General features: G+C 62.4%; 109 protein-coding genes and 1 riboswitch (2 of these 110 running past the window's edge). Of the genes, 47 read left to right on the plus strand and 62 right to left on the minus strand.

The features are described 5' to 3' along the window. A protein-coding gene (locus tag LZ496_RS08795) for an Mpo1-like protein (RefSeq protein WP_249904259.1) crosses the window boundary here: on the plus strand, window positions 1-84 show its end. It extends 249 nt beyond the left edge of the window; the window shows 84 of its 333 coding nt (coding positions 250-333); the start codon falls outside the window, past its left edge; it ends in the stop codon at window positions 82-84. A gap of 17 nt (window positions 85-101) precedes the next feature. Here the strand turns inward: LZ496_RS08795 and LZ496_RS08800 are convergent, their stop codons facing one another. Continuing rightward, complete coding sequence (locus tag LZ496_RS08800) at window positions 102-416, minus strand: YciI-like protein (RefSeq protein WP_249904260.1); 315 nt, start codon at window positions 414-416, stop codon at window positions 102-104. A gap of 181 nt (window positions 417-597) precedes the next feature. Here LZ496_RS08800 and LZ496_RS08805 point away from each other — a divergent pair, with 181 nt between their 5' ends. Beyond that, window positions 598-2,067, plus strand: coding sequence for a PAS domain-containing protein (locus LZ496_RS08805; RefSeq protein WP_249904261.1), 1,470 nt, complete (start codon window positions 598-600; stop codon window positions 2,065-2,067). A gap of 3 nt (window positions 2,068-2,070) precedes the next feature. Here LZ496_RS08805 and LZ496_RS08810 read toward each other — a convergent pair whose 3' ends face one another. Next, window positions 2,071-2,544, minus strand: a complete 474-nt coding sequence (locus tag LZ496_RS08810; RefSeq protein ID WP_249904262.1) for a PilZ domain-containing protein — start codon at window positions 2,542-2,544, stop codon at window positions 2,071-2,073. A gap of 168 nt (window positions 2,545-2,712) precedes the next feature. Between LZ496_RS08810 and LZ496_RS08815 the strand changes: the two genes are divergently transcribed. Together LZ496_RS08815 and LZ496_RS08820 are read left to right on the plus strand one after the other, a co-directional pair. Further along, window positions 2,713-3,699, plus strand: coding sequence for a hypothetical protein (locus tag LZ496_RS08815; protein WP_249904263.1), 987 nt, complete (start codon window positions 2,713-2,715; stop codon window positions 3,697-3,699). 158 nt (window positions 3,700-3,857) lie between these two features. Beyond that, window positions 3,858-4,553: a hypothetical protein gene (locus LZ496_RS08820; protein ID WP_249904264.1), complete on the plus strand. Its 696-nt coding sequence runs from the start codon at window positions 3,858-3,860 to the stop codon at window positions 4,551-4,553. A 440-nt stretch (window positions 4,554-4,993) separates the two neighbouring features. Here the strand turns inward: LZ496_RS08820 and LZ496_RS08825 are convergent, their stop codons facing one another. Beyond that, window positions 4,994-5,368 (minus strand): hypothetical protein, encoded by a 375-nt coding sequence (locus tag LZ496_RS08825; protein ID WP_249904265.1) that lies wholly within the window; start codon window positions 5,366-5,368, stop codon window positions 4,994-4,996. Between the two features lie 157 nt (window positions 5,369-5,525). Here LZ496_RS08825 and LZ496_RS13940 point away from each other — a divergent pair, with 157 nt between their 5' ends. The 3 genes from LZ496_RS13940 to LZ496_RS08835 are packed head-to-tail and all read left to right on the plus strand — an operon-like array spanning window position 5,526 to window position 6,440. Beyond that, complete coding sequence (locus tag LZ496_RS13940) at window positions 5,526-5,654, plus strand: hypothetical protein (protein WP_283937988.1); 129 nt, start codon at window positions 5,526-5,528, stop codon at window positions 5,652-5,654. A gap of 6 nt (window positions 5,655-5,660) precedes the next feature. Beyond that, window positions 5,661-6,119: a YaiI/YqxD family protein gene (locus LZ496_RS08830; RefSeq protein ID WP_249904266.1), complete on the plus strand. Its 459-nt coding sequence runs from the start codon at window positions 5,661-5,663 to the stop codon at window positions 6,117-6,119. 18 nt (window positions 6,120-6,137) lie between these two features. After that, window positions 6,138-6,440 (plus strand): alkylphosphonate utilization protein, encoded by a 303-nt coding sequence (locus LZ496_RS08835; protein WP_249904267.1) that lies wholly within the window; start codon window positions 6,138-6,140, stop codon window positions 6,438-6,440. 89 nt (window positions 6,441-6,529) lie between these two features. Here the strand turns inward: LZ496_RS08835 and LZ496_RS08840 are convergent, their stop codons facing one another. The 4 genes from LZ496_RS08840 to LZ496_RS08855 all read right to left on the minus strand — a co-directional run bounded on the left by LZ496_RS08840 (window position 6,530) and on the right by LZ496_RS08855 (window position 11,356). Further along, the gene (locus tag LZ496_RS08840; RefSeq protein ID WP_249904268.1) at window positions 6,530-7,039 is read right to left on the minus strand and encodes a hypothetical protein; all 510 of its coding nucleotides are present in this window, start codon (window positions 7,037-7,039) and stop codon (window positions 6,530-6,532) included. Then, entirely contained in the window at window positions 7,036-8,670 is a 1,635-nt protein-coding gene (locus LZ496_RS08845) for an anti-phage dCTP deaminase (RefSeq protein WP_249904269.1), read from the minus strand. The genes LZ496_RS08840 and LZ496_RS08845 overlap by 4 nt, the downstream gene beginning before the upstream one ends. Before the next feature lie 112 nt (window positions 8,671-8,782). Continuing rightward, on the minus strand, window positions 8,783-10,657 hold the full coding sequence (gene thiC / locus LZ496_RS08850) for a phosphomethylpyrimidine synthase ThiC (protein ID WP_249904270.1): 1,875 nt from the start codon (window positions 10,655-10,657) through the stop codon (window positions 8,783-8,785). Between the two features lie 28 nt (window positions 10,658-10,685). Beyond that, window positions 10,686-10,791, minus strand: a riboswitch (TPP riboswitch). A gap of 46 nt (window positions 10,792-10,837) precedes the next feature. Continuing rightward, a complete protein-coding gene (locus tag LZ496_RS08855) occupies window positions 10,838-11,356 on the minus strand; it encodes an EF-hand domain-containing protein (protein WP_249904271.1) in 519 nt (172 codons plus the stop codon). Window positions 11,357-11,645: 289 nt separating this feature from the next. Here LZ496_RS08855 and cysD point away from each other — a divergent pair, with 289 nt between their 5' ends. Together cysD and cysN are read left to right on the plus strand one after the other, a co-directional pair. Then, window positions 11,646-12,548, plus strand: coding sequence for a sulfate adenylyltransferase subunit CysD (cysD, locus tag LZ496_RS08860; RefSeq protein WP_249904272.1), 903 nt, complete (start codon window positions 11,646-11,648; stop codon window positions 12,546-12,548). Beyond that, a complete protein-coding gene (gene cysN / locus LZ496_RS08865; protein WP_249904273.1) occupies window positions 12,548-14,473 on the plus strand; it encodes a sulfate adenylyltransferase subunit CysN in 1,926 nt (641 codons plus the stop codon). Before cysD ends, cysN begins: the two co-directional genes overlap by 1 nt. Window positions 14,474-14,476: 3 nt before the next feature. Here cysN and LZ496_RS08870 read toward each other — a convergent pair whose 3' ends face one another. The 5 genes from LZ496_RS08870 to LZ496_RS08890 all read right to left on the minus strand — a co-directional run bounded on the left by LZ496_RS08870 (window position 14,477) and on the right by LZ496_RS08890 (window position 19,207). After that, window positions 14,477-14,968, minus strand: a complete 492-nt coding sequence (locus tag LZ496_RS08870; RefSeq protein WP_249904274.1) for an EF-hand domain-containing protein — start codon at window positions 14,966-14,968, stop codon at window positions 14,477-14,479. Between the two features lie 73 nt (window positions 14,969-15,041). Then, the gene (locus LZ496_RS08875) at window positions 15,042-15,878 is read right to left on the minus strand and encodes a MipA/OmpV family protein (RefSeq protein ID WP_249904275.1); all 837 of its coding nucleotides are present in this window, start codon (window positions 15,876-15,878) and stop codon (window positions 15,042-15,044) included. Between the two features lie 106 nt (window positions 15,879-15,984). After that, window positions 15,985-16,326, minus strand: coding sequence for a ferredoxin FdxA (gene fdxA / locus LZ496_RS08880; protein WP_249904276.1), 342 nt, complete (start codon window positions 16,324-16,326; stop codon window positions 15,985-15,987). Between the two features lie 52 nt (window positions 16,327-16,378). Continuing rightward, window positions 16,379-16,672, minus strand: coding sequence for an RNA-binding S4 domain-containing protein (locus tag LZ496_RS08885; RefSeq protein ID WP_249904277.1), 294 nt, complete (start codon window positions 16,670-16,672; stop codon window positions 16,379-16,381). Window positions 16,673-16,678: 6 nt separating this feature from the next. Next, window positions 16,679-19,207, minus strand: coding sequence for a helicase-related protein (locus tag LZ496_RS08890; protein WP_249904278.1), 2,529 nt, complete (start codon window positions 19,205-19,207; stop codon window positions 16,679-16,681). Window positions 19,208-19,300: 93 nt separating this feature from the next. Here LZ496_RS08890 and LZ496_RS08895 point away from each other — a divergent pair, with 93 nt between their 5' ends. Then, on the plus strand, window positions 19,301-20,788 hold the full coding sequence (locus LZ496_RS08895; protein WP_249904279.1) for a M23 family metallopeptidase: 1,488 nt from the start codon (window positions 19,301-19,303) through the stop codon (window positions 20,786-20,788). A 10-nt stretch (window positions 20,789-20,798) separates the two neighbouring features. Here LZ496_RS08895 and galE read toward each other — a convergent pair whose 3' ends face one another. The 7 genes from galE to LZ496_RS08930 form a co-directional block, all read right to left on the minus strand. Further along, window positions 20,799-21,806: a UDP-glucose 4-epimerase GalE gene (gene galE, locus LZ496_RS08900; protein WP_249904280.1), complete on the minus strand. Its 1,008-nt coding sequence runs from the start codon at window positions 21,804-21,806 to the stop codon at window positions 20,799-20,801. Between the two features lie 100 nt (window positions 21,807-21,906). Then, window positions 21,907-23,595, minus strand: coding sequence for an ATP-binding protein (locus tag LZ496_RS08905; protein ID WP_249904281.1), 1,689 nt, complete (start codon window positions 23,593-23,595; stop codon window positions 21,907-21,909). Between the two features lie 87 nt (window positions 23,596-23,682). After that, window positions 23,683-24,441 (minus strand): TIGR02186 family protein, encoded by a 759-nt coding sequence (locus tag LZ496_RS08910; RefSeq protein WP_249904282.1) that lies wholly within the window; start codon window positions 24,439-24,441, stop codon window positions 23,683-23,685. Next, window positions 24,438-25,346 carry a sulfite exporter TauE/SafE family protein gene (locus LZ496_RS08915; protein ID WP_249904283.1) on the minus strand — a complete coding sequence of 303 codons (909 nt, stop codon included), beginning with the start codon at window positions 25,344-25,346 and terminating at the stop codon, window positions 24,438-24,440. The genes LZ496_RS08910 and LZ496_RS08915 overlap by 4 nt, the downstream gene beginning before the upstream one ends. Before the next feature lie 72 nt (window positions 25,347-25,418). Beyond that, window positions 25,419-26,504, minus strand: coding sequence for a hypothetical protein (locus LZ496_RS08920; RefSeq protein ID WP_249904284.1), 1,086 nt, complete (start codon window positions 26,502-26,504; stop codon window positions 25,419-25,421). Next, window positions 26,501-27,877: a glycosyl transferase family protein gene (locus tag LZ496_RS08925; RefSeq protein WP_249904285.1), complete on the minus strand. Its 1,377-nt coding sequence runs from the start codon at window positions 27,875-27,877 to the stop codon at window positions 26,501-26,503. Before LZ496_RS08925 ends, LZ496_RS08920 begins: the two co-directional genes overlap by 4 nt. A gap of 179 nt (window positions 27,878-28,056) precedes the next feature. After that, the gene (locus LZ496_RS08930; protein ID WP_249904286.1) at window positions 28,057-29,046 is read right to left on the minus strand and encodes a phosphatase PAP2 family protein; all 990 of its coding nucleotides are present in this window, start codon (window positions 29,044-29,046) and stop codon (window positions 28,057-28,059) included. Window positions 29,047-29,148: 102 nt separating this feature from the next. On the opposite strand from LZ496_RS08930, the gene LZ496_RS08935 reads away from it, so the two are divergent. The 19 genes from LZ496_RS08935 (at window position 29,149) to LZ496_RS09025 (ending at window position 47,211) form a co-directional block, all read left to right on the plus strand. Then, a complete protein-coding gene (locus LZ496_RS08935; protein ID WP_249904287.1) occupies window positions 29,149-30,165 on the plus strand; it encodes a glycosyltransferase family 87 protein in 1,017 nt (338 codons plus the stop codon). Window positions 30,166-30,275: 110 nt separating this feature from the next. Continuing rightward, window positions 30,276-31,070, plus strand: coding sequence for a DUF2569 domain-containing protein (locus tag LZ496_RS08940; protein ID WP_249904288.1), 795 nt, complete (start codon window positions 30,276-30,278; stop codon window positions 31,068-31,070). Between the two features lie 453 nt (window positions 31,071-31,523). Next, complete coding sequence (locus tag LZ496_RS08945) at window positions 31,524-31,712, plus strand: Flp family type IVb pilin (RefSeq protein WP_249904289.1); 189 nt, start codon at window positions 31,524-31,526, stop codon at window positions 31,710-31,712. Window positions 31,713-31,826: 114 nt separating this feature from the next. After that, on the plus strand, window positions 31,827-32,744 hold the full coding sequence (gene cpaB / locus LZ496_RS08950) for a Flp pilus assembly protein CpaB (protein WP_249904290.1): 918 nt from the start codon (window positions 31,827-31,829) through the stop codon (window positions 32,742-32,744). A 25-nt stretch (window positions 32,745-32,769) separates the two neighbouring features. Beyond that, the gene (locus tag LZ496_RS08955; RefSeq protein ID WP_249904291.1) at window positions 32,770-34,320 is read left to right on the plus strand and encodes a type II and III secretion system protein family protein; all 1,551 of its coding nucleotides are present in this window, start codon (window positions 32,770-32,772) and stop codon (window positions 34,318-34,320) included. Then, a complete protein-coding gene (locus tag LZ496_RS08960; RefSeq protein WP_249904292.1) occupies window positions 34,310-34,582 on the plus strand; it encodes a hypothetical protein in 273 nt (90 codons plus the stop codon). Before LZ496_RS08955 ends, LZ496_RS08960 begins: the two co-directional genes overlap by 11 nt. Before the next feature lie 12 nt (window positions 34,583-34,594). Further along, window positions 34,595-36,289, plus strand: coding sequence for a pilus assembly protein TadG-related protein (locus LZ496_RS08965; protein ID WP_249904293.1), 1,695 nt, complete (start codon window positions 34,595-34,597; stop codon window positions 36,287-36,289). Beyond that, window positions 36,289-36,810: a TadE/TadG family type IV pilus assembly protein gene (locus tag LZ496_RS08970; RefSeq protein WP_283937990.1), complete on the plus strand. Its 522-nt coding sequence runs from the start codon at window positions 36,289-36,291 to the stop codon at window positions 36,808-36,810. The genes LZ496_RS08965 and LZ496_RS08970 overlap by 1 nt, the downstream gene beginning before the upstream one ends. Continuing rightward, the gene (locus LZ496_RS08975) at window positions 36,810-37,403 is read left to right on the plus strand and encodes a TadE/TadG family type IV pilus assembly protein (RefSeq protein ID WP_249904295.1); all 594 of its coding nucleotides are present in this window, start codon (window positions 36,810-36,812) and stop codon (window positions 37,401-37,403) included. Before LZ496_RS08970 ends, LZ496_RS08975 begins: the two co-directional genes overlap by 1 nt. A gap of 46 nt (window positions 37,404-37,449) precedes the next feature. Next, window positions 37,450-38,610 carry an AAA family ATPase gene (locus LZ496_RS08980; RefSeq protein WP_249904296.1) on the plus strand — a complete coding sequence of 387 codons (1,161 nt, stop codon included), beginning with the start codon at window positions 37,450-37,452 and terminating at the stop codon, window positions 38,608-38,610. A 2-nt stretch (window positions 38,611-38,612) separates the two neighbouring features. Beyond that, entirely contained in the window at window positions 38,613-40,001 is a 1,389-nt protein-coding gene (locus LZ496_RS08985; RefSeq protein WP_249904297.1) for a CpaF family protein, read from the plus strand. Next, window positions 39,998-40,999 (plus strand): type II secretion system F family protein, encoded by a 1,002-nt coding sequence (locus LZ496_RS08990; RefSeq protein WP_249904298.1) that lies wholly within the window; start codon window positions 39,998-40,000, stop codon window positions 40,997-40,999. The genes LZ496_RS08985 and LZ496_RS08990 overlap by 4 nt, the downstream gene beginning before the upstream one ends. A gap of 4 nt (window positions 41,000-41,003) precedes the next feature. Next, window positions 41,004-41,981, plus strand: coding sequence for a type II secretion system F family protein (locus tag LZ496_RS08995; RefSeq protein WP_249904299.1), 978 nt, complete (start codon window positions 41,004-41,006; stop codon window positions 41,979-41,981). Window positions 41,982-41,983: 2 nt separating this feature from the next. Further along, entirely contained in the window at window positions 41,984-42,940 is a 957-nt protein-coding gene (locus LZ496_RS09000; RefSeq protein ID WP_249904300.1) for a LytR C-terminal domain-containing protein, read from the plus strand. Next, a complete protein-coding gene (locus LZ496_RS09005; protein WP_249904301.1) occupies window positions 42,937-43,764 on the plus strand; it encodes a tetratricopeptide repeat protein in 828 nt (275 codons plus the stop codon). Before LZ496_RS09000 ends, LZ496_RS09005 begins: the two co-directional genes overlap by 4 nt. Beyond that, window positions 43,761-44,246, plus strand: coding sequence for an A24 family peptidase (locus LZ496_RS09010; RefSeq protein ID WP_249904302.1), 486 nt, complete (start codon window positions 43,761-43,763; stop codon window positions 44,244-44,246). The genes LZ496_RS09005 and LZ496_RS09010 overlap by 4 nt, the downstream gene beginning before the upstream one ends. Before the next feature lie 8 nt (window positions 44,247-44,254). Continuing rightward, entirely contained in the window at window positions 44,255-44,704 is a 450-nt protein-coding gene (locus LZ496_RS09015) for a hypothetical protein (RefSeq protein WP_249904303.1), read from the plus strand. A gap of 26 nt (window positions 44,705-44,730) precedes the next feature. Beyond that, window positions 44,731-45,936 carry a dual-specificity RNA methyltransferase RlmN gene (gene rlmN / locus LZ496_RS09020; protein WP_249904304.1) on the plus strand — a complete coding sequence of 402 codons (1,206 nt, stop codon included), beginning with the start codon at window positions 44,731-44,733 and terminating at the stop codon, window positions 45,934-45,936. A gap of 33 nt (window positions 45,937-45,969) precedes the next feature. Then, the gene (locus tag LZ496_RS09025; RefSeq protein ID WP_249904305.1) at window positions 45,970-47,211 is read left to right on the plus strand and encodes an SAM-dependent methyltransferase; all 1,242 of its coding nucleotides are present in this window, start codon (window positions 45,970-45,972) and stop codon (window positions 47,209-47,211) included. Between the two features lie 3 nt (window positions 47,212-47,214). Here LZ496_RS09025 and LZ496_RS09030 read toward each other — a convergent pair whose 3' ends face one another. Together LZ496_RS09030 and LZ496_RS09035 are read right to left on the minus strand one after the other, a co-directional pair. Further along, window positions 47,215-49,260 (minus strand): S46 family peptidase, encoded by a 2,046-nt coding sequence (locus LZ496_RS09030; protein ID WP_249904306.1) that lies wholly within the window; start codon window positions 49,258-49,260, stop codon window positions 47,215-47,217. A 100-nt stretch (window positions 49,261-49,360) separates the two neighbouring features. Further along, the gene (locus tag LZ496_RS09035; RefSeq protein WP_249904307.1) at window positions 49,361-50,032 is read right to left on the minus strand and encodes an EF-hand domain-containing protein; all 672 of its coding nucleotides are present in this window, start codon (window positions 50,030-50,032) and stop codon (window positions 49,361-49,363) included. 126 nt (window positions 50,033-50,158) lie between these two features. On the opposite strand from LZ496_RS09035, the gene LZ496_RS09040 reads away from it, so the two are divergent. Next, window positions 50,159-51,379 (plus strand): argininosuccinate synthase, encoded by a 1,221-nt coding sequence (locus LZ496_RS09040; RefSeq protein ID WP_249904308.1) that lies wholly within the window; start codon window positions 50,159-50,161, stop codon window positions 51,377-51,379. Beyond that, a complete protein-coding gene (locus tag LZ496_RS09045) occupies window positions 51,376-53,007 on the plus strand; it encodes a hypothetical protein (RefSeq protein ID WP_249904309.1) in 1,632 nt (543 codons plus the stop codon). Before LZ496_RS09040 ends, LZ496_RS09045 begins: the two co-directional genes overlap by 4 nt. On the opposite strand, the gene LZ496_RS09050 is transcribed toward LZ496_RS09045, so the two are convergent. Genes LZ496_RS09050 through LZ496_RS09060 form a run of 3 tightly spaced genes read right to left on the minus strand, consistent with a single transcriptional unit; the run spans window position 52,943 to window position 55,052 of the window. Further along, a complete protein-coding gene (locus tag LZ496_RS09050; protein ID WP_249904310.1) occupies window positions 52,943-53,674 on the minus strand; it encodes a class I SAM-dependent methyltransferase in 732 nt (243 codons plus the stop codon). The genes LZ496_RS09045 and LZ496_RS09050 overlap by 65 nt on opposite strands. Beyond that, complete coding sequence (locus LZ496_RS09055) at window positions 53,674-54,621, minus strand: glycosyltransferase family 2 protein (RefSeq protein ID WP_249904311.1); 948 nt, start codon at window positions 54,619-54,621, stop codon at window positions 53,674-53,676. The genes LZ496_RS09050 and LZ496_RS09055 overlap by 1 nt, the downstream gene beginning before the upstream one ends. Then, the gene (locus tag LZ496_RS09060; protein ID WP_249904312.1) at window positions 54,618-55,052 is read right to left on the minus strand and encodes a GtrA family protein; all 435 of its coding nucleotides are present in this window, start codon (window positions 55,050-55,052) and stop codon (window positions 54,618-54,620) included. Before LZ496_RS09060 ends, LZ496_RS09055 begins: the two co-directional genes overlap by 4 nt. Before the next feature lie 46 nt (window positions 55,053-55,098). On the opposite strand from LZ496_RS09060, the gene LZ496_RS09065 reads away from it, so the two are divergent. Then, a complete protein-coding gene (locus tag LZ496_RS09065) occupies window positions 55,099-56,910 on the plus strand; it encodes an AcrB/AcrD/AcrF family protein (protein ID WP_249904313.1) in 1,812 nt (603 codons plus the stop codon). On the opposite strand, the gene LZ496_RS09070 is transcribed toward LZ496_RS09065, so the two are convergent. The 8 genes from LZ496_RS09070 to gluQRS are packed head-to-tail and all read right to left on the minus strand — an operon-like array spanning window position 56,907 to window position 62,637. Next, entirely contained in the window at window positions 56,907-57,539 is a 633-nt protein-coding gene (locus LZ496_RS09070) for a MarC family protein (protein WP_249904314.1), read from the minus strand. The genes LZ496_RS09065 and LZ496_RS09070 overlap by 4 nt on opposite strands. Next, window positions 57,536-58,423 (minus strand): bifunctional methylenetetrahydrofolate dehydrogenase/methenyltetrahydrofolate cyclohydrolase FolD, encoded by an 888-nt coding sequence (gene folD, locus LZ496_RS09075; RefSeq protein ID WP_249904315.1) that lies wholly within the window; start codon window positions 58,421-58,423, stop codon window positions 57,536-57,538. Before folD ends, LZ496_RS09070 begins: the two co-directional genes overlap by 4 nt. Further along, window positions 58,420-58,722, minus strand: a complete 303-nt coding sequence (locus LZ496_RS09080) for a YggT family protein (RefSeq protein ID WP_249904316.1) — start codon at window positions 58,720-58,722, stop codon at window positions 58,420-58,422. Before LZ496_RS09080 ends, folD begins: the two co-directional genes overlap by 4 nt. A 54-nt stretch (window positions 58,723-58,776) precedes the next feature. Further along, a complete protein-coding gene (egtD, locus tag LZ496_RS09085; protein WP_249904317.1) occupies window positions 58,777-59,736 on the minus strand; it encodes an L-histidine N(alpha)-methyltransferase in 960 nt (319 codons plus the stop codon). Beyond that, complete coding sequence (egtB, locus tag LZ496_RS09090) at window positions 59,720-60,952, minus strand: ergothioneine biosynthesis protein EgtB (RefSeq protein WP_249904318.1); 1,233 nt, start codon at window positions 60,950-60,952, stop codon at window positions 59,720-59,722. Before egtB ends, egtD begins: the two co-directional genes overlap by 17 nt. A 48-nt stretch (window positions 60,953-61,000) precedes the next feature. After that, a complete protein-coding gene (locus LZ496_RS09095) occupies window positions 61,001-61,573 on the minus strand; it encodes a cob(I)yrinic acid a,c-diamide adenosyltransferase (protein ID WP_249904929.1) in 573 nt (190 codons plus the stop codon). 4 nt (window positions 61,574-61,577) lie between these two features. After that, window positions 61,578-61,778, minus strand: coding sequence for an HIG1 domain-containing protein (locus tag LZ496_RS09100; protein WP_249904319.1), 201 nt, complete (start codon window positions 61,776-61,778; stop codon window positions 61,578-61,580). Between the two features lie 10 nt (window positions 61,779-61,788). Beyond that, a complete protein-coding gene (gluQRS, locus tag LZ496_RS09105; protein ID WP_249904930.1) occupies window positions 61,789-62,637 on the minus strand; it encodes a tRNA glutamyl-Q(34) synthetase GluQRS in 849 nt (282 codons plus the stop codon). Between the two features lie 229 nt (window positions 62,638-62,866). Between gluQRS and LZ496_RS09110 the strand changes: the two genes are divergently transcribed. Next, entirely contained in the window at window positions 62,867-63,433 is a 567-nt protein-coding gene (locus tag LZ496_RS09110; protein ID WP_249904320.1) for an HNH endonuclease, read from the plus strand. 45 nt (window positions 63,434-63,478) lie between these two features. Beyond that, complete coding sequence (locus LZ496_RS09115) at window positions 63,479-64,033, plus strand: response regulator transcription factor (RefSeq protein WP_249904321.1); 555 nt, start codon at window positions 63,479-63,481, stop codon at window positions 64,031-64,033. On the opposite strand, the gene LZ496_RS09120 is transcribed toward LZ496_RS09115, so the two are convergent. From LZ496_RS09120 to argH, 3 genes are read right to left on the minus strand one after another with little or no spacing between them, the layout of a single operon-like run. Then, window positions 64,020-64,892 carry a UTP--glucose-1-phosphate uridylyltransferase gene (locus LZ496_RS09120; protein WP_249904322.1) on the minus strand — a complete coding sequence of 291 codons (873 nt, stop codon included), beginning with the start codon at window positions 64,890-64,892 and terminating at the stop codon, window positions 64,020-64,022. The two genes, LZ496_RS09115 and LZ496_RS09120, sit on opposite strands and share 14 nt — an antisense overlap. Continuing rightward, window positions 64,889-65,191 (minus strand): hypothetical protein, encoded by a 303-nt coding sequence (locus tag LZ496_RS09125; RefSeq protein ID WP_249904323.1) that lies wholly within the window; start codon window positions 65,189-65,191, stop codon window positions 64,889-64,891. The genes LZ496_RS09120 and LZ496_RS09125 overlap by 4 nt, the downstream gene beginning before the upstream one ends. Next, complete coding sequence (gene argH / locus LZ496_RS09130) at window positions 65,188-66,570, minus strand: argininosuccinate lyase (RefSeq protein WP_249904931.1); 1,383 nt, start codon at window positions 66,568-66,570, stop codon at window positions 65,188-65,190. Before argH ends, LZ496_RS09125 begins: the two co-directional genes overlap by 4 nt. 16 nt (window positions 66,571-66,586) lie before the next feature. On the opposite strand from argH, the gene LZ496_RS09135 reads away from it, so the two are divergent. Continuing rightward, window positions 66,587-67,156 (plus strand): TlpA family protein disulfide reductase, encoded by a 570-nt coding sequence (locus LZ496_RS09135; RefSeq protein ID WP_249904324.1) that lies wholly within the window; start codon window positions 66,587-66,589, stop codon window positions 67,154-67,156. Here the strand turns inward: LZ496_RS09135 and LZ496_RS09140 are convergent. The 3 genes from LZ496_RS09140 to LZ496_RS09150 all read right to left on the minus strand — a co-directional run bounded on the left by LZ496_RS09140 (window position 67,116) and on the right by LZ496_RS09150 (window position 69,726). Next, the gene (locus LZ496_RS09140) at window positions 67,116-68,123 is read right to left on the minus strand and encodes a DMT family transporter (protein WP_249904325.1); all 1,008 of its coding nucleotides are present in this window, start codon (window positions 68,121-68,123) and stop codon (window positions 67,116-67,118) included. The two genes, LZ496_RS09135 and LZ496_RS09140, sit on opposite strands and share 41 nt — an antisense overlap. A gap of 92 nt (window positions 68,124-68,215) precedes the next feature. Continuing rightward, entirely contained in the window at window positions 68,216-69,037 is an 822-nt protein-coding gene (gene dapD, locus LZ496_RS09145; RefSeq protein WP_249904326.1) for a 2,3,4,5-tetrahydropyridine-2,6-dicarboxylate N-succinyltransferase, read from the minus strand. Continuing rightward, window positions 69,034-69,726: a pyrimidine 5'-nucleotidase gene (locus tag LZ496_RS09150; RefSeq protein WP_249904327.1), complete on the minus strand. Its 693-nt coding sequence runs from the start codon at window positions 69,724-69,726 to the stop codon at window positions 69,034-69,036. Before LZ496_RS09150 ends, dapD begins: the two co-directional genes overlap by 4 nt. Window positions 69,727-69,838: 112 nt before the next feature. Here LZ496_RS09150 and LZ496_RS09155 point away from each other — a divergent pair, with 112 nt between their 5' ends. Beyond that, a complete protein-coding gene (locus LZ496_RS09155; protein WP_249904328.1) occupies window positions 69,839-72,127 on the plus strand; it encodes a S8 family peptidase in 2,289 nt (762 codons plus the stop codon). A gap of 18 nt (window positions 72,128-72,145) precedes the next feature. Here LZ496_RS09155 and LZ496_RS09160 read toward each other — a convergent pair whose 3' ends face one another. From LZ496_RS09160 to LZ496_RS09200, 9 genes are all read right to left on the minus strand, one after another. Next, window positions 72,146-72,505 (minus strand): HesB/IscA family protein, encoded by a 360-nt coding sequence (locus tag LZ496_RS09160; protein ID WP_249904329.1) that lies wholly within the window; start codon window positions 72,503-72,505, stop codon window positions 72,146-72,148. Beyond that, complete coding sequence (locus tag LZ496_RS09165) at window positions 72,506-72,976, minus strand: SUF system Fe-S cluster assembly protein (protein ID WP_249904932.1); 471 nt, start codon at window positions 72,974-72,976, stop codon at window positions 72,506-72,508. A gap of 2 nt (window positions 72,977-72,978) precedes the next feature. Then, a complete protein-coding gene (locus tag LZ496_RS09170; protein WP_249904330.1) occupies window positions 72,979-74,193 on the minus strand; it encodes an aminotransferase class V-fold PLP-dependent enzyme in 1,215 nt (404 codons plus the stop codon). Beyond that, on the minus strand, window positions 74,190-74,930 hold the full coding sequence (locus LZ496_RS09175; RefSeq protein ID WP_249904331.1) for a SufD family Fe-S cluster assembly protein: 741 nt from the start codon (window positions 74,928-74,930) through the stop codon (window positions 74,190-74,192). The genes LZ496_RS09170 and LZ496_RS09175 overlap by 4 nt, the downstream gene beginning before the upstream one ends. Next, on the minus strand, window positions 74,927-75,415 hold the full coding sequence (locus LZ496_RS09180; protein WP_249904332.1) for a hypothetical protein: 489 nt from the start codon (window positions 75,413-75,415) through the stop codon (window positions 74,927-74,929). The genes LZ496_RS09175 and LZ496_RS09180 overlap by 4 nt, the downstream gene beginning before the upstream one ends. Continuing rightward, window positions 75,412-76,155, minus strand: coding sequence for a Fe-S cluster assembly ATPase SufC (sufC, locus tag LZ496_RS09185; RefSeq protein ID WP_249904333.1), 744 nt, complete (start codon window positions 76,153-76,155; stop codon window positions 75,412-75,414). The genes LZ496_RS09180 and sufC overlap by 4 nt, the downstream gene beginning before the upstream one ends. Continuing rightward, window positions 76,156-77,628: a Fe-S cluster assembly protein SufB gene (gene sufB / locus LZ496_RS09190; protein WP_249904334.1), complete on the minus strand. Its 1,473-nt coding sequence runs from the start codon at window positions 77,626-77,628 to the stop codon at window positions 76,156-76,158. After that, entirely contained in the window at window positions 77,625-78,026 is a 402-nt protein-coding gene (locus LZ496_RS09195) for an RrF2 family transcriptional regulator (RefSeq protein ID WP_249904335.1), read from the minus strand. The genes sufB and LZ496_RS09195 overlap by 4 nt, the downstream gene beginning before the upstream one ends. 123 nt (window positions 78,027-78,149) lie before the next feature. Beyond that, entirely contained in the window at window positions 78,150-80,012 is a 1,863-nt protein-coding gene (locus LZ496_RS09200; protein ID WP_249904336.1) for a DUF885 domain-containing protein, read from the minus strand. 125 nt (window positions 80,013-80,137) lie between these two features. On the opposite strand from LZ496_RS09200, the gene LZ496_RS09205 reads away from it, so the two are divergent. Further along, window positions 80,138-81,172, plus strand: a complete 1,035-nt coding sequence (locus tag LZ496_RS09205) for a quinone-dependent dihydroorotate dehydrogenase (RefSeq protein ID WP_249904337.1) — start codon at window positions 80,138-80,140, stop codon at window positions 81,170-81,172. Here LZ496_RS09205 and LZ496_RS09210 read toward each other — a convergent pair. Then, window positions 81,169-82,872, minus strand: a complete 1,704-nt coding sequence (locus tag LZ496_RS09210) for a gamma-glutamyltransferase family protein (protein WP_249904338.1) — start codon at window positions 82,870-82,872, stop codon at window positions 81,169-81,171. The genes LZ496_RS09205 and LZ496_RS09210 overlap by 4 nt on opposite strands. 165 nt (window positions 82,873-83,037) lie before the next feature. On the opposite strand from LZ496_RS09210, the gene LZ496_RS09215 reads away from it, so the two are divergent. Then, the gene (locus LZ496_RS09215) at window positions 83,038-84,777 is read left to right on the plus strand and encodes an AMP-dependent synthetase/ligase (protein WP_249904933.1); all 1,740 of its coding nucleotides are present in this window, start codon (window positions 83,038-83,040) and stop codon (window positions 84,775-84,777) included. A gap of 11 nt (window positions 84,778-84,788) precedes the next feature. On the opposite strand, the gene LZ496_RS09220 is transcribed toward LZ496_RS09215, so the two are convergent. From LZ496_RS09220 to LZ496_RS09250, 7 genes are all read right to left on the minus strand, one after another. After that, entirely contained in the window at window positions 84,789-85,208 is a 420-nt protein-coding gene (locus LZ496_RS09220; protein ID WP_249904339.1) for a hypothetical protein, read from the minus strand. Between the two features lie 13 nt (window positions 85,209-85,221). After that, window positions 85,222-85,638, minus strand: a complete 417-nt coding sequence (locus LZ496_RS09225; RefSeq protein WP_249904340.1) for a hypothetical protein — start codon at window positions 85,636-85,638, stop codon at window positions 85,222-85,224. A 26-nt stretch (window positions 85,639-85,664) separates the two neighbouring features. Beyond that, window positions 85,665-86,072, minus strand: coding sequence for a hypothetical protein (locus tag LZ496_RS09230; protein ID WP_249904341.1), 408 nt, complete (start codon window positions 86,070-86,072; stop codon window positions 85,665-85,667). A gap of 55 nt (window positions 86,073-86,127) precedes the next feature. Continuing rightward, window positions 86,128-86,862 carry a hydroxyacylglutathione hydrolase gene (gloB, locus tag LZ496_RS09235; RefSeq protein ID WP_249904342.1) on the minus strand — a complete coding sequence of 245 codons (735 nt, stop codon included), beginning with the start codon at window positions 86,860-86,862 and terminating at the stop codon, window positions 86,128-86,130. Next, window positions 86,862-87,275 carry a VOC family protein gene (locus LZ496_RS09240; protein WP_249904343.1) on the minus strand — a complete coding sequence of 138 codons (414 nt, stop codon included), beginning with the start codon at window positions 87,273-87,275 and terminating at the stop codon, window positions 86,862-86,864. Before LZ496_RS09240 ends, gloB begins: the two co-directional genes overlap by 1 nt. A 62-nt stretch (window positions 87,276-87,337) precedes the next feature. Then, window positions 87,338-88,060, minus strand: coding sequence for a tetratricopeptide repeat protein (locus tag LZ496_RS09245; protein ID WP_249904344.1), 723 nt, complete (start codon window positions 88,058-88,060; stop codon window positions 87,338-87,340). Next, window positions 88,057-88,827, minus strand: a complete 771-nt coding sequence (locus LZ496_RS09250) for an alpha/beta hydrolase (protein WP_249904345.1) — start codon at window positions 88,825-88,827, stop codon at window positions 88,057-88,059. Before LZ496_RS09250 ends, LZ496_RS09245 begins: the two co-directional genes overlap by 4 nt. Window positions 88,828-88,901: 74 nt before the next feature. On the opposite strand from LZ496_RS09250, the gene thrS reads away from it, so the two are divergent. The 3 genes from thrS (at window position 88,902) to LZ496_RS09265 (ending at window position 94,950) form a co-directional block, all read left to right on the plus strand. Next, entirely contained in the window at window positions 88,902-90,914 is a 2,013-nt protein-coding gene (gene thrS / locus LZ496_RS09255; RefSeq protein ID WP_249904346.1) for a threonine--tRNA ligase, read from the plus strand. A 168-nt stretch (window positions 90,915-91,082) separates the two neighbouring features. Next, window positions 91,083-91,601: a translation initiation factor IF-3 gene (gene infC / locus LZ496_RS09260; protein ID WP_249904347.1), complete on the plus strand. Its 519-nt coding sequence runs from the start codon at window positions 91,083-91,085 to the stop codon at window positions 91,599-91,601. Between the two features lie 205 nt (window positions 91,602-91,806). Continuing rightward, window positions 91,807-94,950, plus strand: a complete 3,144-nt coding sequence (locus LZ496_RS09265; RefSeq protein ID WP_283937991.1) for a TonB-dependent receptor — start codon at window positions 91,807-91,809, stop codon at window positions 94,948-94,950. 53 nt (window positions 94,951-95,003) lie between these two features. On the opposite strand, the gene LZ496_RS09270 is transcribed toward LZ496_RS09265, so the two are convergent. Beyond that, window positions 95,004-97,733 carry a [protein-PII] uridylyltransferase gene (locus tag LZ496_RS09270; protein WP_249904348.1) on the minus strand — a complete coding sequence of 910 codons (2,730 nt, stop codon included), beginning with the start codon at window positions 97,731-97,733 and terminating at the stop codon, window positions 95,004-95,006. Window position 97,734: 1 nt separating this feature from the next. Further along, the gene (gene mutS / locus LZ496_RS09275) at window positions 97,735-100,341 is read right to left on the minus strand and encodes a DNA mismatch repair protein MutS (protein ID WP_249904349.1); all 2,607 of its coding nucleotides are present in this window, start codon (window positions 100,339-100,341) and stop codon (window positions 97,735-97,737) included. Window positions 100,342-100,395: 54 nt separating this feature from the next. Between mutS and LZ496_RS09280 the strand changes: the two genes are divergently transcribed. From LZ496_RS09280 to LZ496_RS09290, 3 genes are all read left to right on the plus strand, one after another. Further along, window positions 100,396-101,277, plus strand: a complete 882-nt coding sequence (locus LZ496_RS09280; RefSeq protein ID WP_249904350.1) for a hypothetical protein — start codon at window positions 100,396-100,398, stop codon at window positions 101,275-101,277. Between the two features lie 61 nt (window positions 101,278-101,338). After that, window positions 101,339-103,627 (plus strand): NADP-dependent malic enzyme, encoded by a 2,289-nt coding sequence (locus LZ496_RS09285; protein WP_249904351.1) that lies wholly within the window; start codon window positions 101,339-101,341, stop codon window positions 103,625-103,627. A gap of 53 nt (window positions 103,628-103,680) precedes the next feature. Then, complete coding sequence (locus LZ496_RS09290) at window positions 103,681-104,313, plus strand: protocatechuate 3,4-dioxygenase (RefSeq protein WP_249904352.1); 633 nt, start codon at window positions 103,681-103,683, stop codon at window positions 104,311-104,313. On the opposite strand, the gene LZ496_RS09295 is transcribed toward LZ496_RS09290, so the two are convergent. Continuing rightward, a complete protein-coding gene (locus LZ496_RS09295; RefSeq protein WP_249904353.1) occupies window positions 104,314-106,404 on the minus strand; it encodes a RelA/SpoT family protein in 2,091 nt (696 codons plus the stop codon). A gap of 114 nt (window positions 106,405-106,518) precedes the next feature. Next, window positions 106,519-106,839, minus strand: coding sequence for a CC_3452 family protein (locus LZ496_RS09300; RefSeq protein ID WP_249904354.1), 321 nt, complete (start codon window positions 106,837-106,839; stop codon window positions 106,519-106,521). Window positions 106,840-106,989: 150 nt separating this feature from the next. On the opposite strand from LZ496_RS09300, the gene LZ496_RS09305 reads away from it, so the two are divergent. Next, complete coding sequence (locus LZ496_RS09305; protein WP_249904934.1) at window positions 106,990-107,460, plus strand: winged helix-turn-helix transcriptional regulator; 471 nt, start codon at window positions 106,990-106,992, stop codon at window positions 107,458-107,460. A gap of 58 nt (window positions 107,461-107,518) precedes the next feature. Here the strand turns inward: LZ496_RS09305 and rpoZ are convergent, their stop codons facing one another. Beyond that, window positions 107,519-107,860: a DNA-directed RNA polymerase subunit omega gene (gene rpoZ, locus LZ496_RS09310; RefSeq protein WP_249904355.1), complete on the minus strand. Its 342-nt coding sequence runs from the start codon at window positions 107,858-107,860 to the stop codon at window positions 107,519-107,521. 126 nt (window positions 107,861-107,986) lie between these two features. Here rpoZ and LZ496_RS09315 point away from each other — a divergent pair, with 126 nt between their 5' ends. Then, the gene (locus LZ496_RS09315) at window positions 107,987-109,144 is read left to right on the plus strand and encodes a phospholipase D-like domain-containing protein (RefSeq protein WP_249904356.1); all 1,158 of its coding nucleotides are present in this window, start codon (window positions 107,987-107,989) and stop codon (window positions 109,142-109,144) included. Here the strand turns inward: LZ496_RS09315 and LZ496_RS09320 are convergent. Next, complete coding sequence (locus LZ496_RS09320) at window positions 109,141-109,659, minus strand: class I SAM-dependent methyltransferase (protein ID WP_249904935.1); 519 nt, start codon at window positions 109,657-109,659, stop codon at window positions 109,141-109,143. The two genes, LZ496_RS09315 and LZ496_RS09320, sit on opposite strands and share 4 nt — an antisense overlap. Before the next feature lie 229 nt (window positions 109,660-109,888). On the opposite strand from LZ496_RS09320, the gene LZ496_RS09325 reads away from it, so the two are divergent. Then, a complete protein-coding gene (locus LZ496_RS09325) occupies window positions 109,889-111,196 on the plus strand; it encodes an MFS transporter (protein ID WP_249904357.1) in 1,308 nt (435 codons plus the stop codon). On the opposite strand, the gene LZ496_RS09330 is transcribed toward LZ496_RS09325, so the two are convergent. Beyond that, a protein-coding gene (locus LZ496_RS09330) for a CDC48 family AAA ATPase (protein WP_249904358.1) crosses the window boundary here: on the minus strand, window positions 111,164-113,247 show its 3' portion. Its footprint extends 250 nt past the window's final position; the window shows 2,084 of its 2,334 coding nt (coding positions 251-2,334); the start codon falls outside the window, past its right edge; the stop codon is at window positions 111,164-111,166. The two genes, LZ496_RS09325 and LZ496_RS09330, sit on opposite strands and share 33 nt — an antisense overlap.

The raw sequence follows: 113,247 nt of genomic DNA on the forward strand, positions 1-113,247 counted from the left end.
CTGGCGGCGGACTTCAGAATGTGGTGGCTTTGGTTGACTGGCCAGCTGGCGGGCGAGTTGTCCAAGGCCGGCATCGAACAGTGAGGCCAGGGAGCCGCGACCTAAGAGTTTGAAGGGCGCACGGGCGTTAGCGCAAGGTCGCCGACCACCGTCGTCCACTCTCGAACATGCCAACGAGCGACCATTCCGCTGGTCACATAGGGGTCAGCGCGCGCAAAGCCTTCTGCGACTGACTTGTCGTCGCCCACAAACATCAAAACCGCACCGTCAACGGGGTCGGCCAGGGGTCCGGCGATAACCATTTCGCCCCGTTCTTGGGCTGCCCATGCCAATGCCAGATGTTCTGCACGGAATTGGGGCCGACGTTCCACATAGTAGGGACCAGCTTCGTAGAAGAGCAGGAAATGCTTTGCCATGTGCCATCCCTTGGTCAGCGGCCGGTAAGTCCGGCCTTTCTCGACTATTCCCGGCGTTTCAGAATGGGTCAAATGCAAGCGCAAACCCCCGACGAAGTTAACCTTTTCTAAGACTCCGCGGGGCAGAACCCTTGTCCAACGACAGGTTGGAGGCCGAAAAATGGGAGCGCCGGGTTCGGGCATGCAAGCAGCCGCAAATTCAACGGCAGATTCGCTGCTTGACGCATTCCGGACGATCAAGGCGCCTGAGCGCCAAAAGCATGTCGCCGTGCTGGACTATTGGCTGTCCATTCGGGGCGACAAGGAATTCCCGCCGCTCCACGACCTGGACCCGCTCGAAATCTCCGATGCCGGCCCATGCTCCCTCCTCCTCGAGCTGATCGGCGGCGGCCAGGATGCCGAAATCCGCCACCTTGGCGATGCGCTCCAGGCAGAAGTGACTGTCAGCCGCATTATTGACGCGCCCAGCCCCTCGCTCTTGTCGAGCATCGCCCGCAAGCTTCCGATCGTCTCGATTTCGCGCGAGTTCCTCGCGTTCGAAGACAGTTTCAGCACGTCAGCCGGAACCACCCGCTGCTGGGTCACGCTGCTTCCATTGAGCAGCTGCGGATCCTGGGTCGACTATGTTTACGCCTTTGTCAGCCTGGACTCGGGGGGCGCGAAATCGGTTGCCGCTTCCGAGCCTGCGGAAGTCGCGGAAGTTGCGGCGGAAACCGCATTGGACGAGCCGGAACTTGCCGAAGACAAAGTAGAGCCCGTGGCAGACGCCGTGGAGGCAGATGCGGTCGCAGAGACCGAAGCTAGCGAAACCGCCGAACTTGAAGCCGAACCGCTCGATCTGTCCGATGAGGTAGAGGAAGCAACCGTCGACGCCTCAAGCGACGAAGTTGTGGAAGCGCCCGCTCCAAAAAGCGCCCCCGGTTTTTCGAAGCTGCTCGACGGGATCGCCAACCTCACCGGATTCTATGGCCAGGGAGTCAACGTCGATGCGGTTCCGACCATGGAGCTCAGCGACTCAGCGTCGGTCGAAAGCGACCTGCCGGCCGAAGTTGAGGCGGATGAGGCGATCGAAGAGCCGACAGCCGACGAAATTCCGATCGAAGCGATTGAGCCTGAAGCCGGCACGTCAGAGGAATCGCTGTTGTCCGAGCCCGATGGCCCGGCGCCGGAAATCGAACCGGCGGTCGACGAACCGGCAACCAATGAGTTGCCCGCCGAAGAACCGCAGGAAGTGACGAACGAGCAGGTTGAACCGCGCACTGCGCCAGTAATGGAGGGACCGTTGCAAGACCAACTCGCCCAAGTCCGCGCCAAGGCCGAAGAGGCCCGCCAAGCCCAGCTTCGAGTCACTCAGGCGCTGCATGAAAGCCTGAGCGCCGCCTATGACTTCGCGCTCGATGCCGAAGGAAGTCCCGAGGAATATCTGCGCCTGGTCGAGGCTCAGGGGGTCAGGATCCAGCTTCGCGCGCCCATGGCACCGGTCGCCCGAATGGCCTTCGACGATGTTTGCGACGCGGCGACGATCCGCCAGTTCGAGGCCGTTCTTGCATGGGCGCTCAAGGTCGAACTGCCGCGCGGTGCGCTGCTGGAGCGGATCGAATCGGCGGGCGGGATACCCGAACTGCTCAACGAATTTTCGAAGGCAGCTTAAAGGCTAGGGGCGCTTCGGCGCCTTCAGCTTCAAGCCTTCGACCACCGCATTTTCCGCGCATTGGCGCGAAATGTCCGCGAGGATGGCAATGTCCTCTTCGCCGGCGCGGCGGGCCAGGAAATGCGTACGGCTGGCGATTCCGCGAAGTTCGCGGATCGCGGACTCCGGCAACTGCTGCTGGCCTTGCAACAGCCGTTCGAACACGGCTTCCGAAAGCGGGGTTTCGAACTCCAGGCCGATGAATTCTTCGCAATGCCACGCGACGCGGCACCGCTGGCTCTGCAACCCGTCGAGCGCCAGCCAGACCCAATTGTCCTTGGATACGACGGTCGAACATTCAATTCGGCAGCCGTGAGTGGACATGTCGATGATCCGGGCCGGTGCCTTGCGGCTGCCGTCGCGCATGGTCGCGCTGAGATGCAGCGCCGCGCGATCCGCGCGCCTGCGTTCTACCGGGACTTGGTTCGGTTGAGCCATGACGAGTTACTCCCGGACCGATTTTGCGCCTCCAGTTATGAACAAATAGTTCCGGAAAGGGCGAGGCGAGCGCCCGAAATTTTCCAATAAAAGTTCCATCCATCGCGGCTCCGTAACGGGCCATGGTAAATTCTGAGACCAAGCGACGGGCCAATGGGTTGGCTACCCATGACCTACTCAGTGAAACATGCTCGTTCCGGCCTCACTGCGATTGCCGCGGTGCTCGCCTTGTCCTCAACCTCATTGGCCGCCCAGGAGGTAGCCGATCCCTTGGCCCCAGCGGCGGAAACTACTTCCACTCCGACGCCTGAAGCGGCTCCGCAACCGGAGGCCACGACGTCGGAGCCCGTCGCCGACACCTCGGCACCCGAGCCCACTGCGGCGGAAACGGCAATGCCCTCTACGACGTCCCGTCAAACCGCGACGCGCAGCCGCGCGACCACCACAGCTCGTCGCGTAGCCAGCGAACCGGCCGCGGCTGCTGCCCCGATTGCGGCCCCGGCAACCGAAGCGCCGGCGGAAGGCATGCCGGTCCCACCGCCTCCGGTCGGTGCGACAGTCGACCCTGGAGCCATGCCGGTTGATGAGACCGCAACGGCTGAAACCAGCGCGATGCCGTCGGATGAGACGCTTTCGATTGTCGGCGCGGCGGGCCTTGGCCTTTTCGCCCTTGGCGGGATCGGCATGGCCATCGGTCGTCGCCGCAAGCGCAAGGAAGAAGAGGCCCACATGGCCGCCAACCGGGCCTACCTCGAAAGCCATCCGGTTGCCGACAAGCCGACGTCGCATAGCCCGGCCTTCGCTCGCACCGCGCCGGCGATGGCCGTTGCCGGACCGGGGCCGGTCCGCACGGACGTCCCGCGCACCAAGCTTCCGGAAGGTTTCGACCTGTCGCGCTTCGGCCCACACACTCGCGCTGCCTATCTTGGGCCGACCGAGGATAATCCGTCGCTGTCGATGAAGCACCGGCTGCGCCGCGCCGCGGCGATGGACCAGCAAGCCCGGATCCACGGTGAGGCTCCGCAGGAGACGGTCAAGGCGGCCGCCGCCCGACCCGACCGTGCCACCATGCCGATGTGGAATGTCGGGAACGACGGCTTCATGCTTCGCCGCGCACCAGGCAAGCAGGCACAGAAGCCGGCCTTCCAGCATTGAGGTAGATACCCGGCCATAGAGCGGCCCGGACGTCCATTGCGGATGCCCGGGCCGTTTTCGTTATGCGGCGTTCGTCGAACAGGCGGGGTTTCGTCGAACCTCAATTGCAACCCCTTGCCGCAAGGATAAAACGCGCCGGTCATAGCGGGAGGCGCAACATGATCGGCTGGATGGCAATGGCGGCGGCAATCTTGGCGCAGGCCGGACGGGCCGAGCAACAGCCGCTTCCGGAAACGGTTGTCGCGGTCTCGCCGGTTCCCATGGCCGCCGTGTCCGGGAATGTGATCACCCATCCGGTCGAGAAGATCCGAATCCGCGTGCCGGAAAAGGCGATCTATGCCGGGGCCGAGCGGTTCAACCTTTATGGCGTCGCCGATGCGGAGATCCATGTGTTCGTCGAGGCGGATGCGGCGAAGAAGATGCAGCGACTCTATTGGGTGCAGTTCGAAAGCTACCTGCCGAGCAACGACCATCGTTACAATTATGCGGAAGGGAACACGCGCTTCGACCTGTGGGGCGGAACGCCGACCTGGCTGGTCTGGGGGCCGCGCCTGTCCAGCGCGCCGTACCGCGCGGGCGGCGACCGGGAGAGCGTGATGCGGATCCTGTCGCGCGCCGGCTACACGATCCCTCCGGAAGTGTTGAACGTCCGAATGGTGCAGATGCTGGACGATCCAGCGGGCACCGGACGCGGCCGGCGCGAACTGATGATCATTTACAGCGAGGACCTGGCCCCAAGCGGGAAGACGGTTGCCGAGCTGGCGGTCGACGGCAAGGTCAATGAGGCGTTTAAGCCGCTGGAAAGACCGCTGATAGATCGCGCGACGACTTCGGTCAGCGTGGAGCGGTTTTAGTTCGCCTTCTTTTACGGCTGAAAGGTCACGATGCTGATCGGTCCGCGGGCCTGTGCCGACTGCTTCTTCCCTCCGTACCGCAGGCGGCAGTGAAGGCCCGGATGTGACGTTCATCAACTTCCTGTCCCCTGAAGGCGCGAAGGCGGATTGGCGCGAGCGCGCGTTCCCATGCGATGGCGAAGAGGCCATCGGGCTCTCGCAAGCGAAACCGATATGCGCCCTCGCGGCTCATGCCGACCGCTCGGGCGGATCGGGTCACGCTGCCCGTGCGGGCGAGCATTTCAAGGAAATCAAGCTGGCGCCCAGGCGTCCAGCCGTCATGCCGGCGGGTGGGGCGAGGGACTGTGAGTCGGCGCATCGCCGAGCCTAAAGCATAGGGCGCAGGCTGTAGGACAGGCTTATTTGCGCCCGCCGGTACAGATCCCTCTCACGCTTCTACATCAACGCCCCAGACGCCGGGCCAGCGCGCCGATCAGCAGCCCGGGCACCACCGCCATCGCCGACATGACGAACCCATAGACGAGTTCGAACGGCCAGAGATTATGGTCGGTGGGATCCTTCGCCACCTCGACCGCTACCCGGATCGCGATCGCCGCCGGAAAAGCGGAAATCATCGTCCAGAACACCCGCTTGAGGCTCGGCTGCCCCGAAGCGGCGAGGCCCGCCGTGATGACACCGAGCCCAGCCAGGCCGATGATCAACCCTGGATAGACGAACCCCTGATGATTGTAGGGAAGCTGCCAGAAGGGGATGCCCATCAGCAGCAGGCCGGCAACGAAGCCGAAAGCCAGCCATAGGGTGCCGCGCCCTGCCATCGCCTGTCCCTCCCTGGGCGCGAGTTTAGCACGAAGCGCCCGTAGGCATGAATGCTGGTGCTTTGGGCGTGCGCCGTTCGTGCCCCGTTTCGGCAATGCTTCAGAGCGGCTATGCAATGTCCATGCGGCGCATTCGCGCCCGAAGAGGAGACCGGCAATGGCCAAGGGCCAAATGAGGAAGAGCAAGGAAGCGCGCAAGCCGAAGAAGGAGAAGCCCAAGACGATCGCGGCCAATGCCTCGACGAAGGGCGGGCAGCGGGGCTTGGAAAACCTCAAGAACGACTAGCGTCCAATGACCGGTTCAGTCCGAATCTTGGTGGATGCGGACGCTTGTCCGGTGAAGGAAGAGGTCTACCGCGTCGCATTCCGCCGCGAAGTGCCCGTGCGCGTGGTCAGCAACAGCTATCTGCGCGTACCGGCGCATCCGCTGATCGAGCGGGTGGTGGTGTCGGACAAGTTCGACGCGGCGGACGACTGGATCGTGGAGCAGGCGGATGCCCGAACGGTGGTGATCACCTCCGACATATTGCTCGCCGACCGCTGCCTGAAGGCGGGTGCCACCGTGATCGGCAACAATGGCAAGCCGTTCACCGCCAGCATGATCGGATCCGCGATCGCCACGCGGGCGATCATGGCGGACCTGCGCGCAGGCGGGGACGTGGTCGGCGGCCCGGCGCCCTTCGCCAAGGCGGACCGGTCGCGGTTCCTGCAGGCGTTGGATGAGGCGCTGGTGCGGTTGGAAAGGGCTTAGTTCGGAAGGGAAGTCGAAGTGGCCGACGATGAATATGTCTATGACGAGGCCAGCGGCGAATGGCTGCCGGCGAGCGAGCTGGCGGCGCGGCAGGCCGCGGAAGGCGCGGTCGAGGTAAGGGACAGCGTCGGCAACCTGCTTCAGGACGGCGACCAGGTGACCCTGATCAAGGACCTCGATGTAAAAGGCGCGGGCCAGACCCTGAAACGCGGCACCCTCATCAAGTCGATCCGCCTGACCGGCGACCCGCAAGAGATCGACTGCAAATATGAAGGCATCAAGGGCCTGGTGCTAAGGGCGGAGTTTGTGCGGAAGCGGTAGCGGCGACGAGCAGAAGCAAGCGATTGCGAAGAGATCATGAGCTTGTGTTGCCAACTGAAACACAGAGCCATTTCAGGGCCATTTAGGCGTCAGGTAATATGAATAACCCAGTTTGTCGCGCGATCACGGGAAAGTGCCAAGTTTAGTACGGAGGCGAGTTTTCGAGACTCAGTGGGTTTTGAAACCAGCAACATAACATTGTTATCGTGCTGTTCTACCACCTCGTATCTCACGCGTGCTGGAAGCATGTCAGCATCCACCGACAAAGGCGCTGTATCGATAGAATGCCATGCTATCGGGTCGCGTGTATATAACGATTTCGTTTTCGATAGATGATTGAAGAAGTGGTCGCGACTGCTGCCGGGATTGTCGAATCTGACAACGTGCCGAAGGTCCAAAAGGTACTTTGGTTGAGTTACGTCGAGCAATTGCCTCAGATGAACTCCGTCGATCTCATCCATTGCGACGATAACAATTTGCTTCAGTGCATTATGTTGCAGATCGAAGCTGAATTGCCCCGCATCTGACAAGCGAGGTCGTACAGCACGCTTGCCCTTTGAGCGCTTCTTTTGCGTTAACTCTAACCCATGGTCGGTCATAAATTTTTTGTGAGTGCCGCTTCAATCTCAGGGTAAGCTGAGACGAGAGGGGACCACTCGTCACCCCATTCTGGTTCGCCGATTTTCATATCACCGGTAACCTTATCCTTCAGGTCCCGGACCTTTTCAAATGCTTTGAGATAGAGCCGTGGAGCCACTCCGACGAACGGTTTGAAAAGCACTCGTCCTCGGTCTTCTTCTGGATCGATCGCGCGCTCTTCAGAGATAGATAACGTGCTTGGCGGCACCCAATCTGCTTCTGAGACGGCTATGGCGTCGATGTGCAAACTTAACGCAAGACTCTTAGGATAGGGCTCAATGAACTGAACTTCATATACACCTGCGCTAACTATGTGGCGTGCGCAGTAGTGGCAGGGAAATGTCGTCACAAATAACCGAGTTCCGACCGTCGACGTACCCTCTCGTCCAGCTGAAAGGAGCGCGTCCATTTCTGCATGGACGGCTCTGCTGAACTCGATCAGGCCACCTAAGCGCGTCTTCCTGATCTTGGCTCGCAAGCTCTCTTTTTCACCTGCCGGAGTGACGTTGAGCTCAGGTATCTGCTCAATCAGTTCGTCAATAATGGCATTCTGCTCACGATTATTGCTGCAAAATGCTGGATTGCGAAATGCACATCGATGTTCGTGCGTGCGCTTGTTTCCCGAAAATTGCTCTCCGTAAACTCCGCCTCCTGCTCTCGGAACTTCATTGGTTCCCGTGGAGACAACCGTTCCGTAGTGATCGACAAGCGCTGCACCAACTTGCCTCGATAGGCAGGCGCTTCTGACGCGCGCTGAGTGAGCGTGATGCATCGCAGTCTCTTCGATGGTCGGCCTAACGAGCCGGTCATGAGTTACGATGCTAACTAGTCGGGCAAGGGGCTCCTCTAGATAGCCATTTTCGCCCGTCGGATCATTGAACGTGTTGTCGACGAAAAAATCAGCCTCGTAAAAGGCATTCGTCACATGTTGTCCGTAGGCTTTTTTCTCATCGTCCGCATCACGTGCGATGAAATCTTTTACCCTACTGACAAGCGCGGGATCCTGCTTTTCAGGGTTTGTCAGGAATTTCCCAATGATACGTTCTTCACGAACGCTCTCTTCACACACAACTCCGACAAGAGCGAACGAAGGTCCATAAGCTCGGCGAAACAGTTGAGTTTCCGCAGGATGCCTTATCGAGTCGATCAGCCATGCACGCTTAGTCTCGTCTGGCTGAACGGCCTGGCCTTGTACGAAGTCGGCACCAGTTAGACCTGCGCGGCGGCGCGCAATTGCAGCGAGGCATAGTCGTCCTACCCCGGCAGGGTCAGATTTTCTGATTTCATCGCCGAGATTCTGCAGCATAGGCACACTGTCGATGGGCCGCATGTCAGGAGGCGGAACGTCGCGACCGTGGGCCTCTGCCCAGCTCTTAATAAGCGCACTCATCTTTATAACCTGGCAGTCGTAACCGCGTGCTTCACAAGCCTTTTTAAGCGAGTCTATTGCACGGCTACCGCCCGCACCCACGGGTCCCACAACTCCAAACCAAATTTCATTGGATCGGATACCTTTGATGATGGTCTTGGCATCATCTTGTTGGTTTGCATTCGCTGCTCCAACGTGAGCAGCGGTCGACGCCTGCGCCATATCTTCATTACCCCCAATTACGCGGACGGGCATCTTTACCGAGCAGACAATACTTTGCCGTCAATTAGATCGTTGTGAATTACGGCGAACAGGTCAAGCCGAATATCGGAACTTACTCGGCCGCAGGCAAGTAAATCTCCCCGCCCTCGTCGTGGAAGCGCTTGGACATTTCTTCCATGCCCGCCTCGGCTTCCGCTACGGTCAGCTTCTCGTCCGCTGACTGCGCATTCTGCTTGGCCGCGAATTCCCTGACCTCTTGGGTAATCTTCATCGAGCAGAACTTTGGCCCGCACATCGAACAGAAGTGCGCCGTCTTCGCGCCCTCCGCCGGCAAGGTCTGGTCGTGATATTCCTCGGCTGTGTCGGGATCGAGCGACAGGTTGAACTGGTCGCGCCAGCGGAATTCGAAGCGGGCTTTGCTTAGCGCGTCGTCGCGGACTTTGGCGGCCGGGTGGCCCTTGGCGAGGTCCGCTGCGTGGGCGGCGAGCTTGTAGGTTACTACTCCTACCTTCACGTCGTCGCGGTCGGGGAGGCCGAGATGCTCCTTTGGCGTGACGTAGCAAAGCATCGCCGTGCCGTACCAGCCGATCATCGCCGCGCCGATGCCGCTGGTGATATGGTCGTATCCCGGCGCGATGTCGGTGGTGAGGGGCCCCAATGTATAGAAGGGGGCCTCGCCGCAGCTTTCCAGCTGCTTGTCCATATTCTCCTTGATCTTGTGCATGGGCACATGGCCGGGGCCCTCGATCATCACCTGCACGTCCTGCGCCCAGGCGCGCTTGGTCAGCTCGCCAAGCGTGTAGAGCTCGGCGAACTGCGCCTCGTCATTGGCGTCGGCGATGCTTCCGGGGCGGAGGCCGTCGCCCAGCGAATAGGCAATGTCATAGGCCTTCATGATCTCGCTGATCTCGTCGAACTTCTCGTAGAGGAAGCTTTCGCGGTGATGGGCCAGGCACCATTTTGCCATGATCGATCCGCCGCGGCTGACGATGCCGGTGACGCGCTTGGCGGTCAGCGGGACATAGGGCAGGCGGACTCCGGCGTGGATGGTGAAATAGTCGACGCCCTGCTCGGCCTGTTCGATAAGCGTGTCGCGGAATATCTCCCACGTCAGATCCTCGGCGATGCCGCCGACCTTCTCCAGCGCCTGGTAGATGGGGACGGTGCCGATCGGCACGGGCGAGTTGCGGATGATCCATTCGCGCGTGTCGTGGATGTTGCGGCCGGTCGACAGATCCATGACCGTGTCGGCGCCCCAGCGGATCGACCAGACCATCTTGTCGACTTCGGACGCGACGTCGGACGCGACCGCGCTGTTGCCAATATTGGCGTTGATCTTGACCAGGAAGTTGCGGCCGATCGCCATCGGCTCGCTCTCGGGGTGGTTGATGTTGTTGGGGATGATGGCGCGGCCGCGGGCAACCTCGTCGCGGACGAATTCCGGCGTGACGTAGTCGGGGATTGCGGCGCCGAAGCTTTCGCCGTCTCGTGCAAGGGCCTCGAGCGCCATTTCGCGGCCGAGGTTCTCGCGGGTCGCGACATATTCCATCTCGGGCGTGATGATGCCGCGGCGTGCGTAGTGCATCTGGCTGACATTGGCGCCCGGCCTGGCGCGAAGAACCCGGCGGCGGACGTTCGGGAAGGGCTGCACTCCGCCGCTGCGGTCTGGGCCCGACATGCCATTGTCCTCGGGACGGACCTCGCGTTGGGCGACTTCCTCGACATCGCCCCGCGCACGAATCCAGTCGCGGCGGAGCTCGGGCAGGCCGGCCATGATGTCGATGCGTTGCGCCGGGTCGGTATAGGGACCGCTGGTGTCGTAGAGGGTGACCGGCGGTTCGCCCGACGACGGCTCCAGCTCGACCTGCCGCATGGCGACGCGGACACCGGAGCCACTTTCCTTTGGGCCCTCGACATAGATCTTGCGGCTGCCGCGGATCGGGCCGGTGGTGACGGTAAGTTCGGTACGGGCAGGTGCGTCGGCCATCTTCAACTCCATCATGGGAGAGATGGCGGGATGGCCCGTCATCCTCTCCCTACGCCCGTGTGAACGGGATCAGGTTCTACGGGTCGCGGTCGTGAACCGCCTCTCAGCCGCTATCGGCTCCCCGGGGATGACTAGCCATTAGGCCAGGGCGCGCCTGATTGCCAGCGGCGCGACCGTCGATCAGCGCTGCTGCCTGGCCAGCGCGGTCTTTTCTGCTTCGCTGATCGTACCGTCCCTGTTGGTGTCGACTCGATCGAAGTTAGCGAGCGGTCCCGCGCGAAACTCGTCTGCAGTCACCTTGCCGTCCTTGTTCTTGTCGAGCTGGCCGAGAAGTTCAGAGGGAGGTGCAGCCTTCGGCGTCGGCGCGGCGGCCTTGAACTCGGCGAGGCTCAGTTGGCCGTCCTTATTGCCGTCGAGTTTGGTGAATTCCGCCTCGAGCTTCTGGTTGATGACGCCCTGAGCTTCAGCGACCTGGCGCTTCTGCGCGGCTTCGATCTCGGCGGTGTTCAGCGACTTGTCGCTATTGGCGTCCAGACGCTTGAAGCTGGCGTCGATCTGGCTCGACAACGCTGCCTTGGTGACCGGCTGCGCCGCGGCGGCAGGTGCTGCACCGGTCTGGGCTGCAGCACCGGATGGGGCGAAAATTGCCAGGGATGCCGTGAGCGCGAGAGCATTTAGGGGAAGGGAGCGATTGAACACTTGATTCTCCAGAAACAGGGTAAGCTGTTGCTGGATAGTGCAGGCGATAAGCTGCGTCTATCCGTTTGATTTCTGAAGATTTGTTTCCCCTCGTGAGTGTCGGAATATCGTAGCGCCAAACGCCCGGTGAGGACCGTTAGCGTCGACGGACTTCTCAGCTCGACCGACAAATCGACCTTAAAGCGCTGGAAAAAATATGGCGATGGCCTCAAACCGCTGGCAGATGCGATTGCCGGCAAGAGCTGATCGCGAAACTGTCGTGGGGAGACACCCGAATTCGGGTGATTGAATGCATAACCTGACTCATCTCGACCGCCTCGAGGCCGAGAGCATTCACATCATGCGGGAGACGGTCGCGGAAGCTTCACGGCCGGTGATGCTTTATTCGATCGGCAAGGACAGCGCGGTGATGCTGCACCTTGCCCGCAAGGCATTCTACCCGGCCTCGCTTCCGTTCCCCCTGCTGCATGTCGATACGAGCTGGAAGTTCCGCGACATGTATGCGCTTCGCGACAAGGTCGGCGGCGAGGACGGGATCGAGCTACTCATCTACAAGAATCCTGAAGCCGAGGCGCGGGGTATCAACCCGTTCGACCATGGGCCGCTCCACACTGACATGTGGAAGACGGAAGGGCTGAAGCAGGCACTCGACATGTACGGCTTCGATGCGGCTTTCGGGGGCGCTCGCCGGGACGAGGAGAAAAGCCGGGCGAAGGAACGCATCTTTTCCTTCCGGACCGCATCTCACCGCTGGGACCCCAAGGGGCAGCGGCCCGAGCTTTGGTCGCTCTACAACGTCCGGAAAAATGCCGGGGAATCGATGCGGGTCTTTCCGCTGTCGAACTGGACCGAGCTGGACGTCTGGCAATATATCATGCGCGAGGGGATCGAGATCGTTCCCCTCTATCTCGCCGCGCCGCGATCCGTGGTGGAACGCGACGGCCTCATCATCATGGTCGACGACGACCGGTTCCGGCTGCGCGATGGCGAGCAGGTTGAAACGCGCTCGGTCCGGTTTCGGACGCTTGGCTGCTATCCGCTGTCGGGCGCGGTCGAAAGCGATGCGGATACGATCGAAAAGGTCGTCCAGGAAATGCTGCTCGCGACCACCAGCGAGCGGCAGGGCCGCATCATCGACCGCGATGCGGGCGACGGATCGATGGAGAAGAAGAAGCAGGAGGGCTACTTCTGATGGCCCTGCCTCACGCAGACGAGCGCGAACTCATCGCCAGCGATATCAGCGCTTACCTGGAACGCCAGAAATCCAAGGAGCTTCTCCGCTTCATCACCTGCGGCAGCGTCGACGACGGAAAATCGACCCTGATCGGACGGCTGCTGTTCGAAACCCGGCAGATCTTCGACGACCAGATGGCGGCGCTGGAGGCAGACAGCAAAAAGGTCGGAACACAAGGCGGAAACATTGATTTCGCGTTGCTGGTCGATGGACTCAGCGCCGAGCGCGAGCAGGGGATCACCATCGACGTTGCTTACCGGTTCTTCGCCACGGCGAAGCGCAAGTTCATCGTCGCTGATACGCCGGGGCACGAGCAATATACGCGCAATATGTTCACCGGCGCCTCGACGGCGGACCTTGCCGTTCTACTTGTGGACGCCCGCAAAGGGGTCCTGGAGCAGACCCGGCGGCATTCGATCCTGACTCACCTGGTCGGTATCCGCCGCCTCGTCCTTGCCGTTACGAAAATGGACCTGGTCGATTTCGACAGGGACGCGTTCGAAGCCATCGTTGCCGATTATCGGAGCTTCGCCGAGCAGATCGGGATCCTCAACTGGGTCGCCATTCCGGTTTCCGGGCTGTCTGGCGACAATGTTGCCGGTCGAGGCGATGCGATGGGTTGGTACGATGGGCCATCGCTGCTTGAGCACCTTGAAACCGTGCCGATCGACAGCGCGGCGGATGAAGCGAAGCCGTTCCGGATGCCGGTGCAATGGGTCAATCGGCCCGATCAGCATTTCCGCGGCTTTGCCGGTCAGATCGCAGGCGGCCACGTCAAACCGGGCGACGAGGTCCGGATTCTGCCGTCCGGGCGCATCGGCAGGATCGACAAGGTCGTGACGATGGATGGCGACCTGGATGTCGCGGTTGCCGGCCAGTCAGTTACCCTGACCCTCACCCAGGAAATCGATTGTTCGCGGGGCGATGTCATTGCCGCTGCCAAGGATCCGCCGCATGCGGCCGACCAGTTCGAAGCGACGATCATCTGGATGGCAGACGAGCCGATGGTCCCGGGTCGCGGATATTGGCTGAAACTGGCGACGCAGAATGCCACGGCAACGGTCGCACAGCCCAAGCACCAGTTGAACGTCAACACGATGGAAGAGCTTGCGGCGAAGACGCTCGATCTCAATGCCATCGGCGTTGCGGAGATCACTACCGATCGGCCGCTCGTGTTCGAACCCTATGCCGATGTCGCCGGAGGGCCGCCCAATCGGCAGCTCGGCGGCTTCATCCTGATCGACAAGCTGACCAATTCGACGGTTGCGGCCGGAATGCTGCACTTCGCCCTTCGGCGAGCGGAAAATGTGCATTGGCAGGCCCTAGACGTCGGCCGCGACATGCATGCCCGGCTCAAGGGACAGAAGCCTGCCGTGCTTTGGTTCACGGGGCTTAGCGGTGCCGGCAAGTCCACGATCGCCAACCTCGTCGAAAAGAAGCTCGCGGCCTTGGGCCGTCACACCTTCCTTCTCGACGGCGACAATGTCCGCCACGGACTCAATAAGGATCTCGGCTTCACCGAAGCCGACCGCATCGAGAATATCCGAAGGGTCGGCGAGGTCGCCAAGCTGATGACGGATGCAGGCCTCATCGTCCTTACTGCCTTCATCTCCCCGTTCCGGGCGGAACGCGAAATGGTGCGCGGCATGATGGCGGAAGGCGAGTTCGTCGAAATCTATGTCGACACGCCCCTAGCCGAAGCAGAGCGCCGGGACGTCAAAGGCCTTTATGCAAAGGCGAGGGCCGGGGACCTGCCCAATTTCACTGGCATCGACAGCCCGTACGAACCGCCCGAGCAGCCCGAACTGTGGATCGACACCACCGCGATGAGCGCCGAGGAAGCGGCGGACAAGATCGTCGAGGAGTTGCTGAAGCTTCGCTAGGAATCAGCGCGGCTTGATCCCGCCGGCCTTCAACTCGTCGGCGGTCACGATTCCATTCTTGTCGCTGTCGACCCGGTCGAAATTGGCCAGGGTCGCAGTGCGATGTTCCGCCATGCTGACCTGGCTGTCCCGATTGCCGTCCATCCGCGCAATCATCGGCTGCGCATTAGCCACGGGCGCGGGCGTTGCGACTTTGGCAAACTCCGGCTGGCTCAACTGACCATTCTTGTCCTTGTCCAGTTGAGTGAACAGCGCCTTGTTGCGGGCTCTGGCCTGGGATGCCAGCTGCTGCGTCTGGAACTGCTCGATTTCAGCCTTTGTCAGCTGGCCATTTTTGTCCGCGTCCATCTTGCGGAACTCACTATCCATCCCGGCAATGAACTGGGCCCTTGGCAGGGGCGCGTCACTGGTGGCGGCGACCTTGGCCTGGCCCAGCACGGGCGATGCGATCAGCAGCGCGGCAACAGACGCTGCGGCGAGTAGCCTTGTCGACAATCCGTCCTCCCGGAAAGCTGCAGCAGGCTAGCCGCTTTCGGTTGGAATTCAAGACGTTGGCCATTGCCCCCGATCAGAAGGTGTAGGCGACTCCAAGAGCGCCAAACCATTGGCTGGAACTGCCTGCCTCATCGACGATCGGCGAATCCGCAAAGTCGCCGGACAATTTGGTGTAGAGCCCGGTCCCGAAAATGGACCAACCGTGGGTCAGGTCGCCGCTGATCGACTGGTTGGCGAACAGGCCGATGCGCCAATGCTTGAAGCCGCCGTCGGCGTCGAACTGGGGCAGAGTGCTCGCCAGCGAGTCACTTGCGTCGATCGAATAGTAATAATCGGCATATCCGTCGCCGGCCCACTCTGCGCTCGCCGAAATGCCGACATAGGTCGTCATGGACAGCGGTGTCCCGAAATCGATGGTCGGGGTAATGAGCGTTGAGCCATGCGCGTCGCTGACATCCGTCGTCACGTCGATGTGAAAGCTCAAGGCATCATAGGGATTGGTCAGGCCATGATAGGTGACGCCAGCGAAGCCGCCGACTTCGAACGCCGTGTCGCGTTCTTCCATGGCGTCCACCCGGTCATCTTCGACCTTGCCGGTGCGATTGAGCCGCGCTCCGACAATCGGGCCAAAATCGAATTCTACCGGGCTGTCACCGCGACGAATGAAGTCGACATACAGAAAGGTCCCGCGGCTGTAGAAGTTGAAGCCGTTATACCGGCCGCGAATTCCGACCACCGGAATGAACTCATAATCGTCAGACCCCTCATAATCGGGGATCATGCCGGCGCCGGCGCCGATGCTGAACGTATCGCTCTGGTCGTTGGGATCGGGCAGCTGCCCGGTTCGGGTCTGGCCCAGCGCCGGCGTGGCGGCAAGCAAAGCTGCGATGGCGATAGCGGTTCTGTACATGTCGGCCCCCAGTTTTACGCAGCCCAAAGGCCGCCCTGCAGGCATATCTTTAACCGCAATCAAGAAATTTCAAAACGGTGGCGAAAATATTTCGCCTACCTGTGGCTCAGTCGCCTTTCCCGGGCTCCGGCGAGAAATATTTGTCGTACTTGCCTTCCTCACCCTTATGCTCGTCGGCATCGTCGGGGGTCTGGTTATTCTTCCGAGTGACGTTGGGCCATTGGGTCGAAAAGGTGGAGTTCAGCTCCAGCCATTTCTCAAGCCCGCTTTCCGTATCGGGGAGGATTGCTTCGGCCGGGCATTCCGGCTCGCAAACGCCGCAGTCGATGCATTCATTGGGGTTGATGGCGAGCATATTTTCGCCCTCATAGAAGCAATCCACCGGACAGACCTCGACGCAATCCATATATTTGCAGCGGATGCAGGCGTCGGTGACGACATAAGTCATGGCAAAAATGCTCCCTCTCTTGGGGCGTGGCTAGGTCGGTCGGGACGCGCCGTCAATCGGCTCCGCCTTGCTGCGAGACGTTCTCAGTTGAAGCGGCCTCGTCCAGATCTTCATAACATCGCCGAGCCTCGCTCGCAGGACCCCGCCTTGCCGGCAAGGCAAGAACGCGCAGGACTCGCACATTTCCGCGCATCGGAAATGCAATTACCGAACCGACCAGCACCTCCTCGGCAGGCTTGGCGACCCGCTTTCCGTCGAGGCGCACATTGCCGCCTTCGATCAACCCCTGAGCCAATGTCCGACTTTTCAGCAGTCGGATGAAGAACAGGAAACGGTCGAGCCGCATGAGGCCCTAACGCTTGAGGCCAGCCAGCGCCGCGAAGGCGTTGCCAGGCCGCGGCCCCTGGGGCTCGCGGCGGCGCGGGCGGCGATGGCCGCGCCAGGCCCAGCTTTCGCCTGCAGGGACGAATCCAACCTCGGCCATCAGGTGGCGGACGGTTGGCTCGTCGAGGCCCAGGCTGGTTGCGAGCGGACGGTCGACGGGATCTTCGCCACCATGCTGGCGAACATGGTGGGCATGGGTTGCCAACCGATCGGCCAGGTCGATCCTGAGCCAGTCGGTCCCGAGCCGGCGAAAGGCGAGTGCCGCTCCTCGCGCATCGGCGCTGCCATCGAGCATCGCCGCCGATGGCTCGGGCAACCGCGGCATGGGCTGACCGGCGCGGACTGATAGCAGCGCCGCGCGCCACTGCTGCGCGGCGGGCTTCAGCAGCGACTGGACATAAACGTCGAGCGCGCCGAGACGTACGCGGAGGCGGTGAAGGGCATGCCGATCGGCCTTGTCGAGCGCCGACAGCTGGGCCGCGATCGAGCGGCGGGGCAATTGCCCGCCGGCATCGACCAGCATTGCCGCCAGCGCCCGGACGCCGGGTGTCGACTTGGGATCAGCGGCGGCGTTGGACAGCATTCTTAAGGCGGGGACGTGGCGCGAGATCTGGGCTTCCACCCATTTTTCCAAACGGCTGCGAAGTCTGGTTCGTCGCTCCGCCGACAGCCGGTCGAGGGCGCGGGCGGTACGGACTGCGGGCTCCAGCAAAGAGCGGCCCGGCGCCAGCCGCGCGAGTACATGCCCGTCCCAGCCGATCGCCAGTCCTCCGGCCTCCTCAACCAGCCGAAACTCGGTGTCAGGCGCGGCGCACAGCGCTGCGGCGCGCCGGTCCAGCTCGTCGCCAAGCCGCCGTTCCGCCGCCGCCAGCAGCAGGCGCTTGTCGGCCAACCGGGCCAAGGGGTCGACCCGAAACTCAAATCCGGAGAGGTGGCCGATCGGCTCCGGCCCGACGCTGACTTCGCCATCCGCGGCGACCGTGACCGGAAGCGCGTCGGACCCGCGCGCACCAATGTCGCGGACCAGCACGGCAGTTCGCCGGTCGACGAAACGCTGCGTCAATCGCTCGTGAAGCGCATCAGAAAGCCGCGCCTCGACCGCTCTTGTCCGTTCGGCCCATTTGGGCGGATCGGCGAGCCAATCCGAACGCTGGGAGATGTAGGCCCAGCTGCGAATGCCTGCGAGGCGATCGGCCAAGGCTTCAATATCGCCCGCGACATTGTCGAGCCGCGTAACTTCCGCGGCAAACCACTCGTGCGGGATGTGGCCGCCCTCGCCAATATAGCTGAAGAGGCGCCGGATCATCCGTGCATGATGCATCGGCCCGACCTTCCGGAAGTCCGGAAGTCCGCATACCGCCCACAGCTTTCGCGCCCTTGAGGCCTTGGTGGCGGCAATCGCAGGATCTTCGGCGAGGAGTTTCAGCACCGCCAGGTCGATCGCCAGCGGCGCAGGTTTCAATAGCGGATCATCGCTCTTCGCTTCGAGGCTCGCGATAAGGTCCGTGACGCTGGTGAAGTCGAGGTCGGCGCTCCGCCAATAGAGATGATCGAGAGGGCGGAAGCGATGGTCTTCGATCGCATTCGCTTCTTCCTCGCTCATCTCAGGCGCATTTTCGCCGCCCAGGCCCAACGTACCGAAGCTTCCGTCGCGTTGGTGACGGCCGGCGCGACCCGCGATCTGCGCCATTTCGGAGATGGTCAGCCGGCGGTCGCGGCGCCCGTCGAACTTTTCGAGGCCCGCGAAAGCAACATGGGTCACGTCCATGTTGAGGCCCATTCCGATGGCGTCGGTGGCGACAAGATAATCCACCTCGCCGCGCTGGAACATGGCGACCTGGGCATTGCGGGTGGCGGGCGACAGGGCGCCCATCACCACTGCGGCGCCGCCCTTGAAGCGGCGCAGCATCTCGGCCAGCGCGTAGACTTGCTCGGCCGAGAAGGCGACGACTGCGGAACGAGGCGGCAGGCGGCTGAGCTTGGCCGAACCGGCGTAGCGCAGGGTCGAAAAGCGCGGGCGGCTGACGATCTCCGCTTCGGGCAGCAATTGCCGAACGAGCGGGCGCAATGTGTCCGAACCGAGGATCAGCGTCTCTTCACGGCCGCGTGCGCGCAGCATCCGATCGGTGAAGACGTGGCCGCGCTCGGGGTCGTTGCCCAGCTGCGCTTCGTCAATTGCCGCGAAAGCGAAATCAGCGGGTAGCGGCCCCTCATTGGGCCGGTCGTCGCGGCCCGTCCGAACCGGCATGGATTCAGCGGTGCACAGCACGTAGCGAGCGCCGGGCGGAACAATCCGCTCCTCGCCGGTAATCAGTGCGACCTGCTTTTCGCCTTTCAGCTTGACGACCTTGTCATAGACCTCGCGCGCCAGAAGACGCAGCGGGAATCCGATGACGCCGGACGAATGGGCGCACATCCGTTCGATCGCCAAGTGGGTCTTGCCGGTATTGGTGGGCCCAAGAATGGCCCGCACAAGGCCGTCACGCGTGGCGGACATGATCCTGATCTTGGCATAGCCGTGGCTAAGCGCAAGCGGCTTTGCGGCCAGTTGAGGCTTGCCATGTTTATTGGAACTTAACTTCTTTTAACCATGACTGGTCCCTCGATCGAAAACGGGGACAAAACGTTGCTGCACATGCGCGAAGAATGGCGGACCGAGGCGGCCTTTGCCGTCTCTCCTCCGGTCGCGCCCAGCTTCGGCCGGCGCAAGAGGCGGCTCCGGGACATCGACCTCGTCGTCGATCTCGCCGAGGAGCCTCTATCACTGCGCTGGTGGCGCGGCGTTGCGACACTGTCGGCCCTGTTTGCGATGATTGCCATTGTCGCTCCTACGCCCTTTGAACCGCTTCCGGCGGTACCGATCGATCGGATCGGGTCGGCCGAAGCGGAGCAATATCGCGACATTGCCATCGCGCCCCTCTCATCGGGGTCTGAAACCGGCGTCCGGATGGCCGCCAGCGCGCTGGTGCAGCCGCTTAGCGAGGCGCCGGACCGGCCGTTCGTGGAACTGTTCGCCCGGCTTGGTGCAGGCGACACACTGGGCCGGATGCTCAGCCGCAGCGGGGTCTCCTATGCCGAGGCCGACGCCGCCCAGCGCCTGGTCGCGGCCGCCGCACCAGGCGGCGTGACGCCCGGGACGAGCTTCTCGATCAAGCTTGGCCGGTCCAGCCCCAGTGGGCTTCGGCCGATCGAGCGGATCATGTTCCGCGCCGGCCTCGATACAACGGTGACGCTGACCCGCAGCGCGGAAGGGCTGAAGGTCGGCATCTCCAAAGTCGCGGTCGACAACCGGCCGCTCCGGATCCGCGGCCGCGTCGGCGACGGTCTATACTGGGCGCTTCGGGCGTCCGGCGTGTCACCGCAGGCCGCAGGCGAATATCTTCGCGCTATCGGCGGGCAGATCGATGTCGGTGATGCCATCGGGCCCAACGATCGCTTCGATCTGATCGTCGCCAATCGCCGAACGGCTAATGGAGAGAGCCAGGAAGGGCCGCTTCTTTACGCCGCGATCGAGCGGATGGGGGGGCACAATGTCCGTCTGATGAAATGGACGCTCAATGGCCGGACCGACTGGGTCGACGCCAATGGCGCGGGCCGGCAAGTCGCTGCCACTGTCTGGCCGGTAGCCGGGCGCATAACATCCGGCTTTGGCCTGCGCGTCCACCCGATCCTGCGCTTCGCCCGCATGCATCGAGGGATCGATTTCGGTGCCGGCTATGGTGCGCCGATCGTCGCGGCAGCCGACGGCCAGGTGACTGCGTCGGGCTGGTCGGGCGGCTATGGACGACAGGTACGGATCGCCCATGGCGGCGGCATCGCGACGACCTATAGCCATATGAGCCGGTTGGTCGCCGAACCGGGCAGCTTCGTCCGGCAAGGCCAGTTGATCGGCTATGTCGGCTCGTCCGGCCTGTCGACCGGCCCGCACCTTCACTACGAAGTTCTTCGCAACGGTACCGCGGTCAACCCGCTCAGCGTTCGCTTGGGCAGCCGGGCACTTCTGGAAGGGCCCGAGCTGGAGCGGTTCAAGGCCCATCTGGCAAAGCTGATGGCGGTCAGGTCGCCGAGCGGAGCCTAACGAAGGCGAGTCAGCCTCGGCGTCTGTTCCGTGTGGCGTAGCGCCAGCTATCTACGCACATCTCCTCGATACGCCGTTTTGCAGTCCAGTTGAGCTTGGCCCGGGCCTCGTCCGCCGAAGCATAGAGGGTCGCGACGTCTCCCGGTCGCCGCGCGGCGACAGCATGGTTTACCTTCGCGCCAGTAGCGTGCTCGAAGGTACGAAGCAGTTCGAGGACGCTGGTCCCGTGCCCGGTTCCGAGATTGTAAGCTTGGGCCCCTACAATGCTGCCAAGCGCATCGAGCGCCGCGACATGGCCATCCGCCAGGTCGACGACGTGGATATAATCCCTGACGGCTGTGCCGTCCGGCGTCGGGTAGTCGTTCCCGAACACTTGAAGGCAATCACGCTCGCCAAGCGCGGTGCGGAGGACAAGTGGCATCAGATTGTTAGGGATGCCCGTTGGATCCTCCCCGATCAGCCCTGAATCATGGGCTCCAATGGGATTGAAGTAGCGAAGGAACGAGACCTGCCACCGTGTATCGGCAGCTGCGAGGTCCGACATCATCTGCTCGCAAATCAATTTGGTCTGGCCGTACGGGTTCACTGCCTGCTTGGGATGCTTCTCGTCGATCGGAAGATACTGCGGCTCTCCGTAAACGGTTGCGCTGCTACTGAACACGATCTTGCGAACCCCGGTTGCTTCCATCGCGCCCAACAGCGCAAGCGTTCCCGCAACGTTGTTGGTGTAATAGGAAAGCGGGTCCGCAATCGATTCACTGACTGCTTTGAGGCCGGCCAAATGCACCACGGCCTCGAGCTCGTCCGATCCAAGCAGGTCGCGAAGCCTGGCCGCATCCCGGATATCACCGCGAACGATCTTGATCGCCTTTCCCGCCAGCTCATTGAGCTGGTCTGCCACCGACGGCGAACTGTTGCAGAAATTGTCGAATATGATCGGCGTATGCCCGGCCTGCAGCAGCGAGACGGCAACATGCGAACCGATGTACCCGGCGCCTCCAGTGAGAAGAATGTTCATTTGGCCATTCTTTGCGCACCCGTTTTTCAATCCTCCGGATGCACGTCGGCCGGCCCATGGTCAACGCCACGAGCCGGCCGGTACTATTGTTCAGCCAAACCTATTTTCCGTGGCCGCGCCAGCGCTTGATGGTGCGCTGGATAATTCCTTCCTCGTCACCGGTTTCGCGCCAGCTGTTGGCGAAACTCGGATCCGACGATGCCGGACGCTTTTCCGGTTCCAGATCGTCGAAGCGGACGCGGATCGGGATTGCGACACCTTCGCCGCAGACGATGCACTCGCGGTTGCGAAGCGCCGGGATCGCATCGAGGAAACCGCGAGCGCCCTCCGGCATCGCGGCCCGCACGCAGGCCTGGTCGCGATCGTTGTTTAGACGCATGGAGATGATGGTGCCGCACTGCGACAGCACACCTTCAGCGAGATCGGACGGGCGCTGGGTGATGAGGCCGAGCGAGACGCCATATTTGCGGCCTTCCTTGGCGATACGCTCGAGGATCTTGCGAACCGCTTGCCCGCCGGAGTTTTCGTCCTTGGGCACGTAGCGGTGAGCCTCCTCGCAAACCAGCAGCAGTGGACGCTGCGCCTCGGTTCGGCTCCAGATCGCATAGTCGAACACCATGCGCGCAAGCACGGACACGACGACAGAGGTGACTTCGGACGGAACGCCCGAGACGTCGACGATGGAGATCGGCCGGCCATGGCTCGGCAGGCGGAACAGCTTGGCGACGAAGCTCGCCATTGAATCCGACACCAGCATGCCCGAGAACATGAAGGCGTAGCGCGGATCGGCACGAAGCTCGTCCAGCTTGTTCTTCAGTCGCTGATAGGGGGTTGTGTCGCCGGCGCGGTCGAGCTTGCCCATTTCTGCGACAAGGATCTGGTTCAGGTCGGTCAGCAGGTAGGGAATTGGCGAGTCCACGGTCACCTTGCCGAACTGCGCACTCTGCGTCGACTTGGTACGAGCGGCGAGCAGGCACTTGGCAAGGATGTCGGCGTCGCGCTGGCGCTCGGCACCGTCCGTCGTCAGCAGGACCTCGCAATGCTCTTCGAAATTGAGGAGCCAGTAGGGCAGCTGGAGGTTGTCGACGTTGAACAGTTCGCCGCAGCTCTTGAACGCCGCCGAATATTCCCCGTGGGGGTCGATCATCACGATGTGACCCTCTGGCGACAGCTGGGAAATGCGGTGGAGGATCAGCGCGACCGAAGTCGACTTACCGGTACCGGTCGATCCAAGAATCGCGAAATGCTTCGACAGCATCGGATCGACGTACAGCGTGCCGCGAATGTCGTCGGTCGGATAGACGGTGCCGATCTCGACGTGCGGGCTGTCATCGGCGGCGAAAATCGCCCGCATATCTTCGGTGGTAACCGGAAGGATTGCGGCGCCCGGGATCGGATACCGCGTCACACCGCGACGAAAACTGGCCAAGCTCCCATCGCTGCGCTGGCTGCCTTCACCTAGAAAGTCGACGTTTGCGATAACCGTGCCATGTTCGTCGCCGGCGCGCAGGGTACGCACGTTGGCGACCAGCCAGCTCGACCCGACTTTCACTTTCACCTGACTACCGACCTGACCCGACATTGACATCGACTGGTCGGAGTGGCTCTGCAGCTCGTTGAGCTTGTCAGCGTCCATGACGACGCGCGATCCGGAACCGGCGATTTCCAGGACCTGGCCGATCGGCGGCACCCCGGCCCTCGCTGCTGAGGCGGCTCCCTGCGCGGCATCCTGGTCCGCGTAGCTGCTCAACTCATCGAGGAACTGCTTCAGGCTCGGTTGATCGTTCATGGACGTACGCCACCCTTTTGAATCATTAAGGTTGCGTCCGGATTATCCGAGATCGGTTAAAATTGGCTTTAGGACGCCAATTTTCGGCTAGTTGCGCCGACGGAAGATCGCCGCCGCACTCCAGCCGAGCACGAGCGACAGGAGCACCGCCGCCAGGCCGTAGAGGAAGCCATGCCTCCTTGCGGTTCGCTCGACCCATCGCTCGAAGCCGGACTTGCCGATCTCGATTTCGCGCGTCGCGGCGGCGATAACCTTGCCATTGTCGACCAGGAAGGTCTCTGCGGTGTAGGTTCCGACGGGTACCTGGCTGGGGATCGAGATCCGGGCCCGATAGAGAACCCCGTCTGCAATCTCCACGCCATGCGGGTGCTCTGCATAAAGGCCCTGCCGCTTGCGTAGGTCCAGTAGTCCAGCTTCGAACCGCCGTTCCTTTTCGGGCAACGCTCCGCCGCCCGGTGAGAGCTGTAGATCCTGAAGCCCAAGCTCATAGATTGCGGCCGTTCGCTCATCGACCAGGCGGCGGACCGGTGCGGACGATGCGACCGCATAGAAGCCTGGTGCTGATCGGAAACGGTTGGAATCGGCGTTCATCCAGATGCCGGCGATCTTCTGCTTCTCGCGGACCAGGATCGGTTCGACCGGCCCCTTCAGCACGACGATGACGTCGGCCGGCTTCCGCGGCACTCGTCCGCCAGGGTAGAGGATCGCTCCGAACAGGAGCAGCTGTGCTCCAGTGAAGCTGTACCTTATCTCGATCGACCGGGCGCTGATATCCGGCACCAGCTTAGGCTCGCTCTGGGCCAGGAGAAGCGGGGCAAGGCCGAAAAGGATCAGCGCCTTCTTCACAGATACTCGATCGTGAAAATCTCGTCGGGCTGCCAGGTCAGGCCAAGCAGCATCCGCAAGGCGACCATCAGGATGATGACGGCCAGCGCCATTCGAAGAAGGTCGGGCTTCAGCCTGGTGGCGAGAACCGCGCCATATTGGGCGCCGATTACGCCGCCAACCAGCAACAGTGCCGCTAGCACAATGTCCACCGCCTGGGTGGTCATCGCATGAACCATGGTCGTCACGGCGCTAACCGCCAGGATCATGATGAGGCTGGTTCCGACCACAACGCGCGGTGCCATTCCAAGCAGGTAGATCATCGCCGGCACCAGGATGAAGCCCCCGCCGATGCCGAGCAACACGGTCATCGCGCCTGCCGCAAATCCAAGCGCCAGAGGCGCAAGCGGGGAAAGATAGAGGCCCGATGCATAGAAGCGCCAGCGCAGCGGAAGGCTCGCGATCCACCGGTTGTGGCGCGGACGCTCCTTGGGCTCGGCGACCGTTACCCAGCCGAGCGCGATCAGCGCATCCTTCAGCATCAGGCCGCCGATCCCGCCCAGCAGCAGGACATAGAGAAAGCCGATGACCAGGTCGATCTGGCCGCTGTTCTGCAGGATTCGAAACAGGCCGGCGCCGGCGAAGCTTCCCACCACGCCGCCGGCGATCATGACCAGCCCCATTTTCAGGTCGACGCCGCCGCGCCGCATATGGGCATAGACCCCCGACACGGAGGAGCCGGTGATCTGGGTGGTGGCGGATGCCACCGCCACGGTCGGCGGGATACCGTAGAAGATCAGCAAGGGCGTGGTGAGGAAGCCGCCACCGACACCGAACATTCCGGACAACAGCCCGACCAGCCCGCCCAGCGCCACGATCAGGAGCGCGTTGACCGCTAGGCCGGCGATGGGAAGATAGATGTCCATGTGGTTGCGGTGCCGACGCTAGCCGCATTTCGGCGGCAAAACCAAGGCAGGCCCGCGCATTTTCGCGGAAGGTCAGAAGTCTCCGGCCAGAGTGACCACCGCGCCCGATCCCGGCGCGGCGTTGCCGGCCACATTCAATCGATAGTCGAGATGCGCGCGCATTCGCTGGCCGACGCGCATTGAGAGGCGCGGACCGACATCCAACCGATTGATTCCGGGCTGCGCTCCGCCCCATGCCCCGATCCCCGCCGAAAGGTTTCGCCACAAGGGACGACTGACCGCTACCTGGCCGTCTACGAACCAGTCCGGATTGTTGAAATCCACCACGCCCGCTTGAACGTAACCGTCGAGTGTCGACTGCCACGGCATCGGGCGGCCATAGACACCGCCCTCCGCCAACGCGGCGAAGGCATTTCGCCCATATTGCTTGACCGCGTGCCTGCGCTCCAACGTGACCGCCACCGGCCAAGCCGCGAACGGCTGGTACCGAACCCCCAAGGCAGCCTCCGCACCGCGCTTGCTATTGACCGGCGCGCTTGATCGGAGGGTCGCGGCGATCCGGGGCGTGAAGTTCCACATCAGCCGGGCACCAGCTTCGCTCCCGCCCAGCATTCCCCGACCGGCTAGGCTGTCCGGACCGCCATGGCTGCGCATCATCGCCCAGCCCGTTACCGACAATTGCTTGAGACCGCGCGTTCGGGTGGGCGGTTCGAAGGAAGGCGTGGCCTGCACGGTCGGACGGAACGCAAGATCGGGGGCCACCCCGGGGCCAGCCATCACTTCGTGCTGAACCATATTATCGCGCGGTTGGCCCGGATATGGATTCACATAGAAGATCTGTGGCGGCTCGCTCCGCGCGGCCCCTGCGTTCACGGGCACATAAACCGGGTAAGGCACTAAGCCGGCGTTCGTCGCGTAAGCAGGATAGGGAGCGGGAGCGGCAGGGGTCGTGCCCGGCCAATATGCGCCGCCGCCCATCGCAACCGGCTGGATCGCCGGAAGCACAGTGGGCTCGATCGGCGGAAGCAAGGACGCTCGCCGCGCGGACGACGTATCGAACTCCAGTGCCTTGGCGCCGGGGACGATCCCCAGACTGATGGCGCGCACGCCTGCCCAAGCGAATATCGCCAGCCCGAGGAAACGGATCGACTTGCTCACGATGATACGACTTTTGCGGGATAGATGTGATGCGTCTTTTCCCATCGCCGCGGGCCGCCGGCCGAATGGATCATCAGCGCACGATGCGTCGCAAGGATGGCGATAACGTTCGCGACTACGGCCCGCGGCACCGATCGCAAACCTTCGCGCCATCCATGAACTAGGGCGGTGCAGCTGGCCCGCATCACGAGGCGCCAGGCAAGGATCATGGCATTGATCATCATCAATGTGCCCAGCACCGGAGAAGATGGGACCGCGACAGGTGCGCCAAGTGCCGCCGCGAATGCGATCTGCGCCCACAGGGCGGCTGCCACATAGCTCGCCAGCAACAGCATCGCGGCCAACGGTCCCTTGCGATCGCGCATCCGCATCCAGCGCTCGCCGAGCCCGCCGTTCCAGCCCAGCCGGTCCCACCCGCTGAACGCGATGCCGCCGATCCATCGCGCTTTCTGCCGGACTGCGGCATCGACCGTCGCCGGGAAATGTCCGCGGCTGGCGACGACGGCGCGACTGCCCGGCGATTCAAGCATGCGGACGAACATGGTCTTGAGCCCAATCCCGCCAAGCCGGAGGCCCAGCTCATAATCCTCGGTCATGCTTGCGCCATCGAAGGGCCGGCCATCGTGGCGTAGAGCCAGTCGCTCCAGCGCCACTCGGCCGATCGCGCAGCCGACCCCCGCCAGCGGGATCGCGGCCCCGACCGCCTCTCTAACGACCAACTCCTTGACGTGGCTTTCCGCGAACTCGTCGGCATAATGTCCGGCCACCCAGCGCGAACTACGGTCGATGAGAGGCACAACCGGAAGCTGGACGAGTGCAGCATATTCGATCAGCCGGTCGAACAGCTTTAGCTCCAGCGGATGAACCACATCTTCCGCATCGTGGAGCACGACCGCCTTCGCGGACCGGCCGATCGCCTCCTCACGGACCTGAAGCGCCGCGAACAGATGGTTCAGGCAGTCTGCTTTCGTGGTCGGTCCGTCCGCATTCACCTCGACGGCGACGACCCGCGGGTCAGCAACGCTCTGGATGGCCGCTCGCGTGCCCGGATCATTGCGATAATGGCCGACGAAGATCGTATAATCATCATGTTCGAATCGCTGGAGGCTCGCGCGCAGCATCGGCGCGATCACGGACGCCTCGTCCCAAGCCGGAACCAGCACCGCCAGCCAGCCCGGTCGAAGCGGTGTCGGCAGGCGATCAGCGAACATTCGCGGAAAGCGCGAGTAGATGACGGCCGAGCGCCAGGCCTTTCGAGCGAAGTAAATCAGATCAACGATTAAATCGTCGATAGATAATATTAAGAATCCGACAGCCGCAAAAAGTGACAGTTCTGCGCAAATTTCGATAAGCAGAAAAGAAAAAAGCGACATAACGCTAAGAGCGTTCCGTCAGGACGCCAGAATTTCCGCGCAACAATTTGCGAGTCTCCCCAGATCGCAAAGTAACCGAGCGCGCGGTTCATGTCATAATGGATCTATTTGGGCAAGAGGAGCGTGTACTCGCTTAAAAATTGCGGAGGTATCGCTCCGGGCGTTGTGTAGCATTACTACTACATTGATGCAGGGAGCGGCGACGAACGCTTCGGGCTCGCGAGGCTCGGGGAGATTCTTAGAATGTATGGCGCGAGTATCCACGCACCCAGAGCGATAAGCGAGGCGGCAATTCCATCCCAGGCATAATGCCAGCCCAGATGAACTGATCCGACAAGGATGGCCACGAAATAGATCCATCCGATCCACTGGAGGCGAGGGAAGTAGGCGCGAGCGACGAACGCGACCCACAAGGCCACGGCAACATGCATCGACGGCATTGCAGATATGCCCCCGCCTGGCTTTCCTCCGCCGGACATGTAATCCGTCCACAGATAGTCGCGTGCCGATGCAACCCAAGGCTCAATTGGCATGGCCGCAAATTGGTCGCCAAGCCCGAGATGTGAATAGAAAACCGGTCCCGCCGATGGCATCGCATATTGAAAAAGACAGCCTGTGCTGGCGGTCAGGAAATAAGCTAGCATAGCGCGAGATCTCACGCGCGAGCCGGCTGCCAGGATGACAGCAATCAAGGTCCCGAATTTTACGAATGCCCAAGTCACGTAACAGCTGTCGAGAAAGGTCGTTAACGAACCGAGTAATTCGTGGCTGACAATCCACGGGTCACGGCCGAACAGCATCCGGTCGGCCTCGGCAAGAGGCAAGTCGGCCCAAAAACCCTTCGTGAGAGGGAGCATGGTCTTCAGCCAGGTCAATGCCCCGATTTGCATACCAACCAGCACGCATCCGAGCACGATTCCGAGCATACGCGGCCAAGACTGGCGCGCGTCCACAAAGAGGCGCCTCGTAGGATGCGCTTCTCCATCCCAGGCATATCGGCCGATACGGATGAGTAGCACGGCGACAAGTATTAAGGACGATATCGTCAGTGTCGTTATGACATAAGATTTCGTTGGAATTTCGTACCGGAAGCCAACCGTAAAGCCGATCGCGAGCGCAATGACATACTCGATCGCGACAATTGCAATTGCCGGAACAACCCAATCCAAAGCGCGCCCCATCGGCGCAGCTTATCATCAATAGCTTAATTGTCAGCCATGGTTCGTATTGCTAGCCACGGAGACTCAGTGGGAGGGCGACGCAGTGACGGGATGCAGCAAAATCGCTCTGTAGCCATTCAAATATGGATCATTGGCGCATTAGCGCCGGCCGCTCTCTTTTTTGTGGGAGATTTCGGCAAACATGACTTTGCGCTGCTGTGGGCAGCTGCGAAACTGCTTCTGTCGGGAAATGCGGAGAGCATCTACAGCCCCGGCCTAGCACAGGTATTGGCGGATGGATGGGACTGGGGTGCCGCCGCCGTTTTTCCCTATCCGCCCCATGCCCTGTTCTTCTTTTTGCCCTTTGCTTTGGTCCCTTATATCCCTGCCTACCTGGTCTGGAATGCGGCGACTGCGGCATTCTTTGTCTGGACCGCGCGACCCTTCTTGCCTGAGCGGTTCCCGCCCGTTTTGACCATTCTCACGCCTGCCGCCCTGACGTGCTTCGATTTCGGACAGACCGGCTTTCTCATGGGAGGGCTGTGGTTCATGGCCTTTCGCGGCAAATGGTGGGCGGTGGCCTTCCTTACCTTCAAGCCACATCTCGGCTTCCTAAGCATATTGTCCCTGCGTGGCCGCAAATCATTGATGCTTGTGGTGGCATTGTCTCTCGCACTTGTGGTGGCCAGCGGAATATTCTTGGGTTGGCGATTATGGCCCGCATTCATTGAGCAGGCGATCGGTCACGGCGAGCGCGTCGGATCGACTAAGCGATGGTTGTTCGCCGGCGTTGCACCCGCAATGGCCTATGGCTTTGTGGGGTGGGTGCCTTTTGCCCTTGCCGGCGCGCTAATGCTCGCCCGGAAAGTGAATATCTTCACCGCCGCGACGGCGTCCTTTCTTATTTCGCCTTTCGGGTTTCACTACGACATGACTGTCGCAAGTCTTGGCTTTGGAGTGCTCATTTTCAACAGTTGGAATCGCATGCCGATGCACCACCGCATTCCCATTGCGCTTGGATTCTTATCCCCCGCAATTGCGCTAGTTGGCGCCTGGTGGATTCCGCCATTGCTGTTGTGGTCGCTTTGGACCCAGATCAAATATGATTTTGAACCTCCATCCCGTTGATCTCGTCGCAGATCGACCACAGCCTACGCGAAATCGAATCCGGACTATGGAACGACATAGGCGTTAAAACCTTTACTCTGCGGTAACGATGTTTCGCTTACTAAGCGCCCATGACAATGAATCCGATCGAACAGGCCGTCCAACCTATCCAGCAGAAACTGCGCGCCAAGTCGGCGTCGCTTCTGATGTCGATCGAAGGTGGGCTTCCCCGCATCATGACCCTGTGGTTGGCGCTGGCGATGGCCGGCTGCACTATCCGCATCATCGCCAGCCCGCTGAAGACCGCTCCCGACCTCTCGACAATCATGCCATATGTGCTGCTGGTCGGTGCGCCGTTGCTGTCGATGGCGCTGGCTCTCTATTGGTTCCGCGCGGGCGACCAACTACCGCAGCCGGTCTACCGGCTGGCGATTGCCGGTCGCTGGAGAAACGTAAACGCAGCCGAAGCACGCAGCCACCCGCTATATGGCAGCAGCGGCATCATGGTGTCCTTGCTGGTTGGCATGCTCTTGAACGTCCCCGTGCGATCATTGGAGTATCTAGCTGCGATGCCGGCGCTCGCAGGCCCTGTACCAGAGTGGCTCTCGACGTTGCGGCTGATGATGACCTTGGACGTGGTCCTGCTCAGCAGTCTATACACCATCGCCTTTGTCGCCGCGCTGCGCCGGGTCCCACTGTTTCCGCGTCTGCTCGTTGCAATTTGGGCGATCGATATCGCCATGCAGCTTGGGATTGCCCAGGCGGTCGCGGGCACTGGCGGTCTGCCAACGAACGTAGCCAATGCGCTGCACACGCTTCTCGACGGGAACGTCAAGAAAGTGATGATCAGCGTATGCCTCTGGCTACCCTATCTTCTCCTGTCCAAGCGGGTGAACATCACCTTCCGTAATCGCGTCGAAGCTTAGGATTGGAGCTTTAGGTTAAGCGCCTGCGACTCGGTGCGACTCGGCGTCGATCTGTGGAAAACTTCACGGGATGCCTGTCGGTGCGCGACCCTTAACTTTCGATAATAGGGCAAATGGGGCGCAGACTCTGTCCCCAATTGGAACGGAGCGCGGCGCAAAAGAGCCTGCACCTTCATTTGCTCGCATTCACACAATTGTTGGTTTTCTGCCAAAAATCCGGCGAATCTTGTTATCAAATAAATTAACGGGAATTAAATTCGCATGCTTGACAAAAAGTTAAGGAAGGCAGAGCGTTGCCCTAGTCGAGCGGCCGGGGGGCCGTTGTAAATGACTGCGGGGGCAAGCGAATTTTCGCATGGCTTCCTATAGTCTGAATTGAGTGCCGCCCCCTTAGGCGTGAGACGTCCCGACCGGTCGCAGTGGACCGGGGGGCTATTTGTAAGGGGACGGACAATGAAGAACTTCATCAACATGCTTCGCAACAAGCGCGGTGCTTCGGCCGCCGAATATGCGCTGATCCTCGCCATTATCGGCGCGGTCATCGCGATTGCCGCTCTGGGCCTTGCTGACTCGATCGGCAGCGCCATGAACGATACCGCAAGCTGTATTGCTGATCCGGTTTCGTCGAACACGAAGTGCTAAATGCCTTGGAGCGGCCCCGTTTTCTGCGGGGCCGCTCCTAGTTTTTATTTGGGCGTTAGGACAGCGCCCGAAATAGTGTAGAGTAACCACCTGCTCTTGCGGGGGAGCCAAGAGATGAAGCGCCAGACGATCATCGCATTGGGTGTTGCGATCATTTTGGGGTTGGTCGCAGTCTTTGTTGCAAACGCCTATATTAGCGGACGGGAGCGGCAAATGGAGGCCGCGACGCCGACCATGACCCGGATCGCGGTCGCTTCGCTTCCATTGGCCTATGGCACGGAAGTGACGCCGGACAAGGTCAAGTTCGTGCCCTATCCAGCCGCAAGCCTGCCTCCGGGCACCTACAAGACAATTGCTGAGCTCTTGCCGCAGGGTAAGCGCCGCGTGGCGCTCCGGCCGATCCAGCCCAACCAGCCGCTTCTGGCCACGGATCTTTCCGGCGAAGGCCAGAATGCCTCGATAGCAGCTCTGCTACCGGACGGCATGCGGGCCGCGACGGTTCGCATCAATGACGTTTCCGGGGTTGCCGGATTCGTGAAGCCAAACGACACGGTCGATGTGCTGATTACGCGCCAGCCACTTACGCCCGACGGTTCAGGCCAGCAGGTTACCGATGTGCTTCTGCAAAATGTGCGTGTCATCGCCATGGGTTCGGACGCTGTCGGTGCGGACGGGCAGCCAAGTCCGACCAATTCGACCACGCTGGAGGTCACTCCGGTAGACGCACAGAAGTTGGTCCTGGGCCAGCAATTAGGCCAGTTGAGCCTCGCGCTAAGGAAGCCGGGCGTCGAGCAGAACATACCGGTCGTCGAGACGGTCAGCTTGAATGACCTGCGCTATGAACTTTATGGCGCGAAGCCGGCAGCCGCGCCATCACCGGAACGTAAAGCCCAGGTCGCCCGGCTGACCCAGCCGCGCCGTGCTCCGCCGGTTCGCCGCGCAGTCGCGCCGGCGCCGCCGTCGACCAATACCATCAGCGTTACCAGGGGTGTGGAAACCAAGGATTATGAGGTGGGGGGCTATGCTCAATAGGGGGATCAGGGGGGCCGCGCTTGGCGTGGCCATAGCCATCGCGGCGGCAGCTTTCGGCGCCGCTGTGCCGGCCAATGCCCAGGTCGCTGTCAGCGAGGCTGACGAGATCCGGGCGGGCGAACTTGCGGTTCCGCTCAACAAGAGCCAGGTACTGCGCACCGACCGGGCGTTCGCCAAAGCGCTTATCGGCAATCCGGAAATTGCCGACGTCCTGCCGCTCAGCGATCGCTCCCTCTACGTGCTTGGCAAGAAGATGGGCACGACCAGCCTCACGCTCTACGACCGCAACAATATGCTGATCGCGGTCGTCGACGTCGCAGTCGGGCCGGACGTCATCGGCCTCAAGCGCCAGTTGTCCGAGCTCATCCCAGGCGACGGCGTTGGAGCGCGCATCTCCAATGATTCCATCATTCTCGAAGGCATGGTGAGCTCCGCGCCCGCCGCGGACCGCGCGGTGCAGCTGGCCGAAACCTATGCCCCGGGCAAGGTCGTCAATCTCATGTCGATCGGTTCGGCCCAGCAGGTGATGCTGGAAGTCCGCTTCTCGGAGATCAAGCGCGGCGCGCTAAAGGATCTCGGCTTTTCGATGTTCGTCCAGGGCGGCGGTACCCACGGCTTCAACAGCGCGTTCGGTAACGGTGCTACGCTCAGCGGGGACGGCGGCGAGACGACGACGACCGTAACCGATCCGGTGACCGGCGCGATCACAAGCACTACGTCGCCCAATCCGCCGGTGCTCGGCCTTAGCGCAATCACCAGCGCGTTCGGCATCCTGACGCGCAACTTCAACATCTTCGGTCTCGATGTTCAGGCGGCATTGAACGCGCTCGAAACCAGGGGCGCGATCACCACCTTGGCCGAACCGACCCTGGTGGCCCTGTCGGGCGAAACCGCCAGCTTCCTGGCCGGCGGCGAGTTCCCGGTTCCCGTCGCGCAGAGCGGCGGCAGCTCGACCGGCATTTCCAACAACACCGCCATCACTGTCGAGTTCAAGCCCTTTGGTGTCAGCCTGGCATTCACCCCGACGGTGCTTGCCGACGGCGTCATCAACATTGAGGTGGCGCCCGAAGTCAGTGCTATCGACGTCAGTTCATCGATTGTCGTCGGCGGCCTTCGTATTCCGGGGCTGTCGACCCGCCGCGCCCGCACGACGGTCGAACTTCGCGATGGCGAAAGCTTTGCCATGGCCGGCCTCATCCGCCGCGACTTCAAGGACACGGTGAATCAGTTCCCCGTCCTGGGATCGATCCCGATCATCGGCAGTCTGTTCCGTTCGACCAACTTCCAGAACGAAGAAACCGAGCTCGTCATCATTGTCACGCCGCGGCTGGTGAAGCCCGTCCGTGCAGCGGCAATGAAAGTGCCGACCGATCGCGCCACGCCGCCGAACGAGGCCGACTTCTTCCTGCTCGGCAGGACGGACGGCGCGGTCGGCGTCAACCCGCTGGCACCGACGCAGCCGTCGCCGGTCGGCCGGCCGATCGGCGCACCGGCGCCGGTTGATGGAGCTCCTCCGGGAGGCATGGCGACACTCGATCCGAGCCGTTTGGAAAAGGATTATGGCCATGCGCTTTAATGCCAAGCAGATACTGTTCGCAGCACTGCCGGTAATGGCCTTGGCGGGATGCGCACCTGTCGATCCCGGTCTGGGCGAAGCCGTTCGCTACGACATGGCGATCCAGACGGTGAATCCAGACCCCGTCTATCCGGAAGATGGTGCGCAACCGGGCGACAGTGGCGAGAAGGGTGCAAAGGCAGTCAAGGCCTATCGGACCGGCGAAACCAAGGATTTGAAGATACAGAGCAGCACTAGCGCCAGCGGCGGTGGGCCTCAGTAAGGATGATGCGGTATGAGGCGGCCCTCATTCTGGGTTGGGAACAATAGCGGGGCGGTCGCGCCGACCGTCGCACTGTCGCTCTTTGCGCTGATTGGCGCTGGCGGGATCGCCTTCGACTATGCCCGCCTGGCCACCTTGGACACCGAATTGCAGAACGCTGCCGATCAGGCAGCATTGGCTGCCGTGACGCAGCTGGATCAGCAGTCCGGAGCGATCGCCCGGGCAACTGCTGCGGCTCAGTCGTTGCTGGCCAATCAAACGCTGATGGCGAATGATAACAACGCCAGCGGCCTCGTCGCTGCAGTCTCTGCCGTGGTGTTTTACGCGACCAAGGCGGATGCGGAGGCGGCCAATGGGCTCAATTGCCCGACAACCAACGCCATCGATCCTACCGCATCGAACGCTAACGCGACGGCCAAGTTCGTCTGCGTTCGAATGGCCGATCGCGTTGCCCGCTATGCGCTTACTCCAGTCACCGCCGCATTTTCATCTGGCAATATTTCGGCGATGGCGGTTGCCGGTCTCGGCACGGCGATCTGCAAGGTTCCGCCGGTCATGATCTGCAATCCTGACGAGCCAACCGGCAACTCAGATAAGAATCTGGATTTCGACATCGCTTCCCGGATTGGAGCGGGGCTGCGGCTGATTTCGGTAGGCAATGGCAATACGGCCTGGGCGCCGGGCAATTTCGGCTATCTCGATACCGGCTCGCCGACGTCAAACCCGAATGTCGAGCTTCGCCAGGCGCTCGGGTGGGTCACTCCTCCCGGTGACTGCTCTGGCCTCGCGGGCGTCAAGACTCGTACCGGCGCGGGCACGCCGGTAACTCAAGCGCTCAATACCCGCTTCGACATCTATGAAAAGGCCAATACCGGGAACGGCAATGCCGCCTCCTGTCCTAGCGGGGCAACCTGCCCAGCCTCAATCAACACAGTCAAGGACGTAATCCAGAAGGGCACGCCAAACCAAGCTAACAAATGCGGCGTCGCCAACAATGAGTGGGAGCTTCCACCTTCGGGTCAATACTATGGCAGCGGCAACGTCCCGGCGCCGTCGAATACGACGGACCTGACACAGACCGAGGCAGACACCATCAAGGCGATGGGCTACCCCCGCGACAAGTGCCACGCCATTTCGCAAAATGGCAGCTGCACTGCCGACAAGGTCGGAAATGGCGCCTGGGATCGCGGCGCTTATTTCCGCGTCAACTACGGCTGGACGGCCGCCCAATGGCCTGGTTACCTCGCCACGGGGACAAACTCCATTCCGATTACCAACACGACGCCCTCTCGCTACCAGGTCTACCGGTGGGAAGTCGCTAATCGGGGGACGACGATCGGGGGCAAGGTAATCCTGGGTCCACGCGTATACGGTTCAGGCCCCAATGGAGAAACCGCATTCGGCACGCCGGTTTGCTCGCAGCTTCAAGGCTATGGAAGTGGAATGGTTCCTGGCGGCAACAATGTCGACCGGCGGCGGATCTCGACCGCCGTCATCAATTGCAATGCCTGGAACGTCCATGGCGGAGGCGGCACGGTCTATGGTGTCGTAAAATGGATCGAGCTTTTCCTGGTTGAGCCTTCGCTTCAGCGAGACCGCACGGATGTGAATGACGTCTATGCGGAGTTCATTGGCCAGACCCAGATGGGAGCAGGCTCCTCTGCCGGCCAAGTGGTAAGGCACGACGTGCCCTATCTGGTGAAATGATGACTCGCCGTTCGCTTCTACGGGACCGGTTGGGTTCGGCAGGGGCCGAAATGGCGCTGGTCGCCCCCTTGCTGTGCGCAATCATGCTTGGCTCGGTCGAACTCGGCAGCTTCTTCTACAATGAGCACATACTGACCAAGGCCGTACGCGATGGCGCGCGCTATGCTGCCCGCCGGAGCTTCAGCTTCTATGAAAGCGGCGGAAACTGCGCCAATCCAACCGACGCGACCTTGATTGCGAACGTAAGGGCGTTGGTGCGGACGAGCCTCTTGTCGGCCGGCACAGATCGATTTCCCGATATCCAGGACAGCGACATTACGGTGACCGCCGCTTGCAGTGCCACGGTTTCGGGCCAGTCCATGAGCGGCATTTACCAGGGGCGCACCGGCGGAACTGCGGGCGCTCCCGTTGTGACGGTGACAGCCAGCATTGACTACAACCCGGTAATCGGCGCCTTCGGGTTCACCGGCGCCGGTCTCAAGCTCAACGCCAGGCAACAAGCGGCGGTGATGGGCATATGATGCGCCGCCTGCTCCTCGATCGAACTGCGTCGAGCGCCGCCGAGTTCGCGCTCGTCTTGCCGCTGCTGATCCTCTTCCTGCTCGGCATCATCGATGGCGGCCGGTATTTGTGGGAGGTCAACAAGGCCGAGAAGGCCACGCAGGCGGGCGCCCGCGTCGCGATCGTTACGGACGTGATCTCGACTGGCCTGGGCACCCAAGGTTATGTTGGCGTTGGCGGATTGACGCAGGGCGACCTTATTCCTGCCAGTGCGCTGAGTGACCTCGTTTGCACGCGTACGGCCTGCACTTGCACCGGAAACTGCCCGACGAACTTCGCCACAACGGACTCGGCTAGTTTCGACCGTATTGTCGCCCGCATGCAGTTGATGATGCCAAATATGAGCGCGAACAATGTCACAATAACCTATCGCGGGTCCGGCCTCGGCTTTGCCGGCGATCCCAATGGCATGGAGATCGCCCCGCTGGTTACGGTCCAGCTGTCCAATATCCGGTTCAAGCCGCTGGTCCTGTTCAATTTCGCGACAATCACTCTTCCACCATTCCGCACCACGCTGACGTCCGAGGACAGCAGCGGCACGGTGTCAAATTGAGGTTATGATGAGCGTGCATTCCCCTGATAATTCCAACGCGCAATGGATGGCCGATACTGGCCCTGCCCCTGTGCGGCTGTTGCTTGCCGGAGTTGATGGGGAAGCGAGCGAGCTCGTCGGTGCTCGCGCCTCCGGCTTCCCGCTTGATCTTGTGATCGTCGAAACGGCCCAGCCAGTGGAAAATTCGATCCTGGATGGGGCTGCCGCGGCAGTGGTCCAGGTGACGGAAGGCGACGAGTTGTCGATTGCCCGATTCAAGAATCTGGCGGCGGGACCGGTCCCGCTGATCGCTGCCGCTTTTGAGCCGTCGCTCGCATTTGTGCGCTCGCTCGTGCGTGCCGGAGCACATGACGTTGTTCCACTGCCGCTCGACCTGGCGGAGCTTGAAACCGCGCTGGATCCCATTCGCCGGATGGTAACAAGTCGCGGGCCGCGGCCGCGCGCCGGGCACCAGAAGATTGTCGCGGTGATCAAGAGCGAGGGCGGCGTCGGGGCAACGTCCCTGCTTGGCCAACTCGCGACGCGCTTTGCTGCTGCAGAATCAAAGGCCGGCCGCGAAGCCTGTTTGATCGACCTTGATGTCCAGTTTGGCGATGTCGCGATTCAACTCGGACTCCAGCCGAAGCTGACGTTCGGGGACTTGCTGCAAGCCGGGAAGCGGCTTGACGGCGAGATCCTGAAGTCGGTCGCGATCACCCATTCGAGCGGTTTGCATGTTATTCCCGCTCCGCGTGAAATCATGCCGCTGGAATCGCTCAACAGCGATCAGGTGATTTCAATTCTGGATCTTGCGACCGCTGAGTTTGGAACGGTCTTTATCGACCTTCCGGCTAACTGGACGAACTGGTCGCTGTCATTGCTCGCACGAGCGGACCTCGTGCTGATGGTCACCGAATTGCGCGTTCCAAGTCTTCACCGTGCACGCCGGCAACTGGATCTGCTCGCGAGCCAGGACCTGCATAATCTCGATGTGCGGATCATCTTGAACCGGGCGGAAACCGGCTTCTTCAAGACTCTCGGTCCTGCGGATGCCGAACGAGTGTTGATGAAACCGGTCTCGTTCATGGTCTCGAATGACCATGCGACGATGAGCCAGGCGATCGACCGCGGCGTGCCGTTAGCGGAAATCAAGAAGAAATGCCCGCTGATCAAGGATTTTGAAGCGATGGATCGCGGCGTCGCTGCCGCACTTGGGTTGGAGCGTTAGTCATGTGGCAGATTCGTAAGCCCAAGGATCAGGTCTCGCCGGAAGAAGTAGCGGAGCGGACGGAAGAAGAGCGTCGGATGGTTACCACGGGTGATGCCGGCGCCTTCTCCCACAACGAACTGCACACCGACCTCAAGGTCGAGCTTCATCAGCGGTTGCTGGGACTTATCAATCTGTCGGCCCTCGACAATATGTCGCGCGAACAGATTGAGGACGAGGTTGGGGACATCGTCCTCGAAGAGCTGGATAAGCAACGTCATGCGCTGAACCAGGCGGAGCGCAGGAAACTTGTCGACGATGTGCTCGATGAATTGCTTGGGCTGGGGCCAATTGAGCCGCTGCTCAAGGACACCACCATCACCGACATCCTGGTCAATGGGCATAATAGCGTGTTCGTCGAGCGCTATGGCGTGCTGGAAACGTCTCCGGTCCGCTTCAAGGACGAAAAGCACCTCGTCCGCATCATCCAGAAGATTGTTTCGGCGGTCGGCCGGCGCGTCGATGAATCGGCGCCGATGGTCGACGCTCGGCTGGCGGACGGCAGCCGCGTCAATGCGGTGGTTCCGCCGCTCGCACTCGACGGCGCACTGCTTTCCATCCGCAAATTCGCGAAGGTCCCGATCAGCCTCGCCCGGCTGATCGAGATCGGCTCGGTTCCGGCCCCGGTCGCAGAAGTCCTTAAGGCGGTCGTGGCAGCGCGGCTAAACGTGTTGATTTCGGGGGGCACCGGTTCCGGTAAGACGACCATGCTGAACGCGATGTCGGCATTCATCGACAATCGCGAGCGCATCGTGACGATCGAGGATTCAGCCGAACTCCAATTGCAACAAGAGCATGTGGCTCGCCTTGAAACGCGCCCGGCCAATATCGAAGGCAAGGGTGAGATACTTCAGCGCGACCTGGTCAAGAACTCGCTGCGTATGCGCCCGGACCGCATCATCGTCGGCGAAGTCCGCGCTGGCGAGGCATTCGACATGCTTCAGGCCATGAACACGGGTCACGACGGCTCGATGACAACGGTGCACGCGAATACTCCGCGTGACGCTCTGTCACGTGTCGAACAAATGATCGGCATGAGCGGTGTCGACATTCCGGCCCGTTCGGCCCGAGCCCAAATCGCATCGGCAATCCATGTTGTCGTTCAGGTTGCGCGCCTAAGCGACGGCAGACGCAAATTGATCAGCCTTTCGGAGCTTTCGGGCATGGAAGGCGAGGTCATTACCATGCAGGAGATTTTCCGCTTCCGTCAGACGGGCATATCGGCCGACGGCATTGTACAGGGCAGATTTGAAGCGACAGGTATTCGACCCAGGTTCCTGGATCAGGTCACCTCCCACGGCGTCACGCTTTCACCTGACCTGTTCCGTCCGGACAGGAATTTCGAAGCATGAGCGACATCTGGATCAAGGCGATCATTCTGGTCCTCGTTTTTGCCGCGGTCGTTTTCGCGGTGGAACGGGTGTTGGCGGTCTATATCGGACGCAACATTGAATCGAAGGCCATCAACAAGCGGCTGGACCTGATCGGACGCGGTCATTCCCGCGGCGACGCCATGCAAATGTTGCGGCGCCAGGTCAGCGCGCTTCCGGACAAGCTTCCACCACTCCTGGTCCGTCCGGCAATCGCATTCGAGAAAATGCTGGTGGCTGCCGGCCTGGCTATGCCCACGGGCAGGCTGATGCTGCTCTTGCTGGCAGCGCCGATTGTGATCTTCTTGATGATCATCCTTCTGATGCTGGCTCTCGGTGGAGCGCTTGGTTTCGGCCGGATCCTCATGATCGCCACATTCGCCTTCGTGCTTGGCGCTGCAATCCCGCTGCTGGTGCTGCAGATCAGGGCGAACCGGATGCGTAAGAAGATGCAGGACCAGTTTCCCGTGGCGCTGGACGTGTTCGTTCGCGGCCTACGGGCCGGTCACCCGATCGCTGCCGCATTGGACTTGCTGACCGTGGAAATGGCCGACCCGATCGGCAGCCAATTCGGGATCGTCGTCGACGAAGTGACCTATGGGGCGGATCTTCGAGATGCGCTGACGGCCATGGCGGAGCGCTGGGACCTGGATGATATGCGGATGTTCGTGGTCGCCCTATCCGTTCAAAGCGAGACCGGTGGCAACCTGGCCGAGATCCTCGAAAATCTGAGCAAGGTTATCCGCGAGCGCCAATCGATGATGCTGAAGGTGCGTGCGCTTTCGAGCGAAGGAAGAATGACTGCTGCGATACTGACCGGCCTTCCGGTCATGGCCTTTTCCCTCTTGTTCTTGGCCAACCCGCGTTTCTACCTGGACGTGGCGGACGACCCTGCCTTCCTTCCGGGATATGTTTCGCTGCTTGCGCTTTACGCGATCGGCTTTTTCACCATCCGGCGCCTGATAGATTTGAAGGTGTAGAGCGATGATGGAACTTCTTGCCAACGACATCGTCCGCATGGCCCTATTGGCGCTATTGTTCCTTGCCGTTGTCGCTGTGGTTTATGGCCTGGTGTCGCTGCTGGAAGAGCGGCACGAAATGCATCAGCGCCTGGTCACTAGCAGGACGCCGACGCAACCGGACTTCACCCAGCCGGGGGCTGGGCTTCGGGTACATGACGCGCGCGGTGCATGGGTGTCGCTCGTCACGGCCATTGAGAACGCTGGCATTCCACTGGTCGATACCAAGGATGCGACGATCCGCAGTCGGCTTGTCGCTGCTGGCTATACCCAGGAATATGCGCCGCGTATCTATACCTTGGTCCGGCTCGCGATGGTGATTGGCCTGCCGCTCGGGGCATTCGCTTTGCTCTGGGCCGGCGGAAACTCGCCATCACTCATGAAGCTGTATCTGATCGGGCTGATCGCTGCGGCACTCGGCCTCTATATCCCGAACCTTTGGATCAGGATAAAGGCCGACCGGCGCCAGCGCGAGATCATCAACGGCTTTCCGGATGCACTCGACCTTATGTTGGTTTGCGTCGAAGCAGGTCTTGGCCTTGAGGCCGCATTCAGCCGCGTCGGCATGGAAATGACGCGATCCCACCCGTTGCTCGCGGAACAGCTCGGGGCCGTCGTGCTCGAACTTCGAGCCGGTCGCAGCCAAGAGGACGCTCTTCGACGCATGGCCGATCGCGCGGGCGCAGATGAAATCCGCGCCTTCTCGACGCTCCTTATTCAAAGCCACAAGCTAGGGTCCTCGGTTGCGCAAACTTTGCGGATTTACGCCGCCGAAATGCGTGAGCGCCGTCGGATGCGGGCGGAGGAAAAGGCGCACAGATTGCCAGTTTTGCTATCCATTCCGCTGGTGACATGCATGCTGCCCGTAATGATCGGCGTTCTGATGCTTCCAGCAGTCATTCGAACAATTCGCGTTCTGGTTCCGGCCTTAGGGGGAGACTGAACATGAAAGGCGCATCGCAATTCACCTGCATTGTTGCCGCGATCAGCGTGGCGGCCTGCACCACGGGCGATCTTGCTGTTCGACCGATCAAGTCGAATTTGGCTGAAGGTCGCCAACCTTCCAACGTCCGGGTTGCCGAAGGAAATGCACAGCTGGCACTCGGCAATGTTGCACTCGCGATCGAGGCCTATCGGAAGGCGCTGAGGGAAGAGCCGAACAATGTCGAGGCGATGATCGGCATGGCCAGCTGCTACGACCGAATGGGCCGTCCCGACATTTCGCGCCGACATTATGAAATGGCGCTTGCCGTCGATCCTGCAAATACTGAAGTCTATTCGCATTTCGCCCAGTCCCTGGATGTCCAGGGACAGCGTGACGAAGCCGCACGGGTAAAAGCGGAGCTGGCGGAGCGCGTCGTCGCCCCCGAGACGTCGCGTGAAGTACCTGGCTCGGTTCCCGTGCTGCCGCCGCCACCGGCCCAGAGTGTGACGGTAGCCCTCGCACCGCCGCGCTCCGTGCCGGTGGCGGTTGAGCGCCCGATCGGAAGCGGGATGCGGCTTGAGCGGCTTTCCCTGCGGGAAGTGGCATTGGTGACCAAGCCAGAGCTCAAGTGGGAATCGAAGACGGTGACCCGCACCGCGACTGCGACAACCATTCGGTTTGAAAAGAAGCTGCAGCCGGCAGTTACCCTGCTCAATGCAGCCCGGGTCCAGGGATTGGCCGCAAGGACGCGGGCCTTCTTGTCGCAGCGCGGCTTTGCGGGCGCACGCATCGGCGACGCACCGTCCGTCCGAGGCCAAAGCGTCATTCTATACTCAATGGAAGACTCGGCTCGAGCCGAACGCCTGGCGGCCCAATTCGGCTTCGCGCTGGAACGCAAGGAGGGGGCGAAGTCGGGAGTTACGATCCTGCTGGGTCGCGATGCGGCGCGTGATACTGCGCTTCGCAACCGGGCATGATCCTTTCCCTGTCGCTGGCATTGTTGCTGGCGGACCCGGTCACCGTGGCACCGGCGGCGCCGGCTGACCATCCGTCTCAGATTTCGCTGACAGAGGTTGGACGCGCAATCGGCGCTGGGCGCCTCGACCAGGCAAAGTCGATGCTTGGCACCGCGATCGCCGCCGGCGCCAAGGGTGAACCGGTAGACCGCCTGCTTGCCGACCTGGCCATGGCGCGGGGCGAGTATCAGCAGGCTCTCGGCATTTACCGGCAGCTTCTGGCCAACCATCCTGACGAAGCGCTGTTGCTCGAGCGCGCGGGGATTTCGTCGTTGAGGGTCGCGCAGTTGGCGGAAGCAACCTCTCTGCTGGATCGGGCGACCCGACAGCCGGATGCAAGCTGGCGGGCATGGAACGGCCGTGGAGTTGCGGCGGATCGGCAGGGTCGGTGGGACGAAGCCGATGCAGCCTACGCCAGGGCGTTCGCGCTGGACCCGTCAAGGGCCGAAATCTCCAACAATCAGGGCTGGTCATTCATGCTTCGCGGGCGCTGGCAGGATGCCGCAGCGGCATTCGAACGTGCGGCCACCATCGATCCGAAGCTTCCGCGGCTCGCGAACAATCTCGAACTCGCACGAGCAGCTATTGCCGCCGACCTGCCCCAGCGGATGGTGGGCGAAAGCGATGAATCCTTCTCGGCGCGTCTCAACGATGCCGGCGTTGTCGCCGCTGCCGCCGGCGAAACCAAACGCGCGGAGGCGGCCTTCGCGCAAGCGCTGGAAGTACGCAGCCGGTGGTATGCTCGCGCCGCCGACAATCTTGCCGCACTGGCCACTCCAAAATGACGTTGCTGGCGTCCGCCCCCGACTGGCTGGCGGCGCTCCTCCTTCTCTTCCTGGCATTGGCCGCGCTTGAGGATATTTGGCGCCTGGAAATCAATGATTGGGTGTGCGGTGCAGTCGCGGCCGCCGCCTTTCTAGCCCTGGCGATGAGCGGCCCTGCCGTCGACCTGTGGCAGAACCTGCTGCTGTTCGCACTGGTTCTTGGACTTGGCACATTATTGTTCGTTCGCGGCTGGATGGGCGGCGGCGATGTGAAGCTGCTGGCCGCATGCTCCTTGTGGTTCGATCTGGACCAGGGCTGGAAAATGCTTGTGGCTGTGGCCATCATCGGTGGGCTAGAGACTTTGCTTGTCATGTTGCTGCGTGTGCTGCCCTGGCCGTCCTCCCTTCGGAAGCTCATCGCGTCACTGCGCCACGGTGAGGGGATTCCCTATGGGGTGGCAATCGGTGCGGGCGTCGTACTTATTGGTTTCGCGTCGCGATGATCGTTCTGATGTCACTACTGTTCGCGCCGGCCCTCGTTGCCGCCGATGGGCAATGGGCAGCCTTGCAACAGGGCGGAACTTGCGAGGCCGCCTCGAAAACCGTCGGTGCCAGTTACAAAGATCGACCAGCGGCCCGCGCCAGCATCTCGTTTGACGCCGGAGGTCCCCGGCACGGCCAGTTCTCCGCCAGACTCAGCCGCGTGCCTCGGCCCGGCGCCACGGTGATGCTGCATATTGGCGACCAACCTTTCATGCTGATGACGCAAAACGACATGGCATGGAGCCGCGGGCCCAAACAGGAGCAGGCGATCATAGCCGCAATGCGCAATAGCGGCGGGATGAGGGTGGAGGCCCGCAGCCCCGGCGGCGGCCGGATTGTCGATCGCTATGCGCTGGATGGCGCTCCGCTCGCCATCGATGCAGCAGCTGCCTGCGCTGCGGGACTGGCAAATCACTGAGATTTCACCTACATGGCCCGCCTGCCATGAGTGCCGATACCTCCCTGATGCCGATTCCCGGCCCCGTCGATCCCGTGCCCGTTCCGCGCGCGGCTACCCCGCGTGCCGACGGCAAGGTCGAACTGGTCGGCCTGCCCAAGGAAGCGATCCGCGCCGCCATGGAAGAGGCCGGGCTTGAGCCAAGGCAGGCAAAGCTGCGCGCCAAGCAGGTCTGGCACTGGATCTACAATCGCGGGGTCAGCGACTTCTCCGCGATGACCGATATCGCCAAGGCACAGCAGCCGTGGCTTGCGGAGCGCTTCGCCATCACCCGGCCGGAAGTGGTTGAAGCTCAGATCTCGACTGACGGCACGCGCAAATGGCTGCTTCGCACGCATGATGGTCATGACTTCGAGATGGTGTTCATCCCCGATGCCGATCGCGGAACGCTGTGCGTGTCGAGCCAGGTGGGCTGCACCCTCAACTGCCGTTTCTGTCACACCGGAACGATGACGCTGGTCCGCAACCTCGATCCGTCGGAAGTGGTCGGCCAGGTCATGCTGGCGCGTGACGCGCTGGGCGAATGGCCAAGTTCGCCGGACGGCCGCATGCTGACCAACATCGTCATGATGGGCATGGGCGAACCGCTCTATAACTTCGACAATGTGAAGCAGGCGCTGAAGATCGTCATGGACGGTGACGGCCTCGGCCTGTCGAAGCGCCGCATCACGCTGTCGACCTCGGGCGTCGTGCCCATGATGGACCGCTGCGGCGATGAGATCGGCGTCAATCTCGCCGTGTCGTTGCACGCGGTGACCAAGGAAGTCCGCGACGAAATCGTACCGCTGAACAAGAAGTACGGCATCGAAGAATTGCTGTCGGCCTGTGCTGCATATCCGGGCGCGAACAACGCCCGACGCATCACGTTCGAATATGTGATGCTGAAGGACAAGAACGACAGCGACGCCGACGCGCGCGAGCTGGTGCGCCTGCTCAAGGCCTATAAGCTGCCGGCCAAGGTCAATCTGATCCCGTTCAACCCCTGGCCCGGCGCCCCTTATGAATGTTCCACCCAGGAACGGATCCGGTCGTTCAGCAACATCGTCTTCGAAGCCGGCATTTCAGCGCCCGTCCGGACACCGCGAGGCCGCGACATCGATGCCGCCTGCGGCCAGCTGAAGACCGCTGCGGAGAAGCGTTCGCGCGCGGAGCGCGATCGGGACGCGGCAGCGGACTTGAACACGGCCGCCTGAATCGCCAACCTGCCTCCACTTGGAGGGTGGTACATGTCGATTATCTCCCGTTTGATCGGAACCTTGTTGACGCGCGGGCGGATCACCTTGGTCCAGCCCGATGGCACCCGCGAAACCTACGGACCTGGCGGCGGCAAGGAGCTGACGGTTCGCTTCACGGACAAGAGGGTCGCGTTCGACCTGGTCCGCAATCCGCGGCTCAATTTCGGCCAGACCTATATGGACGGCCGCCTAACCATCGAGGACGGGACGATCCTCGACCTGATGGAGATGATCACGGGCGCCAACCGCTGGGAAGACGGCGGCCAGGGGCGGGCCCTGATGCGCAAGGGCAAGATCAAGGGGCTAAAGAAGCTCTTTCGGCGGAATGACGCGAGCAAATCCAAGCGCAATGTCGCCCATCACTACGACCTACGGGACGAGCTCTACGAACTCTTCCTCGACGGGGACCGCCAGTACAGTTGCGCCTACTTCATGGACCCGGGCAACAGCCTGGAGCAGGCGCAGTCGGACAAGAAGGCGCATATTGCCGCCAAACTCTATCTGAGGCCCGGGATGAAGGTACTCGACATCGGCTCGGGCTGGGGCGGCACCGCGCTCTATCTTAACCGGGTGGCCGACGTGGATGTGCTGGGCATCACACTATCCGAGGAGCAATTAAAGGTCGCTCGCCGCCGCGCGGAGGAGGCCGGCGTTGCCGATCGTGTGAAGTTTGAGCTGATCGATTACCGGTCGCTCGATGGCCAGTTCGACCGGATCGTTTCGATCGGCATGTTCGAGCATGTCGGCTCGGCCCACTATGAGGAATTCTACGCCCAGTGCCGCGAGCTATTGGCCGACGACGGCGTCATGCTGCTCCATACGATCGGAAAGCTGGGTGGAGCAGGCGCGCCGGATCCGTTCACGGACAAGTGGATCTTCCCGGGCTATCACCTTCCGTCGCTTAGCCAGATGTCGGCGGCGAGCGAGAAGGTGCGGCTGATCGCAAGCGACGTCGAAATGCTCCGGCTTCACTATGCGTATACGCTTCGTCATTGGCTGGAGCAGGCGACAAAGGCACGCGACAAGATCGTCGCCATGTATGACGAGCGCTTCTTCCGAATGTGGGAATATTATCTCGCCGGCGGGATCGTGATGTTCGAAAGCGGCGCTGCCTGCAATTATCAGGTCCAGTATATCCGCGACCGCAATGCCGTGCCGATCACGCGCGATTATATGATGGAGGCGGAGGAGCGGTACCGGAAAGCCGATACCGCCCCTGCCAAGGCTGCCTGAGGTTTATTTGCCCTTGAGCTCGGCTACGAGGTGCGGAGCCGGATAGATATTCTCCAGCGCCTCCTGCACCGCGGCGGTCGAAACCACGACGGTCCGGTTGATCGATCCGTCATAGCCGTAATTGCCGCCAAGGCTGTTGATATTGCCGTCGAATGCGGCCCCGATGACGCGGCCCTGACGATCGACGACGGGCGAACCGCTGTTTCCGCCGATGATGTCGTTGGTAGTGACGAAATCGTAGGTGGCTTTAGGGTCGATCTTCGAACGGTTGGCGATGAACGCCGGCGGAAGGTCGAACGGCACTGCACCCGTAGCCCGGTCGAACGTGCCGCCTAGCACTGTCGTGGTGGGGACCATCTTGCCCCGCTCCATCCAGCCGGCGACCTTGCCGTAGCTCACGCGCAGTGTGAACGTCGCATCGGGGTAGGCAGTGTCGCCGTAAGCCGCGAACCGGGCGTCGGCGAGCTTGGCCTGCGCCGCGGTCAGCGGAGCATCGACCTCGGCGTCGAACCGCTTCTGAATCGCGCGATCGTTGGCGTCGATCGACTTTGCATAAAGGATCATGGGATCCTTCGACGCGTCCACCGCCGCCTGGCCGCCTTCCCACAGCGCCTTGCGGACCGCGGGGTCGGCCAGCGTGGTGCCGTTGACCAGGCGCGCGGCCAATCCCTCAGGCGATTCCTTGCCAAGCAGGATCCTGGTCTGCGGATCGTCGGCGCCCAGATATTCGCGCGACTTCGACAGCGACCATTCCATGGTCAGCTGGTCGAGCCACGGATAGATCGGACGCTCGTCGAGCAGGCGCTTCTCAACCAGAGGAAGCGCGGAATCCGAATAGCCCGGGAACCGATCGGCGTTCGGCTTGCCCTTTTCGGCAGCTGCGCGGACCAGGGTCATCGCATATCCGAACAGATCACCTGACGGCAGCGAGAAGCGGTCGGCAATATAGAAGTTGCGGTAGGTCGACATCGCCTTCGCGACATCGCCCCATGGGTTGCCGATCGCCGCATTTCCGGCGCTCGTGGCCTTAAGATCCGCTTCCGCGGCGGCCAGCTTGCCGGTGAACGCCGGATCGTTCAGCGCCTTAACCCGGCCGATGTAGACCTTAAGGCTGTTTTCGACGCCGCCGAGAGTCTCGGCTGCCTCGCGCTCCTTCTCCGGGCTCGACTCCATCGCGGAAATCAAGCGTCCGCGAAGCTCGGAGAAGGCTGCAAGGGTGATCGGCAGCACCAGTTCGCGCTGGAACGCCAGCTGTTCAGAGGTGAACATGCGCTGCGTCGATCCCGGATTGCCGACGACAAAGGTCGCTTCGCCATCGACCGGCGCGCGCGCACTCCATTCCAGGTGCTGCGGCGTGGCGACCGGCCTTCCGTCCTCATAGGCGCGCAGGAAACTCGCATCCATCGAGTAGCGCGGGAAATTGAAATTGTCCGGATCGCCGCCGAACTGGGCGGCCTGAGCCTCCGGCGCCCAGACCAACCGGACGTCCGAATATTTGCGGTAGCTGTAGAGCTTGTACTGACCGCCGCCGTAAAGCGAGACGACCTGGCACCTCGTCTTGGCGGTGTCGGGGCAGCCACTCTTCTCGAGCTGGGCAACGATTGCGGTACGGGCCTTCACGGCCGCCTCTCCGGTCGAATTGGCGATCGCGGCCTTCACCTGCGGGGTAACGTCCCGAATGGAGGTCACCACTTCGGCCTGCTGACCCGCGCACATCTTTTCCTCCTCGCGGGTCCGGGCGGTGAAACCGGTCTTGAGGATATTGTTCTCGGCCGTCGAATTCTGTTCGACGCAGGTCGCGACGCAGTGGTGATTGGTAAGAATCAGCCCGGCGTCCGAAACGAAGCTCGCCGAGCAGCCGCCGGTCAGCCGGACGGCTGCCGTCCGCACCTTGTCCAGCCAGGCCTGGTCCGGGGCCCAGCCGTAGTCGGCCTGCATCTTGGCGGCCGGGAATGCGTCGAAGGTCCACATGCCTTCGTCGGCCTTGGCGATCGATACTGGAAGAGACACGGATGCGAGAAACAGGAAGGCGCGGGACGCACGGGACATCATCAAAAAACTCCAACTTGCCAGCGATTTGGGCGCACCCTGCACGAAAAAGGGCCCGGCGCAAGTGTTGCACCGGACCCCTCGAAACTTGTCGGCCGGATTAGCTGCCGCTCTTCTTTTCCTCGCGCCTTTGCTGGATGATGATCTGCCGGCCGGCACGCCGTTCCTCGGGCGTGATCTGACCGTCCTTGTTGCTGTCCATCCGGTCGAAATGCTGCAGCGCCAAGGCCTCGGCCTCGGCCTGGGTCACTTGCCCGTCCTTGTTGGTGTCGGCCATGGCCAGCATCCCGCCGCCAGGGCCATGCATCTTCATGACGTGACGGCGAACTTCCTTGCCGTCCTTCGGGCTGTTCTTGCGCTCCTCGCGCCTGATCTCGCGGCGCTCCACACGCTCCTCGCGCGCCTTGGTGAACTCCTCCCGGCTGATATAGCTGTCCTTGTTGGCATCGAGCCGGTCGAAGGCGGCGTTGGGATCGCCCATCGCCATTGCGTGACCACCGTCACGGGCCTTGAAATCTTCGAACCGCTTGGCGCGGGAAGCATCGATTTCCGCGGTCGTCACGGTTCCGTCCTTGTTGGAATCCATCTCGCCGAAATGTTCGCGGGCCATCTGCACGGCTTCGGCGCGGGTCGTGACCCGATCGCGCATCGGTTGAGTCATTGGGGTGGTGGGGGTCGGAGTCACCGCCGGAGCGGGCTGTGCGACCGGGGCCGTCTGGGCGAATGCGGTTCCGGCCAATAAGGCCGTTGCAACCATAACAAACTTCTTCATGGGCATGCCCCTCCTCAATCGGAATATAACGAAGCTATGCCCGGCTTGCTGTATGGCGCTTGAACGGTCGGGTGGTTGGTGGCAAGGCGCGCGCCATTCCACTTAAGTTGCGAAGGAAGCGCCCAAATGGCCGATAAGATCAACCGCGTCGTGCTTGCCTTTTCCGGCGGCCTCGACACGAGCGTGATCCTGAAATGGCTTCAGCAGACCTATGGCTGCGAGGTGGTGACGTTCACGGCTGATCTGGGGCAGGGCGAAGAGCTTGGTCCGGCACGGCACAAGGCCGAGCTGATGGGCGTCCGGGCAGAACATATCTTCATCGATGACCTGCGCGAGGAATTCGTTGCCGACTATGTCTTCCCGATGATGCGCGCCAATGCGCTTTACGAGGGGCTGTACCTGTTGGGGACGTCGATTGCTCGGCCGCTAATCGCCAAGCGCCAGATCGAGATTGCGCGCGAGGTTGGCGCCGATGCGGTGAGCCATGGTGCCACCGGCAAGGGCAATGACCAGGTCCGCTTCGAGCTCGGCTATTATGCGCTGGCACCCGATATCAAGGTGATCGCGCCGTGGCGCGAATGGGATCTCGGCAGCCGGACCGCGCTCATCGACTTCGCCGAGAAGAACCAGATCCCGGTACCCAAGGACAAGCGTGGCGAGAGCCCCTTCTCGACCGACGCCAACCTTCTGCACACCTCGTCCGAGGGCAAGGTGCTCGAGGACCCGTGGGCCGAAGTGCCCGACTATGTCTATTCGCGCACCGACGATTTGGTGGCCGCGCCGGATGCGCCTGAGGAAGTCACGATCGAATTCAAGGGCGGTGACGGCGTGGCGGTCAACGGCGAGGCGCTGTCACCCGCAATGCTGCTGACCAAGCTAAACGAGCTCGGCAAGCGCCACGGAATCGGCCGGCTGGACCTAGTCGAGAACCGCTTCGTCGGGATGAAGAGCCGCGGCATGTATGAAACGCCCGGTGGCACCATCTATCATGCGGCGCATCGGGCGATCGAGCAGCTGACCCTCGATCGCGGCGCTGCTCATCTGAAGGACGAGCTGATGCCGCGCTACGCGGAGCTGGTCTACAACGGTTTCTGGTTCTCGCCGGAGCGCGAGATGCTCCAGGCGGCCATCGACCATAGCCAGGCAAAGGTCGACGGCACCGTCCGTCTGAAGCTCTACAAGGGTGGGGTCCACATCACCGGGCGCAAGTCGCCGCACAGCCTCTACAGCGAGAAGGTGGTGACCTTCGAAGACGACGCGGGCGCCTATGACCAGCGCGACGCGGAAGGGTTCATCAAGCTCAACGCACTGCGCCTCCGCCTGCTCGGAAGGCGCGACCAAGGTTGATTCACGCGCCGCACCTCCTGGCCCAGGAGCCTGCGGCTGCCGCGCTGCCGAAGGGAACGCCTCGCCCATGGTGGGAAGGCAGGCCATTCGTCGCTGCGATGATCCTGCTGGCCTTCGTACCCTTGCTCTACCCGCAGATACCACCGCTGGTCGACATTGGCGGCCACATGGGCCGCTACAAGGTGGCGGTCGATGTCGCCAGTAGCCCGATCCTCCAGCAATGGTTCTCGTTTCGCTGGTTGCCGATCGGAAATCTTGGGGTCGATCTGCTCGTCGTGCCCTTAGCCAAGCTGATCGGCGTGGAGCTAGCGACGAAGCTGGTCGTCATGTCCATTCCGCCCATGACGGTTGCGGGGATGCTGTGGGTTGCCCGCGAAGTCCACAACCGCCTGCCGCCGACCGTGGCCTTTGCCCTGCCGCTGGCGTTCGGCCATCCCTTCATGTTCGGTTTCGTCAACTTCGCACTGTCGATGGCGCTGGCATTGCTCGCCTTTGGGCTTTGGCTCCGATTGGGGCGGCTCGGAAAATCGAAGCTTCGGGCGATCCTGTTCGTTCCGATCAGTTTCATCGTCTTCTTCGCCCATACATTCGGCTGGGGCACTCTGGGCCTGTTGTGCTTTTCGGCCGAGGCGGTTCGGCAGCATGATCGCGGACACAGCTGGTGGATGGCGATCATCAGGGCGGCCGTCCACGCATCGGTCATGGCCTTGCCTATTCTGCTGATCCTTTTGTGGCGAAGCGAAGCGACCGGCGGCATCACCAATCGCTGGTTCGATTGGGAATATAAGTGGGAATATCTCCAAAGGATGTTCCGCGACCGCTGGGAAACGTTCGACCTGGCATCGGCAGCGATCGTGCTGGCCGTTCCGCTATTTGCGTTGGTCCATCCCCGCCTGACCCTATCGCGCAACCTTGCATTTTCGGGCCTGATGTTGGCGGCGACCTATGTGCTGCTGCCACGGATCGTGTTCGGTTCGGCCTATGCCGACATGCGCCTGGTGCCGTTCGCCGCCGCGATCCTCGTGTTGGCTATCCGCTTCAAGGCAGAGACGCGTTTCCCGCTGGCCACATGGCTAGCGATCGCCGCGGTCGGCTTCATGCTCATCCGGCTGACCGGAACGACTACGAGCATGGCGATCGCTGGACGCAAGCAGGCGGAGCAGCTCGAGGCGCTCGATCATATCGAAACCGGATCGCGGCTCGCGGTTCTGGTCTGGGACAAGTGCGAACAATGGTCGCTTCGCCGGTCCGACCACCTCGGCGCGATCGCCACGGTCAGGAAGGAAGCCTATACCAACGATCATTGGCCGATGGCGGGCTCAACCTTGATGAAGGTTCGCTATCCGCAGGCCGGTTGGTACCAGCGCGATCCGTCGCAAATAGTTCGCGATCCAGGCTGCCGGCACGAAGGCTGGGCCGTGCGCGCGGCGCTTGCGAACCTCCCGCGCGGCGCTTTCGACTATTTGTGGCTGGTGGATATGCGGCCGATCCCGCGCGAATGGGTCAGTGACTGGCGGCCGATCTGGGCCACCAAGGATTCCATCTTACTGAAGAAGATCCCGATTACCGAGATCGACGAAGAACAGCGACTAGCGACACCCCGAACGGCATCGGAACCCGCCCGATAATTCCTCGCTCGAGGCCGAAGACGCCGTCGAGCAGCTTGTTGACGAAGGGCGATGGCATCGCGTCGTCGCTGTCGTCCTTGCCCGTCAACTTGCCCATGAAGCGAACGGCCGCGATCGGCGGGAACAACAGGCTGTTGAACGGCGACAGCAGCTCGATCGAATAGCCTGCCTCTTCCGCCAGCCGGCGGATCTCGCCCTTGCGATAGCGGCGGTGATGGTGATGAACGACGTCGTGCGCGCTGAACATCCACGGATTGATCGGCACGGTCAGGAGCAATGCGCCGCCGGGCTTCAGCAACTGATAGATGGCGCGGAGCGAATTCTTGTCGTCCGGGACATGTTCGAGGACGTCCAATAGCGCGACAAGATCATAGGCACCCTGGGGGAACATGGAGAGATCCGGAAGCGCAGCTTCGACGACGGGACGGCCAAGTCGCTCGCTGGCAAGTTCCCGGGCGATGGGGTCGAGCTCGCTTGCCTCCACCTGGCCGAAGCGCGACAGCATCGCCAGATTATGGCCAGTCCCGGCGCCCAGCTCCAATACTCGCGCATTGTTCGGCGGGCGAACAATCCGCTCGATCAAGCCGTCGAGAATCCGGCGGCGCGCCGTGAACCACCAATGCTGGCTGTCGAGCTTGGCCATCTGCTCATAGACCTTACGCTCCATCAGTCGCCGCCGATTGTTTCGCGGATGACGTAGAGCGGCCGTCCTTTGGCTTCGGTCAGGATCCGGCCGACATATTCTCCAAGCACGCCTAGCGACAGAAGCTGAAGGCCACCGAGGAACAGCACGGCGACCATCAGCGATGCGTAACCGGGAACATCAATGCCCGAAGTAAGGGTAACGATGATGATATAGACAGCGTACGCAAGCGCTCCGAGGGCAACCAGTGCGCCGAGATAGCTCCATACGCGAAGCGGCAGGGTCGAGGCGGACGTGATCCCGTCGATGGCAAGCGTCCAAAGCTTCCAATAGTTGAACTTGGTCTTGCCGACCTTCCGTTCCTCGCGGTGATACAGGACCGCCGCCTGCCTGAAGCCTGCCCAGGCAAACAGGCCCTTCATGAAGCGATTGCGTTCCGGCATTTGCCGGATCACTTCGACCACCTTGCGGTCGAGCAGCCGGAAATCCCCGGCATGCTCCGGTATCTTGTCGTCGCTCAACCAATTATGGGCGCGATAGTATAGGTCCGCAGTCAGCCGCTTGGGCAGGCTGTCGGTCTCCCGGTTGTCGCGAACGCCGTAAACGACGTCAAAGCCGGATCGCCATTGGTCGAGCATCTTTGGAAGCGCTTCGGGCGGATCCTGCAAGTCGACGTCAAGTGGGACGACGGCCAGCCCTCGGGCGACCTCCAATCCGGCAGACAGTGCGGCTTCCTTGCCGAAATTGCGCGAAAGCGAAATCGCCCGGATGCGCGGGTCGACGGCATTTGCCTTGCGGATGATTTCGAGGGTTCGGTCCTCGCTGCCGTCATCGACGAACAATATTTCGAACGACTTGGAGGCCGGGTCGGCCAGGCCCTGGAGCACCGGTATCAGGCGATCGAGGCATGGCCCAATGGCTGCTTCCTCATCCTTTACCGGGATGATCAAGCTCAGTTCGACGGCGCTCATGAATATACGTACCGGCGATGGAGGGCGAAGGTGATCAGCGGGGTGACGAAGATCATCGGGATGGTGGGCCACCAGGTCGGTCCGCCCATTTGCTTCACAAGCACCCAGATGAAGCCCTGGTTGATGACATAGCCGAGAACATTGACGGCGAGGAAACGCCCCATCCGGATATGGTGCTGATCGCGCGTTCCATGCCCCTTGAAGCTGAACTCGCCATGAGTGACGTAACTTATGACAGAAAAGGCCAGGAAAACGATGGTAAAGCTGACCATCGGATCGACATGGAGAAAGTCTGTAATCGCCCAATAGCTCGCGGCCACCGCCAAGGTGATTGCGAAGCCGGCCAGGGCATAGCGGATCAACTGCAGCAGCACGGTGCGGCGCTCGGGTTCCAGCGAATGCAGGGCCGACTGGATCATCGGCTTGCTCATTAGTGTTTCGCCGCTAGGACACAATGCGAGATTTTCGGGGGACTGAATGAACGAGGACCGGCTGGCCAATTTGCATACGAAGCTTGCCGCGCCCTTTTTCCGCCACTGGCGATGGGTGCTGGTCGGGACATGGCTGCTCTATGTCGCCTTCATCATCTTCAACCGCTGGAATCTTGTCCAAGCGTTCGCGCTCCCGGACACCGACGATAATTTGCGTCTTGCCCAGGTCAGGGCATTGCTCGGCGGACAAGGTTGGTATGACCTGATTCAGCACCGCTTCGATGTCGCTCATGGTGGTGCCAACATCCACTGGTCACGACTAGTGGACCTCCCGCTCGCTGCGATCATATTGCTGATGAAGCCGCTGGTCGGCGGTGCCGATGCGGAGCGGATCGCGGTCGCCTTTGCACCGCAGATTCCCCTAATCCTGCTGCTGTTCTCGCTGGCGCTGACGATGAAGCGGCTGGTGCATGACCGCGCATGGCCGCTTCCGGTGATCGGCCTCCTTTGCGCTTACTCCACTATCGCCATGTTCGCGCCCTTGAGGATCGATCATCACGGCTGGCAGCTCGCATTCCTGGCACTCGCCATCTCTGCCATGGCCGACCCCAAGCGGGCGCGCGGTGGCGCTGTGCTCGGAATTGCAACCGGCCTTTCGCTCTCGATCGGCCTCGAGATGCTGATTTATCTGGCCCTGTTGGGCGGAGCGACGGTCCTGCTTTGGGTGGCTGACCAAGGTCAGCGCCGACGCCTCGCGGCCTATGCTTCGGCGCTTGTCGCGACGACCGGCGCCGGATTTCTCATCTTCGCCTCTAATGCCAACTGGTTGGCGGTCTGCGACGCCCTATCGCCTGTGTGGCTGAGCGACGCGGCGGTTGGAGGGGCCGTCATGCTCGCTCTCGCGTCGCTGCGGATCGAAAGCTGGAAAGGGCGGCTCGCTCTCGCCATGGCAGGAGGGGCGGCCGTCGCCGGATTCCATGCGCTGGCATGGCCGCATTGCCTCCAGCGGCTCGAAGGCGTGTCGCCCGAGGCAACGGCGCTTTGGCTCGATCATGTCCGCGAGGCCCGGCCCTTCTACCGGCATTCGTGGAAGATCGGAGCGACTGCGCTTGCCCTTCCCGTTACGGCATTGGCTGGGTGGGCCTTGCTGAGCTGGCGTGCCTGGAAGCAAGGACCAGACGATCGCGACCTGCTGTACCGGACGCTGGCGGTCGCGCTGCCCGGCATTGCGGGTTTCGTGCTGCTCTTCTGGCAGATGCGTGCGTCACCAGCGGCCCAGATGATGGCGCTGCCGGCTGCGACGGCGCTGATCGTGCTTGTCGCCGCACCCTGGCTCCAGTCGCCGAAGCTATGGAAGCATATCGCGGCGATCGCCGTCGTACTTCTTGCCTTCGGCGCCGCCGTCCCGATCGGCATCAAGCTGGTGCCCGGTGAAAAGCCCAATCCACAGCGCGCCAGTGTAGCGACCGCCAACAAGCGTTGCCCGAGCATGGCGGCACTGGCGCCAATCAACGCCCAGCCGAAGGGAACTGTCTTCTCTTTCATCGACCTCGGGCCGCGGCTCATTGTCGCCACGCATCATGACGCAATCGGCGGTCCCTACCATCGCAACGACCAGGCGATTGCCGACGTGATGAAGGCGTTCCGGGGCGATGAGGCGCAGGCTCACCGCATTATCTCCGAATATGAAAGCGATTATCTGCTGGTCTGTCCCGACATGTCGACCGCGACCATCTTCATGTCCGAAGCTCGAAACGGCTTCTACGGGCAGCTGATGAACGGCAAGGTCCCCGGCTGGCTGCAGCCAGTCGAGCTACCGAAGGATTCGCCCTTCAGGATGTGGAAAGTGGTCGGCTAACCAGCGAGGCCCGGCAGGCTGCGCTCCAGCCCGTCGAGCACGAATTGCGCGGCCAAGGCGGCAAGGATGACGCCGAGGATCCGCGTGATCATCGCTTCCAGCTTGGCGCCGATCAGCTTCATCAGAGGTCCGGCAGCCAAAAGCGCGACGAGGGTCAGGATCAGCACCGTGGTCAGCGCGGAAAGCACGACCAGATCCTCAACCAGGCCATCGGCCTTTGCCGTAAGCAGCATGATCGATGCGATTGAGCCGGGCCCGGCGATCATCGGGATCGCCATCGGGAAGACGGAAATATCCTCCGCCTCGGGCGTACCCTTGATCTCTTCGGCTCGCTCCTCACGCCGTTCGGTGCGGCGCTCGAACACCATGTCGAGTGCGATCATGAACAGCATGATGCCGCCTGCCAGGCGAAAGGCGCTGAGGCTGATACCAAGCGTCCGCAGCAGCGGCTCTCCGAACAAGGCGAAGAAGAGGAGGATGCACCAAGCCACCAACGCCGACCGGATCGCCATCTTCCTGCGGTGCGCCGCGTCGGTTCCGGCGGTCAGCGAGGCAAAGATCGGCGCGCATCCGGGTGGGTCGATAATCACGGCAAGGGTGATGAATGCAGTGGTAAACAGCTCGATCACAGCGCTGGATCCAACGCGAAGCTGTCCCGACGTGCCGCCGAAACCAGGGTGTTGCGGATGAGGCAGGCAATAGTCATCGGACCCACACCACCCGGGACCGGCGTGATCGCACCGGCAACGGCACTGGCCGAAGTGAAGTCGACATCGCCGGTCAAATGGCTGTTGCCCCCTTCTCCGGCGATCCGGTTGATCCCGACGTCGATGACAGCGGCGCCCGGCTTCAGCCAGTCGCCTTTGACCATTTCAGGCCGGCCCACGGCTGCGACGACGATGTCGGCCCGCCGGACGACTTCCGGCAAGTCGCGGGTCCGGCTGTGAGCGATCGTCACGGTGCAGCTATCGCCGAGCAACAGCTGCGCCATCGGTTTTCCGACGATGTTGGATCGGCCGATCACAACTGCTTCCTTGCCGGAAAGATCACCAAGCTCAGCCCGAAGAAGCTTGAGGCAACCTAGCGGCGTGCAGGGTACGAAACCGTTCAGACCGGTTGCCAGGCGACCGACATTGATAGGATGGAATCCATCGACATCCTTGTCGGGGTCAATCGCAAGAAGGACCTGGTCTGGGTCGATGTGACCTGGCAGCGGCAGCTGTACGAGGATGCCATCGACCGCCGGATCGGTGTTGAGCTCTTCGATCAGGTCAACCAGCTTGCCCTCGCTAATTTCGGCGGGAAGCTTGTGCTCGAAGCTGAGCATGCCGGCTTCGCGGGTCGCCTTCCCCTTGTTGCGAACGTAGACCGCGCTGGCGGGGTCCTCGCCAACCAGTACGACTGCCAGCCCCGGGACGCGGCCGGTCGCTACGCGAAACTTCGCGACTTCGCTGGCTACATCGGCACGCAATGCGGCCGCGGCGGCCTTCCCGTCGATGATCCGGGCGGTCACATCAAGGTCGCGCTAGTCTCCAGCGCGAGTCCCTCATTGAGCTTCCTGAGGATCTGGATCGCCAGGATCAGGACGATCGGCGAAAAGTCGATGCCGCCAAAGTCCGGCAAGACCTTGCGAATTGGGCGATAAAGCGGCGCGGTCAGCCGGTCCAACGTATCGAGCAAGGTGCGGACGAAATTGGACTGGGTATTGATGACGTTGAACGCCACCAGCCAGCTGATGATCACCTGCGCGATGACCACCCACACCAGGACCTGCAGGATCATGTCGATGATGCTGAAAAGAGCGTAGAGCATGGCGGCAGGCTTAGCCGGGCACGCCGCAGTGCACAATGTCAGCCTTTTGTGCAGCTACGGAGCGAAGCGCTCCCGCTGCGCTTCGGCCAGGATCAGCGCGAAATCCTCGTCATCGTCGGTCCATTCGGCGAGCGGAGTCCATCCACCGGCCAGAAGGAGCAGCCGGGCTCCACGCGGGCCATATTTATGACTGTTCTCGGTATGGATCGATTGGCCCGCACGGAAGACGAAGCGCGCTTCCTCGATTGCGAATTCTACGTCGCGTATCGCCACCAGATGCATTTCGATCCGGCCAAGCATGTCGTTCCACCGCGCCTGGTGGCGGAAGGCTTCAATCGGAATGTCGGCGTTCAACTCCCGGTTGATCCGGCGCAGCAGGTTCAGGTTGAATTCGGCCGTGACGCCCTCAGGATCGTCATAGGCGGCGATCAGCCTTTCGACGCCCTTCACCCGGTCCATGCCGATCAGCAGCTTCGCGCCGGTGCCCAGTGTCGTGCGGAAATGACGGAGCAGGTCGGTTGCGCTCTGGGGCACGAAATTGCCGATTGTCGAACCGGGAAAGAAACCCAGCCGGGACATGCCGTCGATTTCCTTCGGCAGCTGCATATCCCGTGTGAAATCGGCCTCGACTGGATGGACCGCGAGGCCCGGAAAGTCGCGGTCGACGACTTCGGCGCTTTCACGGAGGTAATCGCCGCTGATGTCGACCGGGACATAGGCTTTCGGCTGGACCGCCCGGAGAAGGATGGGTGTTTTGGTCGCACTACCCGCACCGAATTCCACGACAGCGCAGGCCGGCGCGATGAGCCGCGCGATTTCCGGCATCCGCTCTTCCAACATGCCGGTTTCTGTCCGCGTTGGATAATAGGCGGGTAGCCGAGTGATCTCGTCGAACAGCTCGGATCCCCGCCGGTCGTAAAGCCAGCGGGCCGGGATCGCCGGGATCGGCTCCGCAAGCCCGTTAAGCACATCGGCGCGGAACGCAGGGTCGACGTGTTCAAGCGTCTCGAGCAAGTCGCACTCCCGTGAATTGCCAGCGAGCCGCCGGTGGAAAGAAATTGCGGTATCCGGGCCTGCTGTGGCCGCGCGGCGTGGCGCAGCTGGCGCCTTTCAGGACCATCTGCCCGCTCATGAACTTGCCATTATACTCGCCGACGGTGCCGGTTTCCGGCTTGAAACCGGGATAGGAAAGGAAGGCCGATCCGGTCCACTGCCACACGTCTCCGAATGGCCCTCCACCCGGTCGGGGTAGTGCCGGACCTGCTCGATCGAGCTGGTTCCCTACCAAAGCGTCGGCTGAGGCGAATGCAGTTTCCCATTCCGCATCCGTCGGGAGTCGCGCTCCGGCCCAACGGGCGAAAGCATCGGCCTCATAATAGCTGACATGCGAGACAGGCGCTGCCCGGTCAATCTCTCGCCGTCCTGCGAGGGTGAAGGAACTGCCGTCGTCATGCCAGTAGAGCGGCCGATCCACCCCCTCGCGATTGATCCAGTCCCACCCGTCGCTGAGCCACAGCGTTGGCGTCCCGTAGCCACCGTCTTCAATAAACTGTTGCCATTCGCCATTCGTAACGCAGCGATTGGCAATTTTGTGTGGTGCCAGCAGCGTCTTGTGACGCGGCCGCTCACAGTCAAAGGCGAACCCACTACCCGCCGCACCGATTTCGGCCTCGCCGACTTGCCCGTCGATCCAGCCTAGCGGTTCGGTCGCGTAGCAGGCCGGCTGATCAGCAGCTCCATAGGCGGGCTCAAGCGGGTTCTCGGCAAATGCCGCCAATATGTCTGTAAGGAATAGCTCCTGATGCTGCTGCTCATGATTGATGCCCAGTTCGATCAGCTGAAGCACCTCGGGCGGCAGTTGCGGGAGGGCAGATTGAAGTGCCGCGTCGACTGAGAGTCGCCAGGAACGGACTTCATCGAGGCTGGGGCGGCTCAACATGCCTCGTTTGGGCCGGGCGTGCCGCTCGCCTTCTCCATTGTAGTAGCTGTTGAAAAGATAGGGCCAGCGTTCGTCGAACAGCCGATAGCTGGGGACATGATCGCGCAGGATAAAGGTTTCGAAGAACCAGGTGGTGTGCGCTAGATGCCATTTGGCTGGTGAGGCGTCAGGATGCGGCTGGACGGTGGCATCCGCGTCCGATAGCGGTTCGGCGAGGTCGAGCGTAAGCTCGCGCGTCGTAGCGAGCCGTTCCGCCAAGCCTGCACCTCTATCTTCGTCGGATCGAGCCATGCATTACCTCCGCCGGGAGGATATCGTTCACCACCTGTTCTAATTCAACTAGGTGTCGCGCGTTGCCCCGGGCTGCCACAGCACATCGCCCCCTTGCGTGGCGGCCAAGTGCCTTGCAGCGACAAACAGATGATCCGACAAACGGTTCAAATAAGCCAAGGCGTCGGCGTTAACTGGTGTGAGTTCATGCAGGGCGACTGCTGCCCGTTCGGCGCGACGCGTTACCGCCCGGGCAAGGTGAAGATGCGCTACCGCAGCCGACCCTCCGGGCAAGATGAAGCTGTTCAGCGGCTCCAGCGATGCGTTCATCGCGTCGATTTCTTCCTCGAGCCGCTCAACCTGCCGGCCGACGATGCGCAGCGCATATTGTTCGAAATCCGTGCCGAAAGGCGTCGCCAGGTCGGCCCCGAGGTCGAACATCTCATTCTGGATAGCGCGCAGCCGATCCGCGAGTTCACCTGCAGGAAGAGCGGCAATTGCCAGGCCTATCGCGCAATTGGCTTCATCGACATCGCCGATCGCGGCCATTCTGGCCGACGATTTGGCAACGCGGCTGCCGTCGACCAGGCCGGTCGAGCCGCCGTCACCGGTGCGCGTGTAGATCTTGTTGAGCTTGACCAGCGGCTCAGCCCCGGCCGGCCATGACGAGGATCAGCACGACGATGACGATCGCGACGCCCTGGTAGAGTACGCGCTTCTGCATATAGCCTTGCTGCACCTCGCCCGACACGTCTTTACCCTGCGCCATGGCGATGACGCCGCGGACGAGGACATAGGCGACCGCGCCCATGGCGACCAGGAGCAGGATAAGCAGGAATGTGTTCATGGGCCGCTATCTAGGCCTCGGACAGCCGAAATCCTAGGGGTAGGCGGCCATCAAGCAGCTGTTTCACCAGGCCGGGGCCATCGACGCCGGAATTGCGAAGTGCCTCGAGTGTCGGCGCGAGGTCGCGCTTAGCCAGCCGGCGGCCGTCATCATGGGTGATAAGCGGGTGGTGAAAGTAGGTCGGCTCTGGCAAGCCCAGCAGCGATTGCAGCAGACGCTGGGTGGGAGTCGAAGGGCGCAAATCTTCGCCGCGAACCACCAGGTTTACGCCTGACGCAGCATCATCGACGACGCAGGACAGGTGATAGGAGGAGGGGGCGTCCTTCCGGGCGAGGATGGCGTCGCCGAAATCGCTCTCGCGGCTCGCAAAGAGCGTTCCATCATGCTCGGTCCAGCCGGGCAACCCGGCCATCGCCAGCGCCTTGGCAGAATCCAGCCGCCAGCAGTGCGGTGTCGACGCGCGCCGTTCGGGATCGTCGGGCAAGCGCCGGCAAGTTCCCGGATACTGGCTGCCCGCGTCGCCATGCGGTGCAGTCAGCGACTGCGCGATCTCCGCGCGCGTACAGAAGCAGGCGTAGACCAGCCCCCGTGCCTTCAGTGCCTCAAGCGCTTGGGCGTAGACGTCGGTGCGCTCGGATTGGACGATTGCCTCTCCGTCATAACCAAGGCCGAGCCAGTCGAGATCCTCGATGATGCCGCCGACAAATTCGGGGCGGCAGCGGCCGAGATCGAGATCTTCGATCCTGAGCAGGAATTGGCCGCCGCTGGACCGGGCGAGTTCGTGACCAAGCGCCGCCGAATAGGCATGGCCCAGGTGAAGTCTGCCCGAGGGCGAGGGGGCGAAACGTGTGACCTTCAGGACTCACTCCATGGTAAAGCCGACAGCGGCGACTCTTGACGGTGATTCGCCAATTGTGGTGTCATGCCATCGTCACCTCGGGTTGGCATCCGGGGTCGCAGACGGAAAGACGGGCCTTTGGTCGCCGGTCTCCCGCCAAGGTCCCGTAAGCCTGGCAAGCGGCGGGATGGTGCGACTAGGCCGGAGGCGCGGCGTTCTTGGGCAGAAGAACGCTGGAGAAATTTGCGCCGTGTATCATCCCGACATTCTTCGACATCCGGACAGTTGCCCCGCACTGGTGCTGAACGCCGACTATACGCCGCTAAGCTATTATCCGCTGTCGCTTTGGCCGTGGCAGACCGCGATCAAGGCCATGTTCCTGGAGCGGGTCGACGTCGTCGCCCATTACGACCGGGAAGTGCACAGCCCGTCAGCCTCGCTGAAACTGCCGTCGGTCATCGCGCTTCGCCAATATGTCCGGCCCAACGAATATCCGGCCTTCACCCGGTTCAACCTGTTCCTGCGCGATCGCTTCCGTTGCGTCTATTGCGGGTCGCACAAGGAATTGACGTTCGACCATGTCGTGCCGCGTTCGCAGGGCGGGAAGACGCATTGGGAGAATGTCGCGACCGCCTGCGCGCCGTGCAACCTCAAGAAGGGCGGGCGTACGCCGAGGCAGGCAGGCATGCATATCGAGGCGGAGCCGATCCGCCCGACCAGCTGGCAGTTGCAGGACCATGGCAAGAGCTTCCCCCCCAACTATCTGCACCAGAGCTGGTGCGACTATCTCTACTGGGATGTCGAGCTGGAGCCGTAATGGCTACCTAACGAGACATTAACCATTTTTCGCGATAGTGAGTCCATGCAGATCGACCCTGCCCCGCTGTCCAATCATGCCGATGGTCCGGCCCGGCTGCTGATCGTGGAGCCAAACCGCAGCTCGTTGCAGGTGCTCGCAAAAAGGCTGGGCGAAATTGGTTATCGGATCATCGCTTGCGACAATGCGGGGAACGCGACGGCGGAACTGCTCCGCGCACCCGTCGACCTTGTCCTGGCGGAACTGCGCATGGAATCGGTCAGCGGTATCGAGCTGACGCGAAGAATTCGGGACGATACCATGCTCAAGGACACGCCGGTCGTCCTGATTACCGGTCGGACCGATAGCTCGGGCGCGGTCGACGGTTTTGCCGCCGGCGCCGATGACGTGGTCGCGAAGCCCTTCCATTTCGAGGTGCTTGCCGCGCGCATCGCGCAGCGCATCGCGCGGGCTCGCTCGGTCAAGGAGCTCAAGGCGGACAATGCCAACCTCGATGCCCGGGTCGTAACCCGCTCGCTGGAGTTGGTCGAAATTCGAGCTGCCCTGCAGCAGAGCGAAGCCGAGCGGATCCGCCTCGCGCAGCTGGTCAGCCGGGCCTGATCCCGTCCAGGAATTCGCCCAGTTTCGAACGCAGGTCGTCATGCTGCAAGGCAACCGCGATATTGGCCATCACGAAGCCGACCTTGTCGCCGCAATCGTGCCGAACGGCATCGACGGTTACGGCATGGAATGGCTGTGAGCCAATCAGCTTGGCCATACCATCCGTCAGCTGAATTTCGCCACCTGCGCCGCGATCGCCCTTGCCGAGAATGTCCATGACTTCCGGCTGCAGGATATATCGGCCGACGATGCCAAGGCGTGACGGTGCGTCTTCGGGTGCTGGCTTTTCGACCATGCCCCTGACCTCGGTCAAAGCGCCTTTCGTGTCACCCGGCGCTATAATGCCGTAGCTGGCGGTGCGTTCGGCCGGTACTTCCTGCGCGCAGACGATGTTCCCGCCATGCTCCGCATAGGCCATCATCATCTGCTTAAGTGCGCCGGGGTTCCCAAGCATCAGGTCGTCCGGCAACAGCACGGCAAAGGGTTCGTCGCCAACGATGTGCCGGGCGCACCATACGGCATGGCCAAGACCAAGCGGTTGCTGCTGGCGGACAGAGACGACCTCGCCGAAGCCGGATCGCGACGGTTCGAGCGCATCGAGGCTTTTGCCGCGTTCGCGCATCGTCGTTTCCAACTCGAAACCGATGTCGAAATAATCGTCGAGGGTCGCCTTGCCGCGACCCGTCACGAAGATCATCTGTTCGATCCCCGCTTCGCGCGCTTCGTCGACCGCATATTGGATCAGCGGCCGATCGACGATCGTCAGCATTTCCTTTGGAACGGACTTGGTGGCAGGCAGAAGGCGCGTGCCGAGCCCCGCGACCGGAAGGATCGCTTTGCGGACGGGCTTCAGCGTCATTGCTTCTGTGGTTCCTGTTCGGTGGAGGATTCCGCTACCGGGAGCGGCACGGCCCTGCCGTCGGGTGGCGGCAGGTCGAAACGGTCGGGCTCGCGAATCTCGCCGCGCTTGTTCAACTCATCGACGCGGCGCGGATCCGCTTGGGGAGGGAGAACCAGAAGCTCTTCGGCGGTGAGCGCGCGCGAAGCCAGCGCAGGCTTCTGCGGGAGCGATTTTCCGGCCTGCGGCTGCAGGTCCGAAACGCTGCCGCACGATGCGACGGCAAGTGCCAAGGATGCCAGGGTCAGCCGCTTGATCACTTTTCCTCCCGCGCGGCAATTTGGCGTCGCGCCTCTTCGATCGCCCCTCGTACTCGCTCCGGCGCGGTCCCGCCAGCCGACCGGCGGGAAGCGACGGATGCCTCGACCGAAAGATAGGGCAGGACACTTTCGTCAATCCGCGCGTCGACAGACTTCAACTCGCCCAACGTCAGCTGATCCAGCGACTTTCCAGCGGCTTCGGCCGCAGCCACGGCGCGGCCCGAAATATGATGGGCTTCGCGGAACGGCACCCCAGCCTGGCTGACCAGCCAATCGGCGAGGTCGGTTGCCGTTGCATGGCCAGCGGCTGCGACAGCACGCATCCGCTCCGGCACGAAGATGAGATCAGCCATCATTCCGGCCATCGCGGCCAGGCTGAGGCCCAAGAGGTCATGGGCGTCGAATATCGGGGGCTTATCGTCCTGCAGGTCCTTGGCATATGCCAAGGGCAATCCCTTCAGAAGGACCAGCAGTGCAACCAGATCGCCGATGATCCGTGCGCTGTGACCGCGAACCAGCTCCGCCGCATCCGGATTACGCTTGTTGGGCATGATCGACGATCCGGTCGACCAGGCGTCGGGCAACTTGACGAAGCCGAATGGCTGGGATGCCCAAAGGATGATTTCCTCTGCCAGGCGCGAGAGATGCACCGAGCAAAGCGCCGCGGCGTGCAGGTAGTCGACCGCGAAGTCACGATCGCTCACCGCGTCGAGGCTGTTGGCCGTGGGGCGATCGAAGCCGAGCGCGGCAGCGGTATTGCCGCGATCGAGGTCGAAGCCGGTCCCGGCAAGGGCGGCGCTGCCCAATGGCGATTCATTCATCCGCACCCGGGCATCGGCGAAGCGGCTGCGGTCGCGGACGAGCATTTCGCGATAAGCGAGCAAATGGTGACCTAGTGTTACCGGCTGGCCAGATTGCAAATGGGTGAAGCCGGGCATCACCGTGCCGCTATGCTCTTCGGCCCTTTGCAGCAGCACCGATTCCAGCGCATCAATGCCAGTGACGGCCTCGTCGACGGCGTTCCGGACGAACAGCTTGAAATCGGTCGCAACCTGGTCGTTGCGCGAACGGGCCGTGTGGAGCCTGCCCGCCGCATCGCCGATGAGCTCGCCCAGCCGATGCTCGACATGCATGTGGATATCTTCGAGCGCCGGGTCTTCCTGGAGCTTTCCTGCCTCGATTTCGGCGGCAACCTGCTGCAGGCCGTCATCGATGGCCTTGGCGTCTTCGGCGGCGAGGATGCCCTGACTGGCGAGCATCGCCGCATGGGCCCGGCTGGCGCGGATGTCCTCTCGCCACAACCGCTTGTCGACTTCGATCGAGGCATTTATCTCGCGCATCACCGCGGCCGGTCCGCCTGCAAAGCGACCGCCCCACATCATATTGGAGTTGCCCGTGCGGCTGATCGTTCCTCTCCTCGTTTCGCTGGTGCTGCCTCTGGCTTCGGGATGCGATAGGCAAAAGGCGCCGGAGCCTCAAGCTTCGGCAGAGGCGGAGAGCGGAAAGGGCCTTGACCGAAGCCACAAGGGCGAAGCGGCGCCGGTGGTGAAATTCAAGGACCCGGACGGCGGCGAGTTCAACCTGGCGGACTTCAAGGGGAAGCCGGTGCTGGTCAATCTTTGGGCCAGCTGGTGCGCGCCTTGCATTAACGAGCTGCCGACCCTGCAGCAGCTGGAACAGGCCCATGCGAATGAGGGCAGGCTTGGGATCATCGCGGTCAGCCAGGATACGGCGCCGCAGGGCTCGGTGGAGGCGTTTCTGGGTGAGCGCGATATCGGCCGGTTCGCTGCCTACCATGACGAAAGGATGGAGCTGTCGTCGGCGCTCAACGTCCAGATTCTACCGACGACGATCCTCTACGACGCGCAAGGCAAGGAAGTCTGGCGCTATGTCGGCGACCTCGACTGGACCGGCGAGGAGGCGACTAAGCTGCTTGCCGAGCTGAACGGGGCCCCAACAACCTAAGTATCCGCCCGTCGATCGCGGCCAGCCCCAGCGCAATCAAGGCCAGCCCAATGAAGTCCTGCGGTGCAAGAACTTCGCCCAGGAACAGGCTTCCAAAGAAGATGGCGAACGGCGGTACCAGAAGGGTTACCAGCAGGGCGTTGGTCGCACCGGCCGTTTCGATCAGCCGGAAATAGAGTACATAACCGAAGGCGGTGCAGAGCAGAGCCAGAGCGACGATCGCTCCCCAGGCGGTGATGGGCGGCATCGGCTGCGTCCACGGCTGGTCGATGAGGAGCGCCAGCGGCAGCATCATCAATGCGCCTGACGTCAGCTGGCCGGTGGTCACCGACATCGGCGAAACGCCCATGCGGCGGAATCTGCGTGCCCAGACCGCCGCGAAGGCATAGCTCAGCGCTGCGGCGATGCAGGCAAGCTGAGCAAGTGCGTCGGTACCGACATTGGCAAGCAGCATCGGCCCGATCATCGTCGCGACGCCCGCGAAGCCGAGCAGCACGCCGGCGATCTTTCGCGGGGTCATCCGCTCGTCCTGCGTGAAGAAATGGGCGACGAGCACGCCCCAGATCGGCGTCGTCGCGTTGAGAATCGAGGCAAGGCCGCTCGCGATATGGGTCTGACCCCAGCCGAACAGGGTGAAGGGCAAGGCATTATTGAGGAGCGCCAGAAGCAGGATCGAACCCCACACTTCGCGCGGGAGATCAAGCTTCTGGCCCTTCAATTTCAGGAACAGGAACATGGCCGCCGCAGCGATTGTCAGCCGAAGCCAGACGTAGGTCAGCGGTTCGACATGCCGAACGGCGACCCCGATAAACATGAAGGCACCGCCCCAGATGACCGCCAGGAACAGCAGGATGCCCCATTCGCGCCCGATCATCTGCTGGTTGATCATCGGCGGGGAATAACCGGCCTCTTCACGGGTTGCGTCCTGCGCCTTGCGGTCAAAGCAATCTTCACTGAGCGTAGCCATGGGCAAACTCCTGTTGCCTTATGGCATGTAGGAAAAACTGCCTCTGCAGCCCAACCAAAGACGGACTATAGATAATAAGCCTGACTTATCGGTTAGTCGCGCAGTAGCTCGTTGATACTGGTCTTCGATCTTGTGCGTTCGTCGACTCGCTTCACGATCACCGCGCAGGCAAGCGACGGTCCGCCCTTGTCGCTCGGCAGCGATCCGGGAACGACCACCGAATAGGCCGGTACCCGGCCGTACATTACTTCGCCGCTGGCGCGATCCACGATCTTGGTCGAGGCGCCGAGGAACACGCCCATCGACAAGACGGCGCCTTCCTCAACGACAACGCCCTCGGCCACTTCCGAACGAGCGCCGATGAAGCAATTGTCCTCGATAATGACGGGACCGGCCTGGAGAGGCTCGAGCACGCCGCCGATCCCGGCGCCGCCCGAAATATGGACATTGCGGCCGATCTGGGCGCAGCTTCCGACCGTTGCCCATGTATCGACCATCGTTCCTTCGCCGACATAGGCGCCAAGGTTGACGAAGCTGGGCATCAGCACGGCGCCAGGCGCGATAAAGGCGCCGCGGCGAACGATTGCGCCCGGCACGGCTCTAAACGCCGCCTTGGCGAAGCTTTCAGGACCCCAGCCAAGGAATTTCGACGGCACCTTGTCCCACCACGGTGCCCCGCCGGGTCCACCGGCGATGGATTCCATCGGGTTCAAGCGGAAGCTGAGCAGCACCGCCTTCTTCAGCCATTGATTGACCTGCCATTGGCCGTCGACCTTCTCGGCCACGCGCTCTTCGCCGCTGTCCAGCCGGAGAATAGCAGCCTCGACGGCTTCCTTGAGCGACCGGTCCTGGGTGTCGATTGAGTCGCGATTGTCCCAGGCGGCCTCAATGGTCGTTTTGAGGTCGGTCGTCATTCAGTCTCTCCATTCTCATCCAGCATTTCTTCCAGCCATTCGCCGACATCGGCGATGGTCAGGTCGATGAAGTCGGGGCGGTGGCCGTGATTGCCGCGTTCCGAGCCATTGTCGACCCATACCGTCGTCATTCCCAGTTCCTTGGCCGGTTTCAAATTCTGGGCCATGTCCTCGATCATCGCCGCATTGGCAGGATCGATGCGGAAGCGGTCGAGCATCAGCTCATATCCGTGCCGGTCCGGCTTCGGCCTGAGCTCGGCTGCGTGAATGTCATGCAGTTCGGCGAAATGCTCGCCGACGCCAAGAGCTTCCAGAACGCGGCGGGCGTAGGGCTCGTCGGCGTTGGTATAGACCAACTTTCGACCGGGTAAGCGGGCTAGACCCAAGGCAAGCCGGTCGTCCCGCGCGATCCGGTCGAGCGGAATGGCGTGCACATCTTCGAGGAAATGATGGGGGTCGACATCATGTTCCCGCATCAGCCCGGCGAGGGTGGTGCCATGCTGGTGGAAATGGGCCTTCTGGATTCGCTTCGCTTCGACCGTGCCGCAACCCAAGAGCCGTTCGATATATCCGCCCATTCGCTCGTCGATCAGCTCGAACAGGCCCGTCGATGCCGGATAGAGGCAATTGTCCAGGTCGAAGATCCAGTCGGAAACATGTCCGAAGATGGAGGAGTAGCGCGGATTCATCAGGAGAGTGGCCCTAGACCGCCTGGCGCCTTCAGCAAAATGAAAGGTTTGCCTAAGCATAAGAAGATCGGGAAAAGTCGTTACGTTCCAGTGACTTGTCGGGGTTTGTGTAATGAGTAACCAGCTTCTCACGTCGACCGCGTGCGGCCTGATGTTGGCACTTTCAGCTTGCGGAGGAGGCGGTGGCGGAAGTGGCGCGCCCATCTCGACGCCGACGCCGCCCTCAAGCTTTACGCCGCCTCCTCCTCCTCCGCCGCCGCCTCCGCCGGTGACGACGACCAATTTCAACACGACCGAGTATCAGCGCTCCAATGGGGCGACCAGTTCGGGCGCGATCTCAGCGTGGCAATCCGGCGCAACCGGAAGCGGCGTCAAGCTTGCGATCGTCGATAGCGGCATCAATCCCTCGCTTCCCGAGTTCGTCGGGCGAATAGACCCGGCAAGCCGCGACGTCGCCAGCAATCGCCCATTGGGCGATGAGGACGGACACGGCACCGCAGTCGCGGCCACCGCTGCGGCTGCTCGCAACGACAGCCAGAATGTCGGCGTCGCCTTCGATGCCACGATCCTCTCGTTCCGAGCCGACTCGCCCGGCACTTGCAGTGGCGAAGATGGTTGCGATTTCTTCGACAACGCAATCGCCCAAGGTGTCGATGCGGCGCGGATAGCCGGCGCCAAGGTCATCAACCTGTCGCTCGGCGGATCATCGCCGGGGAGCATCCTGATGTCGGCGATGCAACGCGCGGTCAGTGCTGGCATCATTCTCGTCATTTCGGCGGGCAATGACGGGAATGACCCCCTGAAGGGAAAGAATGCGGATCCCTTCGCCCTCATTCCCGCGCAGACATTCCCTGGGCAGGTCATCATTGCTGGTTCTGTCGGGGTCGCCGACGGCACCGGCACCAACCTTAACCAGCTTTCCGACTTCTCGAACCAGGCTGGCCAGGGTCAGAACTGGTATCTGACCGCGCTTGGCTACCGGGTCCGGACGATCGATCAAACGGGCACCGGCTTCCTTTATTCCGGGACGAGCTTTTCGGCGCCGATCATCACCGGAGCTGTCGCGCTGATGGCCCAGGCGTTCCCGAACTTAACCGCGCGCCAGATCGTCGAGATATTGTTCAATACTGCGGATGATCTCGGCGCCGCGGGTGACGATGCCGTCTACGGCCAAGGCCGACTCAATATTGCTCGTGCATTCCAGCCGGTCGGAACCACCAGCCTGGCGGGTACGGCCGTTGAGGTGACCGATGAGAGCGTCACGGGTGGCTTACCCGAGGCGGCCGGCGACAGCGGCGGGCAGTCTTCGTTCGGCGCGGTAATCGTTGACGGCTACGATCGCGCCTTTGCGATGAACCTAGCCAAGGGCCTTCGAAACGCAGGAGCAAGGCGCCCGCTCGAGAATTCGCTGGCTTCCCATATGACCGGAGCCGCGCTGCAGGCCGGCCAATTGTCGGTTGCGATGAGCATTGCCCAGCGTCCCGGCTCGCCCGGTATTTTCGACATGATGAGCTTGGCTATCGGGCCAGAGGATGCCCGGCGCTCGCGGCTTGTCGCGGGTTCGGCGGTGGCTAGGCTCGACGCGAAGACCAAGGCCAGCTTTGGAATTGGACACGGCTCGAAACATCTCGAACGGCAGCTTACCAATGCCGAGGGTGGAGCATTCCTGGTCGCCCGTGACGTCAGCGGCGATCCCGGATTCCAGGCCCGTTCCGGAACCAGCATGGCAATGCGGCGCAACCTTGGCTTTGCCGGGGTCACAATCGCTTCTGAACAAGGCAAGGTCTGGCAAGACGTCAAGCTGGGGGTCGATGACGCACCCTATCGCTACACAAGCGTTACGCTTGATCGCCGCTTCGGTGACAATAGCTGGGGCTCGATCGGCCTCAGTCGGCTGGAAGAGAAGGAAACCTTGCTCGGTGGCCGGTTGGGTTCGCTCTACGGATCGGTCGGATCGTCCAGCCTGTTCCTGGACGCTGAGGCGCGGCAGAAGCTAGGGAGCGGCTGGACCGCAACAATCATGGGCCGTCGCGGCTGGACACAGTTCGACAGCGGTGAATTCACGACCGCTGCCTATTCGTTCGACCTCGCCAAATATGGAATGCTCCGCCGTGACGACCGGCTTGGGTTCAGGATCGCCCAGCCGCTTCGCGTCGAAAGCGGAGGCATCTCGATGCTGCTTCCGACGGGCTATGATTATAGCTCGGGCATTGCCACCAGCAGCACCCAGCGACTGGGCTTCGCGCCGTCGGGTCGGGAAATTGATGCGGAATTAAGCTATTCGACATCGCTCGGACGGGGCTGGCTAGGCGCAAACTTCTTTGCGCGCCGTCAACCTGGCCATGTTGCCGTCGCCGATCCGGATCTCGGCGCTGCGATACGATATAGTCTGGGCTTTTAGTGCCAGCGAGGGGCAGCGTCAGACGGTGAAGCTTTCTCCGCAGCCGCACGCGCCCTTCGCGTTCGGGTTGTCGAACACGAAGCCGGCGGCGAAATCGTCTTCCTTCCAGTCCATCCGGCTGCCGATCAGGTAGAGGATCGATGCGCCGTCGACGTAGAATGTGCCGCCCGGCGTCTCGATCTTCTCGTCGAACGCATTCTCCAGGCTCACATAGTCGACCGAATAGGCGAGGCCGGAGCAGCCCCGGCGCGGGGTCGAGAGCTTGACCCCCACGGCATCTTCAGGCGCCTTGCTCATTAGGTCGGCGATGCGGGCTTCCGCTGCCGGCGTCAGGGTAATCGCGGCGGGGCGCGCGCGGACTTTACGTTCCTGGTTCATCTACAGCATTCCCAGTTCGAGGCGTGCCTCGTCGCTCATCTTCGACGGGTCCCAAGGCGGATCCCAGACAAGCTTGACCTCGGCATCTCGGATGCCGGGGACCGACAGGACGCGAAGTTCCACCTCCGCGGGCATGGATTCGGCGACCGGACAGTGCGGCGTCGTCAGGGTCATGGTGACGACCGCGTCGCCGTCCTCGCTGATGGCGACGTCGTAGATCAGGCCGAGTTCGTAGATATCGACCGGAATTTCGGGATCGTAGATCGACTTCAACGCCTCGATCACCGCTTCCTGCAGCTCGCCGCCCGGTCCGCCCTTTTCGGCCTCTGGCTTCCTCTCGGCCAGGAAGCCGGCGAGATAGTCGCGCTTGCGCTCAAAGGTCTCGGCGGGCGTTTCGGCCGCGACGCGGGCGCGCGGCGGCGTTGCGACGCTGTCGACCTCTTCCATCTCGATCTTTTTCTCTTCGCCCATCGTCATCCGAAGATCCGCCTAACCTTGTCCAATCCCCGCACCAGTGCCTCGATATCGCCTGCATCGCTGTGCGCGGCGAAACTGGCGCGCGCCGTGGCCGGGACGCCGAGATAGTCCATCAAAGGCTGCGCACAATGGTGGCCGGCTCGAACCGCAACGCCCGTGTCGTCCAATATGGTGCCGATGTCGTGCGGGTGCACCCCGTCCAATGCGAAGCTGACGATCCCTGCGCTATCATCCGGTCCGAAAATGGTGATGCCCGGCACGTTGCGAAGCGCAGCCCGGCATTCGGTTACCAGCGCGCTCTCGTGGGCATGCAAGGCGTCCAGCCCGATGCCGTTCACCCAGTCGATTGCGGCCTTGAAGCCGATCGCGCCCACCACGTGCGGCGTACCTGCTTCAAACCGCGAGGGTGCGGGCAGGTAGGTTGTCCTCTCGAACGTCACGCGATCGATCATCGCGCCGCCGCCATGCCAAGGCGGCATCGAGTCGAGGATTTCCTTCCGCGCCCACAGAGCGCCGATTCCCGTTGGCCCATAGATCTTGTGTGCCGAGAAAACGTAGAAATCGGCACCGATCGCGGAGACATCGACCGGAAGTCGCGCGGCTGCCTGACAGCCGTCGAGGAGCAACTTCGCACCGACCTTGTGGGCAAGTTCTGCTGCGCGCTTCGCATCGAGGATGGAACCGAGCACGTTTGACACATGCGCGAATGCGACCAGCTTATGCTGTTCGGTCAGCATCGCTTCGGCTTCGTCGAGATCGATGCGGCCATGCGAATCAAGCGGGCAGACGTCGATGTGCGCGCCGACGCGTTCGGCAAGCAGCTGCCACGGCACGATGTTGGAATGATGCTCAAGCTGGCTGAGCAGGATGCGATCGCCCGCCTTCAAATTGGCCATGCCCCAGCTTTGCGCGACCAGGTTGATCGCTTCCGTGGCGCCGCGGGTGAAGACCACCTCATGTTCTTCGCCGCCGATCAGCGCAGCAGTTGCCGCGCGAGCCGCCTCGAAGCTGGCGGTCATCGCCGCGGAGCGTTCGTAAACGCCGCGGTGGACCGTCGCATAATCATGGCCATAGGCACGGGTGATCGCGTCGATCACCGCCTGCGGCTTCTGCGCGGTCGCGGCGCTGTCGAGATAATGCCAACCGGCCGGGATCGCCGGGAACTGGTCGCGTACGGCCAGTGCGGAATTGAGGTGAGCCTGCAGGTTCATGCCGCCACCTTCCTCAGTGCTTGGCGCGCCACTTCGGCAATGCCCTGGTCGTTGCCTTCGATCTCGTCCCACAGGCCCCCGACAAAGCCTTCCAGCAGCAAAGCGCGGGCCGTCGCCGGGTCCATTCCGCGAGCCGCGGCATAGAAGAGTTGGTTCTTGTCCAACTCGCCCACCGTCGCGCCGTGCGCGCATTTCACGTCGTCGGCGAAGATCTCCAGCTCCGGCTTGGCATTGGCGGTGGCACCGCGATCGAGCAGCATCGCTTTCACCGATTGCTCGGCGTCCGTCTGCTGGCCTTCGCGTGCCACTTCGATGCGGCCGAGGAAACTGCCTGTCGCCTTGTCGCCAAGCACGCTTCGGATCATCTGGTGCGACGTTGCGCCGGGCGCGACATGCCGCAGCGTGGTGACGATCTCCAGCGTGGAATCGCCGCCGCCGATGTTCGCGCCGTAGAAGGCAAAGTCGGCGCCTTCGTGCATCGTCACATCGAGTTCGAAGCGGCCGTAGCGTGCCGCATTGTTAAGCGCGAAAATGCGCGCGACCGCGCCTGCTTCCAGCACCATTTCAACGCGGCGCACGTCAACCTCTTCGCCGCTCGGGAGCCAGATTTGCTGCAGTTTTTGCTGCGCAGCAATTTCAACCCGCGCAGGGGAGTCAAGCGATGTCCATACCGACGCCAACGCGTCGATGTCGGCGTAGCGATAAGCCTCCAGCTTGCGGGTCGGGAGCGCCGTCATCCGCACCTCACCCGGATATAGCCGCCACCAGCTCCGTCGGTCAGGACGTCTCCCGCCGGATTGATCGAATAATGCGCTTCGGCCGGTGCGCCGGTCGCTTCGATCTTGCCGCTAAGCGCAAACTCGTTGGTCGCTGGCGTCGAGAAGCTTTCGCCCACGATCACGAAGTCAGGATGGCGCACCGTTCGGCCGGAAATCGTAAGCCGGCTATGATCCGCAAGATCCGCGCAACCAGCTTTGCTCTCTGCCCATGTACCACGGAACTTGGCCGGGATCGGTGCAGGTTCGGGAGCCGTCGGATGCGCGCCATCCACTTCCGCGAAGGGCGGCATGGCCGAATTGGCATTTGCTTCCTCGGGAGTATTTGAAGACGCCGATCCCGCTGCGCTTTCGTCGTGCGCATTCGCATTCTCTGCAGACGGAGCGTTGGGCGCATTGCAGGCCGCGATCAGGAACATGGGAAGGATGACGAGCTTGCGTGTCACGCTGCTGCCTCCGCATAACCTTCACGCTCCAGCTCGTGCGCAAGTTCCGGGCCACCCGAACGAACAATCTGCCCGCGCGAAAGTACGTGAACCCTGTCGGGCGTCACATAGTCGAGCAGCCGCTGGTAGTGGGTTATCAGCAGCACCGATTTTTTCGGATCGCGCATGATCGAATTGATGCCGTGGCCAACCGCTTTCAGCGCATCGATGTCGAGGCCGCTGTCGGTCTCGTCGAGGATCGCGACCTTCGGATCCATGATGCCAAGCTGGACCATCTCCGCGCGCTTCTTCTCGCCGCCGGAAAATCCGACATTGACGGGGCGCTTCAGCATCTCCGCATCCATTCCGAGAAGCGCTGCCTTGTCTTTCGACAGGCGGATGAATTCACCGCCAGTGAGGTCCTTTTCGCCCTTGGAGCGGCGCTGCGAGTTCAATGCTTCGCGCAGGAACTGGAGATAGGAAACGCCGGGAATTTCGACCGGATATTGGAAGCCAAGAAACATTCCCGCCGCCGCACGCTCATGCGGTTCCAGCGCGAACAGATCCTGGCCGTCAAAGGTCACCGATCCTTCGGTCACTTCGTAACCGGGACGGCCGCCAAGCACATAGGCCAGCGTCGACTTGCCGGCGCCGTTGGGACCCATGATCGCATGGATCTCGCCGGTCGGGATGGTCAAGGTCAGGCCGTTCAAGATTGGCTTCCCGGCGACAGTCGCGTGGAGGTTTTCGATCTTCAGCACTTAACCGACACTTCCTTCCAAACTGATCCCGAGCAGCTTCTGCGCCTCGACCGCGAATTCCATCGGCAACTGCTTCAGCACCTCGCGGGCGAAGCCGTTGACGATCAGCGCCACGGCAGCTTCCGTGTCGAGCCCGCGCGCCATGGCGTAGAACAGCTGGTCTTCGCTGATCTTCGACGTGGTCGCTTCATGCTCGATGGTCGCGGTCGGGTTCCTGACCTCAATGTATGGCACGGTGTGGGCCCCGCAATCGCTGCCCAAAAGCAATGAGTCGCACTGGGTGAAGTTGCGGACATTCTCCGCGCCCGGAAGCACGCGCACCAGGCCGCGATAGGTGTTGTTCGACTTGCCGGCGCTGATGCCCTTGGAAACGATCGTCGACCGCGTGCCCGCGCCGATGTGGATCATCTTGGTGCCGGTATCGGCCTGCTGGTAATTGTTGGTCAGCGCGACCGAATAAAATTCGCCGACGCTGTCCTCGCCCTTCAGGATGCAGCTCGGATATTTCCAGGTGATCGCGCTGCCGGTCTCTACCTGGGTCCAGCTGACCTTCGACCGGGCGCCACTGCACAGCGCACGCTTGGTCACGAAGTTGAAGATGCCGCCCTTGCCTTCGGCGTCGCCCGGATACCAGTTCTGGACGGTGGAGTATTTCACCTCCGCATCTTCATGCGCGAAGATCTCGACCACCGCGGCGTGCAGCTGGTTCTCGTCGCGCATCGGCGCGGTGCAGCCTTCCAGGTAGCTCACATAAGCGCCCTTGTCGGCGACGATCAGGGTCCGCTCGAACTGCCCGGTATTCTCGGCATTGATGCGGAAATAAGTGCTGAGCTCCATCGGGCAGCGCACGCCTTCGGGCACATAGACGAAGGTGCCGTCGGAAAAGACCGCGCTGTTCAAACAAGCGAAGTAGTTATCGCGCTGCGGCACCACGCTGCCGAGATACTTCTTCACCAGGTCGGGATACTCCCGGATCGCCTCGCTGATCGACAGGAAGATGACCCCCGCCGCCTTCAGCTCTTCGCGGAAAGTGGTGGCGACGCTGACGCTATCGAACACCGCATCGACGGCCACCTTGCGCGCGCCCTCGACCCCGGCGAGCACCTTTTGTTCCTCGATCGGAATGCCGAGCTTTTCATAGGTCCGGCGGATTTCCGGATCGAGCTCATCCAGTGAGGCAAGCTTAGGCTTCGCTTTTGGGGCAGCGTAATAATAGGCGTCCTGGTAGTCGATCTCGGGAATAGTGAGCTTGGCCCAGTCTACCTCTTCCATCTCAAGCCATGCGCGATAGGCCTTCAGTCGCCATTCCAGCATCCACTCCGGCTCGCACTTCTTGCCCGAGATGAAGCGGACGGTGTCCTCGTTGAGGCCCTTGGGCGCGAACTCCTGCTCGACGTCCGAGACGAAGCCCCACTCATAATCCTTGGCGAGCGCCTCGCGCGCTTCGCGGTTGGTGACGGCTTCGTCGGTCATCGTGCCAATTCCTGAAGCGAAACGGCGCTAAGCGACGTGCGGATCGCATCGCCGACGACACTCATGTGCGGCTTCACCCGGCAATGCTGGTCAAGCGCGCACTCGTGATTCACGCCATCGGCACACATCGTCAACACGATCGGGCCTTCGACAGCCTCGACGATATCGGCCAGGCTGATCTCGCAAACCGGGCGGGCCAACGCATAGCCTCCGCCAGAGCCCCGCTGACCAACCAGCAGTCCGTGTGCCGCCAGCTTCTGCATAAGCTTCTGCGCCGTCGGCAGCGGAACACCGGTCTCGTCGGCGAGCTCTGTCGCTGAAAGGCGCGCAGACGGCTCGCGGCGCGCAGCCGCGGTCATCATCACGACTGCATAGTCGGCAAGATGAGTGAGTCGCATGGTCTAATCGGAGCTTTCCAGTCCGATTTAGGCGATTCAGTAGCAATTTACAACGTCATTGCGAGCGCAGCGAAGCAATCCAGGCTGGATTGCTTCGTCGCTATCGCTCCTCGCAATGACGAACTACGAGGCCTTCACCTTCGCGATCCACTCGTTGACCCGCGTTTCCAGCATGCCGAGCGGCATCGATCCCGCCAGCAGGATGGTGTCGTGGAAGCCGCGATCGTCATATTTGGCGCCGAGCTCCGCTTTGGCCTTGGCGCGAAGCTCTTCGATCTTCAGCTTGCCGACCATGTAGGCCGTCGCCTGTCCCGGATAGACGACATAGCGCTCGATCGCCTTGACGATGCCGCCCTTTGCGTCGGCCGAATTGTCCTCGACATATTTGATCGCCTGCTCGCGGCTCCAGCGCTTGTGGTGGATACCGCTGTCGACGACGAGGCGGATCGCGCGGTGCAGTTCGAGCTGGAGGCGACCGAAATCGCGATAGGGGTCCTGGTAGAGACCCATCTCCTTGCACAGCTTTTCGGCATAGAGGCCCCAACCCTCGTCCGTGGCGTTATAGCCGCTGAACTGGCGGAACGGAGGAACCGAGCCCTTGGGCAGTTCGGACAGGAGGGCACCCTGCAAATGGTGCCCCGGAATGCCTTCGTGGCAGAACAATACTTCAGCCTCGATCGAGGGCATGTCCGCCATATTGTAGAGGTTGACGTAATAGATGCCGGGGCGCGAGCCGTCGGGGGGCGGGTCGTTGTAGAATGCCTTGCCGGCGGATTTCTCACGGAACGGTTCGACCGGCTTGATCAGCAATTCGGTCTTCGGCAGCTTGCCGAAGAAGCGCGGCAACTGCGCCTGGACCTGGGCCTGCGTCTTCTTCGATTCATCGAGATACGCCTGCCTCCCGGCCGGCGTGTTGGGGTAGTAGAATTGCTTGCCGCCCCGAATGTGCGCGAAAAATTGCTGCAGCGTTCCCTTGAAGCCGACCTTCTCCTTGATGCCTTCCATTTCGCCGTGGATGCGCGCAACCTGGGCCAGGCCAAGCTCGTGCACCTGGTCCGGCGTCAGGTCGGTCGTCGTGTAGTAGCGGAGCAGCGCCTGATACATGGCGGCGCCATTGGAGAAGCGCCAAATACCGTCGTCGGTACCGGCGCGCCTTTCCTGATCCTTCAGCGTGGCAATCACCCTCTGATAGGCCGGCCCCACTGATTGGATCAGAGCATCATGGGCCTCGGCGGTCAGCGCGGTCTTGGTCTCGGCGGGAATGTTGAGCTTGCCGACCTTGGTCTTGAAATCGGCATAGACATCATTGTCCGGCCCCGTGTCGAACGGCGCGCCCTTGATCAGGTTCTGAGACTGCTCGATGACCTGCGGGAAGACCCACTTGGGCGGCAAATTGCCGAGCTTTTCCCGCTCTTTCGATTCCGCGATCGCCTGGTCGAGATAGGTTGCCGTCGCGCGGATACGGCTGATGTAGTCGCGGGCGTCCTGCTCCGTATCGACCTTGTGGATGTTGATCAGGAATGCCGGGATATCGGCCTGTGCCCCGTTCATCTGGTCGAAGACATAAAGGTAGCGGCGATAAGGGAAGACGCTGTCCGAACGCTGGTTGCGATAGTTCAGCAGGTCGTAGCTCAGCTGATCTTCCGCCGAGAGACTCGCCCGATCGAACCGGCCAGCCATTTCCGCGACCGCGCGCTGGTCGAGGTCGTGACCGGCGATTGCGGCAGCGTCGCTGAAATCGTTGAGCTTGCCGTAATCTCCGTCCTTGATCCCGCGATAGCTTTTGCTCATCGGCGACAGAGCTAATTCAGCCTGGTCATACTCCTCGAAGAAGGTCTTGAGGGCCGCAGCTTGATCAACGGGCGGCGTCACGACCGGCGCAGCTGCGGCCTCCGTAGCCGCGGGTGGGGCCAGCATCGGATCGGGCTGGGTCGTGGTGCATGCGGCAAGTAACGCCGTCGAGGCGAGCAGAGCTATTCGGTTCACGGGCGACACCCTCAATGATGATTATGGCCATGCCGGGTCCCCTCCCGGCTTCTGCCTTTTTCCTTGAAGAAATGAGGGCTCCGGCTCAAGGCCGCCATGGAAATATTCGACAAACGACGGACGTGATGGCCCTTTACAAGCTGCTTCGACCCCTTGCTTTCGCGCTGGACGCGGAAACCGCGCACCGCGCCACCATCGCTGCGCTTTCGGTGTCTCTGCCGTTGCCGCTGCCGCGCTTCCCTGCAGAACTGGAACAACAGGTTGCGGGCCTCAGCTTTCCTTCGCCGGTCGGATTGGCCGCGGGCTTCGACAAAGATGCCGAAGCGCCCGATGCGATCCTCGGCCTTGGTTTCGGCTTTGTCGAAGTCGGAACGATCACGCCGAAGCCGCAGGCCGGCAATCCTAAGCCCCGCCTGTTCCGTCTCAAGGAAGACCATGGGGTCATCAACCGGATGGGCTTCAACAATGGGGGGCAGGCGGCGGCACTTGAACGGCTGTCCAAACGGGAGCGGCGCGGGATCGTCGGCGTCAACATCGGGGCCAACAAGGACAGCGCCGACCGCATCGCCGACTATGTCGCGGGCGTGAAAGCGATGAGCCCGGTTGCCGATTATCTCACCGTCAACATCAGTTCGCCCAACACGCCGGGCCTACGCAACCTGCAGGCGGGCGGAGAATTGGTCGAACTTCTGGCGGCAGTCCGTGACGCGCGCCAGCCCGGCCTGCCTGTCTGCCTGAAAGTGGCTCCGGACCTTGAGAGCGGCGATCACGATCGGATCGTTCGTGCTGCAATCGATAGCGGAATCGACGCGCTGATTGTTTCCAACACCACCATCTCGCGCCCGCCGCTGAAGTCGCGGCATGCCGGGGAAGCGGGCGGACTATCCGGCCGGCCCTTGAAGTCGCTGGCGCTCGATCAGATCCGCCGATTTCGAGCTTCGTCGGGCGGCGGGATTCCATTGATCGCGGCGGGCGGGATCGAAGACGCCAGCGATGCCTGGGATCGCATCACCGCCGGCGCTAGCCTAGTCCAGCTCTATTCGGCGATGGTCTATGAAGGGCCCGGGATTGCGCGGCGCATCGCCGAGGGACTGAGGGCGCGACTTGGCCTCGCCCAGATGGCGCACATTTCCGAAGCAGTTGGAAGCGACGCCGGCTAGCGGGCGAGCAGAAGGACCGCCCCCTCGCGTCGCGGATCGAAACCGCCGTCGACCTGGCCGTCGCGGATCAGAACGCCATGGACTCCGCTATCCTCTCCCTGGCCGGGACGGAGTTCGATCCCCTTGGCGCGTAGAGCCGAAAGCATCTCCGGCGAGAATTTCGTCACCTCTCCATTGAACCGGGCCCCTCGCGCGACGAGGTTCGGCTGGGCCAATGCCTCCTGCATCGGAAGCTTCCAGTCGATCGCCGCGACCAGCGATTTGCCGACATAGGCGAGGATGGCGTTGCCACCGGCGGACCCGATGGCGCCGGCGAAGCGGCGATCAGGGGTCAGCAGGATCAGTGGTGTCATCGACGATCGGGGCCGCTTTCCCGGCGCGACGGCATTGGCCATCGGCCGGCCTGCCTCGTCGATCGGTGCGAACGAGAAGTCGGTCATCTGATTGTTGAGGAAAAAGCCGTCGACCATTCGTCCGGTGCCGAAGATGGATTCAACGGTGGTCGTCATCGAAACCACGTTTCCTGCCGCGTCGCGGACGATGAAGTGGGACGTCCCGGCAACCTCGTGCGTGCGATCCGCGGCGACTTGAAGCGCTCCGGCGGGCTGACCGGCCGCGGGCGCGGGTCCGGCAACCGGGCCGATCAGGCGAGCCCGGGCATCGACATAGGCCGGGTCGAGGAGCCCCTCGACGGGAATCTTCACGAACGCAGGATCCGCGACGTAGCGGTCGCGATCGGCGTACATCAGGCGGCTCGCCTCGGCGAACAGATACCAGGCTTGCGGATCGGTTGGTCCGCGTGATGCGATGTCGGTCCGCTCAAGCAGCATCATGAGCTGGAGCATGCCGACGCCGCTCGACGGCGGTGGCGGTACGCAAGCGATGTAAACGCGCACGGGCCGGCACAACGCCTCTCGTTTGACCGGCTCGTAATTGGCGAGATCGGCCATGGTCATCGACCCGCCGAGTGGTGCGGCCCGGGTCCGCGCCACGATCCGTGCCGCCGTTTCACCAGCATACATGGCTGCCGGACCCTGCGCGGCCAATCGGCGCAGGAAGGCTGCGTAGGCCGGATTCATGAGGAGGTCGCCAGCCGTCATCCGGCTACCGTCGGCCTTCCGGAAATAAGCGACGACGTCTGGCGCGCCATTCTCGGCGTAGTCGCCGGCGAGCAGCTTCCCCAAACGTGGGCTGACGACGAACCCTTCGGCGGCCGTTCGCTCGGCAGAGCCGAACAAGGATCGCCATTCCAACTTGCCATGCTCGTGATGAGCCAAGCCAAGCATTGCAACGGCCCCGGGCACTCCGGTTGCCCGGCCGCTGAGCACGGCCTGGTCCCACGGCAGTGGCTGACCGGCGGGATCAAGGAACATGCCGGCGGTTGCCTGGGCAGGTGCGACCTCGCGACCGTCGTAGATGGTCAGCTTCCGGGTCGAGGCGTCATAATAGTTCATGAAAGCGCCGCCGCCGAGGCCGGAACTCTGCGGTTCGACCAGCGACAGCATGGCCTGCACCGCAATCGCCGCGTCGACCGCGCTTCCCCCGCGCTCCAGCACCTCCATGCCGGCCCTCGCTGCGAGCGGATTGGCGGCAATGACGAAACCTTGTTCTTTTGGCGCGGGCGGAGTCGATGCCAAAACAGAGGCACAGGATCCAGTGAGCAGGATCAGCGGAAGCAGGAACAGTCGGGCTAGGCTCATGCGCCGGGGCTTAGGCGAGTGAATCCGCCTCTGTCCATCGCGGCAAGCTGGCGCATGCCGCTCAATCGGCTAAACAGCGTCCCAACGCGCCCGGACGAGGCGCACCAAGGGAGGATTGCGCGCGTGGCCCGGACGCAGCTTGAGCATTTTCCGAACCTCATCACCATGTTCCTGACGCGTGTGCGCGAACATGGGGACAAGCCGTTCCTGTGGAGCAAGCACGACGGCGCATGGCGGTCGATCAGCTATGCCGAAGCAGCGCGGCAGGTAGCCGCGTTGGCGGGCAGTCTGAAGCGGCTCGGCCTGAAGCCCGGAGACCGGGTGATGCTGGTCAGCGAGAACCGGCCGGAATGGCTGATCGCGGACCTCGGCATCATGGCCGCGGGTTGCGTAACGGTTCCGACTTACACGACGAACACCACTCGCGATCACCAGCATATCCTGGCGAACTCCGGGGCCAGCGCGGTGATCGTGTCCACCCAGAAGCTGGCCAGGACGCTCGTCCCGGCGGTGTTGTTCGCGTCCGACTGCCACCACATTATTTCGATCGACGACATCATCACTGGCCAGTCGCCTGACGTTGCCCAGTTCCATCATTGGGCAGACCTCATCTCCGGACCGTCGGACGTCGGCGAGCTCGAGGCTCGCATGGCAAATGTGAAGCGCGACGACCTTGCCTGCCTCATCTACACCAGCGGTACCGGCGGCGCCCCGCGCGGGGTGATGCAGCACCACGGCATGATCCTCCACAATGTCGAAGGCTGCATCGACATCATCGCCACCGACTTCGGCTGGGACGATGAAGTGTTCCTGTCCTTCCTGCCGGCCAGCCACGCCTACGAACATACTGGCGGGCAGCACTTCCCCGTCGCTCTCGGCGGCGAGATTTACTACGCGGAGAGCCTCGAAAAGCTGGCCGCCAACATCGAAGAGGTGAGGCCGACGATCATGGTCGTCGTTCCGCGTCTGTTCGAAATGCTTCGCGCCAAGATCATGAAACAGGTTGAAAAGGATGGCGGTCTTCCGGCTTATCTCATGAGCCGCGCACTTTCGATCGAGACCAAAAGGTTCGCCAACAAATCCGTACCGTGGGACCTGCCCATGGACGGGCTGCTTTCCGTGACACTGCGGAAAAAGGTTCGGCGCAAGTTCGGCGGCCGGATGAAAGCGATGGTATCCGGCGGCGCCCCGCTCAATCCCGATGTCGGCCTTTTCTTTCAGGCGATGGGCCTTCCAATGCTCCAGGGCTATGGCCAGACGGAAGCCGGTCCAGTCATCAGCTGCAACCGGCCGAGGGCCGGCATTCGGGCCGAAACCGTCGGTCCGCCGATGTTGAACACCGAAGTCCGGATTGCCGACGACGGCGAGATCATGGTTCGCGGCGAACTTGTGATGAAGGGCTATTGGCATAACCCCGATGAAAGCGCGCGGGTCCTGCTGCGGGCCGACGACGGAAAGGGCGACTGGCTGGCGACCGGCGATGTCGGCCACCTCGACGGCAATGGCCGGATCGTCATCACCGACCGGAAGAAGGACCTGATCGTCAACGACAAGGGCGATAATGTTTCGCCCCAGCGCGTCGAGGGAATGCTGACCCTGCAGCCTGAGATATTGCAGGCCATGGTCTATGGCGACCGCCGCCCCCACCTGGTCGCGCTGCTGGTCCCGGATCCGGAAGAATTAAAGGCGCTGAAGGACGATCCCGAGGCAATGCAGAGGGCCCTGTCCAAGGCCGTCGACCGCGTCAATGCGGACCTCAGCGTCATCGAGAAAATCCGCCGCTTCATCATCGCGGACGAAGCCTTCTCGGTCGAAAATGAGATGCTGACGCCCTCCATGAAGATCCGCCGCCATGTCATCGGCGCCAATTACGGCGAGCGACTGGACGGGCTGTTCAAGAAGTAGCGTAAGGCCCCTTACGCCTTTGGCTTCGCATAGGGCGTGAACGGTCCGAACACGCATGCCCCAAGTGCTATCCGCGAAGTCGGGCTGACGGTCTGGGCGAGATCATTTTCGCAGAGCCGCGCAGGGCCGACCTGGTTTGTGACCAGGATGTCGCCGCGACCCAGGCCGGGACAGCCGCCCCTGGGATTCTGAACATAGATGGTTTGGCCCTGGTCGTAGAGGATGGTCCAATCGTCGATCGTATGAACAGTCGTGGTCCGAAAGGAATCGATACAGCGTTGTGGCGGCCCGGCGACACGGCCGGCCAATGCTTCCGCCAATTCCGCTTCCGCCTTGGCGCTGCGAGCTTGCCCGGCCGGCGCTGTCGAGCAAGACGCCAAGAGCGCGGACGCACCGATCATGAACGAGAGCGATTTATAGGGTCCTGACATCACGGCGCCGCGATCAACTGGCCTTGGTGTAAGGCACGAAATCGCTGAACACGCAGGCACCGCCACCGATCTTGGAAACCGGGTCGAACAAATGCTGTATGTCGCCGCTGCACAGCTGGTTGGACGGCATCGGCCTGGATACCAGCACGTTCCGGTGGTTGGCGATGCCGGGACAGCCGCCACGAGGGTTCTGAACGTAGACGGTGCCGCCGTCTTTAAACAGGATCGTCCAGTCGTCGATGATGTCCATATCATCGGCGCGATAGGTAGGAATGCATTTGATCGGCGCTCCGGCGACCCGACCGGCCAGTGCCTTGGTAAGCTGCGCCTCCGCTTCGGCGCTTCGCTCCGGCTGTGGCGCAGTGGTCGAACAAGCGGCCAATAGAATCGCCACCGAAAAGCTTGAGATCAGCATTGACCCCGAGTGCATGAAGCTTCTCCTTTACGCCCCGCCACTCACCCTGTTTTTCGATAGGGTACGAATTCGCTGTAGACGCAGGCGCCGGCGCCGAAGCCAGTGCGGACATCGACGATATTATTGATATCGCCCGAACAGAGGCGGGTGGTGCCATAGGCAGGGCGGATCAGGGACATTCCGGTGGTCAGGCCGTAGCAACCGCCACGCGGCTGCTGGACGTAAACGATGCCACCATCGCGGAACAGGATCGTCCCGTCATCGATGATCTGCATTTTCGAACGTTCGTTGATGCAGTTGACCGGATGTCCAGCGGTCCGGCCGGCAAGAGCCTTGGCAAGCTTCTGGGTCGTTTCCGGATTGGTGCTTTGCTGGGCCAATACGGATGCTGTCCCCGCGAGGACGATAGCTGCGCTGACGGCGGTCAACATTGAGGTGCGGAGGTTCATCGCGACTCTCCTTGGTCGATCTCGGGCATTGTAACGCACCAGCCTGAACTTCGGCTTACCGAAAATTGTCCTTTTTCGCCCGCAAATCGGCAAATTGTTCGACGTCACGGGCAAGCAGGAACGGGTTGGTCGCACGCTCGTCGCCTACCGTGGTTGGAACGGTCGAGCGTGCATTCGACCGTTCCAATTCGACATGACGGAGGCGATCGGCAATTTCCTTGTTTTCCGGGAACGCATGGGCAGCAAAGCGCGCATTGGAGAGCGTATATTCATGCGCGCAGTAGAGCTTCGTCGCATCGGGCAGCCCGGCTATCCGGCCAAGCGAATGGTGCATCTGATCCGCGGTACCCTCAAACAGACGGCCGCATCCCATCGCGAACATGGTGTCGCCGACGAAGGCTACCCCCTCGTCCCGGAAGACATAAGCGATGTGGCCGAGCGTATGTCCCGGCACTTCCCAGACTTCGGCCTGGTGCGCGCCGATCGAAACCCGGTCGCCCTCGTTCAGCGCGACGTCCAGCCCCGGCACACGGCCATTCTCACCTTCTGGGCCGATGATGGTCGCGCCGCTTGCGTCCTTGATCGCCAGATTTCCGCCGGTGTGGTCCGGATGCCAGTGGGTGTTGAGGATCTTGGTGATCGTCCATCCTCGGCGTTCGGCCTCCTCCAGTACCGGCGCCGGATCGCCGGGATCGACAACCGCCGTCTCACCGCTGTCGTGGTCATGCACGAGCCAAAGATAATTGTCGGAGAAGGCCGGTACGGCGACGATTTCCAGCCCCTTGCCCATCACCAGCTTCCGCTATTCGGCATGGACGCCCATGGTTCTGCCGGTTCCAGGTGGCCGTTCTGCAGAATCTCGACGGAAATCCCATCGGGCGACTTCACAAAGGCCATGTGGCCGTCCCGCGGCGGGCGATTGATGGTCACGCCATTGTCCTGCAGGCGTTGGCAGGTCTCGTAGATATTCTCGACCCGATAGGCGAGGTGGCCGAAGTTCCTGCCGCCGGCATAGCCGGCTTCATCCCAATTATGGGTCAGCTCCACTTCGCCGCCTTCGTCTCCCGGGGCGCCCATGAAGATCAGCGTGTATTTGCCTTCGGGAACCTCCATCCGGCGCCTCTCTTCGAGGCCGAGAAGCTTGAAGAAGCGGATCGTCTCCTCGGGATTGGACACCCGGATCATCGAATGAAGGAATTTCATGCGCGCAATCCTCCTTTTGGGATGGCGCACAGTTCGGCCTGATAGCCGCTGATTTCAAGCCGTCATTGGGGGTCCGGCTTACCCCCTTCGCCGTCGCCGTCCGGCCGGGTCGATACCTGATTGGTAACGGTGAGCGGGGCATCGGTCATGGCCAGGGCAGCGCGCGCAGCCTTTCCCGTCGGCCCATTGGGATCGGCGGCAACAGCACGGTTCCAATAGTCGCGCGCCTGAGCATCTTCTCCCGCCGCCTTGGCAATATGTCCGGCTTCGAACAGCACTTCCGCCGAGCTCGGGACCATCGCGAGCGCACGATTGATCGCCGATTTGGCCGCCGGCACATTCTCTTCGCGGAGCGAAAGCGCCGCGGAGAAATACCAGAGGAAGGGATCCTCGCCGATCGTCTTGGCCGCCTCATCGACCTTGGCCCGCGCCGTTCTAAGATCCCCCTGAGCTTCGGCGGCCCGCGCGCGGTCCAGCAGGGCGAGGCCGTGCTGGTCGGCTTGCAACCCTGTACCGGAAAGCGCTTTGTCCAGCGCGACTGCCGCCTTGCCCGGCTGGCCGGCTGCAATCCACATATTGCCGGCCGCTGCCAGCGCCCGGTCGCGGGCCGGATCGCCCGCCGGCGCAAGATCGGCGGCGGACTCGAACGCTGCGGCGGCTTCGGCAAAGCGCCCGGCCTTGTTCGCTTCGATCGCGCGGCAGGCCTGAGCCTCATGGGTCAATACCGTCGGACAGGATTCCGACGGAGCCTGTGCCGCTAACAGCGCGGCAAGGAAGAACATCATGCAATTCGCTCCACGAGCCCGTGCAGCTCGACGAGAATCGCATGGATTTCGTGGGGCTCGCTCAGGCGATGGCCTGCGTTTTTGACGAGGCGAAGCTGGACATCGGATGAACGCAACTCACGCAGAAGCTGCAGGGCGACACCAAGCCCAACTTCCGTATCCAGCTCGCCGTGGATTAGGCGGATCGGAATGGTGACGTCGATTATGTTGTTGAGCAGGCGATGCTCCGCGCCCGATTGCCAGAAGCCGAGCCAGGTGACTCCAGGTTCCGGACCATAAGGGTTGGGCCGCTCAAGCTTGCCATCGCGCTTGAGGATGTCCTTGTCCTCGGGCGTGTAGCCCCAGTCGGTGAAATCGGGCGCGGTAGCGATGCCTAGAAGTCCCTTTACCCGGTCCGGCCGCTTCATCGCCGTGTGAAGCGCAAGCCAGCCGCCCATCGAAGAGCCTGCAACGATCAGTGGGCCTTCGGTGACAAGGTCGATCGCCGTTAGTACTTCCTGCAGCCAGCGTGTCAGCGTGCCGTCCGCAAAATTGCCACCGCTGGATCCTGTTCCCGAATAGTCGAGGCGGAGGCATCCGAGCTCGCGCTGCCCGCAATAGGCGTCGATGGCGACCGCCTTCACTCCTTCCATGTCGGAGGCGTATCCAGGCAGGAAGACGATCGTCGGCTTGGCCTCAGCAGGCGATCGGTAACGATAGGCGATGCGCCTGCCGTCGCCGGGATCGAAGTAGGCGAGATCGGACGAGGAGATGTTGGGAAATTGCATGCGCTCTCCCTAGCGTCCTTGTCCGGGAAGGGAAGCGGTTGAGAGACAAGGCGCTCCCCGCTAGAGGCGTCCCCATGTCCGAGATGTTCAAGATCAAGCTGCCCGACGGTTCGTTACGCGAAATGCCCGAGGGCTCGACCCCGGCGGATGTCGCTGCGGCGATCGGGCCGGGCCTGGCCAAGGCGGCGCTTGCGGCGCGGGTCAATGGCGAGGTGCGCGATATCACTCGCCCGTTCGAAGGGGATTCCGATCTCGCGCTGATCACGTCAAGGGACGAGAAGGACGCGCTCGAGCTCGTCCGCCACGATTTCGCGCACATCCTCGCCGAGGCGGTGCAGCGGCTTTATCCCGGCACCCAGATCACTTTCGGCCCGGCAACCGACGACGGTTTCTACTACGACTTCGCGCCGACCGCGGAGCGTGGTCCGTTCACCGACGAGGAACTTCCGGCAATCGAAGAGGAAATGCGGCGGATCATCGCCGAAGATCTCCACTTGGTCCGCGAAGTGTGGAAGCGAGAGGACGTGCGCGCCCTGTTCGAGAAGCAGGGCGAGCGTTTCAAGGCCGAATGGGTGATGGAGCTTCCCGAGGGCGAGCCGATCACCATGTATCGCTCGGGCCAGGGCGACGATGCTTGGATCGACCTCTGCCGCGGGCCGCACCTGGCTTCGACCGGGAAGCTGGATCCGCAGGCGTTCAAGCTGACCCATGTCTCGGGCGCCTATTGGCGCGGCGACCAGAATAATCCGATGCTGTCGCGCATCTACGGGACCGCCTGGCTAAACAAGAAGCAGCTTCAGGAACATCTCGTCCGTCTCGAGGAGGCGGCCAAGCGCGACCATCGCAAGATCGGGCGCGAGATGGACCTGTTCCACCTCCAGGCCGAGGCGCATGGCTCGGTCTTCTGGCATCCCAATGGCTTCATCATCTGGCGACAGCTGGAGGCCTATATGCGCCGCCGGCAAGATGCGACCGGCAATGTAGAGGTCAAGACTCCGCAGCTGATGGACGCGCGCCAGTGGGAGAAGAGCGGCCACTGGGGCAAGTATCGCGAGAATATGTTCGTCGTTCCGGACGAGATTCCCTCGACCGAGGACGATGCTCCGATCTTGTCGGGTAGCGCAGACTTGATGGCGTTGAAGCCGATGAACTGCCCTGCGCACGTCCTGATCTTCAAGCAGGGGATCACCAGCTACAAGGAATTGCCGATCCGGCTGGTTGAAGCTGGTTGCTGCCACCGCAATGAGCCGCACGGCGCGCTTCATGGCCTGATGCGGGTCCGTCAATTTACCCAGGACGACGGCCACATCTTCTGTCGCGAAGACCAGATCATCGACGAGGTGCGTGCCTTCTGCGAGCTTGCCGACCGGGTGTACAAGGATCTCGGCTTTGCCGGTTATGCGGTGAAGCTCGCCCTCCGCCCGGATAAGAGGTTCGGGAGCGACGAAGATTGGGACAAGGCGGAGAACGAACTTCGCGATGCCGTCATTGCGGCTGGAATGGCCAATGACGATTTCGGCTGGGAGGAATTGCCGGGCGAGGGTGCCTTCTATGCGCCCAAGCTAGAGTGGCACCTCAAGGATGCGATCGGCCGGACTTGGCAGGTAGGCACGATCCAATCCGACCGTGTGCTGCCGGAACGGCTCGACGCCACCTACATTGGCGAGGATGGCGAAAAGCACAGGCCGATCATGCTCCATCGCGCGATCTTCGGCTCTTACGAACGCTTCATCGGTATCTTGATTGAGCATTATGCGGGCAAGTTCCCGCTGTGGCTGGCCCCGGTGCAGGCAGTAGTCGCGACGATCGTTTCCGATGCGGACGATTATGCTCGGGACGTAGTCGCCAAGCTTCAGGCTGCCGGGCTTCGGGCCGACCTCGACCTTCGCAACGAGAAGATCAACTACAAGGTCCGCGAGCACAGCCTGGCAAAGGTCCCTTTGCTACTCGTCGTGGGGAAGCGCGAGGCCGACGAAGGAACGGTCGCGGTCCGCCGCCTGGGCTCGGACGAGCATCAGAAGATGATGAGCCTCGACGAAGCGGTCCAACTGTTCGCGCAAGAGGCGGTCCCGCCCGATCTTCGCTAAGCCCAAGTTCGCAAAGGCTTATTTGGCGCGTTACCGCCACATGTCGCGGCAAAAATGCGGCGACGAGGCCGAGTGCCCTTTTCTTTGGCGTGTTAAACCCTTACTTCGCGGCCACAACCAACGACTCTTGGAGATTGCGCTATACCACCGCCCACCCCGCGCCGTTCAATGGCGCCGCCGACTATGACCGGCCCTCGCTACAATCAGTTCATCCAGGCGCCCAAGGTGCGGGTGATCGACGAAAATGGCGAAAATCTGGGCGTAATGTATACGCGCGAAGCTTTCGAACAAGCACAGGAAGTAGGCCTCGATCTGGTCGAGATCAGTCCGGGTGCGGATCCGCCCGTCGCCAAGTTCCTCGACATCGGCCGCTACAAATATGAGGCCCAAAAGAAGGCCAACGAGCAGCGCAAGCGCCAGAAGACGCAGGAGATCAAAGAGATCAAGATGCGTCCGAACATCGACGACCATGATTATCAGACCAAGATGAAGAAGGTCTTCGAATTCCTGGAAGAAGGCGACAAGGTAAAGCTGACCTTGCGTTTCCGCGGACGCGAAATGGCGCACAACCAGCTTGGCATGGCAGTCCTTCAGCGTGTTGCCGAAGATACGGCTGCGATGGCCAAGATCGAACAGCATCCAAGGCTTGAAGGCCGGCAAATGCTGATGGTAATTGCCCCCAAGTAACGAGGCGAACCTTATCGGTTCGAAAAGGCGCGGGTTGCCGTTACGGCACCCGCGCCTTTTTCATGTTGCGGTGCGAGATGTGACATTTCTGTCGCAAGTCCGCCGTTTTTGTCTTCGTAACCATGGCGTTTGCTTTGCAGTAGCCCGCCTCTGGATTACTCCTTCACCCTAAGAACAAGAAAGTTCGAAAACGGGGAGGATACAGATGCGCAAGTCGATGTGGCTGCTTTCGGCTGGCCTGGTCGCGCTCTCAATGCCGGCTTATGCCCAGGAAACCGATACCGACGCTGGTGGGGCTCAGCCGACGCAAGGCGCGACGGCGGAAGCCGCGGCGGTCGATAGCCAGGATGTCGAGCCCGAAGCCGGTAGCAGGGACACCAGCGAAATCGTCGTCACGGCGACCCGCCGCAACGAGGCTCTTTCGGACGTGCCGCTGGCCGTTTCCGCCGTCACGGCTGAAACGCTTCAGAATTCGGGCGCCAGCGATATCCGCCAGCTGACCCAGGTCAGCCCATCGCTGCTCGTTTCCTCGACCTCATCCGAAGCTGGCGCCGGCGTCGCCCGTATCCGCGGTATCGGTACGGTCGGCGACAATCCGGGCCTTGAAAGCTCGGTCGCGACATTCATCGACGGCGTTTATCGCTCGCGTACTGGCGTCGGCCTGACCGAACTTGGCGCGATCGACCGGATCGAAGTGCTTCGCGGACCGCAGGGAACGCTGTTCGGCCGCAACGCATCGGCCGGCCTCATCTCGATCATCACCGCCAAGCCGAAATTCCGTACGGAAGTTGGCGGCGAGCTCAGCATCGGCAACTATGACCTTCGCAGGGCCGAAGCCTATGTGACCGGCGGACTTAGCGAGACAATCGCTGCCCGGCTCGATGGCGTCTGGATGAAGCGCGACGGTTTCCTTGAAGACGTTGTTTCCGGACGCGACATCAACGATCGCGACCGCTGGATGCTTCGCGGCCAGCTGCTATTCGAACCGTCGAGTGATTTGTCGATCCGGATCGTCGGCGACTATGCGAAGCGCGACGAGGAATGCTGCGGCGCGACCTATTTGCCGGCGCATGATTACACCGGCACGGAACAGCCTTCGACCATCGCGGGCATCCAGCGCGCGCTTGGCGGAATTATCAACGACGACACCTTCGATCGCGACGTTTCGATCACTCCGGGCCGCAACTACCGCTCGGACGTGAAGGATTACGGCCTGTCGGGTGAAATCGTTTACGACCTTGGCGGCGCAGAGCTGACGTCGATTACAGCCTACCGCTACAACAAATATGTCCGCGGCCAGGACGCGGATTTCAACAATCTCGACATCCTGTTCCGCGACGACGATGGCGGAGCCTTCAACCGCTTCAAGACCTTCACCCAGGAACTGCGATTGCAGGGTGAAGCGTTCGAAGGCCGCCTCGACTGGCTGTTCGGTGGCTACTACGCCAACGAAAAGCTGCGGGTCGACGACAACCTGCAATATGGCGACGATTATTCGCGCTACGCCAACTGTCTCGTAGGTGCGAATTTTGCGAGCACACCCGGCGTTCCGCCGTCGATCCTCGCACCGGGAGTTACGGCGAATTGTTTCAATCCGAACGTAGCTCCTTTGGTCCGTGCAAGCCTGGTTAATAGCTACAATACTGCCTTGGGTGCGGGGCAGTTCACCACGGCCGCGAACATCGGCTCAAACATCACCGCGCTCGGTGCATTCGCGCAGCTCAACAATACGCTTGCGCCGGGAGTTCCGTTGGCTCCTGGCCTTCCTGCGGTCAATTTCAGCGCCGCGCCATTCGGAACCAGCGGCTTTACCAACCTCGCCATCGCACTGGGTGGCCCAAGCTTCATCGGCAGCACGCTTAACGGCGCTGCGCTCGATGATTCGTTCCGTCAGACCAGCAACAACTGGGCGCTGTTCACCCACAATATCTTCGAGATCAACGACCAGTGGAACGTCACGATCGGCGCCCGCTACACGCATGAAAAGAAAGAGCTGAAGGCGGACTTCTTCGACAACAACCGTCTCTGCGCGGCCCTTTCGGGATCCGGCTTGCAGCAGCTGCCGTGCGTCATTCCGGCGGCGCCTGGCGGAGTCTTTGCGATCGATGACAGCAAGTCGGAAGGCAAGCTGTCCGGTACCGCCGTGCTCAGCTTTAAGCCGGTCGACAATGTCCTCACCTACCTGAGCTATTCGCGCGGCTACAAGGCGGGCGGCTTCAACCTCGACCGTTCGGCCCTGTGGCGTGCGGTTACGGTGCCGACGACGGTCCCGGCAACCCCGGGCACGACCGTGTTCACCAACCCGCCGCTGTCCGGCAGCGGCGCGATCTGCCTCAGCGCGGCGCAGGCTGGCTGCCAGGGCGTGGTTGCGTCGGGCAAGGACCTGGAGTTCAAGCCCGAAATCAACGACGCGATCGAACTCGGCATGAAGTATAACGGCCGGGGCTTCGATCTGAACCTCGCGTTGTTCCACCAGCTGTTCCGCGACTTCCAGCTGAATACGTTCAACGGCCTCAACTTCGTCGTCGAGAACGTCAACAGCTGCAAGCATGACCTTGGCGGAGCGGACGAAGACAACAGCGCTGCCACCGGCGTTTGCGACGGCGGCACTCGCGCTGGCGTGAAGAGCTACGGTGTCGAAATCGAAGCCTTCACTCGCCCGTTCGAAGACGTCAGCCTGAATGGCGGCTTCGTCTATGCCAGCACCCGCTACCGCGACGACCTCGTCGGCGCGAACGGCAAGGCCCTGACGAACGCCCTGTTCCAGCTTCCTGGCCGGCGGATCTCGAACTCCAACGCCGTTACTCTGACGGGTTCGGCCTCCTGGACTCCGCCGATTGGCGGTAACGGCATTCGTGGTCTCGTCTATGCCGACGTCCGCCATCAGAGCCACTTCAACACCGGTTCCGACCTCGACATCGAGAAGGTGCAGGACAGCTTCACTGTCGTGAATGCGCGTGTCGGCCTGCGTGGACCTGACGATCGTTGGGCAGTTGAGCTCTGGGCCCAGAACCTGTTCGACAAGGATTATATGCAGGTTGCGTTTGACGCACCGATCCAGGGTTCGGGTACTGCGCGCGGCGTCGATGCGGGCTTCTACCCGCGCTCGACCCAGCTGTTCGGCGCCTTCCTTGGCGAGCCGCGGACATGGGGCCTGACGCTCCGTGGCAAGTGGGGACCGTCGGAAGCGGCACCGCCGCCTCCGCCACCGCCGCCTCCGCCGCCTCCGCCGCCTCCGGCGACGCAGACTTGCGCGGACGGCTCGGTGATCCTGGCGACGGACACCTGCCCGCCGCCACCGCCGCCTCCGCCCCCACCGCCGCCTCCGCCGGAGCCGGAACGGGGCTAAGCGAACCAAAGCAAATGGGGGAAGGGCCCGCCTCACGGCGGGCCCTTTTTTCGTCAGCTGCCGGCCGTCGCGGCGACCAGCAATTCGGACCGAAGCATCTCGCCCTCCACATCGGTCAGCTTCTTCCCGTCCGACCGCGTCAGATAGAAGACGTCGACTGCACGCTCCCCATAGGTCGCGATATGGGCCGAATGGAGCTGGTGGCCTGCGGAATGGATGACCAGGGCCAACCGGGCTAGCAGGCCCGGTCGATCGCGGGCATTGACTTCGACAACCGTCGTCCGGCTCGACGCCTTTTCGGACACCAGGGCGCGCGGCGCCACGCGGAACGCTTGCTCACGGCTCGGAAGGTCGCCGATCGGTGGGGGAGGCGGCTCCATGTCAGTGCGGAGAGCCTTGTCGATCGCATTGGCAATCCGCTTGCGCAGCCTGCTGTCCTCATAGGCTTTTCCGCGAGCATCGGTGACCAGCAGATTGTCTAGAGCCATCCCGTCGCGCGTGGTGTGGATGCGCGCGTCGACAATGGATGCGCCCGCTCCGCTTAGTGCCGCCGCGATCCGGTAGAACAGGCCCGGCCGGTCGGGCGCGAATACGGAGATTCGGGTCATTCCGGAAACAGAGTCCGGTGCCGCGACCACCGACGGCTCGGCATCGCCGATATGGGCCTCGGCCGCAGCGACCTGAAGCGCATTGGCATGTTGCCATTCCGGCGGTTCGGCCAGCCAGTAGCTATCGGGAAGCCGGCGAATATGGGCGCGAATGGCCGACGCTTTCCAGGGAAGCGCTTCGGCCAGCTGCCGCTGCCGTCCCTCTACCTGTTCCTGCCGCCCTCGCTGCTTGTGGCCGAGCCGTAACCGCTCCTCGGCCGCGTCGAACAAGGTTCGAAGCAATTGCCGCTTCCAATCGTTCCAGGTCCCCGGGCCTACCGCACGGATGTCGACCACCGTCAGGATGAGCAATAGCCTCAGTCGCTCCGGGCTCTGGACCGCCCTGACGAAATCCTCGACCGTCTTTGGGTCGCTGACGTCGCGACGGAACGCCGTGTTGGACAGCAGCAGATGGTAGCGCACCAGCCAGGCGACGGTCTCGGTCTCGGCATCGTCGAGCCCGAATCTAGGGCAGAGGGCCATGGCGACATCGGCTCCAAGCAGGCTGTGATCGCCGCCGCGCCCTTTCGCAATGTCATGCAGCAATACCGCCACATACAGCACGCGCCGTGACGCGATCTGCTTGAACAGTGCGGTCGACAATGGATGGTCGTCGGCCAGCTCGCCGCGTTCGATCTGCGACAGCAGCCCGATCGCCCGGATGGAGTGCTCGTCGACCGTATAATGGTGATACATGTCGAACTGCATCTGCGCGACGACGCGGCCAAAGTCGGGTACGAAACGACCGAATACGCCCGCCTCGTTCATCCATCGAAGCACGGTGTCGGGCTTCGCGCGCGCGGTCAGCACGTCGAGAAACTGGGCATTGGCCTTGGGATCATCGCGAACATGATCGACCAGGCGCGCGTCGCGGCTGGCATAGCGCATGGCGGTCGGGTGGATTTCCAATCCTTCCGTCGCTGCCAGCGCGAACAATTCGACGAGGCGCACCGGATCGTCCGCCAGCCAATGGTCGCTCGGAACGGAAAGGCGTCCCCTTTCGAGGGTGAAGCCGTGAAGATGCTTCGGTCGGCGGCGCAGCGTGGGCAGGGCAAAGCGCCGCCCCTTCTCTCCCATCTGCTCGTCGAGCTGCGCCAGGAACAGGCCGGTCAGATCGCCGACCGCCTTGGCGTTGAGGAAATAGAATTGCATGAAACGCTCGACCGCCGATTTTCCCGGCCTGTCGGCGTATCGCATCGCCTCGGCGATCTGCCTTTGTACATCGAACCCCAACCGTTCTTCCGCGCGTCCTGCGATCAGGTGGAGATGGCATCGCACTGACCAGAAAAAGCGCTCGGCCCGTTCGAACCTGCGGAACTCGGCGGCGCTGAAAAGCCCCTTGTCGACCAGTTCGGCCGGCCGTTCGACCCCGAACACATATTGGCCGATCCAGTAAAGCGTGTGGAGATCGCGAAGGCCCCCCTTGCCGTCCTTGACGTTCGGTTCGACGACATAGCGGCTATCGCCCATCCGCTTATGCCGCGCGTCTCGCTCCGCCAGCTTGGCAGCGACATAATCCCGAGCGCTGCCGGCGACGACTTCCGACTTGAACCGTCGCTCCGCTTCCTTGCTGAGATCCCTGTCGCCCCAGATCCAGCGGGCCTCGAGCATGGCCGTTCGGTTGGTCACGTCATCCCTTGCGGCTTCCACCACCTGGCTCGGGGTTCGGACGGACTGACCGACCTTCAACTTCAAGTCCCACAGCATGTAGAGCAGGGTTTCGATGACCTTGCCGCACCATTCCGAGCCATGCTCCGGGACGAGGAACATCAAGTCGAGGTCGCTGAACGGAGCCATTTCGCCTCGTCCCGTACCGCCGAGGCCAATGATCGAGACGCGGCACTCCGCACCCTCGGGTCGCGGGTGAATGCGCATCGTCACGACGTCGTAAGCCAGGCGGACGATCTGGTCGGCGAGAAAGCAGTAGGAGGCGGCGATGACTCGTCCGCGACCTGGCTCAATTGCAAACCTGCGGGCGATCTCGGCTCGGCCGCGTTCGAGCGCCTGGTTCAGGACTGCAGTTGCTTGCGTTTGAAGATCCTCGGACGGCAAGGCCTGAAGCTCTGCCATCGCCGTCCGCCGATCGATGATCTCCCGCCGGTTAGCGATCAGTGCGAAGCGCGGCGGTTCCAGCATGTCAGTGCTCGGCGGCCATCCGCTTCAGCGCGTAGAGTGCCTCCAACGCCTCGCGCGGGCTGAGCGCATCCGGGTCGATCGCCGCTAGCGCGTCGGCCAGCGGATCGGCCGGGGCGGATTCGGGTTGCTGGTTGGCGAACAGCGGCAGGTCGTCGAGCCCGGCGGCGATGCCCCCGGTCGCGTCGCGACCCGCCTCCAGCTTGGCGAGGACAGATTTCGCGCGGGCCAGCACGATTGGAGAAATGCCGGCGAGCTTGGCGACTGCGATACCGTAGCTGCGGTCCGCCGGTCCGTCGGCAAGCTCGTGGAGGAGGATGAGGTCGCCCTTCCACTCGCGAGCGCGAACATGATGAAGCGATAGCGCTTCGAGCCGATCGGCGAGGCGAGTGAGTTCATGATAATGGGTCGCGAACAAGGTCCGCGCCTTCACCTGGTCATGCATCGCCTCGACCACGGCCCAGGCGATGGCCAGCCCGTCATAGGTGGAGGTGCCGCGGCCGATCTCGTCGAGGATGACCAGGCTGTTCGGAGTCGCCTGAGCCAGGATCGCCGCTGTCTCGACCATTTCGACCATGAAGGTCGATCGGCCGCGCGCGAGATTGTCGGCCGCACCTACCCGGCTGAACAGCCGGTCGACGATCCCGATGGTTGCGCTGCCAGCCGGGACAAAGCTTCCAACCTGGGCGAGCAATGCGGCGATGGCGACCTGGCGAAGGAAGGTGGACTTGCCGCCCATGTTGGGGCCGGTAATCAGCCACAGCCGATCGTCAGGGCCGAGCGCGCAATCATTGGCAACGAAGCGCTCGCCATCGCGGGCCAAAGCCTCCTCGACCACCGGGTGCCGTGCCGCCACAAGTTCCAGGCAGGGCTGCTCCTTGAGGTGGGGAAGGCACCAGCCGCCTTCCGCCGCGCGCGATGCATGGCTTGCCGAAACGTCGATCCGCGCAATCGCATCGGCGGTTGCCGCGATGCGCGGGGCCGCACCAACGGCAAGCGCCGTTAGCTCTTCGAAATGCGCCGCCTCGGCCGCCAGCGCATGCGCACCGGCCTCGACAACCCGGCTGGCCTCGGCATGCAGGTCCGGCGAATTGAAGCGCACGACACCGGCCAGCGTCTGGCGATGTACGAACCCGGAATCGGGGCCCATCAGCCGGTCGGCATGTTTGGCGCTGACCTCGATGTGATAGCCGAGAACCGCATTGTGGCGGATCTTGAGCGTCGCGACGCCGGTTGCCTCGCGATAGCGCGCCTCGAGGGCCGCGATCGCGCGGCGGCCGTCCTGACTGGCGGATCGCAGCGCGTCGAGCGCATGATCATATCCTTCGGCGATATAGCCGCCCTTGGAATGATCCAGGGGCGGGGACTCGACAATTGCCGCCGACAGCCGGTCCGTCATCGCAGCATGGCCGCCAAGGTCGGGCAGCAATGCCGTCAGGAGGTCCGGCCGCTCGCCCTGTCCCTCCAACTCGGTACGAAGCGACGCTGCTGCCTGTAGCCCGTCGCGAAGCGATGCGAGATCCCGGGGACTGCCGCGTCCGGCAACCAGCCTTCCAAGCGCCCGGCCGATGTCCGGCATTGCCTTCAGGAAATCGCGGATTCGCGTTCTGCGGATTGGCTCGTCATGAAGCCACTGTACCAGCGCCAGTCGCGCTTCGATGGCTCGAATATCGGTAAGCGGCGCCGATAAATCCGCGGCCAGCAAACGACGGCCTGGCGCCGTCGTGCAGCGGTCGATCACTCCAAGCAGGCTTCCCGAAACGCTGCCGGTCTGGGTGCGACAGATTTCCAGGCTATCGCGCGTCGCTGCATCGATCGCCATATGGCTCGCGCGTGCAATTCGCCGCGGTGCTCCGAGAAACGCAGCCGATTCCTTCTGCGTGGCATCGAGATAGGTCAAAAGGCCGCCCGCTGCGGCCAGCTCGGCGCGACCCGGATCGCCAAAACCGTCCAGCGTCGAGACGCCGAATCTTGCCTTCAGCGCGCGTTCGCCCGCGATGCTTTCGAATCCGCCTTTGCCTCGCGTAACGGCGATCCCCGGCACCGCTTCCGCTGCGATCGTCTCTGCGGGCGACAGGCGCGCCAGCTCGGACAAAAGCTCTCCCGGACCGCAGGCAATCAGCTCGAACCGGCCGGTCGAGATATCGGCCGCCGCTATCGCCCAATCGTCCCCGGCCCGACCGACTGCCGCCAGCCAATTGGCTGCACCGCTGTCTAGCAAGGCCTCTTCGGTCAGTGTTCCCGGCGTCACGAGTCGAACGATCGCTCGTTCGACGAGCGCTTTTGATCCCCGCGCCTTGCGGGCTTCGGCCGGGCTTTCCGTCTGCTCGGCGATGGCGACGCGATGGCCGGCCCTGATCAGCCGAGCGAGATAGCCCTCGGCTGCATGAACGGGAACGCCGCACATCGGCACCGGCTCTCCGCCGTCCTCGCCGCGCTTGGTCAGCGCAATATCGAGGGTAGTGGCGGCGGCCTTTGCGTCTTCAAAGAACAGCTCGAAGAAATCGCCCATCCGATAGAAAAGCAGCGCATCGCCCGCCTCGGCCTTCAGGCGGTGATATTGCGCCATCATCGGCGTCTGTTTTGGTGTGATATCGTCAGCGCGGGCCATTGCGTAAGACCGTAGAGGCTAACGCGCCGCCGCGAAATGGCTTAAGCGAGCGCTGTGGGGCTCATTCTGACGATAATTTTCGCGGTCTTCGGGCTGCTCTTGCCGTGGGGCATTGCGCTTGGTCTTCGGCTAAGGGCGCGCGGTTCGGCGGTCTTCGTCGGCGAAATGGGCTGGGAGCCCATCGTCCATTCGATGCTCGCCTATGTGCTGGCGTTCAACATCACCTTCTTCATCCAGGAACTGTTCCTCGTGCTGCCCAAGTCCATGGTGCCGGGGCTGACGGCAACGCTCTACCACAACAACCATGACTGGACTGGGCTCGCTCCAATTGCCGAGCTGTTCCAGGGTACGGGCGCGCTTGCGATCCTCTTCAGCGGGCTCTTCTTTTCGGCGATTGCAGCGAGCAAGGCCAGGCCGTCGCTGTTCGTCCTGTGGATGGCATTCCACGGCATGTTCCAGTCGCTTCCCCAGTTCGTAGTCGGGGCGATCGCCGGTGGCAACGATGTCGGCCGGGCCTATGACTATCTCGGCATTGGCGCTGTTGGCGAAACATTGGCGGCCTTGATCGCCTTGGCGGCAATGCCCGTCGCCGGACTACTGCTCGGCAGGCAGTTCCTGGCGGCCGCCTGGGACCAGCGACAGCTCGGAAGCTACTGCTGCCGATTCGGCTTCCTGCTGCGGATCGCCGGACTTCCGGCCCTCGCTGCGCTACCCATCATCATCTTCTATCGGGTTCCGCGTGAGCTCATCGAGGTGCTTGCTCCACCGCTCCTCGTTCCCTTGTTCGGTTACGGCTGGCTGCAGCTCGCGGCATTCAAGCCGGCAGGCGCAAAGGCCAGGGGCATCCGGCCGCAAAGCGTGGTTCCGCTACTGGTCGCGGTTGCCCTGTTGCTCGCGATTTTCCAGTTCGTGCTGAGGCCCGGTATTACCTTCTGAAGACAGCTGGCCTTGCCCTAGCGTCATTGCCCCGCCTAAAGCCTCCGCGACAGGAGAGCGAATGAGCGAGAGCAACGTCAAATTCACGCGCGACGAAGCGCTGGATTTCCACGCACGCGGTCGGCCGGGCAAAATCGAAATCATCGCCACCAAGCCGATGGCGACACAGCGGGACCTGAGTCTTGCCTATTCTCCGGGCGTCGCCGTTCCCGTCGAGGCGATCGCGGAAGATCCGGGCAAGGCCTATGACCTGACCGCCAAGGGCAACCTTGTCGCCGTCATATCCAACGGAACCGCGATTCTCGGACTCGGCAATCTTGGCGCGCTCGCCTCGAAGCCCGTGATGGAAGGCAAGGCCGTCCTGTTCAAACGCTTTGCCGACGTGGATTCGATCGACCTGGAGGTCGATACGACCGACGCACAACGCTTCATCGAAGCCGTCGAACTGCTCGGCCCCAGTTTCGGCGGGATCAATCTCGAGGACATTGCCGCGCCGGACTGCTTCATCATCGAGCAGGCGTTGAAGGAGCGGATGAACATTCCGGTGTTCCATGACGACCAGCATGGTACCGCGATCATCACCGCCGCCGGCCTAATCAACGCCTGCTACCTCACCAATCGCGAGCTCAAGGACATCCGCGTCGTCGTGAATGGCGCCGGCGCTGCCGCCATAGCCTGCACGGAGCTAATCAAGGCGATGGGCGTGCCGCATGACCATGTGATCATGTGCGACCGCAAGGGTCCGCTCTATCCGGGGCGCGACGGCATGGACCAGTTCAAGTCGGCCCACGCAGTGCCGACGGAGGCCCGCTCGCTGAAGGAAGCGCTGGTCGGCGCCGACGTGTTCCTCGGGCTGAGCGCGGCCGGGGCGGTTACGCCCGATATGGTCGAGGCCATGGCCGATCAGCCGATCATTTTCGCAATGGCCAATCCTGATCCGGAAATCCGTCCCGAGGAGGCGAAAAAGGTTCGCCCGGATGCGATCATCGCGACAGGCCGGTCCGACTATCCGAACCAGGTCAACAATGTGCTGGGCTTCCCCTTCATTTTCCGGGGGGCGCTGGATGTCCGTGCGACCGGCATCAACGAGGAAATGAAGATCGCGGCCGCCCAGGCGCTGGCCGAGCTTGCCCGCGCTGCCGTTCCGGAGGAAGTCGCCGCCGCCTATGGCGGGGTCAGCCACAGCTTTGGCCCAGACTATATCATCCCGGCACCGTTCGATCCGCGCCTGATCGAGATTGTTCCGGCCGCAGTCGCCCAGGCGGCGGCGGATACTGGCGTCGCCCAGCGCCCGATCGCCGACATGGAGGCTTACCGCCAGTCGCTCCGCGCCCGTCTCAATCCCACGGCCTCCATCCTTGGGCTCGCCTATGAAGCAGCAAGGGCCAATCCCAAGCGCGTGCTGTTCGCGGAAGGCGAGGAAGAGAATGTCCTGCGCGCCGCCATCGCCTTCAAGGAAAACGGCTATGGCACGCCGGTGCTGGTCGGGCGCGACGAGGTCTATGACAAGCTCGCCGCGCTCGGAGTCGACGATCCGAAGAGCTATGAGGTCTTGAACAGCCGCAACTCGCCGCTGGTCGGGCGAGCGGTCGACTTCATCTACGAAAAGCATCAGCGCCACGGCATGCTGCGCCGCGCGGTAGAGCGGATGGTCAACCAGGATCGCAACACCTTCGCCGCGGCAATGCTCGCGCTAGGCGAGGGCGATGCAATGATCACCGGCACGACCCGGCCCTTCAGCGAGTCGCTGCGCCAGGTGCGCTGGGTGATCGATCCCGAGGAATGCCCGACTCCATTCGGCGTCCACGTTGTCTCGGCTCGCGGCCGGACGGTGATGATCGCCGATACCGCCGTGACCGAGCGCCCGACCGCCGAACAATATGCCGCCATCGCCATCCGCTCGGCGGCATTCGCCCGCCGGGTCGGCCAGGAGCCGCGCGTGGCCTTCATCAGCTACACCACGTTCGGCAACCCGCCCGGCCGGCACATCGAAGAGCTGCGCGACGCGGTGAAGCTGCTCGATTCGCTTGAGACCGACTTCGAATATGAAGGCGAGATGGGCCCCGACGTTGCGCTCAATCATGAGATGCAGGCTAAATATTATCCGTTCAGCCGCCTGACCGGTCCGGCCAACATCCTGGTCATGCCGGGCCTGCAATCGGCCAACATCAGCTCGAAGCTGGTCAAGGCGCTCGGCGGAGAGGTTGCGCTTGGGCCCTATCTGATGGGGATGAGCCTACCCGTTCAGATCGCCCCGATGAGCGCAACGGCCAACGATCTCGTCACGCTGGCGGTGTTGGCGGGCGGAGGATCCGACGCCATTCGCAAGTCTCCGCGTCGAAAGGCATAGCGCAGCCGCTTACGGACGCGTAATGAGTTCTCCTCTTTTTGGAGAATTGATCGATGCTGGTTACCAGGCGCCACCTCGTGGTCGGCGCCGCGGCAGTTGCATCCTTTTCCGCGGCCAAGGCCCAGAAGCTCGTCGCAACCTCGGCCCAGGACCTTGGGCCATTCTATCCGATCGTCCGCCCCCCCGATCATGACGCCGATCTGACCCGCGTGACGGGACGAGGCGGGGTCGCCAGGGGCAGACCGATCAACGTCATTGGCCGGGTGGTTGACCTGCAAGGCAACGCCGTCACCAATGCCCAGGTGGAGCTATGGCAATGCAATTCGGAAGGCCGCTATGATCATCCCGGCGACCGCGCCAATCCGGCCGCGCTCGATCCCAATTTCCAGGGCTTTGCCCGGCTTGCGACGGATCGGGACGGGCAGTTCAAGTTCCGCTCGGTGAAGCCCAAGGACTACGACACGCCGATCGGACGGCGGACGCCGCATATTCATTTCGACATAAGCGGACGTTCGGAGCGCCTGGTCACGCAAATGTATTTCCCGAACGAGCCGCTCAACGACATCGACTTCCTGCTGAAGAATGCGGCGCCACGCGAAAGCGTCATTGCCGAAGCCATCGATCCGCTGTCCGGCGATCCCGACGCGCTGGCGTACCGCTGGACGGTCGTGCTGGCCGTCGGCTGACTAGATACGCTCGACCTGGCTAACGCCATCGGCGGCACGAAGCGCGGCTACCAGGCCGTGCAGGTGGGCCAGGTCATGCACTTCCACATCGACGTGGAAGGTGTGGAAGCTGCCGTCGCGATGGGCCAGCACCAGGTTGACGATATTGGCGCCCTTGGCACCGAGGATTCCGGCCATTTCGCCCAGCGCCCCTGCAACGTCGCGCAATATGACCATCAGGCGGGCCGTGCCGCCGTCGGAGCCGTCGCCCCAGGCGAGATCCAGCCAGTCCGCGTCGACCCCGCTGGCCAGCTTGTCGCAGCCGATGACATGCACTTCGATGCCTTCGTCTTCGCGGCGCAGGCCGACGATACGGTCACCAGGAATGGGATGGCAGCAGCCCGCCAGGTCGTATGCCACGCCCGGCGTAAGGCCCTTGATCGAAATCGCCGTGCGCTGCCCCAGCGGTCGAGGCGCGACGTCGCCGCCGGCTGACCCTGGCATCAGCGCTTCCATCAACTCGACGTCCGATACCGAACGGCGCGCGACCTTGATCATCAGCGCCTCGACATCTTCGACCTTAAGCGTCTTCACCGCGCGCTTCAGCGCATCGGCGGCCAGCGGCGCCGGTAGCCGGGCGACGATCTCGTCATAGATTTTCCGGCCAAGCTCGATCGTCTCGTCGCGTTCCTTGTGACGGACGAATCGGCGGATTCCCGCGCGAGCCTTGCCCGTGACAACGAAGCGGAGCCAGCTCGGCTGCGGATGCTGGGCCTGGGACGCCAGGATCTCGACCTGGTCGCCATTGTCGAGGATCGTGCGGAGCGGCACCACGCGCCCGTTGACCTTCGCTCCAACGGTCTGGTCACCAAGATCGGTGTGGACCGCATAGGCGAAGTCGACCGGCGTCGCTCCCTTGGGCAGCTGGATCAGCTCGCCGCGCGGAGTGAAGGCGAAGATGCGGTCCTGGTACATCGCCATCCGCGTATGCTCGAGCAGCTCTTCCGGGCTTCCGGCATGGTCCAGGATTTCGACGAGGTCGCTGATCCAGGGGATCTTCACTTCCTCGGCGGGACTCTTCTCCTTGTACGCCCAGTGCGCGGCGAGACCTCTTTCCGCCTGCGCGTGCATCACCTTATCGCGGATCTGGATCTCGATGCGGGACTTGGAATCGTGGATGACGGTCGTGTGGAGCGACCGGTAGCCGTTGCGCTTGGGCGTCGAGATATAGTCCTTGAACCGGCCCGGGACCATCGGCCAGCGCTGATGGATCAGGCCCAGCGCCTGATAACAATCGTCCGAACTGTCGACGATGACCCGGAAGGCCATGACGTCCGACAATTGCTCGAAGCTGATGTGCCGCTCGGCCATTTTCTTCCAGATTGAAAATGGATGCTTTTCGCGGCCCGTCACCTCGGCTTCGAGGCCATGGTCGTTGAGATATAGCTGCAGGCCGAGGCCGATCCGGTTGACCAGGTCGCCGCCTTGCTCGTGCAGCTGCTTCAGCCGGCGGGTGATCGATGCATAGGCGTCGGGTTCCAGCTGCCGGAAGGCCAGCCCCTGCATCTCGTTCATGATCTCGTACATGCCGATCCGCTCAGCCAGCGGGGCATAGATATCCATCGTCTCCTTGGCGATTCGCCGGCGCTTGTCTTCCGATTTGATGTGGTGGAGCGTCCGCATGTTGTGCAGCCGGTCGGCCAGCTTCACCAGAAGCACCCGGATGTCGTCGCTCAGCGCCAGCAGGAATTTGCGAAGATTCTCCGCCGCTCGCTCATTCTCCGACTGCGCCTCGATCTTCGACAGCTTGGTGACGCCGTCGACCAGCCGCGCGACATTCGGACCAAACAGCTTCTCGATCTGCTCCGGGGTCGCGACCGTGTCCTCGATCGTGTCGTGGAGGATGGCGGTGACGATCGATTCGTCGTCGAGCTTCAGGTCGGTGAGAATACCCGCGACTTCGATGGGATGAGAGAAATATGGATCGCCGGAGGCGCGGACCTGGGCGCCATGGGCCTTCATCGAGAAGACATAGGCGCGGTTGATCAGCGCCTCGTCGGCGTCGGGGTCATAGGCCCGGACCTTCTCGACCAGTTCATACTGCCTCAGCACGTCAATAATGTGGGGGAGCGGGACCCCACTTCGCAAGCGCGAAAAAAAAGGCCGGTCCGGCAAGTACCGGACCGGCCGATTGGGCCACGCTGCGTGCTGCGCGGCACCGGGGAGTTAATTAGCCTTTGCGAGCGCTGGTGTAACGCCGTCCTTGGCGGCCGAGTTGCACTTGGCGAGCTGCTCTGCGGTCAGCGCCTTGCCGTCTGCCGAGAAGCTTTCGATCCGGCCGGCGCGCTTGGCCAGGTCCTCGCAGATGATCACCGGGCGGCTGGCCTCGGTCGAACCGCGGCAGCCGTCGGCCGAGCAGTTCCAGCTGATGTCCTTGCCGATGATCTTGGCCGAGGCCGGAGCCGCGGCGGGCTTTGCCGAATAGGTGCCCGCGAGGGCAGGGGCGGCAAGAGTTGCAGCAACAATGAAGGCGGCGACGCGGTTCATGGGGGCCTCGGAAAATGAGTTTTTGGTTGAAACCGTTTAGCTGATTATCATTGCATTTTGCAACTGTTATTTTGCGTTCAATCGTGCATAAAGGCGGCTGGGAGAGGTCGAGCGTTGAATCGTCACCAGGTTGTCAGGGTCGAACCAGATATCGAGGCATTCAAGGCCGCGGCCCTTCGGTGTCCGCTGCCTTCGGCGGTCGAACTGATCGGCGAGAAATGGGCTTTCCTCATCCTTCGGGGCGCGCTGAACGGGCTCGAACATTTCGAACAGTTCCAGGCCGCGCTCGGAATCGCCCGCAACATCCTGTCCAACCGACTCGCCAAGCTCGTCAACGGCGGCATCCTTGAGCGCAAGTCGGACCCGGTCGATCGCCGCAAGGTCGTTTACTCCCTGTCGCCGAAGGGCGAGGCGCTCCTTCCCGTGGTGCTGGCGCTTCGCCAGTGGGGCGAGGATTGGGGGCATGGCTGCCAGGAGATCTTCCTGGCCGACAAGCAAGACGGCCAACCGGTGAAGCGGATCTGCGTCTTGGCCCATGACGGGCGCGAACTGAAGCTTGGCGACATGATGTGGGTCGACCGCGCCAGCGGGGCCCATGTCCTGCGGGGCGAGCTCGACTGAATCAAAAAGGGCGGCCCGAAAGCCGCCCTCTTCAAGTCATCGACAAGCTGGCTGCAGCTTATTCGTAGTCGCCGCCCGACGGAGTCGGACGCGGCGGAGCGGCTGCGGTGAGGCGGAGGGCCTCGGCCGATTCGCTCAGGCTCGCCAATTCATCCGTTTCGTCATCCTCGTCGATACGGACGCGCTGGAGGTTCGAGACGATCGCTTCCTCGAGATGCTTGGGCTTCACCGTCTGCTCGGCGATTTCGCGCAGGGCGACGACCGGGTTCTTGTCACGGTCGCGGTCGATCGTGAGGTCGGCACCACCAGAGATCTGGCGGGCGCGCTGCGCCGCCATCAATACCAGGTCGAACCGGTTGGAAACCTTGTCGACACAATCTTCGACCGTCACGCGCGCCATTGTCGCTCTGCCTTGCCTCTAAAATAGGTGAGAGGCGGCGAGATAGGGAGAAGGTCCTTCAAAGTCAATGAAATCGCGAGTCGGCGCCAGCTTGCCAGCAGCGTCGCCACTCCCCAGACTGGCATGATGGCCGATGCCGCCCTGCCCCCCGCCGACAGCAGTTGTGAAGTCGACGGCAACAGACTGACCCTCCTGACCGAGGGACCAGAGCGGCTGGGCGCGCTGATTGGGCTGATCGACGGTGCAGAGCGAAGCGTCCGCCTGCTCTATTACATGTACCGCGACGACCATAGCGGCGAACTGGTGGCGGGGGCGATCCGCCGCGCGCTGGAGCGGGGGGTTGCGGTCTCCCTGCTGATCGACGGATTCGGGGCCTATGTCCGCGACCAATATTTCGAGCCGCTTATCGACAAGGGCCTCATCTTCTGCCGCTTCCACCCGACCTTCGGACGGCGCTACCTCATCCGTTGCCATCAGAAGATGGCCTTGGCCGATGAGAGTCGGGTGCTGATTGGTGGGTTCAACATCGACGACAGCTATTTCGGGACGATCGAAGAGGGTGCGTGGCGCGACCTCGGCCTGATGGTCGAGGGGCCGGCGGTCGCCCGGCTTGTCCCTTACTATGACGATCTGATGGCCTGGTCGCGAACCAAGGGATCGAAGATCCGGGCCCTGAACCGCATCATCCATCGTTTCAGCGAGAATCATGGCACGCTTCAATGGACGTTCGGAGGGCCTACCCGAGGACTCTCCCCCTGGGCCCTGGCAACCAGCCGCGACCTATTGTCGACCGACGATGTCGCGATGATCGCCGCCTATTTCGCGCCGACGCGGGCGATCCTCCGGCGGATCAGCAGGCACGGACGCCGCCGGGCGCGGGTGATCACTGCAGCCAAGTCGGACAATCATGCGACGATCGCGGCAGCTCGCTACACCTACAAGAACCTGCTTCGCCGTGGCGCCGAGATCTTCGAATATCAGGCGACCAAGCTGCACACGAAACTCGTCATCCTCGACGATGTCGTGCACATCGGATCGTCGAACTTCGACATCCGAAGCATCTACCTCAACCTGGAAATGATGCTCCGCGTCGACGATCCCAAATTCGCGATGCTGCTGCGCTCCTATTTCGAACAGGAGTTGACGCATTGCGAGCCGATCACGGCGGAGGTGCATCGCAAGCGGTCGAGTTGGTGGACCCGGATCATCCAGGCGATCAGTTTTTTCCTGGTGACTAGCGCCGACTATTCGATCACCCGGCGCTTGAACCTGGGCCGGATCTAGTCGCGCTCGCGCCAGGCCCAGAAGAGGGTCGCCGGCGGCACGTTCAGCCACTCGAACCCGCGGTCGATCCGCTCGAAATGCGGGGCGATGAAGTCGCGGACCTTGGGGCTGAACTGGTAGACCAGGAAGGCGCCACCATCGCGGATCGCGCGTCCGGTGGCCGCGCCGATTTCCTGCCCGACGCCGGGCGGCAATGTCGAGAAGGGAAGGCCCGAGAGGATATAGTCGGCGTGATCGAAGCCATGCTCGGCAATGATCTTTTCGACATCCGCGGCTGATCCGTGGACGGCGATGAACCGGTCGTCGTCGATATCGCCGTTCAGATAGTCGATGAATTCAGGGTTGGTGTCGATCGCGATCAGCTTCGCGTCCGACCGCAGTTTTTCGAGGATCGGCCGGGTGAATGTGCCGACTCCGGGACCATATTCGACGAACAGCCGGGTAGACGACCATTCGACCGGCTTCAGCATCTTGTCGATCAGGATCTTGCTCGAAGGGATAACCGAACCGACCATGACAGGATGCTTCAGGAAGCCGCGCAGGAACTGCCAGCGGGGGCTCTTGCGGTCACGGCCAGCGCGCAGGCCATGGCGGCGCTTGCCGTTCAGCTGGCTGGCTCGAGTGGCGTTCAAGTGAGGCTCCCAAATTATTCCGGTTCCGGCCCGGCGTTCGCAAATCGCTAAGCGCTTGGCAAGGCAATTGGGTGGCTTTCGCGAGTCGCCCCGCGGGCCTAAGTGCGATGAGATGCAGCTTTTGCCAGACAGGCCGCGCGTAGCGGGAAGCGCGCTGACGACGCGTCACTTCCTGCTGCTTTACGCAGCCATGCTGGTGGCTGCCGCCGGGAACACCGCGCTCCAGTCGGTAATGCCCGCGATCGGCCGCGAAATCGGGATCAGCGATTTCTGGGTGACCGTCTCTTACACTTGGTCCGCGATCCTATGGGTCTTCCTCGCCCCTTTCTGGGCCAAGCAAAGCGATCGCCACGGCCGCAAGGCGCTGACCCTGCTTGGGGTTGGCGGGTTCATCGCATCGATGCTGCTCTGTGGCCTGGTGCTGTTTGCGGGACTTAATGGTGCGCTTGCCGGTGGGCTGACCTTTGCCGCTTTCGCCATCTGCCGCGCGCTCTACGGCTCACTCGGCTCCGCGACCCCCAGCGCCACACAGGCCTATCTCGCGTCGCGCACGCGCCGCTCGTCGCGGGTGTCGGCGCTCTCGGCACTGGCCAGCAGCTTCAGCCTTGGTACGATCATCGGACCGGCGCTGGCGCCGCTGTTCGTCTTGCCGCTGCTTGGCCTGTCCGGCCCGCTGTTCATCTTCGCGGCCATCGCGATCGCGGTGTTTTTCGCCATCCTGTTCGGACTTCCGAATGACCTGAAGCCAAGGCACGGCCGACGGAGCGGGCACGGCGCGGCGATGAGCTATCCTTCGCTTGCCAGCACGCCGACCGGCGCCAGCGTTATCGCGGCAACACATCGCAACGCGCCGCGCATCCGCTGGAGCGACTCGCGCATCCGCAACTGGATCACTGCTGGTGTCATCGCCGGCCACGCCCAGGCGGCAACGCTCGCCTGCATCGGCTTTTTCGTCATCGACCGGCTGCATCTCGCGCCGCACGGATCTGAAGAAGAGATTTCGATTGTGATGATGGCCGGCGCCGCCGCAACGCTCGCGGCCCAGTGGGGAGTCATTCCCCGCCTCCGGCTGGAGCCGCGTCAGCTCATCCTTTGGGGCGCGCTGGTCGGTTCGCTTGGGATGATCGTCACCATGTTCGCAGGCGACCTTTACGGCATCGTGCTCGGCTTCGGTCTGACGAACCTTGGCTTCGGTTTCACCCGCCCCGGCTTCACCGCCGGCGCGAGCCTTGCCGTCTCACTTTCAGAACAAGGCGGCGTCGCGGGGGTCATCACCGCCGCCAACGGCGCCGCTTATGTCCTGGCGCCGGGAATCGGCATGCTGCTTTACGGCGTCGACCCCCACCTGCCATTCGCTGCGGGGGCCGCGCTGTTGATCGGCCTGCTCCTATGGGGTCGCGGGCGGCTCTTCTCCGCCTGATCCACCCTTCGCCGGACCGCGCGGCCGAAGCATTCCGGGGAGGACAAAGCCGATCCCGCCGACCGGTTTCACCGCGTCGGACTTCAGCGTCTCCTGAATCTTGGCATAGTCGTTCAGCATCTCTTCGGTAACCGAAGCCCGGGTTTCGGTGAGCCCGGATTCGAAATCCGCCATCGTTACCTCGCGGCTGTCGAGCCCGCGGCGAAGGGCCGTCAGACCCGCGCGCCGGACAAGATCCTCCAGGTCCGCTCCGGTGAACCGTTCGGTCCGCCGCGCCAGCAGCTCAAGATCGACGTCCTTTGCCAGCGGCATGTCCTTGGTGTGGATGGCAAGAATCCGGCGCCGGCCGGCGGTGTCCGGCGTTCCGACATAGATCAGCTCATCGAAGCGGCCCGGACGGAGCAGCGCGGGATCGATGAGATTGGGACGGTTGGTCGCCCCGATCACCACCACATTGTTGAGCTCTTCCAGGCCATCCATCTCGGCCAGGATGGTGTTGACCACGCGCTCGGTCACCTGCGGTTCGCCCATGCCGCCGCCCCTCGCCGGGACCAGGCTGTCCAGCTCGTCGAAGAAGATTACCGTGGGTGCCACTTGCCGGGCGCGGGCGAACAATCGGGCAATCTGCTGCTCGCTCTCGCCATACCATTTGCTGAGGAGGTCGCTCGACTTGGTTGCGATGAAATTGGCCTCACTTTCGCGTGCAGTCGCTTTGGCCAGCAAGGTCTTGCCTGTCCCGGGCGGCCCATAGAGCAGGAAGCCCCTCGCCGGGCGGATGCCCAGGCGACGGAAAGCATCGGGATGCTTCAAGGGCAGCTCGACTCCTTCGCGAAGCTTGTCGCGCGCCTGGTCGAGGCCGCCGATATCGTCCCAGCCGATTGTCGGTACCTGCACCATCACTTCGCGCATCGCCGACGGCTGGACCCGCTTCAGAGCATTCTCAAAGTCGTGCGCCTCCACCGACAATGCATCCAGCACCTCGGTCGGAATGGTTTCCTCGGCGAGGTTGAGCTTGGGCATGATCCGGCGGACCGCTTCAAGCGCCGCCTCCCGCGTCAGCGCCGCAAGGTCGGCACCGACGAAGCCGTAGGTACGGCGCGCCAGCTCGTCGAGGTTCACTCCATCGCCCAGCGGCATGCCGCGCGTGTGGATGCCGAGGATCTCACGACGGCCGCGGTCATCGGGAACGCCGATCACGATTTCGCGGTCGAACCGGCCGGGGCGGCGAAGCGCCTCGTCGATCGCCTCCGGGCGGTTGGTCGCCGCGATGACGACCAGGTTCTGCCGGGGCTCCAGCCCGTCCATCAAGGTCAAAAGCTGGGCGACCAGCCGCTTCTCGGCCTCGCCCGTCACCTGCCCGCGCTTGGGAGCAATCGAGTCGATCTCGTCGATGAAGATGATCGACGGTGCGGCCTTGGCCGCTTCCTCGAAAATCTCGCGCAGGCGCTTCTCGGATTCGCCATAGGCCGATCCCATGATCTCGGGCCCGGCGATGTGGAAGAATTGCGCTTCGCTTTCATTGGCGACGGCGCGCGCCAGCCGGGTCTTGCCGGTGCCGGGCGGGCCGTGCAGCAGAACGCCCTTGGGCGGATCGACGCCAAGGCGCTGGAACAGTTCGGGGTGACGGAGCGGCAGTTCGACCATCTCGCGAAGCGCGTCGATGGTGTCGTTCATTCCGCCCAGATCGTCATAGGTGACGTCCGCGCGGCGCTCGCCTTCCTTCTTCTCGGTGAATTCGGGGAGCAGCTCGACCTGCGTGCTGGCGTCGATGTGGACGATGCCCTTCGGAGACGTCGACATGACCGTCAGCCGCACTTCCTGAAGCGCGAAGGCCGGCGCGTTCAGCAGCTGGCGGATATTGTCCGGCATGTCGGCATTGACCCGCTGGTGTCCGGCAGTGGCTACGGTGTCGCCTTCACAGAAGGGGCGTCCGGCGAAGCTGCGCTTCAGCGCCTGCGACGACCCATGGAGCCGGACATTATTCTGGGCGGGTGCGAAAACCACCTTGGTCGCGGGCTTGGACGTCGCCTTCTGGACCTCGACATAATCGC

The organism is Sphingomonas caseinilytica, from assembly GCF_023516455.1.
In the GTDB taxonomy this organism is placed as follows: Bacteria; Pseudomonadota; Alphaproteobacteria; order Sphingomonadales; family Sphingomonadaceae; genus Sphingomicrobium; species Sphingomicrobium caseinilyticum.

What these genes read in the sequence shown, in the direction of transcription:
- LZ496_RS09225 (WP_249904340.1), bottom strand. Translation starts at nt 85,638, where the DNA reads ATGCACTCGGGGTCAATGCTGATCTCAAGCTTTTCGGTGGCGATTCTA.
- LZ496_RS08970 (WP_283937990.1), top strand. Translation starts at nt 36,289, where the DNA reads ATGACTCGCCGTTCGCTTCTACGGGACCGGTTGGGTTCGGCAGGGGCC.
- LZ496_RS08960 (WP_249904292.1), top strand. Translation starts at nt 34,310, where the DNA reads ATGCGCTTTAATGCCAAGCAGATACTGTTCGCAGCACTGCCGGTAATG.
- LZ496_RS08805 (WP_249904261.1), top strand. Translation starts at nt 598, where the DNA reads ATGCAAGCAGCCGCAAATTCAACGGCAGATTCGCTGCTTGACGCATTC.
- LZ496_RS09250 (WP_249904345.1), bottom strand. Translation starts at nt 88,827, where the DNA reads ATGCAATTTCCCAACATCTCCTCGTCCGATCTCGCCTACTTCGATCCC.
- LZ496_RS09195 (WP_249904335.1), bottom strand. Translation starts at nt 78,026, where the DNA reads ATGCGACTCACTCATCTTGCCGACTATGCAGTCGTGATGATGACCGCG.
- LZ496_RS09115 (WP_249904321.1), top strand. Translation starts at nt 63,479, where the DNA reads ATGCAGATCGACCCTGCCCCGCTGTCCAATCATGCCGATGGTCCGGCC.
- LZ496_RS09035 (WP_249904307.1), bottom strand. Translation starts at nt 50,032, where the DNA reads ATGAAGAAGTTTGTTATGGTTGCAACGGCCTTATTGGCCGGAACCGCA.
- fdxA (WP_249904276.1), bottom strand. Translation starts at nt 16,326, where the DNA reads ATGACTTATGTCGTCACCGACGCCTGCATCCGCTGCAAATATATGGAT.
- LZ496_RS09000 (WP_249904300.1), top strand. Translation starts at nt 41,984, where the DNA reads ATGAAAGGCGCATCGCAATTCACCTGCATTGTTGCCGCGATCAGCGTG.
- LZ496_RS13940 (WP_283937988.1), top strand. Translation starts at nt 5,526, where the DNA reads ATGGCCAAGGGCCAAATGAGGAAGAGCAAGGAAGCGCGCAAGCCGAAG.
- cysN (WP_249904273.1), top strand. Translation starts at nt 12,548, where the DNA reads ATGGCCCTGCCTCACGCAGACGAGCGCGAACTCATCGCCAGCGATATC.
- argH (WP_249904931.1), bottom strand. Translation starts at nt 66,570, where the DNA reads ATGTGGGGCGGTCGCTTTGCAGGCGGACCGGCCGCGGTGATGCGCGAG.
- LZ496_RS09155 (WP_249904328.1), top strand. Translation starts at nt 69,839, where the DNA reads ATGAGTAACCAGCTTCTCACGTCGACCGCGTGCGGCCTGATGTTGGCA.
- dapD (WP_249904326.1), bottom strand. Translation starts at nt 69,037, where the DNA reads ATGACGACCGACCTCAAAACGACCATTGAGGCCGCCTGGGACAATCGC.
- LZ496_RS09170 (WP_249904330.1), bottom strand. Translation starts at nt 74,193, where the DNA reads ATGAACCTGCAGGCTCACCTCAATTCCGCACTGGCCGTACGCGACCAG.
- LZ496_RS08890 (WP_249904278.1), bottom strand. Translation starts at nt 19,207, where the DNA reads ATGTCCGCCACGCGTGACGGCCTTGTGCGGGCCATTCTTGGGCCCACC.
- LZ496_RS09215 (WP_249904933.1), top strand. Translation starts at nt 83,038, where the DNA reads ATGTTCCTGACGCGTGTGCGCGAACATGGGGACAAGCCGTTCCTGTGG.
- LZ496_RS09065 (WP_249904313.1), top strand. Translation starts at nt 55,099, where the DNA reads ATGAACGAGGACCGGCTGGCCAATTTGCATACGAAGCTTGCCGCGCCC.
- LZ496_RS08990 (WP_249904298.1), top strand. Translation starts at nt 39,998, where the DNA reads ATGAGCGACATCTGGATCAAGGCGATCATTCTGGTCCTCGTTTTTGCC.
- LZ496_RS09015 (WP_249904303.1), top strand. Translation starts at nt 44,255, where the DNA reads ATGTCACTACTGTTCGCGCCGGCCCTCGTTGCCGCCGATGGGCAATGG.
- LZ496_RS09265 (WP_283937991.1), top strand. Translation starts at nt 91,807, where the DNA reads ATGCGCAAGTCGATGTGGCTGCTTTCGGCTGGCCTGGTCGCGCTCTCA.
- cpaB (WP_249904290.1), top strand. Translation starts at nt 31,827, where the DNA reads ATGAAGCGCCAGACGATCATCGCATTGGGTGTTGCGATCATTTTGGGG.
- LZ496_RS09290 (WP_249904352.1), top strand. Translation starts at nt 103,681, where the DNA reads ATGCTGGTTACCAGGCGCCACCTCGTGGTCGGCGCCGCGGCAGTTGCA.
- LZ496_RS08965 (WP_249904293.1), top strand. Translation starts at nt 34,595, where the DNA reads ATGAGGCGGCCCTCATTCTGGGTTGGGAACAATAGCGGGGCGGTCGCG.
- LZ496_RS08905 (WP_249904281.1), bottom strand. Translation starts at nt 23,595, where the DNA reads ATGAACGATCAACCGAGCCTGAAGCAGTTCCTCGATGAGTTGAGCAGC.
- LZ496_RS09150 (WP_249904327.1), bottom strand. Translation starts at nt 69,726, where the DNA reads ATGAATCCGCGCTACTCCTCCATCTTCGGACATGTTTCCGACTGGATC.
- LZ496_RS09300 (WP_249904354.1), bottom strand. Translation starts at nt 106,839, where the DNA reads ATGAACCGCGTCGCCGCCTTCATTGTTGCTGCAACTCTTGCCGCCCCT.
- LZ496_RS08815 (WP_249904263.1), top strand. Translation starts at nt 2,713, where the DNA reads ATGACCTACTCAGTGAAACATGCTCGTTCCGGCCTCACTGCGATTGCC.
- LZ496_RS09030 (WP_249904306.1), bottom strand. Translation starts at nt 49,260, where the DNA reads ATGTCCCGTGCGTCCCGCGCCTTCCTGTTTCTCGCATCCGTGTCTCTT.
- LZ496_RS08875 (WP_249904275.1), bottom strand. Translation starts at nt 15,878, where the DNA reads ATGTACAGAACCGCTATCGCCATCGCAGCTTTGCTTGCCGCCACGCCG.
- LZ496_RS09270 (WP_249904348.1), bottom strand. Translation starts at nt 97,733, where the DNA reads ATGCTGGAACCGCCGCGCTTCGCACTGATCGCTAACCGGCGGGAGATC.
- LZ496_RS08925 (WP_249904285.1), bottom strand. Translation starts at nt 27,877, where the DNA reads ATGTCGCTTTTTTCTTTTCTGCTTATCGAAATTTGCGCAGAACTGTCA.
- gloB (WP_249904342.1), bottom strand. Translation starts at nt 86,862, where the DNA reads ATGGGCAAGGGGCTGGAAATCGTCGCCGTACCGGCCTTCTCCGACAAT.
- LZ496_RS08945 (WP_249904289.1), top strand. Translation starts at nt 31,524, where the DNA reads ATGAAGAACTTCATCAACATGCTTCGCAACAAGCGCGGTGCTTCGGCC.
- cysD (WP_249904272.1), top strand. Translation starts at nt 11,646, where the DNA reads ATGCATAACCTGACTCATCTCGACCGCCTCGAGGCCGAGAGCATTCAC.
- LZ496_RS09285 (WP_249904351.1), top strand. Translation starts at nt 101,339, where the DNA reads ATGAGCGAGAGCAACGTCAAATTCACGCGCGACGAAGCGCTGGATTTC.
- LZ496_RS08840 (WP_249904268.1), bottom strand. Translation starts at nt 7,039, where the DNA reads ATGACCGACCATGGGTTAGAGTTAACGCAAAAGAAGCGCTCAAAGGGC.
- LZ496_RS09315 (WP_249904356.1), top strand. Translation starts at nt 107,987, where the DNA reads ATGGCCGATGCCGCCCTGCCCCCCGCCGACAGCAGTTGTGAAGTCGAC.
- LZ496_RS09005 (WP_249904301.1), top strand. Translation starts at nt 42,937, where the DNA reads ATGATCCTTTCCCTGTCGCTGGCATTGTTGCTGGCGGACCCGGTCACC.
- egtB (WP_249904318.1), bottom strand. Translation starts at nt 60,952, where the DNA reads ATGGCTCGATCCGACGAAGATAGAGGTGCAGGCTTGGCGGAACGGCTC.
- mutS (WP_249904349.1), bottom strand. Translation starts at nt 100,341, where the DNA reads ATGGCCCGCGCTGACGATATCACACCAAAACAGACGCCGATGATGGCG.
- LZ496_RS09205 (WP_249904337.1), top strand. Translation starts at nt 80,138, where the DNA reads ATGGCCCTTTACAAGCTGCTTCGACCCCTTGCTTTCGCGCTGGACGCG.
- LZ496_RS09140 (WP_249904325.1), bottom strand. Translation starts at nt 68,123, where the DNA reads ATGGCTACGCTCAGTGAAGATTGCTTTGACCGCAAGGCGCAGGACGCA.
- LZ496_RS08995 (WP_249904299.1), top strand. Translation starts at nt 41,004, where the DNA reads ATGATGGAACTTCTTGCCAACGACATCGTCCGCATGGCCCTATTGGCG.
- rlmN (WP_249904304.1), top strand. Translation starts at nt 44,731, where the DNA reads ATGAGTGCCGATACCTCCCTGATGCCGATTCCCGGCCCCGTCGATCCC.
- infC (WP_249904347.1), top strand. Translation starts at nt 91,083, where the DNA reads ATGGCGCCGCCGACTATGACCGGCCCTCGCTACAATCAGTTCATCCAG.
- LZ496_RS08895 (WP_249904279.1), top strand. Translation starts at nt 19,301, where the DNA reads ATGACTGGTCCCTCGATCGAAAACGGGGACAAAACGTTGCTGCACATG.
- LZ496_RS09210 (WP_249904338.1), bottom strand. Translation starts at nt 82,872, where the DNA reads ATGAGCCTAGCCCGACTGTTCCTGCTTCCGCTGATCCTGCTCACTGGA.
- LZ496_RS08845 (WP_249904269.1), bottom strand. Translation starts at nt 8,670, where the DNA reads ATGGCGCAGGCGTCGACCGCTGCTCACGTTGGAGCAGCGAATGCAAAC.
- LZ496_RS08820 (WP_249904264.1), top strand. Translation starts at nt 3,858, where the DNA reads ATGATCGGCTGGATGGCAATGGCGGCGGCAATCTTGGCGCAGGCCGGA.
- LZ496_RS09025 (WP_249904305.1), top strand. Translation starts at nt 45,970, where the DNA reads ATGTCGATTATCTCCCGTTTGATCGGAACCTTGTTGACGCGCGGGCGG.
- LZ496_RS09230 (WP_249904341.1), bottom strand. Translation starts at nt 86,072, where the DNA reads ATGAACCTCCGCACCTCAATGTTGACCGCCGTCAGCGCAGCTATCGTC.
- LZ496_RS09050 (WP_249904310.1), bottom strand. Translation starts at nt 53,674, where the DNA reads ATGGAGCGTAAGGTCTATGAGCAGATGGCCAAGCTCGACAGCCAGCAT.
- LZ496_RS09240 (WP_249904343.1), bottom strand. Translation starts at nt 87,275, where the DNA reads ATGAAATTCCTTCATTCGATGATCCGGGTGTCCAATCCCGAGGAGACG.
- LZ496_RS09220 (WP_249904339.1), bottom strand. Translation starts at nt 85,208, where the DNA reads ATGTCAGGACCCTATAAATCGCTCTCGTTCATGATCGGTGCGTCCGCG.
- LZ496_RS08800 (WP_249904260.1), bottom strand. Translation starts at nt 416, where the DNA reads ATGGCAAAGCATTTCCTGCTCTTCTACGAAGCTGGTCCCTACTATGTG.
- LZ496_RS09055 (WP_249904311.1), bottom strand. Translation starts at nt 54,621, where the DNA reads ATGAGCGCCGTCGAACTGAGCTTGATCATCCCGGTAAAGGATGAGGAA.
- LZ496_RS08935 (WP_249904287.1), top strand. Translation starts at nt 29,149, where the DNA reads ATGCAGCAAAATCGCTCTGTAGCCATTCAAATATGGATCATTGGCGCA.
- LZ496_RS08885 (WP_249904277.1), bottom strand. Translation starts at nt 16,672, where the DNA reads ATGCGGCTCGACCGTTTCCTGTTCTTCATCCGACTGCTGAAAAGTCGG.
- LZ496_RS09080 (WP_249904316.1), bottom strand. Translation starts at nt 58,722, where the DNA reads ATGCTCTACGCTCTTTTCAGCATCATCGACATGATCCTGCAGGTCCTG.
- LZ496_RS08985 (WP_249904297.1), top strand. Translation starts at nt 38,613, where the DNA reads ATGTGGCAGATTCGTAAGCCCAAGGATCAGGTCTCGCCGGAAGAAGTA.
- LZ496_RS09040 (WP_249904308.1), top strand. Translation starts at nt 50,159, where the DNA reads ATGGCCGATAAGATCAACCGCGTCGTGCTTGCCTTTTCCGGCGGCCTC.
- LZ496_RS09120 (WP_249904322.1), bottom strand. Translation starts at nt 64,892, where the DNA reads ATGACGCTGAAGCCCGTCCGCAAAGCGATCCTTCCGGTCGCGGGGCTC.
- galE (WP_249904280.1), bottom strand. Translation starts at nt 21,806, where the DNA reads ATGAACATTCTTCTCACTGGAGGCGCCGGGTACATCGGTTCGCATGTT.
- LZ496_RS09165 (WP_249904932.1), bottom strand. Translation starts at nt 72,976, where the DNA reads ATGGGCGAAGAGAAAAAGATCGAGATGGAAGAGGTCGACAGCGTCGCA.
- sufB (WP_249904334.1), bottom strand. Translation starts at nt 77,628, where the DNA reads ATGACCGACGAAGCCGTCACCAACCGCGAAGCGCGCGAGGCGCTCGCC.
- LZ496_RS09245 (WP_249904344.1), bottom strand. Translation starts at nt 88,060, where the DNA reads ATGATGTTCTTCCTTGCCGCGCTGTTAGCGGCACAGGCTCCGTCGGAA.
- LZ496_RS08940 (WP_249904288.1), top strand. Translation starts at nt 30,276, where the DNA reads ATGACAATGAATCCGATCGAACAGGCCGTCCAACCTATCCAGCAGAAA.
- thrS (WP_249904346.1), top strand. Translation starts at nt 88,902, where the DNA reads ATGTCCGAGATGTTCAAGATCAAGCTGCCCGACGGTTCGTTACGCGAA.
- thiC (WP_249904270.1), bottom strand. Translation starts at nt 10,657, where the DNA reads ATGGCCGACGCACCTGCCCGTACCGAACTTACCGTCACCACCGGCCCG.
- rpoZ (WP_249904355.1), bottom strand. Translation starts at nt 107,860, where the DNA reads ATGGCGCGCGTGACGGTCGAAGATTGTGTCGACAAGGTTTCCAACCGG.
- LZ496_RS09010 (WP_249904302.1), top strand. Translation starts at nt 43,761, where the DNA reads ATGACGTTGCTGGCGTCCGCCCCCGACTGGCTGGCGGCGCTCCTCCTT.
- LZ496_RS09160 (WP_249904329.1), bottom strand. Translation starts at nt 72,505, where the DNA reads ATGAACCAGGAACGTAAAGTCCGCGCGCGCCCCGCCGCGATTACCCTG.
- LZ496_RS08975 (WP_249904295.1), top strand. Translation starts at nt 36,810, where the DNA reads ATGCGCCGCCTGCTCCTCGATCGAACTGCGTCGAGCGCCGCCGAGTTC.
- LZ496_RS09060 (WP_249904312.1), bottom strand. Translation starts at nt 55,052, where the DNA reads ATGAGCAAGCCGATGATCCAGTCGGCCCTGCATTCGCTGGAACCCGAG.
- LZ496_RS08830 (WP_249904266.1), top strand. Translation starts at nt 5,661, where the DNA reads ATGACCGGTTCAGTCCGAATCTTGGTGGATGCGGACGCTTGTCCGGTG.
- LZ496_RS09325 (WP_249904357.1), top strand. Translation starts at nt 109,889, where the DNA reads ATGCAGCTTTTGCCAGACAGGCCGCGCGTAGCGGGAAGCGCGCTGACG.
- LZ496_RS08915 (WP_249904283.1), bottom strand. Translation starts at nt 25,346, where the DNA reads ATGGACATCTATCTTCCCATCGCCGGCCTAGCGGTCAACGCGCTCCTG.
- LZ496_RS08825 (WP_249904265.1), bottom strand. Translation starts at nt 5,368, where the DNA reads ATGGCAGGGCGCGGCACCCTATGGCTGGCTTTCGGCTTCGTTGCCGGC.
- LZ496_RS08980 (WP_249904296.1), top strand. Translation starts at nt 37,450, where the DNA reads ATGGCCGATACTGGCCCTGCCCCTGTGCGGCTGTTGCTTGCCGGAGTT.
- LZ496_RS08810 (WP_249904262.1), bottom strand. Translation starts at nt 2,544, where the DNA reads ATGGCTCAACCGAACCAAGTCCCGGTAGAACGCAGGCGCGCGGATCGC.
- LZ496_RS09100 (WP_249904319.1), bottom strand. Translation starts at nt 61,778, where the DNA reads ATGAACACATTCCTGCTTATCCTGCTCCTGGTCGCCATGGGCGCGGTC.
- LZ496_RS09175 (WP_249904331.1), bottom strand. Translation starts at nt 74,930, where the DNA reads ATGACGGCGCTCCCGACCCGCAAGCTGGAGGCTTATCGCTACGCCGAC.
- LZ496_RS09320 (WP_249904935.1), bottom strand. Translation starts at nt 109,659, where the DNA reads ATGGTCGGTTCGGTTATCCCTTCGAGCAAGATCCTGATCGACAAGATG.